This is a genomic window from Streptomyces sp. NPDC021212 (assembly GCF_044332925.1).
Lineage (GTDB): Bacteria > Actinomycetota > Actinomycetes > Streptomycetales > Streptomycetaceae > Streptomyces.
Genome location: NZ_JBIRPZ010000006.1, coordinates 1 through 115,343, shown reverse-complemented (window position 1 = coordinate 115,343; position 115,343 = coordinate 1). Strand labels below are relative to the sequence as shown.

81 protein-coding genes and 1 pseudogene (1 of these 82 running past the window's edge) are annotated in these 115,343 nt (G+C 72.9%); 50 read left to right on the top strand and 32 right to left on the bottom strand.

Features of this window, described 5'->3' with window-relative positions; genetic code table 11:
• The 3 genes in view from ACH4SI_RS17625 to ACH4SI_RS17615 are tightly spaced (at most 16 nt apart) and all read right to left on the bottom strand, a layout consistent with a single transcriptional unit that may run on beyond the window.
• A protein-coding gene (locus ACH4SI_RS17625; RefSeq protein WP_398296649.1) for an urease subunit alpha crosses the window boundary here: on the bottom strand, nt 1–1,239 show its 5' portion. Its footprint begins 483 nt before the window's first position; only the first 1,239 of its 1,722 coding nucleotides appear in the window; its start codon is at nt 1,237–1,239; its stop codon lies off the left edge, out of view.
• Nucleotides 1,236–1,541, bottom strand: coding sequence for an urease subunit beta (locus ACH4SI_RS17620; RefSeq protein ID WP_398296648.1), 306 nt, complete (start codon nt 1,539–1,541; stop codon nt 1,236–1,238). Before ACH4SI_RS17620 ends, ACH4SI_RS17625 begins: the two co-directional genes overlap by 4 nt.
• Nucleotides 1,542–1,557: 16 nt before the next feature.
• On the bottom strand, nt 1,558–1,860 hold the full coding sequence (locus ACH4SI_RS17615; protein ID WP_398296647.1) for an urease subunit gamma: 303 nt from the start codon (nt 1,858–1,860) through the stop codon (nt 1,558–1,560).
• A gap of 133 nt (nt 1,861–1,993) precedes the next feature.
• Between ACH4SI_RS17615 and ACH4SI_RS17610 the strand changes: the two genes are divergently transcribed.
• Nucleotides 1,994–2,998: a M28 family metallopeptidase gene (locus ACH4SI_RS17610; RefSeq protein ID WP_398296646.1), complete on the top strand. Its 1,005-nt coding sequence runs from the start codon at nt 1,994–1,996 to the stop codon at nt 2,996–2,998.
• Between the two features lie 12 nt (nt 2,999–3,010).
• Here the strand turns inward: ACH4SI_RS17610 and ACH4SI_RS17605 are convergent, their stop codons facing one another.
• On the bottom strand, nt 3,011–3,322 hold the full coding sequence (locus ACH4SI_RS17605; RefSeq protein WP_398296645.1) for a type II toxin-antitoxin system Phd/YefM family antitoxin: 312 nt from the start codon (nt 3,320–3,322) through the stop codon (nt 3,011–3,013).
• Between the two features lie 86 nt (nt 3,323–3,408).
• Between ACH4SI_RS17605 and ACH4SI_RS17600 the strand changes: the two genes are divergently transcribed.
• From ACH4SI_RS17600 to ACH4SI_RS17575, 6 genes are all read left to right on the top strand, one after another.
• Entirely contained in the window at nt 3,409–4,044 is a 636-nt protein-coding gene (locus ACH4SI_RS17600) for an ATP-dependent Clp protease proteolytic subunit (protein ID WP_398296644.1), read from the top strand.
• A gap of 8 nt (nt 4,045–4,052) precedes the next feature.
• Nucleotides 4,053–4,361, top strand: coding sequence for a hypothetical protein (locus ACH4SI_RS17595; RefSeq protein WP_398296643.1), 309 nt, complete (start codon nt 4,053–4,055; stop codon nt 4,359–4,361).
• A 261-nt stretch (nt 4,362–4,622) separates the two neighbouring features.
• Nucleotides 4,623–5,096, top strand: a complete 474-nt coding sequence (locus ACH4SI_RS17590; RefSeq protein ID WP_398296642.1) for a C40 family peptidase — start codon at nt 4,623–4,625, stop codon at nt 5,094–5,096.
• An 87-nt stretch (nt 5,097–5,183) separates the two neighbouring features.
• On the top strand, nt 5,184–5,576 hold the full coding sequence (locus ACH4SI_RS17585; protein ID WP_398296641.1) for a VOC family protein: 393 nt from the start codon (nt 5,184–5,186) through the stop codon (nt 5,574–5,576).
• A 71-nt stretch (nt 5,577–5,647) separates the two neighbouring features.
• Nucleotides 5,648–6,853, top strand: coding sequence for a hypothetical protein (locus ACH4SI_RS17580; RefSeq protein WP_398296640.1), 1,206 nt, complete (start codon nt 5,648–5,650; stop codon nt 6,851–6,853).
• Nucleotides 6,854–6,877: 24 nt separating this feature from the next.
• A complete protein-coding gene (locus tag ACH4SI_RS17575) occupies nt 6,878–7,423 on the top strand; it encodes a DUF6328 family protein (RefSeq protein ID WP_398296639.1) in 546 nt (181 codons plus the stop codon).
• On the opposite strand, the gene ACH4SI_RS17570 is transcribed toward ACH4SI_RS17575, so the two are convergent.
• Nucleotides 7,420–7,845, bottom strand: a complete 426-nt coding sequence (locus ACH4SI_RS17570; RefSeq protein ID WP_398296638.1) for an ATP-binding protein — start codon at nt 7,843–7,845, stop codon at nt 7,420–7,422. The two genes, ACH4SI_RS17575 and ACH4SI_RS17570, sit on opposite strands and share 4 nt — an antisense overlap.
• A 269-nt stretch (nt 7,846–8,114) precedes the next feature.
• Between ACH4SI_RS17570 and ACH4SI_RS17565 the strand changes: the two genes are divergently transcribed.
• Nucleotides 8,115–8,984, top strand: coding sequence for a helix-turn-helix domain-containing protein (locus ACH4SI_RS17565; RefSeq protein ID WP_398296637.1), 870 nt, complete (start codon nt 8,115–8,117; stop codon nt 8,982–8,984).
• Nucleotides 8,985–8,994: 10 nt separating this feature from the next.
• A complete protein-coding gene (locus ACH4SI_RS17560) occupies nt 8,995–9,228 on the top strand; it encodes a DUF397 domain-containing protein (RefSeq protein ID WP_398296636.1) in 234 nt (77 codons plus the stop codon).
• Nucleotides 9,229–9,260: 32 nt separating this feature from the next.
• On the opposite strand, the gene ACH4SI_RS17555 is transcribed toward ACH4SI_RS17560, so the two are convergent.
• Complete coding sequence (locus ACH4SI_RS17555) at nt 9,261–10,430, bottom strand: 8-amino-7-oxononanoate synthase (RefSeq protein WP_398296635.1); 1,170 nt, start codon at nt 10,428–10,430, stop codon at nt 9,261–9,263.
• A gap of 201 nt (nt 10,431–10,631) precedes the next feature.
• On the opposite strand from ACH4SI_RS17555, the gene bioB reads away from it, so the two are divergent.
• The 4 genes from bioB to ACH4SI_RS17535 all read left to right on the top strand — a co-directional run bounded on the left by bioB (nt 10,632) and on the right by ACH4SI_RS17535 (nt 14,688).
• A complete protein-coding gene (gene bioB / locus ACH4SI_RS17550) occupies nt 10,632–11,852 on the top strand; it encodes a biotin synthase BioB (protein WP_398296634.1) in 1,221 nt (406 codons plus the stop codon).
• Complete coding sequence (locus ACH4SI_RS17545; RefSeq protein WP_398296633.1) at nt 11,845–13,164, top strand: adenosylmethionine--8-amino-7-oxononanoate transaminase; 1,320 nt, start codon at nt 11,845–11,847, stop codon at nt 13,162–13,164. Before bioB ends, ACH4SI_RS17545 begins: the two co-directional genes overlap by 8 nt.
• Before the next feature lie 46 nt (nt 13,165–13,210).
• On the top strand, nt 13,211–13,945 hold the full coding sequence (gene bioD / locus ACH4SI_RS17540) for a dethiobiotin synthase (RefSeq protein WP_398296632.1): 735 nt from the start codon (nt 13,211–13,213) through the stop codon (nt 13,943–13,945).
• A gap of 71 nt (nt 13,946–14,016) precedes the next feature.
• Nucleotides 14,017–14,688 (top strand): class I SAM-dependent methyltransferase, encoded by a 672-nt coding sequence (locus ACH4SI_RS17535; RefSeq protein WP_398296631.1) that lies wholly within the window; start codon nt 14,017–14,019, stop codon nt 14,686–14,688.
• A gap of 18 nt (nt 14,689–14,706) precedes the next feature.
• On the opposite strand, the gene ACH4SI_RS17530 is transcribed toward ACH4SI_RS17535, so the two are convergent.
• Nucleotides 14,707–15,078, bottom strand: a complete 372-nt coding sequence (locus tag ACH4SI_RS17530; RefSeq protein WP_398296630.1) for a fic family toxin-antitoxin system, toxin component — start codon at nt 15,076–15,078, stop codon at nt 14,707–14,709.
• A complete protein-coding gene (locus tag ACH4SI_RS17525; RefSeq protein ID WP_055551448.1) occupies nt 15,075–15,308 on the bottom strand; it encodes an antitoxin in 234 nt (77 codons plus the stop codon). Before ACH4SI_RS17525 ends, ACH4SI_RS17530 begins: the two co-directional genes overlap by 4 nt.
• A 101-nt stretch (nt 15,309–15,409) precedes the next feature.
• Between ACH4SI_RS17525 and ACH4SI_RS17520 the strand changes: the two genes are divergently transcribed.
• The 5 genes from ACH4SI_RS17520 to ACH4SI_RS17500 all read left to right on the top strand — a co-directional run bounded on the left by ACH4SI_RS17520 (nt 15,410) and on the right by ACH4SI_RS17500 (nt 20,142).
• Nucleotides 15,410–16,228: an ABC transporter ATP-binding protein gene (locus ACH4SI_RS17520; protein ID WP_398296629.1), complete on the top strand. Its 819-nt coding sequence runs from the start codon at nt 15,410–15,412 to the stop codon at nt 16,226–16,228.
• Between the two features lie 81 nt (nt 16,229–16,309).
• Entirely contained in the window at nt 16,310–17,245 is a 936-nt protein-coding gene (locus tag ACH4SI_RS17515; RefSeq protein ID WP_398296628.1) for an LLM class F420-dependent oxidoreductase, read from the top strand.
• A 10-nt stretch (nt 17,246–17,255) separates the two neighbouring features.
• On the top strand, nt 17,256–17,681 hold the full coding sequence (locus ACH4SI_RS17510) for a GNAT family N-acetyltransferase (RefSeq protein ID WP_398296627.1): 426 nt from the start codon (nt 17,256–17,258) through the stop codon (nt 17,679–17,681).
• 104 nt (nt 17,682–17,785) lie between these two features.
• Nucleotides 17,786–19,141, top strand: a complete 1,356-nt coding sequence (locus ACH4SI_RS17505) for a hemolysin family protein (RefSeq protein ID WP_398296626.1) — start codon at nt 17,786–17,788, stop codon at nt 19,139–19,141.
• The gene (locus tag ACH4SI_RS17500; RefSeq protein WP_398296625.1) at nt 19,138–20,142 is read left to right on the top strand and encodes a hemolysin family protein; all 1,005 of its coding nucleotides are present in this window, start codon (nt 19,138–19,140) and stop codon (nt 20,140–20,142) included. The genes ACH4SI_RS17505 and ACH4SI_RS17500 overlap by 4 nt, the downstream gene beginning before the upstream one ends.
• A 23-nt stretch (nt 20,143–20,165) precedes the next feature.
• On the opposite strand, the gene ACH4SI_RS17495 is transcribed toward ACH4SI_RS17500, so the two are convergent.
• Both ACH4SI_RS17495 and ACH4SI_RS17490 read right to left on the bottom strand, forming a co-directional pair.
• The gene (locus tag ACH4SI_RS17495; RefSeq protein ID WP_398297104.1) at nt 20,166–20,387 is read right to left on the bottom strand and encodes a hypothetical protein; all 222 of its coding nucleotides are present in this window, start codon (nt 20,385–20,387) and stop codon (nt 20,166–20,168) included.
• 149 nt (nt 20,388–20,536) lie between these two features.
• Nucleotides 20,537–20,749, bottom strand: coding sequence for a hypothetical protein (locus ACH4SI_RS17490; RefSeq protein WP_398296624.1), 213 nt, complete (start codon nt 20,747–20,749; stop codon nt 20,537–20,539).
• A gap of 66 nt (nt 20,750–20,815) precedes the next feature.
• On the opposite strand from ACH4SI_RS17490, the gene ACH4SI_RS17485 reads away from it, so the two are divergent.
• The 3 genes from ACH4SI_RS17485 to mug all read left to right on the top strand — a co-directional run bounded on the left by ACH4SI_RS17485 (nt 20,816) and on the right by mug (nt 23,839).
• Nucleotides 20,816–21,586, top strand: a complete 771-nt coding sequence (locus tag ACH4SI_RS17485; protein WP_398296623.1) for an SGNH/GDSL hydrolase family protein — start codon at nt 20,816–20,818, stop codon at nt 21,584–21,586.
• Between the two features lie 60 nt (nt 21,587–21,646).
• The gene (gene purB / locus ACH4SI_RS17480) at nt 21,647–23,080 is read left to right on the top strand and encodes an adenylosuccinate lyase (RefSeq protein WP_398296622.1); all 1,434 of its coding nucleotides are present in this window, start codon (nt 21,647–21,649) and stop codon (nt 23,078–23,080) included.
• 198 nt (nt 23,081–23,278) lie between these two features.
• Nucleotides 23,279–23,839: a G/U mismatch-specific DNA glycosylase gene (gene mug, locus ACH4SI_RS17475; protein ID WP_398296621.1), complete on the top strand. Its 561-nt coding sequence runs from the start codon at nt 23,279–23,281 to the stop codon at nt 23,837–23,839.
• A 2-nt stretch (nt 23,840–23,841) separates the two neighbouring features.
• Here the strand turns inward: mug and ACH4SI_RS17470 are convergent, their stop codons facing one another.
• Nucleotides 23,842–24,261, bottom strand: coding sequence for a hypothetical protein (locus ACH4SI_RS17470; RefSeq protein ID WP_398296620.1), 420 nt, complete (start codon nt 24,259–24,261; stop codon nt 23,842–23,844).
• Nucleotides 24,262–24,301: 40 nt separating this feature from the next.
• The gene (locus tag ACH4SI_RS17465; RefSeq protein ID WP_398296619.1) at nt 24,302–25,480 is read right to left on the bottom strand and encodes an abortive phage infection protein; all 1,179 of its coding nucleotides are present in this window, start codon (nt 25,478–25,480) and stop codon (nt 24,302–24,304) included.
• Nucleotides 25,481–25,687: 207 nt separating this feature from the next.
• Between ACH4SI_RS17465 and ACH4SI_RS17460 the strand changes: the two genes are divergently transcribed.
• From ACH4SI_RS17460 to ACH4SI_RS17450, 3 genes are all read left to right on the top strand, one after another.
• Nucleotides 25,688–26,902, top strand: coding sequence for a sensor histidine kinase (locus ACH4SI_RS17460; protein WP_398296618.1), 1,215 nt, complete (start codon nt 25,688–25,690; stop codon nt 26,900–26,902).
• Nucleotides 26,903–26,906: 4 nt separating this feature from the next.
• On the top strand, nt 26,907–27,560 hold the full coding sequence (locus tag ACH4SI_RS17455) for a response regulator (protein WP_398296617.1): 654 nt from the start codon (nt 26,907–26,909) through the stop codon (nt 27,558–27,560).
• A gap of 68 nt (nt 27,561–27,628) precedes the next feature.
• Complete coding sequence (locus ACH4SI_RS17450; protein WP_398296616.1) at nt 27,629–28,816, top strand: ROK family protein; 1,188 nt, start codon at nt 27,629–27,631, stop codon at nt 28,814–28,816.
• A gap of 21 nt (nt 28,817–28,837) precedes the next feature.
• Here the strand turns inward: ACH4SI_RS17450 and ACH4SI_RS17445 are convergent, their stop codons facing one another.
• The gene (locus ACH4SI_RS17445) at nt 28,838–29,584 is read right to left on the bottom strand and encodes a GntR family transcriptional regulator (protein WP_398296615.1); all 747 of its coding nucleotides are present in this window, start codon (nt 29,582–29,584) and stop codon (nt 28,838–28,840) included.
• Between the two features lie 170 nt (nt 29,585–29,754).
• Between ACH4SI_RS17445 and ACH4SI_RS17440 the strand changes: the two genes are divergently transcribed.
• From ACH4SI_RS17440 to ACH4SI_RS17410, 7 genes are all read left to right on the top strand, one after another.
• A complete protein-coding gene (locus tag ACH4SI_RS17440) occupies nt 29,755–30,501 on the top strand; it encodes an SDR family oxidoreductase (RefSeq protein WP_398296614.1) in 747 nt (248 codons plus the stop codon).
• A 121-nt stretch (nt 30,502–30,622) separates the two neighbouring features.
• Nucleotides 30,623–32,206, top strand: coding sequence for an alkaline phosphatase D family protein (locus ACH4SI_RS17435; protein ID WP_398296613.1), 1,584 nt, complete (start codon nt 30,623–30,625; stop codon nt 32,204–32,206).
• A gap of 60 nt (nt 32,207–32,266) precedes the next feature.
• On the top strand, nt 32,267–32,803 hold the full coding sequence (locus ACH4SI_RS17430) for a DUF1990 family protein (RefSeq protein ID WP_398296612.1): 537 nt from the start codon (nt 32,267–32,269) through the stop codon (nt 32,801–32,803).
• 113 nt (nt 32,804–32,916) lie between these two features.
• The gene (locus tag ACH4SI_RS17425; RefSeq protein WP_398296611.1) at nt 32,917–34,194 is read left to right on the top strand and encodes a GNAT family N-acetyltransferase; all 1,278 of its coding nucleotides are present in this window, start codon (nt 32,917–32,919) and stop codon (nt 34,192–34,194) included.
• Between the two features lie 97 nt (nt 34,195–34,291).
• Nucleotides 34,292–35,974 (top strand): DUF885 domain-containing protein, encoded by a 1,683-nt coding sequence (locus tag ACH4SI_RS17420; RefSeq protein WP_398296610.1) that lies wholly within the window; start codon nt 34,292–34,294, stop codon nt 35,972–35,974.
• Nucleotides 35,975–36,047: 73 nt separating this feature from the next.
• Nucleotides 36,048–36,932 carry an ATP-grasp domain-containing protein gene (locus ACH4SI_RS17415; RefSeq protein ID WP_398296609.1) on the top strand — a complete coding sequence of 295 codons (885 nt, stop codon included), beginning with the start codon at nt 36,048–36,050 and terminating at the stop codon, nt 36,930–36,932.
• 73 nt (nt 36,933–37,005) lie between these two features.
• Complete coding sequence (locus tag ACH4SI_RS17410) at nt 37,006–37,536, top strand: GNAT family N-acetyltransferase (RefSeq protein WP_398296608.1); 531 nt, start codon at nt 37,006–37,008, stop codon at nt 37,534–37,536.
• Nucleotides 37,537–37,543: 7 nt separating this feature from the next.
• Here the strand turns inward: ACH4SI_RS17410 and ACH4SI_RS17405 are convergent, their stop codons facing one another.
• From ACH4SI_RS17405 to ACH4SI_RS17390, 4 genes are all read right to left on the bottom strand, one after another.
• Nucleotides 37,544–40,816 (bottom strand): AAA family ATPase, encoded by a 3,273-nt coding sequence (locus ACH4SI_RS17405; RefSeq protein WP_398296607.1) that lies wholly within the window; start codon nt 40,814–40,816, stop codon nt 37,544–37,546.
• Nucleotides 40,813–41,973, bottom strand: a complete 1,161-nt coding sequence (locus ACH4SI_RS17400) for an exonuclease SbcCD subunit D (protein WP_398296606.1) — start codon at nt 41,971–41,973, stop codon at nt 40,813–40,815. Before ACH4SI_RS17400 ends, ACH4SI_RS17405 begins: the two co-directional genes overlap by 4 nt.
• Nucleotides 41,974–42,116: 143 nt before the next feature.
• Nucleotides 42,117–43,949, bottom strand: coding sequence for a SulP family inorganic anion transporter (locus ACH4SI_RS17395; protein ID WP_398296605.1), 1,833 nt, complete (start codon nt 43,947–43,949; stop codon nt 42,117–42,119).
• 170 nt (nt 43,950–44,119) lie between these two features.
• A complete protein-coding gene (locus ACH4SI_RS17390) occupies nt 44,120–44,722 on the bottom strand; it encodes a carbonic anhydrase (RefSeq protein ID WP_398297102.1) in 603 nt (200 codons plus the stop codon).
• 174 nt (nt 44,723–44,896) lie between these two features.
• Between ACH4SI_RS17390 and ACH4SI_RS17385 the strand changes: the two genes are divergently transcribed.
• Both ACH4SI_RS17385 and ACH4SI_RS17380 read left to right on the top strand, forming a co-directional pair.
• On the top strand, nt 44,897–45,691 hold the full coding sequence (locus ACH4SI_RS17385; protein ID WP_398296604.1) for a response regulator transcription factor: 795 nt from the start codon (nt 44,897–44,899) through the stop codon (nt 45,689–45,691).
• Nucleotides 45,688–47,181 (top strand): ATP-binding protein, encoded by a 1,494-nt coding sequence (locus tag ACH4SI_RS17380; protein WP_398296603.1) that lies wholly within the window; start codon nt 45,688–45,690, stop codon nt 47,179–47,181. Before ACH4SI_RS17385 ends, ACH4SI_RS17380 begins: the two co-directional genes overlap by 4 nt.
• A gap of 49 nt (nt 47,182–47,230) precedes the next feature.
• Here the strand turns inward: ACH4SI_RS17380 and ACH4SI_RS17375 are convergent, their stop codons facing one another.
• Together ACH4SI_RS17375 and ACH4SI_RS17370 are read right to left on the bottom strand one after the other, a co-directional pair.
• A complete protein-coding gene (locus tag ACH4SI_RS17375) occupies nt 47,231–47,860 on the bottom strand; it encodes a YigZ family protein (RefSeq protein WP_398296602.1) in 630 nt (209 codons plus the stop codon).
• Between the two features lie 9 nt (nt 47,861–47,869).
• Nucleotides 47,870–48,187 carry a hypothetical protein gene (locus ACH4SI_RS17370; protein ID WP_398296601.1) on the bottom strand — a complete coding sequence of 106 codons (318 nt, stop codon included), beginning with the start codon at nt 48,185–48,187 and terminating at the stop codon, nt 47,870–47,872.
• Nucleotides 48,188–49,105: 918 nt separating this feature from the next.
• Here ACH4SI_RS17370 and ACH4SI_RS17365 point away from each other — a divergent pair.
• The 9 genes from ACH4SI_RS17365 (at nt 49,106) to ACH4SI_RS17325 (ending at nt 93,831) form a co-directional block, all read left to right on the top strand.
• The gene (locus tag ACH4SI_RS17365) at nt 49,106–49,924 is read left to right on the top strand and encodes a hypothetical protein (protein WP_398296600.1); all 819 of its coding nucleotides are present in this window, start codon (nt 49,106–49,108) and stop codon (nt 49,922–49,924) included.
• 14 nt (nt 49,925–49,938) lie between these two features.
• Complete coding sequence (locus ACH4SI_RS17360) at nt 49,939–51,138, top strand: copper amine oxidase (RefSeq protein WP_398296599.1); 1,200 nt, start codon at nt 49,939–49,941, stop codon at nt 51,136–51,138.
• 82 nt (nt 51,139–51,220) lie between these two features.
• Entirely contained in the window at nt 51,221–52,570 is a 1,350-nt protein-coding gene (locus ACH4SI_RS17355; RefSeq protein WP_398296598.1) for a serine hydrolase domain-containing protein, read from the top strand.
• A 122-nt stretch (nt 52,571–52,692) separates the two neighbouring features.
• Nucleotides 52,693–71,367 (top strand): non-ribosomal peptide synthase/polyketide synthase, encoded by an 18,675-nt coding sequence (locus ACH4SI_RS17350; protein ID WP_398296597.1) that lies wholly within the window; start codon nt 52,693–52,695, stop codon nt 71,365–71,367.
• A gap of 11 nt (nt 71,368–71,378) precedes the next feature.
• On the top strand, nt 71,379–91,328 hold the full coding sequence (locus ACH4SI_RS17345) for a non-ribosomal peptide synthase/polyketide synthase (protein WP_398296596.1): 19,950 nt from the start codon (nt 71,379–71,381) through the stop codon (nt 91,326–91,328).
• Nucleotides 91,325–92,623, top strand: a complete 1,299-nt coding sequence (locus tag ACH4SI_RS17340) for an MFS transporter (protein WP_398296595.1) — start codon at nt 91,325–91,327, stop codon at nt 92,621–92,623. Before ACH4SI_RS17345 ends, ACH4SI_RS17340 begins: the two co-directional genes overlap by 4 nt.
• Nucleotides 92,624–92,669: 46 nt before the next feature.
• Nucleotides 92,670–92,873 (top strand): MbtH family protein, encoded by a 204-nt coding sequence (locus tag ACH4SI_RS17335; RefSeq protein ID WP_398296594.1) that lies wholly within the window; start codon nt 92,670–92,672, stop codon nt 92,871–92,873.
• Nucleotides 92,874–92,971: 98 nt separating this feature from the next.
• The gene (locus ACH4SI_RS17330; protein ID WP_398296593.1) at nt 92,972–93,382 is read left to right on the top strand and encodes a CoA-binding protein; all 411 of its coding nucleotides are present in this window, start codon (nt 92,972–92,974) and stop codon (nt 93,380–93,382) included.
• Between the two features lie 41 nt (nt 93,383–93,423).
• Nucleotides 93,424–93,831, top strand: coding sequence for a GNAT family N-acetyltransferase (locus ACH4SI_RS17325; RefSeq protein ID WP_398296592.1), 408 nt, complete (start codon nt 93,424–93,426; stop codon nt 93,829–93,831).
• Between the two features lie 3 nt (nt 93,832–93,834).
• Here ACH4SI_RS17325 and ACH4SI_RS17320 read toward each other — a convergent pair whose 3' ends face one another.
• Nucleotides 93,835–94,389 (bottom strand): YbaK/EbsC family protein, encoded by a 555-nt coding sequence (locus ACH4SI_RS17320; RefSeq protein WP_398296591.1) that lies wholly within the window; start codon nt 94,387–94,389, stop codon nt 93,835–93,837.
• A gap of 43 nt (nt 94,390–94,432) precedes the next feature.
• On the bottom strand, nt 94,433–95,005 hold the full coding sequence (locus ACH4SI_RS17315; RefSeq protein ID WP_398296590.1) for a helix-turn-helix domain-containing protein: 573 nt from the start codon (nt 95,003–95,005) through the stop codon (nt 94,433–94,435).
• A gap of 111 nt (nt 95,006–95,116) precedes the next feature.
• Here ACH4SI_RS17315 and ACH4SI_RS17310 point away from each other — a divergent pair, with 111 nt between their 5' ends.
• A complete protein-coding gene (locus ACH4SI_RS17310) occupies nt 95,117–95,983 on the top strand; it encodes an EamA family transporter (protein ID WP_398296589.1) in 867 nt (288 codons plus the stop codon).
• Between the two features lie 42 nt (nt 95,984–96,025).
• Nucleotides 96,026–96,571, top strand: coding sequence for a gamma carbonic anhydrase family protein (locus tag ACH4SI_RS17305; RefSeq protein ID WP_398296588.1), 546 nt, complete (start codon nt 96,026–96,028; stop codon nt 96,569–96,571).
• A 10-nt stretch (nt 96,572–96,581) separates the two neighbouring features.
• Here the strand turns inward: ACH4SI_RS17305 and ACH4SI_RS17300 are convergent, their stop codons facing one another.
• Nucleotides 96,582–97,283, bottom strand: coding sequence for a DedA family protein (locus ACH4SI_RS17300; RefSeq protein WP_398296587.1), 702 nt, complete (start codon nt 97,281–97,283; stop codon nt 96,582–96,584).
• 192 nt (nt 97,284–97,475) lie between these two features.
• Nucleotides 97,476–97,928, bottom strand: a complete 453-nt coding sequence (locus ACH4SI_RS17295; RefSeq protein WP_398296586.1) for a DUF4442 domain-containing protein — start codon at nt 97,926–97,928, stop codon at nt 97,476–97,478.
• A gap of 84 nt (nt 97,929–98,012) precedes the next feature.
• On the opposite strand from ACH4SI_RS17295, the gene ACH4SI_RS17290 reads away from it, so the two are divergent.
• Together ACH4SI_RS17290 and ACH4SI_RS17285 are read left to right on the top strand one after the other, a co-directional pair.
• Nucleotides 98,013–99,095 (top strand): hypothetical protein, encoded by a 1,083-nt coding sequence (locus tag ACH4SI_RS17290; RefSeq protein WP_398296585.1) that lies wholly within the window; start codon nt 98,013–98,015, stop codon nt 99,093–99,095.
• Between the two features lie 58 nt (nt 99,096–99,153).
• On the top strand, nt 99,154–100,437 hold the full coding sequence (locus tag ACH4SI_RS17285) for an MFS transporter (protein WP_398296584.1): 1,284 nt from the start codon (nt 99,154–99,156) through the stop codon (nt 100,435–100,437).
• Nucleotides 100,438–100,475: 38 nt separating this feature from the next.
• Here ACH4SI_RS17285 and ACH4SI_RS17280 read toward each other — a convergent pair whose 3' ends face one another.
• From ACH4SI_RS17280 to ACH4SI_RS17270, 3 genes are all read right to left on the bottom strand, one after another.
• Complete coding sequence (locus ACH4SI_RS17280) at nt 100,476–101,324, bottom strand: spermidine synthase (protein ID WP_398296583.1); 849 nt, start codon at nt 101,322–101,324, stop codon at nt 100,476–100,478.
• A 97-nt stretch (nt 101,325–101,421) separates the two neighbouring features.
• Nucleotides 101,422–102,603 carry an elongation factor Tu gene (tuf, locus tag ACH4SI_RS17275; RefSeq protein WP_398297100.1) on the bottom strand — a complete coding sequence of 394 codons (1,182 nt, stop codon included), beginning with the start codon at nt 102,601–102,603 and terminating at the stop codon, nt 101,422–101,424.
• Between the two features lie 114 nt (nt 102,604–102,717).
• The gene (locus ACH4SI_RS17270; protein WP_398296582.1) at nt 102,718–102,933 is read right to left on the bottom strand and encodes a hypothetical protein; all 216 of its coding nucleotides are present in this window, start codon (nt 102,931–102,933) and stop codon (nt 102,718–102,720) included.
• A 175-nt stretch (nt 102,934–103,108) separates the two neighbouring features.
• On the opposite strand from ACH4SI_RS17270, the gene ACH4SI_RS17265 reads away from it, so the two are divergent.
• On the top strand, nt 103,109–103,813 hold the full coding sequence (locus ACH4SI_RS17265) for a TVP38/TMEM64 family protein (protein ID WP_398296581.1): 705 nt from the start codon (nt 103,109–103,111) through the stop codon (nt 103,811–103,813).
• Nucleotides 103,814–103,823: 10 nt separating this feature from the next.
• Here the strand turns inward: ACH4SI_RS17265 and ACH4SI_RS17260 are convergent, their stop codons facing one another.
• Nucleotides 103,824–105,305 carry an MFS transporter gene (locus tag ACH4SI_RS17260; protein ID WP_398296580.1) on the bottom strand — a complete coding sequence of 494 codons (1,482 nt, stop codon included), beginning with the start codon at nt 105,303–105,305 and terminating at the stop codon, nt 103,824–103,826.
• A 236-nt stretch (nt 105,306–105,541) separates the two neighbouring features.
• On the opposite strand from ACH4SI_RS17260, the gene ACH4SI_RS17255 reads away from it, so the two are divergent.
• Entirely contained in the window at nt 105,542–106,414 is an 873-nt protein-coding gene (locus ACH4SI_RS17255) for an undecaprenyl-diphosphate phosphatase (protein WP_398296579.1), read from the top strand.
• 223 nt (nt 106,415–106,637) lie between these two features.
• Here ACH4SI_RS17255 and ACH4SI_RS17250 read toward each other — a convergent pair whose 3' ends face one another.
• The 3 genes from ACH4SI_RS17250 to ACH4SI_RS17240 all read right to left on the bottom strand — a co-directional run bounded on the left by ACH4SI_RS17250 (nt 106,638) and on the right by ACH4SI_RS17240 (nt 109,855).
• Nucleotides 106,638–107,294, bottom strand: coding sequence for an HAD family hydrolase (locus tag ACH4SI_RS17250; RefSeq protein ID WP_398296578.1), 657 nt, complete (start codon nt 107,292–107,294; stop codon nt 106,638–106,640).
• Nucleotides 107,291–107,929 carry a flavin reductase family protein gene (locus ACH4SI_RS17245; protein ID WP_398296577.1) on the bottom strand — a complete coding sequence of 213 codons (639 nt, stop codon included), beginning with the start codon at nt 107,927–107,929 and terminating at the stop codon, nt 107,291–107,293. The genes ACH4SI_RS17250 and ACH4SI_RS17245 overlap by 4 nt, the downstream gene beginning before the upstream one ends.
• 423 nt (nt 107,930–108,352) lie before the next feature.
• On the bottom strand, nt 108,353–109,855 hold the full coding sequence (locus tag ACH4SI_RS17240; protein ID WP_398296576.1) for an MFS transporter: 1,503 nt from the start codon (nt 109,853–109,855) through the stop codon (nt 108,353–108,355).
• A gap of 109 nt (nt 109,856–109,964) precedes the next feature.
• Between ACH4SI_RS17240 and ACH4SI_RS17235 the strand changes: the two genes are divergently transcribed.
• Both ACH4SI_RS17235 and ACH4SI_RS17230 read left to right on the top strand, forming a co-directional pair.
• Nucleotides 109,965–110,507: a MarR family winged helix-turn-helix transcriptional regulator gene (locus tag ACH4SI_RS17235; RefSeq protein ID WP_398296575.1), complete on the top strand. Its 543-nt coding sequence runs from the start codon at nt 109,965–109,967 to the stop codon at nt 110,505–110,507.
• Between the two features lie 149 nt (nt 110,508–110,656).
• Nucleotides 110,657–111,043: a DUF952 domain-containing protein gene (locus tag ACH4SI_RS17230; protein WP_398296574.1), complete on the top strand. Its 387-nt coding sequence runs from the start codon at nt 110,657–110,659 to the stop codon at nt 111,041–111,043.
• Between the two features lie 701 nt (nt 111,044–111,744).
• On the opposite strand, the gene icmF is transcribed toward ACH4SI_RS17230, so the two are convergent.
• Nucleotides 111,745–114,996, bottom strand: a complete 3,252-nt coding sequence (icmF, locus tag ACH4SI_RS17225; protein WP_398296573.1) for a fused isobutyryl-CoA mutase/GTPase IcmF — start codon at nt 114,994–114,996, stop codon at nt 111,745–111,747.
• 179 nt (nt 114,997–115,175) lie between these two features.
• Nucleotides 115,176–115,343: pseudogene (locus ACH4SI_RS17220) on the bottom strand (electron transfer flavoprotein subunit alpha/FixB family protein); the annotation flags it as partial.

The following is a 115,343-nucleotide window of genomic DNA, read 5'->3' as shown; positions in this document are numbered from 1 at the left end:
GTATTTGGCGACATAGCGACGCGCCCGCCGGTTGTCCGCGCGTCCGTCCCCCGGCAGGGCGCCCCGGCGCCGCTTCATGACGTGCGCGGTCTGCCAGGTGCGCAGGACGACTTCGCCGATCCGGCCCATGGCCTGGGAGTCGGAGGAGATGATCGAGATGGCGCCGAGGTCGTGCAGGATGTCCTCGGCGGCGATGGTGCCGGGCCGGATGCGGGACTCGGCGAAGGCGAGGTCCTCGGGGACGGCCGGGTTGAGGTGGTGGCAGACCATCAGCATGTCGAGGTGTTCCTCGACCGTGTTGACGGTGTGCGGCCGGGTCGGATTGGTGGAGCTGGGCAGCACGTTCGGCTGGGAGACCACCGTGATGATGTCGGGCGCGTGGCCGCCGCCCGCGCCTTCGGTGTGGTATGCGTGGATCGAGCGTCCGGCGATCGCGGCGAGGGTGTCGGCGACGAACCCGGCCTCATTGAGGGTGTCGGTGTGGATGGCGAGCTGGGCGCCGCTCTCCTCGCAGACGCCGAGGCAGGCGTCAATCGCGGCGGGGGTCGCCCCCCAGTCCTCGTGGATCTTGAATCCGAGGGCCCCGCCCCGCAGTTGGGACCACATGCCCTCGTGCGAGACGGTGTTGCCCTTGCCGAGCAGCCCGATGTTGACGGGGTACGCCTCCAGCGCCTCGAACATCCGGGCCAGGTGCCAGGGGCCGGGGGTGATGGTGGTCGCCTTGGTGCCCTCGGCGGGCCCGGTGCCGCCGCCGACGAGGGTGGTGATGCCCGTGGACAGCGCCTGGTCGACGAGGGTCGGGGAGATGAAGTGGACATGGGCGTCGATGGCGCCCGCGGTGAGGATCCTGCCGTTGCCCGCGATGACCTCGGTCTCGGGGCCGATGACGAGATCGGGGTGGACACCGTCCATGGTGTCGGGGTTCCCGGCCTTGCCGATCCCGGTGATGCGGCCGTCACGCAGCCCGACGTCGGCCTTGACCACGCCCCAGTGGTCCAGCACCACGGCACCGGTGATCACGGTGTCGGGGGCGCCCTCGGCGCGGGTGGCGCGGGACTGGCCCATGGACTCGCGGATCACCTTGCCGCCGCCGAAGACCGCCTCGTCGCCGGAGCGACCGGGGCCGCCGCAGCGGTCCTCCTCGATCTCGATCACGAGGTCGGTGTCGGCGAGCCGTATACGGTCGCCGGCGGTCGGCCCGAACAGGTCGGCGTACGCGGCGCGGCTCAGCTCCGTCACAGCGCGCCTCCCGTCTCGCCGCGCAGCCCGGGGACGATCCGCGCGCCCGTCAGCGGCACCAGCTCCACCTCGACGGGGAGGCCCGGTTCGAAGCGCACTGCGGTGCCCGCGGCGATGTGGAGCCGGTGGCCGCGGGCCGCTGCGCGGTCGAACGTAAGGCCCGGGTTGGCCTCGGCGAAGTGGTAGTGGGAGCCGACCTGGACCGGCCGGTCGGCCGCGTTGAGCACGGTGAGCCGGATGACCGGCCGCCCCTCGTTGAGCCGCACCGGCTCGTCCGCGTGGAGGATCTCTCCGGGGATCATGGAACGCCTTCTCCCGTCAGACGATCGGCTGGTGGACGGTGACGAGCTTGGTGCCGTCCGGGAAGGTGGCCTCGACCTGCACGTCGTGGATCATCTCGGGGACGCCCTCCATGACCTCGTCGCGGGTGAGCACCGTACGGCCGGAGGCCATCAGCTCGGCGACGGTACGGCCGTCCCGGGCGCCCTCCAGGATGTGCACGGTGATCAGTGCGACGGCCTCGGGGTGGTTGAGTATCACACCCCGTGCCCGACGCTTTTCGGCCACTTCGGCGGCCACATGAATGAGCAGCCGTTCCTGCTCGTGCGGCGTCAGGCGCACGTTTTCCCCACCTCATCTTCGCTCACGGGTTATCGCAGATTAGTTCGGTGGTGTTGCGGCGCGGTTAACGCGACGGCAAAGAATCGCTCTTGACGCCCACATGGCAAACCGCTGATCCTCATGTCCGCACCACATGATCCATCAGCTTCGCTCCAACCCCCCACAATTTCTACGGAGCTCACCTGTGAATCGAATAGTGCTGATACGCCGCGGCGCGCTCGCGGCGGGAACCTGCGCCGCCGTCGCCGCCGCCCTGCTGGGCGGGGCACCGGGAGCCGGGGCGGCCGTCTCGCCCCGCGCCGCCGCCCCCGACATCGACGTCAAGGCCGTCAAGGGCGACCTCGACAAGCTGCAGTCGATCGCCGACGACAACGGCGGCAACCGCGCCCACGGCCGGCCCGGCTACCGGGCGTCCCTGGACTACATCAAGGGCAAGCTGGACGCGGCGGGGTTCAAGACGTCCGTCCAGGAGTTCACCTCGGGCGGCGCGAAGGGCTACAACCTCGTCGCCGACTGGCCGGGCGGCAGCGCCGACAAGGTGGTCATGGCCGGATCGCACCTCGACTCGGTCGAGGCCGGACCCGGCATCAACGACAACGGATCGGGCTCCGCCGCGATCCTGGAGGTCGCGCTCGCCGTGGCCAAGGCCGACCTCAAGCCCACCAAGCATCTGCGGTTCGCCTGGTGGGGCGACGAGGAGGACGGCATGATCGGCTCCACGACTTACGTGGACAGCCTGAAGTCCGACGAGAAGTCGAAGATCGACTCGTATCTGAACTTCGACATGCTCGGCTCCCCCAACGCCGGCTACTTCGTCTACGACGACGACCCGGAGCTGGAGAAGGTCTTCAAGGACTGGTACGCGGCGAAGGACATCACGACCGAGAAGGAGACCGAGGGCGACGGCCGCTCGGACCACGCCCCGTTCAAGGACGCGGGGGTGCGGGTCGGCGGGCTGTTCACCGGCGCCGAGGCCACCAAGAGCCAGGCGCAGGCGGACGCGTGGGGCGGCAAGGCGGGCGAGCCGTTCGACCCGTGCTACCACTCCGCGTGCGACAAGACGTCCAACGTGGACGACACCGCGCTGGACCGCAACAGCGACGCCATCGCCCACGCGATCTGGGAGCTCAGCTCCTGAGCTGAGTCGCCCTTACCCGCTTCCCCCGCGGCCCGGACGCCGATCCCCGGCGTCCGGGCCGCGGTGTTCCGCCGCGATACCGAAGCGCCGCCGTTCGCCGGGAGCGGACGAGGACGGGCGCATCGCCGACACCGTGCTGATCACCTGCTCCTCCGCCGCCTCCGCCTCGACCGCGTCGAGTCGTTGCAGGTCATCCGAGGACACGAGGGCGACCAGCGGCTTTCCATGCCGGGTGAGGACCACCCGCTCACCGCCGTAGACCACGCGGTTGATCAGCTCCGCCAGCTCCGCCCGGGCTTGCGTCACCGGAATCTCGTACGCCATGCTCCCCATCGTACGGGACGTACGTCCTGTACATTTTTTACGTAGCCAGGCCCGCCAGGGCCGAAGATCCGCGAGAGGTGACCGCGATGGAACGACCGGCCGCGCGCTATGTCCTGCCCGAGTTCACGGAGCGCACGAGCACCGGCGTGCGCACCATGGACCCCTATTCCAAGCTGCTCTCCGAGCGCATCGTCTTCCTCGGCACGCCCATCGACGACACCGCGGCGAACGATGTGATCGCGCAGCTCATCCACCTCGAACACGCCGCGCCGGACCAGGACGTCTCGCTCTACATCAACTCCCCGGGCGGCTCGTTCGGCGCGATGACGGCGATCTACGACACGATGCACTTCGTCACCTGCGACATCGAGACCATCTGCCTGGGCCAGGCCGCGTCCGCCGCCGCCGTGCTGCTCTCCGCCGGGGCGCCGGGCAAGCGGCTGGCGCTGCCGGGCGCGCGGGTGCTGATCCACCAGGCGGCGTTCAGCGAGCCCGTCGAGGGCACCACATCGGACCTGGAGATCCAGGCCGGTGAGCTGCTGCGGACCCAGGCGATGCTGGAGGAGATGCTGGTGCGGCACACCGGGCAGAGCGCCGAGCGGATCCGCGCCGACGTCGACCGCGACACGATCTTCGACGCCGAGGCCGCGGTGGCGTACGGGCTGGTGGACGGGGTCACCCAGAGCCGTAAGCGTCCGGGTGCGCTGCCCGGGGCGAGGTGAGTGGACCGATGCTTCCCCCCGAACTGCCCCCGCTGCCCGCGCTGACCCGCGCGGAGGGAGACCTCGTGGACGGCTATCTGGAGGCGGTCGATCTGCTCGGCCGGATCAACCCGGCCCGCGGCCATGACACCTACAGCGGGCTGCGCGCCGCCCAGGCGCTGGTCGGGAAGGCCGTCGCGCTGCGGGACGCGCTGGCGCTGATGCACGAGCGGGGCGAGAGCGAACTGCACGCCGAGACGCTGGCCCGGGCGCTGCGGGTGCTGGACGGGGAGCGGCGCTCGGAGCGGGTGACGCTCCCGGCCGTCTCGCCGCGCTGAGCCCCGCCGACCGGAGCCCGGGACCTCACCCGAACGGCGGCATTCCGCATCCCGGCGCGAGGCCGCCGCCGGCTTGCGGCAGGCGGCGCCGACAGCGCCGTCCCCGTGGGCCGGAGCCCGCGCCACGGCCCGTCCCGGTCACCCGAACGGAGGGCCCTCACCACCCTCACACCCCGCCCGCTCGCCTCGGTACCGGCGACCGCCCGGGGTGACCATCCTGGGACGACGACCGAACCCGGTCAGCGAAGGGTGGTGTGCGAGATGACCGCGCACATACGGATTCCCAGAATGGTCTCCCGGGCCGGCGCCGTCTCGGCCCTCACCGCCGTCACCGTCGGCGGCACCGTGACGGTGCCCGCTCTGCCACAGCAGGCCGACGCGGCGACCGTGGCGGCCAAGGCGCTGCGGATCGCGGCCTCGAAGAAGGGCGCGCCCTACGTGTACGGGGCGGCGGGGCCGAACCGCTTCGACTGCTCGGGGCTCACCCAGTACGCGTACAAGCGGGCCGGGAAGCGGCTGCCCCGCACCGCCGCCGCCCAGTACAACCACACCCGTCGCATCAAGGCGTCCAGCCGCGCCCACGGTGACCTGGTCTTCTTCCACTCGGGAGGCAGCGTCTACCACGTCGGCCTCTACGCGGGCAGCGGCCGGATCTGGCACGCGCCCAAGGCGGGCACGGTGGTGCGGCTGGAACGGATCTGGACCGGAAAGATCTCGTACGGGCATGTGCGCTGAAGAACATCGGCCGGGTGTCGGAGCCCGGCAGTAGGTTGACGGCGGATCAGGCGTTCCTGATCCGCCGCCACCCACGGAGGAAACAGCATGGCGTATCTCAATCCGGTCCGGCACATCTCCTTCGACGCCCACGACCCCTACGCCCTGGCGCAGTTCTGGTCGCGGCTGACCGGCTACGCCGTGTCGGACGGGGGCGCACCGGGCGACGACGAGGTGCTGATCGAGTCGGGCCAACCCGGCGTCCCCGGTCTGGTGTTCCTGCGGGTGCCGGAGTCCAAAACCATCAAGAACCGGGTTCACCTCGACATCCAGCCGCCCTCGGGCACCCGGGACGAGGAGGTGGAGCGGCTGCTCGGGCTCGGCGCCCGGATCGTCGACGACCGGCGCACGGACGACGGGATGGGGTGGGCGGTGATGGCCGACCCCGAGGGCAACGAGTTCTGTGTGGAGCGCAGCGCGGTCGAGCGGGGTCTGGTGTGACCGCCCCCGTGAGGCGTTAGCGTGGCCCGGTGCCGGTTCGGGGGAACCGGCACCGGGAGGGGGGAACTACGGTGAGCGATCAGTTCCAGGCGGACCGGACCTACGACCAGGTGTATCTCGTCTTCGTCGACGCCTCCGGCTATTCCACGATCGTCCGCTCGAATCCCAGGGACCGGGCCGCGCACGGCTTCGATCTGCTGCGGGAGCGGATGCGGGCGCGGATCGGCCAGGTCTCCGCGCAGCACCGCTGTGCCCGCAGCGATCTGTGGAACTGGCGCGGGGACGGCGGGTTCTTCGCGATCCACGACGACAGCGAGAGCGTGGCCCGCGATGTCGCGCTGGAGGCGGCCCGGACCTTTCTCACCCTCGATCTGCGGCATCTGCGGGACGAGTTCGCGCAGGCGGGGGTGGACGGCGAGCTGCATGTGCGGATGGCGGTGCACAAGGGGGCGATACGGCACACCGGCGAGGGCCGGACCGGCACCATCCACTCCCCCGACATCAATCTGGCCGCGCATCTGGAGAAGGCGACCCCACCGGACTGTCTGGCGGTCTCGGAGGACGTGTACCGCACCGCGGGCCGGTATGCGGAGCTGTTCGCGCACGTCGGCAGCCATGAGGGCAAGGACGTCTATCTGATGGCGGGCGACGGCGGCCCGGGCGAGGCGGCCAAGGCGTGGCTGGCGGGCCGGGGGCTCGCGGGCGGCACACCGGTGCACGCCTATCCCGAGCGGCCCAGCTCGGCGGAGAAGGCGCGGCTGCTGGACGCGGCGGCCGCGGAGGTGCTCGACATGGGCACAGCGCTGCGCACCTCCTCGTCCCGGCTGGTCACCACCGAGCGCCCGGCCCGGTATCGCGACGCGGTCCTGGGCCTGCTGCGCCGGGGCGGGGTCTACCGCTGCTATCTGCTGGATCCGGCCTCGGACGCGGCGGCCACCCTGTCGCGGCAGTACCAGGAGGACATGACCCGGAAGATCAAGGATTCGCTGGAGCGGTTCGGCCGGTTCAAGGAGCGGTACGGGGCGGCGGCGGACGACCTGCGGGTCTACCAGACGGACGAGTTTCCCGGCTTCTCGGCGCTGGCCATCGACTCCCGCCGGCCGAACGGGCTGATCCTGTACTCCTCGTATCTGATGGGCACGAGCCCGTACGGGGTGATCGAGCGCGGCGACATGCCCCACTATCTGATCGGCCCGGACGCCGGCCGTACGTATGCGCGCATCCTGGAGCTGACCGAGGCGCGGGCGGCTACGGGCCAGGTCGAGCGCGTATTGTGAGCGGTTCCGGTAACCCGCACGCACATGAAGAACGACGCCCCGAGAACCGTCCGTCGCGAGACCGCGCTGGAGCGTGACGACCGGAACTTCGCCGAACTGCTGCAGGAGCTGCGGGTCACCCAGACGGGGGTGCAGATCCTGTTCGCCTTCCTGCTGACCCTGGCCTTCACCAATCGCTTCGCCTCGCTGGACGAGGTGCAGCGCGGCACGTACATCGCCACGCTGCTGCTCGCGGTCGTGGCGGCGGCCCTGTTCACGGCCCCCGCGGCGCTGCACCGGGCGCTGTTCCGCAGGGGGGCCAAGCGGCAGGTCGTGGATGTCTCCGGGAAGCTGGCCTCGGCCGGTCTGTGCGTGCTGACGATGGCGTTCACCGGGTCGGTGCTGCTGGTGGTGGACGTGGTGCTGGGGCGCGGCCCGGGGATCGCGGCGGCGGCGGGCACGTTCGCGGTGTGCTGCGGGCTGTGGGGCGTCCTCCCCCGGTGGATCCGCCACCGGATGGGCGGCCGCGCACCGGCCGTGCCGCACAACGACAGGCACAACGACAAGACCCGGCGCGAACACGGGGCCTAGCGCACCGGCACGGTCCACGGCAGCGCGATCCATACGGTCTTGCCGCCGTCCGCGGTGGGGGTGACGAACACCTCGCCGCCCGCTTCGGCGGCCAGGCAGCCGATGATGACCAGGCCCCGTCCGTTGTCCTGGTGGGCCGCGGCGGACAGCCGCCGGGGCCGGCGGGGGTGACTGTCGGTGACACCGATCTCCAGCCGCCCCTCCTGGTCGAGCTTTATGTCCACGGTGAAGGTGGGCGACTCGCCCCGGGTGTGCTGTACGGCGTTGGTGGCGAGCTCGGAAACGATGAGCCGCACCGTGTCCGCGGCCTCGCCTTCCCCGAGTCCCCATTCGGCCAGCACGCATCCCACATGGGCGCGGGCCGCGGGAACCGAGGCGGGCGTGCTCGGCAGAGTGACGGATGCTTCCTGATGGTCTGCCATGACGGCCTGTCCCTTTCCCGCCGGGGCACGGCTGCGGACGCGCACGGGTGGCGCCGACGCAGCCTTGGGGTCCGGGTGGGCGGCCCCGGCGGCTTAGACCGTCAGACTGCCATCGATGCCCTCCGTGACGGGGCCGATCCACCGAGTTGTGCATATATCTGTCGCCCGAAGCGGTGAACTCTGCTACGGAAGACCGGATTTGCCGGGCAGACTGGGCCATGGTCACGACAGGGCGGGACAGCGGACGGGACAGGCGGGAGGGAGATCTGATGCGGTACGGCCCGGCGGTACGCCGCCGCAAGCTCGGCGCGGAGCTGCGCCGCCAGCGCGATCTGGCGGGGCTCACCAGCGGTGAGGCCGCGCGGCGGCTGAACTGGCACCAGTCGAAAGTGAGCCGGATCGAGACCGGGCGCAGCGGGGCGAAGCCCGGGGACGTGGCGCGGCTGCTGGAGGTGTACGGGGTCACCGACCCGCAGCTGCGGGCGCTGCTGGAGGCGCTGTGCGGCGGGGGCGCCTCGGATCCGGAGGGGTCGCGGCGCGGCTGGTGGTACGCGTACCGCGACCTGCTGCCGCCCGCCTACCGGGACTTCATCAGCCTGGAGGCGGAGGCGTCGGCCGCGTACACCCTGGAGACCACGGTGGTGCCGGGGCTGCTGCAGACCGCGGACTACGCGCGGACGGTGACCCGGGCGGCGTTGCCGGAGCTGCCGCAGGAGCAGCTGGACACGCTGGTCGAGGTGCGAATCGCGCGCCAGTCCGTGCTGCACGAGGCCCAGCCGCTGCGGCTGCACGCGGTGCTCGACGAGGCGGTGTTGCGGCGCGGGGTGGGCGACGCCGGGGTGATGCGGGCTCAGCTGCGGCAACTGGCGGAACTGGCCGCGTTACCCCATGTGCGGTTGCAGGTTCTACCATTCTCGGCCGGAATGCCCATCGGTATTACCGGTCCTTTCATTATCTTCTCTTTTCCACACATTACTGACCTCGACGTAGTGGTTCTCGACCATCTGACGAGTAGCCTCTATCTGGAGCGGAAAGAAGACCTCCGGGCGTACAGCAGCGCATTCGATGTGCTGCGGACCAACGCCCTGGCACCTGAGGAATCGTTGACGTTCATCAAGAAAATCGGGGGCGGCGCCTGAGAGGGGCACCATGTCCGATCTATCCGTCAAGTCCGCTGTCTGGCTGAAGAGCAGTTACAGCGTCGGAATGAACAATTGCGTGGAAACGGCCCGGCCGAATCCGGGCCTGCTCGCCGTGCGGGACTCGAAGAACACCTCGGGTCCCGCTCTGCTGTTCCCCCCGTCGGCCTGGGCCTCGTTCATCGGGGGACTGTGCCACGGCGATCTCGGTGACCCCGGTTCCGGGGGCGCCTCCCGGCCGTAACCGGGAGGACTCCACCGCCGGACACCGATCCGTCAGGCGGCCGGTGCGGTCCCCACGATCACGTCGGCCGCCTCCTCCACCTGCTGATCCGTCAGATCCGCACGGGCGGTGAGCCGTACCCGCGAGATGCCGTCGGGGACGGAGGGGGGACGGAAGCAGCCCACCACGAGACCGGCCGTGCGGCAGTCCGCGGCCCAGCGCACCGCCTGCTCGGGGGACGGCGCGCGCACCGACACCACGGAGGCGTCGGGCCGCGCCGCGGTGAGTCCGGCCGCGGTCAGCCGCGCGTGCAGCCGCGCCGCGACCGCACGGGCCCGCGCGGCGCGCTCCGGCTCCCGGCGCAGCAGCCGCAGACCCGCCAGGGCGGCGCCCGTGGCGGCCGGGTTGAGGCCGGTGTCGAAGATGAACGTACGCGCGGTGTTCACCAGATGCTCGATCACCCGCGCGGGGCCCAGCACCACCCCGCCCTGACTGCCCAGCGACTTCGACAGGGTCGCCGTGACCACCACGTCCGGAGCGCCCGCGAGCCCGGCGGCGTACGGAGCGCCGCGCCCGCCGTCGCCCACCACCCCCAGCCCGTGCGCGTCGTCCACGACCAGCGCCGCGCCGTGCGCCCGGCAGGCGGCGGCGAGCCCGGTCAGCGGCGCCACGTCGCCGTCCACCGAGAAGACGGAGTCGGAGACGACGAGCGCGCGCCGGTCCGGGTCCTCCTTCCGGGCGCCGTCGAGCACCTTGGCCGCGGCGTCGGGGTCGGCGTGCGGAGCGACGGCGACCTCGGCGCGGGAGAGCCGGCAGCCGTCGATGAGCGACGCGTGGTTGCCCGCGTCGGAGACGACCAGCGCGCCCCGGCCGCTCAGCGCCGAGACCGCGGCCAGGTTGGCGGCGTACCCGGAGGAGAACACCAGGGCCGCGTCGAAGCCGCAGAACGCGGCCAGCTCCGCCTCCAGCGCCGCGTGCAGCTCCGTGGACCCGGTGACCAGCCGGGAGCCGGTCGATCCTGCGCCCCAGCGGCGCGCCGCCTCCGCCGCGGCGGCCGTCACGTCGGGGTGCCGGGCCAGGCCCAGATAGTCGTTGCTCGCCAGGTCGAGCAGCGGCGAGTCGGCGGGCCGGGGGCGGAGCACGCGCTGGAGCCCGGCGCGGCCGCGCTGCTCCCGTCCCGCGTCGATCCACGCGAACGGGTCGTTCCGGCGGTCCTGGGGCATCGGCTTCCTCGCCTTCCTTCGGGCACAAGCGGGCACGGGCGGGCACGGGCCGGGCGGGTACCGGGCGCCGACTGTGGGGTCCGGATAGAAGGTAGTCGTGCCCATGCGTGGTCAGGGTGTGGCAATACACACACCCCGAACGCCACGTCTTGTACGGTCCCTCCTTGGCCCGGAGCGCTGCCGTAAGACAGGATCTCCGCCATGGACCTGCTGAACACGCTGGTGGAAAAGGGGCTGCGGGGCGAGTCGCCGACCCGCGCAGAGGCTCTCGCGGTATTGGCGACTTCCGACGACGACGTACTCGACGTGGTGGCCGCCGCGGGCAAGGTGCGCCGTCGCTGGTTCGGGCGGCGGGTGAAGCTCAACTACCTGGTGAACCTCAAGTCCGGACTGTGCCCCGAGGACTGCTCGTACTGCTCGCAGCGGCTCGGCTCGAAGTCCGAGATCCTCAAGTACACCTGGCTCAAGCCGGACCAGGCGGCGGAGGCGGCGGGCGCCGGGGTCGCGGGCGGCGCCAAGCGGGTCTGCCTGGTCGCCAGCGGACGCGGGCCGACGGACCGGGACGTGGACCGGGTCTCGAAGACCATCGCGGCGATCAAGGAACAGAACGAGGACGTCGAGGTCTGCGCCTGTCTCGGGCTGCTCTCCGACGGTCAGGCGGAGCGGCTGCGGGAGGCGGGCGCCGACGCGTACAACCACAACCTCAACACCTCCGAGGCCACGTACGGCGACATCACCACCACCCACACCTACGCCGACCGGGTCTCCACCGTGCAGCAGGCCCAGTCCGCGGGCATGTCGGCCTGCTCCGGGCTGATCGCGGGCATGGGCGAGCGCGACGAGGACCTGGTCGACGTGGTCTTCTCGCTGCGCGAGCTGAATCCGGACTCGGTGCCGGTCAACTTCCTCATCCCGATCGAGGGCACCCCGCTGGCCGGGGACTGGAACCTCACCCCGCAGCGCTGTCTGCGCATCCTCGCCATGGTGCGGTTCGTGTGTCCCGACGTGGAGGTGCGGCTCGCGGGCGGGCGCGAGATCCATCTGCGGACGCTCCAGCCGCTGGCCCTGCACCTGGCGAACTCGATCTTCCTCGGCGACTATCTGACCACCGAGGGCCAGGCGGGCAAGGACGATCTGGCGATGATCGCCGACGCGGGCTTCGAGGTGGAGGGCACCGACACCAGGACGCTGCCCGAACACCGTGCCGACGCCCTCGCGGCGGCCGGCGGCGGCTGCGGCTCGCACGGCGCCGAGGGCGGCGCCTGCGGCCCGTGCGGAGACGCGCCCGAGACCGCCGCCGACGCTGTCGACACCGCCGAACCTGTCGCCGAGCCCGCCGGGGTGGCGTCCGGGGAGTCGCACGCGGGACTGGTCGCGGTGCGCCGCCGGGGCGCGGGGACGGAACTGCCGCCCAATGCCTGAGCCGCTGACGCCCGACGCGCTGCTGGCGCTGGACCGGCAGCACGTCTGGCATCCGTACGGCCCGATGCCCGGCCGCACGGACCCGCTGGTCGTGGAGTCCGCGGCCGGGGTCCGGCTGCGGCTCGCCGAACCGGCCGCGGGCGTACGGGAGCTGGTCGACGGGATGTCGTCGTGGTGGTCCGCCATCCACGGCTACAACCACCCGGTGCTCAACGACGCGGCGCGCGGCCAGCTCGACCGGATGAGCCATGTGATGTTCGGCGGGCTCACCCATGAGCCCGCCGTGCGGCTGGCCACCCGGCTGGTGGAGATCACGCCCGAACCGCTCCAGCACGTCTTCCTCGCCGATTCGGGCTCGGTGTCGGTCGAGGTCGCGGTCAAGATGTGCCTCCAGTACTGGCGTTCCCTCGGCCGCCCCGCCAAGCAGCGGCTGCTGACCTGGCGCGGCGGCTACCACGGCGACACCTGGCAGCCGATGGCGGTGTGCGACCCGGACGGCGGCATGCACCGGCTGTGGTCGGGCGTCCTGCCCGAGCAGATCTTCGCGGACGCGCCGCCGCCCGGCTTCGACGCCGAGCCCGACCCGGCGTACGAGGCACATGTGCGCGAGCTGGTGGCCCGCCACGCGGACGAGCTGGCCGCGGTGATCGTGGAACCGGTCGTCCAGGGTGCGGGCGGCATGCGCTTCCACTCCCCCGCGCTGCTGCGGACGCTGCGCGAGGCGTGCGACGAGCACGACGTGCTGCTGGTGTTCGACGAGATCGCCACCGGTTTCGGGCGCACGGGCGCGCTGTTCGCGGCCGAACACGCCGGGGTCAGCCCCGATGTGATGTGTCTGGGCAAGGCGCTGACCGGCGGTTATCTGACGCTGGCCGCGACGCTGTGCACCTCGCGGGTGGCGGAGGGAATTTCGCGCGGCGAGCTTCCCGTGCTGGCCCACGGCCCGACGTTCATGGGCAATCCGCTGGCCGCCGCCGTCGCGAACGCCTCGATCGACCTGCTGCTGTCCTACGACTGGCGGCAGGAGATCAAGCGGATCGAGGCGGGGCTGCGGGAGGGGCTGGCGCCCGCCGCCGAGCTGCCGGGCGTACGGGAGGTACGGGTGCTCGGCGCGATCGGCGTCGTCCAGCTCGACCACCCGCTGGACGACGCGGGCATGGCGGCGGCGTCGCGGTCCGCGGTGCGCGAGGGCGTATGGCTGCGGCCGTTCCGCGACATGCTCTACACCATGCCGCCCTACATCACGGGCGACCACGATCTGGCCCGTATCTGCGCGGCGGTACGGGCGGCCGCCGCGGCCGCCGCCGGCTGACGGCGCGCGGAGTCGGGGCAGCGCAAGCGAAAGGCACCAGGAGCAGATGACAGTACTGGTCGTGACCGGCACCGGCACGGAGGTCGGCAAGACCGTCACCACGGCGGCCGTCGCGGCGGCGGCGCTGGCCCGCGGCCGGTCGGTCGCCGTACTCAAACCCGCGCAGACCGGCGTGGGCCCGAACGAGGCGGGCGACGCCGCCGAGGTGGCCCGGCTCGCCGGTGACGTGACCGTGCGGGAACTCGCCCGCTACCCCGAGCCGCTGGCGCCCGGCACCGCGGCGCGCCGCGCCGGGCGCCCCGCCGTGCGGCCGCAGGAGATCGCGGAGGCGGCGGGGAAGCTGGCCGCCGAGCACGATCTGGTGCTGGTCGAGGGCGCGGGCGGCCTGCTCGTACGGTTCGACGAGACCGGTGCGACGCTCGCCGACGCGGCCCGGCTGCTCGAGGCTCCCGTCCTGGTCGTCGCCCACGCGGGCCTGGGCACGCTCAACGCCACGGCCCTCACGGCGGAGGCGCTGCGCGCCCGGGACCTGCGCTTCCCCGGCGTCGTCATCGGCAGCTGGCCCGCCGACGCGGATCTCGCCTCCCGCTGCAACCGGACCGACCTGCCGGAGGCGGCGGGCGCCCCGCTGCTGGGTGCCGTCCCCGCGCGGGCCGGGGCCCTCCTGCCCGCCGACTTCCGTGCGGCGGCCCCGGGGTGGCTGGCTCCGTGGCTCGACGGCGTGTGGGACGCGGAGCAGTTCGTGAAGGAGCACTGCGTGACGGAGCACCGCACGGCGTAGCGATGGGGTCGGCGTGGGCAGACTCCCGGTACCCGGTATACAGCCGTCCCGCTGGAAAAGGGGTGTCACCCATGCCCGTACGCCGTCTCCGGCCCCCGCGCGAAACCGTCCACCACCCGCTCTTCGCCCGCTTCTACGCCAAGCTCAGCCCCTTGGCCGACGAACGGGCCGGGGTCGCCGACCTCCGCGGCGAGCTGCTGGCCGGCCTCTCCGGCCGGGTCATCGAGATCGGGGCCGGCAACGGCCTGAACTTCGCGCACTACCCGGGCACCGTCTCCGAGGTCGTCGCCATCGAACCCGAGCGCCATCTGCGGCGGCTGGCGGTGCGGGCGGGCCACCGGGCCGAGGTGCCGGTGGACGTGGTGCCCGGGGTCGCGGAGGCGCTGCCGGTCAAGAGCGAGGCGTTCGACGCTGCGGTGGCGTGTCTGGTGCTGTGTTCCGTACGGGACGTCCAGCGCACCCTGGCCGAACTTCTGCGGGTGCTGCGGCCGGGCGGTGAGCTGCGGTTCCTGGAGCACGGACGGGCCGAGGGGCGGGCGCTGGCGATGACGCAGGGGGTGCTGGACCGGACGGTGTGGCCGCTGCTGTTCGGCGGGTGCCACACGGGGCGCGAGGTGCGGGTGGAGCTGGCGCGGGCGGGCTTCGAGCCCGTCACCCACCGGACGCTGCGGCTCCCGGAGCGGGGACTGCCGCTGCCCACCTCGCCCTGCACGCTGGGCGTGGTGCGGCGCCGGGTGCCGTAGCAGGCGTCATCAATACGGCTAGACGCTCCAGCTGCGCAGCTCGTCCGCGATCGCGTGCACATCCACCGCGCCGTCGTGCACCAGGCGCGCCAGGTCCCGCACCCGCTCGGGTGAGATGGCCACCTTCAGCCCGCTCGCCACCAGGTACGCGTACGCGACGGCCGACGCGAACAGCGCGTTCGAGCGCTCCAGGGCCGGGACCAGGAGCAGCAGCTGCAACAGCGCGGCGGCGCGGGTCTGCGGGTCCTCGTAGATCGGGGTGCCGAATATCTCCGCCTCGTGCCGGCTCACAGCGGCCACCAGCGCACCGTAGTCGGTGACGCGCGGGTCCCCCGGGGTGTTGTGCTCGGCGATCATCAGAAGCCAGGCGAGGTCGATACGCACGGTCAACGGCGCGCTTCGCCTCCGAGCTCCCGGCCGAACTCCTCGTCGAAGACGGACTGGTACTGCTTCATGAAGTCGGCCGCGGCCTCCACGAACGTATGACCCACCTCGCCCGCGTCCTTGCGCACCAGCTCCTCGATGTAGCGGTTCACGCTCACTCCCCGCTGAAGGGCACGCTCCCGGGCCACCTCAGCGGTGGTCTCGTCGACCCGGACGTTCAGCTGTGTTTTGGCCACGCTGTCACGCTAGCGCATAAACGCTAGCAGCGCCAGCCGCGCGCGAAAGCGGGGACGGTCCCTACCATCGAGGGCAAAACGTTCCGACACGGGAGGCTTTTGTGTCCACACCGGCGGCAACGAAGACAGGCGGGTACGCGGAGGGCGGCGCCCGCGCGGCGGCCCGGGCCCGCGGCCTGACCAAGGCGTACGGCAGCGGCGAGACCGCCGTGGTCGCCCTGGACGCGGTGGACGTGGAGATCGAGCGGGGCAGGTTCACCGCGGTGATGGGGCCGTCCGGTTCCGGCAAGTCCACGCTGATGCACTGCCTGGCGGGGCTGGACACGGTCTCCGCGGGCCAGGTCTGGCTGGGCGACACCGAGATCACCGGGCTCAACGACCGCCAGCTCACCCAGCTGCGCCGCGACCGGATCGGCTTCATGTTCCAGTCGTTCAACCTGCTGCCCACGCTGAACGCGGCCGAGAACATCACCCTGCCGATGGACATCGCGGGGCAGAAGCCCGACCCGGAGTGGCTGGAGCGGGTCATCGACACCCTGGGGCTGCGGGACCGTCTGAAGCACCGGCCCGCCCAGCTGTCCGGCGGCCAGCAGCAGCGGGTGGCCTGCGCGCGGGCGCTGGCCTCCCGCCCCGAGCTGATCTTCGCGGACGAGCCGACCGGCAACCTGGACTCGCGGGCGGGCCTGGAGGTGCTGACCTTCCTGCGCGAGGCGGTGGACGACCTGGGCCAGACGGTGGTCATGGTGACCCATGACCCGAGCGCCGCCGCCCACTCCGACCTGGTGCTCTTCCTCGACGACGGCCGGATCGTGGACCGGATGGAGCGGCCCACGGCCGACTCGGTGCTGAGCCGCATGCAGATCTTCACCCGGGCGTACACCGCGGCATCCGACGGCCCGGTGGCCGACGCGGGTTACTGAGCGCTCTGCCGAGAGCACAAGGCCGCCCTGTGAGTGCCGTTCTCCGATAGGTTCGGGCCATTCCCGATCAAGGAGAGGCTCATGGCAAGGCCGTTCCGCTTCGGAGTCAATCTGTTCACGCTCGCATCGGCCCCGGCGTGGCGCGAGAAGTGCCGCCGCGCCGAGGGTCTGGGCTACGACGTGCTGCTGGTCCCCGACCATCTGGGCAACCCCGACCCGTTCGCGGCGCTGGTGGCCGCGGCCGAGACCACCGAGCGGCCACGGCTCGGCACCTTCGTCCTCAACCTGGGCTTCTGGAACCCGGCCCTGCTGGCCCGCTCGGTGGCCACCTGCGACACGCTCACCGGCGGACGGCTGGAGCTGGGCCTGGGGGCGGGGTACGTGAAGGCCGAGCACGACAGCGCCGGGCTGCCGTTCGGATCGCCGCGCGAGCGGGTGGACCATCTGGAGCACACCGTCCGTGAGCTGGAGCGGCTACTGGCCGATCCCGAGCAGCAGCCGCGGCCCGCGCAGTCGCCGCGCCCACCGCTGCTGCTGGGTGGCAATGGCAGCCGGCTGCTGCGCGTGGCCGCGCGCCACGCGGAGATCGCGGCCTTCACGGGCGCGGTCCAGGCTCCGGACGACGCGCCCGGCCCGGTGAAGCTGATCAGCCCGGCGGCGCTGGAGGAGCGGGTGGCGGCCTTCCGCCGCTTCGCCGGCGAAGCCGACGCCGAGGCCAAGGCCGACGCCGACGGTGCCGCCGGTGCCACCAGGGAGCCCGCCGAGCTGAACTATCTGATCCAGATGGTCGACGCCACCGACGACCGCCGCGCCAAGGCCCGCGAGCTGCAGCCCTACGCCCCCGACCTCACCGAGGACCAGCTGCTGGAACACCCCGCGCTGCTACTGGGCGCCCCCCAGGACATGGCGGACCAGCTGCGGGCCCAGCGCGAGCGCTTCGGCTTCTCGTACTTCACCGTGCTGGAGCACCATATGGAGGCCTTCGCTCCGGTGATCGAGGAGCTGCGGGACCGCTAGGTTTGCCGCCATGAGTGATCTTCACATCCGCCACGCCACCCCCTCGGACGCCGACACCGTGCTCGCCTTCTGGCGCGAGGCCGCGGAAGGGACGAGCATCAGCGACGACCGGGACGGGGTGGCCCGGCTGATCGCCCGGGACGCCGAGTCCCTGCTGCTGGCCGAGCGGGACGGGGCGCTCGCCGGGACCGTCATAGCGGGCTTCGACGGCTGGCGCTGCCATCTGTACCGGCTCGCCGTCCACCCCGCCCACCGGCGCCGGGGCGTGGCGACCGCGCTGCTCACGGCGGCCGAGGAGCGGTTCGCCGCGCTGGGCGGGCGGCGCGGGGACGCCATGGTGCTCGACGCGAACGCGCTCGCCCACCAGGCGTGGAGCGCGGCCGGTTACGCCCGGGAGCCGCAGTGGAGCCGCTGGGTGAAGCCGCTGACGCCCTGACGCCGCCACGCGGCGCTTTGCCGCGCCTTTACCATGAGAGTGCGCGGCTTCTCCCGTCGCGCGCTCCTCCGGTCCCTGCCGGATCATGGGACGGAGGTGAACCGATGACCGAAGTCCTCCTCCTGGTCGTGGCGCTCCTGCTGGCGCTCGCATGCGGTGGATTCGTGGCGGCGGAGTTCTCGCTGACCACGGTCGAGCGCAGCGAGCTGGAGCGGGCGGCGGAGCGCGGCGAGCGCGGGGCGGAGAGCGCGCTGAAGGCCGTGCGCGGTCTGACGTACCAGCTCTCGGGCGCGCAGCTCGGCATCACCGTCACCAACCTGGTCGTGGGCATGCTCGCCGAGCCGTCCATCGCCGCGCTGCTGGGAGGGCCGCTCGCCGCGATCGGGGTGCCCGCCTCCGCCGTCCGCTCGGTGGCCCTCGTCGTCGGCACCGCGCTGTCGACGGTGGTGATGATGGTGGTCGGCGAGCTGGTCCCCAAGAACTGGGCGATCTCCCGCCCGCTGCCGGTCGCACGGGCCGTCGCCACCCCGCAGCGCGTCTTCAGCGCGACCTTCCGCCCGCTGATCGCCCACCTCAACAACACCGCCAACCGCATGGTGCGCCGGATGGGGTTGGAGCCCACCGAGGAGCTGGCCTCGACCCGCGGCCCGCAGGAGCTCATCGCGCTCGCCCGGCACTCCGCGAAGGAGGGCGCGCTGGAGGAGGACACCGCGGAGCTGTTCGTCCGCACCCTCAATCTGGGCGGGCTGACCGCGCAGAACGTGATGACGCCCCGGGTGCAGGTGATCGCGCTGGACGTACGGGCCACCGCCGAGGACGTCGCCAACGCGACCCGCGCCACCGGGCTGTCCCGCTTCCCCGTCCACCGCGACAGCCTGGATGCGGTGGCCGGCGTCGTCCACATCAAGGACGTCCTCGCGATCCCCGCCGAGGCGCGGCCGCGCCATCCGGTGTCCGAGCTGATGCACGAGGCCCTGCTGGTCCCCGAGTCGCTCACCGTGGACCGGCTGCTGGACCGGCTCTCGGCCAGGCGCAGCATGGCCGTGGTCATCGACGAGTACGGCGGCACGGCCGGGGTCGTCACCCTGGAGGACATCGTCGAGGAAGTGGTCGGGGAGGTGCGCGACGAGCACGATCCGCACGAGACCCCCGGCCTGGCCCCGGCGGGCGAGGACGCCGAGGGCCGGGCGGTGTACGACGCGGACGGCGCCGCCCGGGTCGATCAGCTGGAGGGGATCGGGCTGCGGGTGCCCCCGGGGCCGTACGAGACGCTGGCCGGGCTGATCGCGGCCGAGCTGGGCCGTATCCCGGTCGTGGGCGACACCGTCGAGCCGGAGGGCTGGCGGATGGAGGTGGTGAACGCGGCGGGCCGCCGCGCCGCCCGGGTGCGGCTGCACGCCCCGCTCCCCCATGATCACGACCGGACTCACGGCCGGGACCGGGGCGGGCCGGGCCCATGATCGCCGTCCAGCTGCTGATCGGCCTGCTGTCGCTGGTCGCGAACGCCTTCTTCGTCGGCGCCGAGTTCGCCCTGATCTCGGTGCGGCGCGGCCAGATCGAGCCGTACGCCGAGCGGGGCGACCGCCGGGCGCGGGCCGTGCTGTGGGGGCTCGAACACGTCTCCGCGCTGCTGGCCGCGGCCCAGCTCGGCATCACGCTGTGCACGCTGGTGCTGGGTGCCGTCGCGGAACCGGCCATCGCGCATCTGCTGGAGCCGCTGTTCCACGCGACCGGGCTGTCGCTCGGTCTTGTCCCTCCCGTCTCGTTCGTGATCGCGCTGAGCCTGGCGACGTATCTGCACATGCTGGTCGGCGAGATGGTGCCGAAGAACGTGGCGCTGGCCGAGCCGGTGCGCTCCGCGCTGCTGCTCGGGCCGTCGCTGGTGGGGCTCGCGCGGGCGCTGCGCCCGGTCATCTTCGCGGTCAACGCCTTCGCCAACGGTCTGCTGAAGCTGATGCGGGTCGAGCCGCGCGGCGAGGTGGCGGCGACGTTCTCGGATGACGAACTGGCGCGTATGGTCGCGGACTCCAGTGAGGCCGGACTGCTGGACGACCGCGGTGCCGAGCGGCTGCGGGACGCGCTGGAGCTGGGCCGGCGGCCGGTGCGGGACGTGGTGCTGCCGATGGACCGGGTGGTCTCGGCGCGGATCGGGGTGACCCCGGAGGAGTTGGAGCGGATGTCGGCCGAAACCGGCTTCTCCCGCTTCCCCGTGCTCGACGACTCCGGGCGGATCGTGGGGTATCTGCATGTGAAGGACGCGCTGGACGCGCATCCGCGCGATGTCGCGTTCCGCCCCGATCAACTGCGGCCGGTCGTCCGGGTGCGGTCGCAGACGCCGCTGGACGACGTGCTCACCGCGATGCGCGACAGCGGGACCCATCTGGCGCCCGTCGTCGGCGCGGAGGAGCGGCTGGAGGGGCTGGTCACGATGGAGGACGTGCTGCGCCTCCTGGTGGCGTGACGAGGACCGGCGGTCCCGGTCCGTCACCGGTCCCGTCTGGACTCATGGGCGATGATGCACGCCTGCCAGTGCGCCAGCGCCTCCTCCCGTCCGCCGCCGCCCTCCTCGGCCACGGCCAGCAGCGCGTCGGCGGCCATCGCGGCGAGCCGGACGGCGACCCGGCACACATCGCGCGTCTCCATCGGCTCCAGCAGGGCCGCCGCGCCCTCACCGTCGTCGGCGAGCGCGGCGGCGACGATCGCCATGGTCGTACGGTCGCATTCAAAGGCATCCACGCGGACCAGACTGCCCCACTCCGCGCCCTCCGGAACCCTGCTCCGCCCAACCGAGCGACCCGTACCCACCCGCGCGCCGCCCCGGCCGCAGATTCCCGGCCATGTGCGCAGAAGGGTCCTCAGGGCCGGCGGCCGGGCCGCGCGCCCATCGGGTCGTAGCGGAAGACCACGTATTCGACGTGCCCGATCACCTTCGTACGGTCCGTGCGCCGGTACAGCTCGGGCGGCCGGAAGATGTTGTCGTCGTAGATGTCCGCGCCGGGTTCGAGGTTCCAGCTCGCCGTCGTCCCGTTCCGGGCACCGCCCTCGAAATAGATGTGGGTCATCGCCATTGGCTCATGATGCGCGTGCCACAGCCGCCGCGCAGCCCGCGTGCACCGGATAAGATCGTCCGAGCCATGCAGACGAACACCACCTATACAAGCTTTGTAGCGCTCGGCGATTCCTTCACCGAAGGCATGTCCGACGCCCACCCGGACGGCGGCTACCGCGGCTGGGCGGATCTGCTCGCCGCCCGGCTGGCGGCCCGCACCCCAGGGTTCCGGTACGCCAATCTCGCGGTGCGCGGGAAGCTGATCCGCCAGATCGTGGACGAGCAGACGGGCCCGGCGGCCGCGATGGGCGCGGACCTGGTGACGCTCGTCGGCGGGGGCAACGACGTCCTCCGGCCGAAATGCGACGTCGGACGGGTGTGCGCGCTGCTGGAGGAGGCGGCCGAGCGGCTCGCGCCCAGTTGCAAGCAGCTGGTGCTGATGCGCAGCCCCGGGCGGCGCGGCCCGGTGTTCGCGCGGTTCCGGCCGCGGATGGAGCGGCTGTTCTCCTTCGTGGACGAGCTGGCCGTCCGGCATGACGCGCTCGTCGTGGACCTGTACGCCTCCGAGGCGGTCGGCGATCCCCGGATGTGGGCGGAGGACCGGCTCCATCTGAACGCCGAGGGGCACCGGCGGGTCGCCGAGGCCGTCTGGCAGGCGCTGGGCCATGAGCCGGAGGGGGACTGGGACGCACCGCTGCCGCCCGCGGTCCGCCCGGGCTGGCTGGCCCGCCGCACCTCGGACGCGCGGTTCGCCCGCGAGCACCTCGGGCCGTGGGTCGCCCGGCGGCTGACGGGCCGTTCCTCGGGCGACGGCCGGGCCCCGAAGCGGGCCGAACTGCTGCCGTACGAGGGCTGACCGGGCCAGACCGGTGGGCACCGGTCTGGCCTGGGGATACGGCCAGTAGACTCTGTCCACGTGACTGGTAAGCCGCGCATTCCGAACGTCCTGGCCGGCCGCTACGCCTCGGCGGAGCTGGCCGTCCTGTGGTCCCCCGAGTACAAGGTGACGCTGGAGCGGCGGCTGTGGCTCGCCGTCCTGCGTGCCCAGAAGGACCTGGGCATCGAGGTGCCGGACGCCGCCCTCGCCGACTACGAGCGGGTCCTGGAGGACGTCGACCTCGCCTCGATCGCCGAGCGCGAGAAGGTCACCCGGCACGATGTGAAGGCCCGCATCGAGGAGTTCAACGCCCTCGCCGGTCATGAGCACGTCCACAAGGGCATGACCTCCCGCGATCTGACCGAGAACGTCGAGCAGCTGCAGATCCGGCTCTCCCTGGAGCTGGTGCGCGACCGTACGGTCGCCGTGCTGGCCCGCCTCGGCAAGCTGGCCGCCGACCACGCCGAGCTGGTGATGGCGGGCCGCTCGCACAACGTCGCCGCCCAGGCCACCACGCTCGGCAAGCGCTTCGCGACCGCGGCGGACGAGCTGCTGGTCGCCTACGGGCGTCTGGAGGAGCTGCTGGGCCGCTACCCGCTGCGCGGCATCAAGGGCCCGGTCGGCACCGCGCAGGACATGCTGGACCTGCTCGGCGGCGACGCTCGGAAGCTCGCCGAGCTGGAGCGGCGGATCGCCGGTCACCTGGGCTTCGCGCAGGCGTTCACCTCGGTCGGCCAGGTCTACCCGCGCTCGCTGGACTACGAGGTCGTCACCGCCCTGGTGCAGCTGGCCGGGGCCCCGTCCTCGCTGGCCAAGACGATCCGGCTGATGGCCGGGCACGAGCTGGTGACCGAGGGCTTCAAGCCGGGCCAGGTCGGCTCGTCCGCGATGCCGCACAAGATGAACACCCGCTCCTGCGAGCGCGTCAACGGCCTCGCCGTGATCCTGCGCGGCTACGCCTCGATGACCGGCGAGCTGGCGGGTGACCAGTGGAACGAGGGCGACGTGTCCTGCTCGGTGGTGCGCCGGGTCGCGCTGCCGGACGCGTTCTTCGCCTTCGACGGGCTGCTGGAGACCTTCCTGACCGTGCTCGACGAGTTCGGCGCCTTCCCCGCCGTCGTCGCCCGCGAGCTGGACCGCTACCTGCCCTTCCTCGCCACCACCAAGGTGCTGATGGGCGCCGTGCGGGCCGGGGTGGGCCGCGAGATCGCCCATGAGGCGATCAAGGAGCACGCGGTCGCCGCCGCCCTCGCGATGCGCGAGCAGGGCGCCGAGCGCAACGAGCTGCTCGACTCCCTCGCCGCCGACGAGCGGATTCCGCTGGGCCTGGCGGAGCTGGAGGCCCTGATGGCCGACAAGCTGTCGTTCACGGGCGCGGCCGCCGACCAGGTCGGCACGGTGGTGGGCCGGATCGAGGAGGTCGTCAAGCAGCACCCCGAGGCCGCGGCGTACGCCCCGGGCTCGATCCTCTAGGGGGTGTCTTGTCGATCAGGCCGGATCAGCGAGCGGGCGTCAGGGGGCACCTCCCAGCGGTAGCTGGGGGCGCGGTGCATCGCAACCCGCGTGAGGAGAGCGCAGCGGCGCTGCGTGCGACGAGCGCGGGGCCGCGAGGTGCCGTGCCGGGCGTCGGGAGCCCGGCATGATCGGCAAGACACCCCCTGGACGCCGCCCGTGACCCCCGAGGAGCTGGAGGCCGTCCGCGACCGCCTCGTCCCCGATGTGGTCGGGGACGGTCTGCGGGTCCTCTTCTGCGGCATCAATCCCGGGCTGATGACCGCCGCCACCGGCCACCACTTCGCCCGCCCCGGCAACCGGTTCTGGCCCGTCCTGCACGCCTCGGGGTTCACCCCGAGGCGGCTGCACCCCTCCGAACAGGGCGAGCCGCCGTCCTACGGTCTGGGCATCACCAATGTGGTCGCCCGGGCCAGCGCGCGTGCCGACGAGCTGACCGATGAGGAATACCGGGAGGGCGGCCGGATCCTGGAGGAGAAGGTCCGCCGCCTGCGGCCGCGCTGGCTCGCGGTGGCGGGGGTCACCGCCTACCGGGTCGCGTTCGGCGACAAGCGGGCCAAGATCGGCCCGCAGGAACGGACGATCGGGGACACCCGGATCTGGGCCCTGCCCAACCCCAGCGGGCTCAACGCGCACTGGACGGCGGCGGCGATGGCGGAGGAGTACGCCCGGCTGCGCGCCGCCGCCCACGCGGAGGGCGACGCGGAGGGCCGTTCCTGACGTCAGGCGGCGCTGTCCTCCCCTATCGCCACCACCAGCTGGAACGGCAGCTCACGGTCGCCCTGCCCCACCCCGAGCCCGACCCAGCGTCCCTCCAGGCGCCAGACGTACAGCTCGGGTACGTAACCGCACAGGTCGTCGAGCGGCGGCGGCACCGGCTCCCCCATCGCCGAGCGCTCCAGGACGTCGTCGAGGTCGAGGACGCCGGGGGCGCCCCACCGTAAGGTCAACACCTGGACGAGAACGGCCAGCTCGGCCTCGAACTCCTCCAGCACCTCCTCCACCCGGGTCAGGTCCGCGTCCCAGAAGTCCTCGCTCACCCGGAGGTCGGCGACGTGGAACCCCGGGCCGCGGCGCTGCGCGGGAAACTCCCGGGCGCGCAGGGCGTCGATCGTGGCCAGGTGGTCCGCCGTACTGGTCATGCCATCAGTAAACAACCCAGGACCGACATCTGGCCGCCCGTCATGGGCCCGGGCTTCGTCGTCGGCGGGCGTACTCTCCGGCCAGGGCATCGAACGACTCCTTGGGCTCCCAGTGCCAGGGAGAGTCCGGATCGGCCGGGCGGTCCCGGATCACCTTCACCAGGCTGTAACTGGCCATGTCCAGGTCGAGCCGCCGCTCGCGGCGGTGGGGGGCGTCGGGCGTGACGAAGGTGTAGGCCATGGCCGCGTACAGGTTCATCGACTCGAACACGTCGAGTACGTCGGTCAGATACGCGGCCTGGGTGCGCTCGCTGCGCACCAGGCCCTTCCTCACCCGCGGTGGCGTCGTGGTGTAGTCGACGACGTCCCAGGCCATGCCGCCCAGGCGCGGTGCGCCCTCGAAGGTGCAGGAGCCGAACTCGGTGATCGCGAGCGGCTTGCCGTGACGCTGGTGCTTGCGCAGTTCGCGGACGTGTCCGGTGCGGTGCGGAAACCAGCCGTAGTAGTCGACGCACACCAGGTCGAACAGGTCCCAGTCCACGTCCTCGTCCTGCGCGGCCCCGTACGACAGGGGCCCGCGGAAGACCGAGCGGCCGACGGCGGCGGCCCGCGCGGTGAAGCGGCGCAGCCGCCGGGCGGTCGTGACCGGGTCGTAGTTGCCCTTGAGCAGGTTGTCGATCCGTTCGGCCGCGGTGGCGCCGGGCACGATCCCGGGGACGAACAGCAGGAACTCACACCCCACGTTCAGATGTACCCGGGCACCCTGGCGGCGCAGCCGTTCGGCGAACCGTCCGGTCTCCGCGAGGTGGTCGAGGATGTCCCGGGCGGGCACGTCACCGAGGGTCGGCTCCAGCCATACGTGGAGACCGTTCTCGGCCGCCTCGGCCGCGGTGCGGGTGAGCCGTTCGACGCCGTCGCCGGTGACCTTCACCGTGTCGGCGTGCAGTGCGCTGCGGATCGCCCGCAGATCGGCCCGGGTGCGATCCGCGTTCCACGCCGTGGCCGGTGTTTCGCCCTCCCCCACCTCGTAGACGACCCCGCGGTATCGCACCCCGCCGCCAGGCCCCGCGTCCCATCCCCGCCGCCGAGGGGCCGGGGTGGTACGTGTGACGGGGTGTCGCCCCGCCGCGGCGGCGTGCCCGGCGGGCAGTGCCGCGCCGACGGCGACGGCCCCCGCGAGCCGCAGAAACCGCACCCTGCTGATCTGGGCTGCGCCCATGTCGTCTCTCCCGTCTTCCGGTTGGCAGCAGCCTGCCGGGGGCACCGGCGCGGGCACCATGCGCCGATGGTCCACCGCGAGAGGGGCGGAGGGCCTGCCGTCGTCGCCGGAAGTGCCGGCCGCCGCCATCTGTCTCTGCCAAGTGGCCAGGGCGGTCCGGCCGATGGGCCGATGTGCCGCCCTCGGTGGCCCGCGTACCTTCTCGTCATGACCAACGGCCTCGACCTCGCCCTCCCGGCCGGGCGCGCCTGGCGCGACTGGGCAGTGGACGCGGCGCTCTTCTGCGCGGCCGTGCTCCTCGGCATGGTCGTCCTCGGTGTGGCGAAGGAGCAGGGTGATCTGCCGGGGTGGGCGGCGGAGGCGGACCCGCTGCTGGGGCTCGTGGCCTGCGTCGCGCTGTGGTGGCGGCGTGGCCACCCGCTCGCCGTGGCCCTGATCGGGCTGCCCGCGGTGGCTCTGGGGACCAGCGCCCTGCCCGCGTGCGCGGTGATCGTCACCAACGTCGCGCTCCGTCTCCGCTGGCGGCGGGCGCTGCTGACGCTCGGCGCGTACGTGCTGTTCATGGTGCCCTCCGGCCTGCTGCTGTCGGGGACGGCCGGCGACCTGTGGTTCGACGCCGCCTTCTCGCTGGCCTATCTCCTGGCCGCCTTCTCCTGGGGCCATGCCCTGCGTTCCCGGCGGCTGCTCGTCGAACGGCTGCGCGTGGACGCCGCTCGGGCTCGGGCCGAACACGGGCGTCGGCTCGCCGAGGCCCGCCGCGACGAACGCCAGGCCATCGCCCGCGAGATGCACGACGTGCTCGCGCACCGCGTCTCCCTGCTCTCCGTGCACGCGGGCGCGCTCGCCTACCGCACCCGGCAGGCGGTGGCGGGCGCCGGACCCGCACTCGACGGCGCGGAGGTCGCCGAGAGCGCCGAGGTGATCCGGCGCAACGCGCACGAGGCCGTGGAGGAGCTGCAGGAGGTACTGCGCCTGCTGCACGCGGAGGGCGGCGGCGAGCCGGTGTCGCTGCTGCCACGGATCGAGGACATCGACGGTCTCGTCGCGGACGCCCGTGCCACGGGCCGGCCGGTGGACTTCCGCACCGAGTTGACCGCCGCCGACGTCCGCGACCTGCGGTCACAACTGCACCGGACCGTCTACCGGGTGGTCCAGGAGGGCCTGACCAACGCCCGCAAGCACGCACCCGATGCCCCCGTCGGCGTGCGCCTGTCCGGAGGACCGGGCGACGGCCTCACGGTGGAGGTCCGCAACGGGCTGCCCGCCGCTCCCGGCACCGGCACCGGCGAGGCGATCCCGGGCACCGGCACCGGTCTCACCGGACTCGCCGAACGCGTCCGGCTCGACGGCGGCACCCTCGACCACACCGCCGCCGACGGCACCTTCACGCTGCGCGCCCGGCTACCGTGGCCCGCGAGGTGACGCCATGATCCGAGTGCTGCTGGCCGACGACGACCCCCTGGTGCGGACCGGGCTGAAGATGATGCTGCGCGGTGCGGACGGCATGGAGGTCGTCGGGGAGGCGGCCGACGGGGCCCAGGTGGCCGCCGCCGTCCGCGCACACGAGCCCGACGTGGTCCTCATGGACATCCGGATGCCGGTCATGGACGGGCTCGCCGCCACCCGGGCCCTCACCCGCGGCGGCTCCCCGTCCCCGCGGGTGATCGTGCTGACCACCTTCGACGAACACCGGCTGGTGCTGGAGGCGATGCGCGCGGGCGCCGCCGGGTACCTCGTCAAACACGCGGCGCCCGAGGAAATCGTGGAGGCGGTACGGCGGGCCGCCCACGGCGAGCCCGCCCTGTCGCCGTCCGCCACGCGGGCCCTCATCGCGCACGCGGCGACGGGACCGGACGACCGGGCCGAACGCGCCCGGCAGCGGCTCGCGTTGCTCACCTCTCGGGAGCGCGAGGTGTCCGAGGCGGTTGCCGAGGGCTTGTCCAACACCGAAATCGGCCTCCGTCTGCACCTTTCCGTCGGCACGGTCAAGGCCCACCTCTCCAGCGCCCTGGCCAAGCTGGACCTGGACAACCGCGTCCAGCTCGCCCTCCTCACCCACGACGCCCGCCCGCGGACCTGACCGGACAGGTGCCGCCGACGAGCCCAGCAGATACGATCCGGCACACACGCACTGGGAGGGGGTCGGACGTGGGGCGGCTGACCGGTGGGGATCCGTCCCTGCTGCGGCGCATCAACTCCGCCGTGGTGCTCCAGGCGCTGCGCGCCGCGACCGCTTCCGCGCCACCGGACGCCGCGTCCGCGTCCCTCACCGACCTCACCCTGGCCACCGGGCTGTCCCGGCCCACGGTCGAGGGCGTGGTCGACGGGCTGATCGACAGCGGGCTCGCGGCGGAGGTGCCCGCCGAGGAGGGCGGAGTCCGCCGCCAGGGCCGCCCCGCGCGCCGTTTCCGCTTCCGCGCCGAGGCCGGACATCTGCTGGGCATCGAGATAGGGGCGCACCGGGTCGCCGCACTGTTGTCGGACCTCGACGGGCGAGCGCTCAGCTCGACGGTGCGCGAGGTGTCCGAGAAGGCACCGGCGGACGAGCGGCTGGAGCGGGTGCGGACCGCCGCCGCGGATCTGCTGCGGGAGGCCGGGGTCGAGCGCAGCTCGCTGCGGGCGGTCGGGGTGGGCAGCCCCGGCATCGTGGAGGCCGACGGCACCGTGCATCTGTCCACCGCCCTGCCGGGCTGGACGGGCCTGCCGCTCGGGGAGCGGCTGCGGCGCTCGTTCCAGTGCCCGGTGCTGGTGGAGAACGACGCGAACGCGGCGGCCGTGGCCGAGCACTGGAAGGGCGCCGCGGCCGGCTCGGACGATGTGGTCTTCGTACTGGCCGGGCTGAGCCCGGGAGCCGGATCGCTGATCGGCGGGCGTCTGCACCGCGGCCACGGCGGTGCGGCCGGGGAGATCGGCGCGTTGCATCTGCTGGGCCGCGAGGCCAGCCCGGAAGAGACGCTCTCCACCACCGGCGAACCGCTGAACCCCCTGGACGAGGCGCAGGTCGTACGGGTCTTCGCGCTCGCCCGGGACGGTGACGCCCGGGCGCGCGCGGCCGTGGACCGCTTCATCCGGCGGCTGGTGCACGACACGGCGGCCCTGGTGCTGGCGCTCGACCCCGAGGTGGTCGTGGTGGGCGGCTGGGCCGCGGAGCTGTCCGGGATGCTGGACCCGCTCCGCGACGAACTGGCCCGCCACTGTCTGCGCCCGCCGCAGGTCGCCCAGTCCCTGCTGGGCGAGGCCGCGGTGACGACGGGTGCGCTGCGGCTGGCGCTGGACCATGTGGAGGCGGAGCTGTTCGCGGTGGACGGCACGGTCACCGCGCGCCGCGGTCGCTGAGACCTCCGGGCGCGGGCCGGGTCAGCCCGCCAGCAGCTCGACGCCGCCCGGGTCGCCGAAGGTGAGGCGGCAGGTGTCGGCGCGGTACGTGGCCACGGCGACCGCCGCGGTGCGGTGCTCCCCGACGTAGCGGGTGGTCACCACGAGAACGGGGGCGCCGGGCAGCCGGTCCAGCTCCCTGGCGTCGTCCGCCCGGGCCGACCCCAGCTCCACCGACTGCTCCCGGCCCTCCAGCTTCAGCCGGCTCAGCTCGCGCAGTACGGCGCGGGCACGGGCCAGTCCGCCGGGGCCGTCGAGGGCGGCGAGGCCGGGCACGGACGCGGGCGGTACGTACAGCAGCTCGGCGGCGAGCGGCTGGCCCTGGCTCACCCGGGTGCGCCGGACCTGGTGCACGGGGGTGTCGGGGTCGGTGTCGAGGAGCCGCATCACCGCGGCGGGCGGCACCGCCTCGACGCTGTCGACGCAGGCCCAGGCGTCGTCGCCCGCAGCCTCCGTCCAGGTGTGGGTGTAGTCCCCGACGGCCACGCCGACGCGCGGCGGCGCGACGGTGGTGCCGACCCCTCGGCGGCGCTGCAGCCTGCCCTCCAGCTCCAGTTGTTCGAGGGCCTGCCGGAGGGTGGCGCGGGCGACGCCGAAGCGGGCGGCCAGCTCGCGCTCGTTGGGCAGGATCTCCCCGACCGCGAATTCCGAGTCGAGCGCGTCGCTGAGCACGGTCTTCAGATGCCAGTACTTCGGCTCCGGTACCGATTCGAGCTGTGAGGTCCCCACCCTGATCTCCCCCAGTCTTTATGCATGCGGACTTTATGCGTGCTTATTTATTAAACATTGTTGCAGTATCAATGCGACCATAGGGCGGGGCACACACTTGGTCAAGACCAATACACGATCAGCTATCGTCGATGATCATTCGGGAACGGTACGGGGCGGGAGCTGAGGCAATGGACCAGGTCACTGTGGTGACGGGCGGCAGTCGCGGCATCGGGGCGGCGGTGGCGGTGCGGCTGGCACGCGCCGGGCACAGCGTCGCCATCGGCTACGAGCAGGCGCGGGAGGCCGCCGAGCGGTGTGCGGAGCTGGTGCGCGCGGAGGGGGTGCGGGCCGCCGTCGTCCAGGCCGACACGAGCGTCGCGGAGCAGGTCGAGGCGATGTTCGACGCGGTGCGGGAGGAGCTGGGCCCGATCACCGGGCTGGTCAACAACGCCGGGGTCACCGGGCCGTTGGGCCGTTTCACCGAGACGTCGTCCGAGGTGATGCGGCGGGTCGTGGACGTCAACGTGACCGGCGCCCTGCTGTGCGCGCGGCGCGCGGCGCGCGAGATGTCCACCCGGCACGGCGGCCAGGGCGGCGCCATCGTCAACATCTCCTCCGGCGCGGCGACGACCGGCAGCCCCGGGGAGTACGTGCACTACGCGGCCAGCAAGGCGGCCGTGGACGCGATGACGGTGGGCCTGTCGAAGGAGCTGGCGGCGGAGGGGGTCCGGGTCAACTCGGTCCAGCCGGGCATGACGCTGACCGACATCCACGCGCGGATGGGCGACCCGGAGCGGCCGTGGCGGAATCGGGACCGGGTGCCGATGGGGCGGCCGGGCGAGCCGGAGGAGATCGCGGGCGCGGTGGCGTGGCTGCTCTCCCCGGAGGCGTCGTACACGACGGGAGCGGTGCTGCGGGTAGCGGGCGGCCTGTAGAGGTGTAGCCGGACCGGGCCCGGGAAAGGGCTGCTGTTCACTGTGCGTTCGGTAATGAGGCATCTCGCACCGATAGCAACGGACCTGCACAGCTGTTCTACGAGCAACGGGAGGCTCCACCATGGCCAGGGAATCCGGCAGAGGGATCGGGCGGCGGACGGTACTGCAGGGGTCGGCGGCCGCGTCCGCGGCGCTGGCGCTGCCCGCCGCCGCGTCGGGGGTGGCGTCGGCCGCGCCCGCGCAGGCGCTGTCGGGCCGTCCGAGCGCCCGGTGGGGCGTGCAGGCGGGCGATGTGACGTCGTCCTCGGGTCTGGTGTGGGTGCGCTCCGACCGCGCGGCACGGATGATCGTGGAGACCTCAGCGACGGAGTCCTTCACCCGCCCACGCCGCTGGGAGGGGCCGCTGCTCGGGCCCGGCACGGACTTCACCGGCCGCACCGCGCTGCACGGCCTGCCGGCCGGCGGCCAGGTGCACTACCGGGTGCTGCTCGCCGACCCGGACGACCCGCGCCGCACCGGCGAGCCGGTCTACGGGACGTTCCGCACGGTGCCGGAGCGCCGCGAGGACGTGCGCTTCGTCTGGTCCGGCGACCTGGCGGGGCAGGGCTGGGGCATCGACCCGGACCGCGGCGGCTACCGCGCCTTCGAGGAGATGCGCCGCCGCAACCCGGACTTCTTCCTGTGCAGCGGCGACAACATCTACGCCGACGGCCCGCTGACCGAGACCGTCAAGCTGCCCGACGGCTCGACCTGGCGGAACATCATGACGCCGGAGAAGTCCAAGGTCGCCGAGACCCTGGACGAGTACCGCGGCAACTTCCGCTACAACCTGCTGGACGAGAATCTGCGCCGGTTCCACGCCGAGGTGCCGACCATCACCCAGTGGGACGACCACGAGGTGCTGAACAACTGGTACCCGGGCGAGATCCTGACCGACGACCGCTACACCGAGAAGAACGTGAACGTGCTGGCGGCCCGCGCCCGGCAGGCGTTCGCCGAGTACTTCCCGATCAGCACGCTGCGGCCGGACGCGAGCGGCCGCGTGTACCGGGTGCAGCACCACGGCCCGCTGCTGGACGTCTTCGTGCTGGACTGCCGTACGTACCGGGACGCCAACTCGCCCGGCCGCCAGCCGGAGGACACCCAGGGCATCCTGGGCGCCGAGCAGCTGACCTGGCTGAAGCGGGAGCTGTCGCGGTCGCGCGCGGTGTGGAAGGTGATCGCCTGCGACATGCCGCTGGGTCTGGTGGTCCCGGACGGGACCAGCGACTTCGAGGCCGTGGCGCAGGGCGACCCGGGCGCCCCGCTCGGCCGTGAGCTGCAGCTGGCGGAGCTGCTGCGGCACATCAAGCACCAGAAGATCACCGGCACGGTGTGGCTGACGGCGGACGTCCACTACACCTCGGCGCAGCACTACGACCCGTCGCGGGCGGCGTTCAAGGACTTCGCGCCGTTCTGGGAGTTCGTGACCGGCCCGCTGAACGCGGGTTCCTTCCCGGCGGTGAAGCTGGACGGCACCTTCGGCCCGGAGCAGCCGTTTCTCAAGGCGCCGAACCGGGCGAACGTCTCGCCCGCCGAGGGCTACCAGTTCTACGGCGAGGTGGAGATCGACGGCGGCAGCGGCGAGCTGACGGTCCGGCTGCTGGAGGTGGGCGGCGCGGTGCTGTTCACCAAGGCGCTCAAGCCGGGGCTGGTCGGCCAGTAGCGGGAGCCCACGCGTGCGGTACGCGTCTCCTTTTTTGGGGAGGCGCGTACCGTACCGCCCATGACCTCCCGCGTTCCGCCGTCCCGCGTCACCTACCCGGAGGTGGGCGCCACCCGGCACCGGCCGCTGCCCGCCGGGTACGGGCATCTGCGGGTGCGGAGCCGGATCGGGGCGGGCCAGGAAGCGTTCGAGGCCGCGGGGCGTGCGGTGCTGGACTGGCGGATGCACCGGGCGGTCGGGGTCACGATCCGCGCCCGCGGGCCCGCCGCCGAGGGGCGGACGGTCGTGGTGGGGCTGGGAGCCGGGCCGCTGCGGCTGCGTGCGCCGTGCGAGGTGGTGTGGACGGTGGCGGACGGGGCGCGGACCGGCTTCGCGTACGGGACGCTGCCCGGCCATCCGGAGTGCGGCGAGGAGTCGTTCGTGGTGAGCCTGGAACGGGACGGCTCGGTGTGGCTGACGGTCACGGCGTTCAGCCGCCCGGCGGCGCGGCTGACCCGGGCGGTGGCGCCGCTGGTACCGCTCTTCCAGCGGGCGTACGCGCGCCGCTGCGGGCGGGTGCTGCGGCGGCTGGCGGCCGCCGGGGGCCGGGATTCTTGAAGCCCACACCATTTAATTTCAGACAAAACAAGCTTCTGCGATCAGATGCGCACTTAACCCATAGGTCACAGAGCGTTTGTGATCACGCAACACCCTTGCGCGAGGCTGTTCCCATGACACCTCGAGCGACCCACGACCACCGCCCCACCCGGCCCCGGGCCCGTCGGCTGCTGCCCGCCTGGTGGCGCCGACTACACGGCCACGCCCCGCCGGTACCGGAATCCTCACCGGAGCCCGCGGACCCGTCACGGACCGGCGCGGCCGAGGCCGCGGGCGCCCCGGAAAACTCCTCACAGGAAGACACCGCCACCACGCTGTGGCGGATCCGGACGACCGTACGGGACGAGCCGGGCACCCTGGCCTCGCTGTGCGGGGCGCTGGCCGGTCACCGGGTCGACATCCTGTCGCTGCAGACCCATCCGCTGGCCGAGGGGACCGTGGACGAGTTCCTGCTGCGCGCCCCCGCCGCCGTACCCGTGGACGAGCTGAAGCGCGCGATCGCCGCCGGGGGCGGCAGCGACACCTGGATCGAGCGCGCCGACACCCACGATCTGGTGGACGTGCCGACCCGGGTGCTGACGCTGGCGACCCGTACCGCACTGGACGGCGCCGAACTCCCGCTCGCCCTACGCCAGTTGCTCGGCCGCTGCACCATCCACTCGCTTCCGGCCACCTCGCTCGGCGGCCGCCCCCTGGCGGACGCGCCGCCGGTCGAAGGGGTGCTGGAGGAGACCGTGATGCGGCTGCGGGACCCGTCCGGCGGGGCGCTCACCATCGAGCGGCCCCATCTGCCGTTCACCCCGACCGAGTTCGCGCGCGCCCGCGCCCTGGTCGAACTGGACGCCCGGCTCGGCCCGCGGCTGCCGCACAGCCGCGATGTGCTGACGCTGCCCGAGGGCAACGAGGTCACCGTGCGCCGGGCCGACACCCGGGACCTGGCCGCGGCCCGCGCGATGCACCAGCGGTGCTCGGCCACCACGCTCGCGCGGCGCTACCACGGCCCGGTCGGCGACGCCGACCGCTACCTGGACCATCTGCTCAGCCCGCGCTTCGGCCGCACCCTGGCCGCGTACACCGCCTCCGGCCGGCTGGTGGCCCTCGGCCATCTGCTGTGGGACGGGGACGAGATCGAGGTCGCGCTGATCGTCGAGGACGCGTGGCAGCGCCGGGGCATCGGGGGTGAGCTGCTACGACGGCTGGTCGCGATGGCCGCCGAGACGGGCAGCGGATGCGTCTACGCGGTCACCCATGCGGCCAACACCGGGATGGTCGCGGCGATGCGCGCCCTCGGGCTGCCGCTGGACTACCAGATCGAGCAGGGCACGCTCGTGGTCACCGCCCAGCTCACCCCCGCGCAGGTGCCCGCCCCGGCCCCGCACGGCAGCCACTGAACCTCCGGGCCCCAGGGGTGCGGGCCCCGGGGCCCGGCCCCCCGGCGCGCGGCACCCCTTGATGACGCCGCACCCCCGGGCGTACGAGGATGGCCCCATGTCCGATTCCAAGAACGCTCCGCTGCCCCGACAGGTCGCCGACGCCTACGTCGACGCCCTCATCGAACTCGATCCGATCACCGGCACCTTCCTGGGCGTTCCCGAGAGCGCGCGCCGCCTGCCCGACTTCTCCCCCGCGGGCGCCGAGGCCGGTGCCGAGCTGGCGCGCACGACCCTGGACCGGCTGACCGAGGCCGAGGCACGGCCCGGTGCGGACAGCGACGCCGAGCGGCGCTGCGGACGGCTGCTGCGGGAGCGGCTGACCGCCGAACTCGCCGTGCACGAGGCCGGTGAGCCGCTGCGCGCGGTCAGCAACCTGCACTCCCCGCTGCACTCGGTGCGCAGCGTCTTCACCGTGATGCCGACCGCCACCGAGGAGGACTGGTCGGCGATCGCGGCCCGGCTGCGCGCCGTCCCCGACGCGCTGGAGGGCTACCGCGCCTCGCTCGCCGAGGGGCTTCGGCGCGCGCTGCCCGCCGGGCCGCGCCAGGTGGCCACGGTCCTCGGCCAGCTGGACGAGTGGATCGGCACCGAGCGCAGCTGGTTCGCCGACTTCACCGCCGAGGGACCGGACGCGCTGCGCACCGAGCTGGACGAGGCCGCGGCCGCGGCCACCGGGGCGCTGACCTCGCTCCGCGACTGGCTGCGCGACGTGTACGGGCCGGGCGTCGAGGGCGCCCCGGAGGTGGTGGGCCGCGAGCGCTACCAGCGCTGGTCCCGGATGTGGAACGGCACCGATCTGGACCTGGACGAGGCCTACGCGTACGGCTGGTCCGAATACCACCGCATCCACGCCGAGATGCGCACCGAGGCGGAGAAGATCCTGCCCGGCGCCACCCCGTGGGAGGCGCTGCGCCACCTCGACGAGCACGGCGCGCACATCGAGGGCGTCGAGGAGACCCGGGTCTGGCTGCAGGAGCTGATGGACGAGGCCATCGAGCAGCTGGACGGCACCCACTTCGACCTGGCCGAGCGGGTCAAGCGGGTCGAGTCGATGATCGCCCCGCCCGGGAGCGCGGCCGCCCCGTACTACACCCAGCCGTCGGTGGACTTCTCCCGCCCCGGCCGCACCTGGCTGCCCACCATGGGCGAGACCCGCTTCCCCGTCTACGACCTGGTCTCGACCTGGTACCACGAGGGTGTCCCCGGCCACCATCTGCAGCTCGCCCAGTGGGCCCACGTCGCCGACCGGCTCTCCCGCTACCAGGCCACGGTCGGCATGGTCAGCGCCAACGCCGAGGGCTGGGCGCTGTACGCGGAGCGGCTGATGGACGAGCTGGGCTATCTGACCGACCCGGAGCGGCGGCTCGGCTACCTCGACGCGCAGATGATGCGGGCGCTGCGGGTGATCGTCGACATCGGCATGCACCTGGAGCTGGAGATCCCCGGCCATTCGCCCTTCCACCCCGGTGAGCGCTGGACGCCGGAGCTGGCGCGGGAGTTCTTCGGGCTGCACTGCGGCCGCCCCGCGGAGTTCCTCGACAGCGAGCTGGTGCGCTACCTGGGCATGCCGGGCCAGGCCATCGGCTACAAACTGGGCGAGCGTGCCTGGCTGACCGGGCGGGAGGCGGCCCGCAAGGCGCACGGCGACGCGTTCGACGCCAAGAAGTGGCACATGGCGGCGCTGTCGCAGGGGTCGCTCGGGCTGGACGATCTGGTCGCGGAGCTGTCCGCGCTCTGAGGCGCCGGGGAACACGAGGGGTGGCCGGGTCCGGAGTTGTGCCCCGGCCGCCCCGGTTCCTATCGTCCGTCTCATGCGTCCCGTGTTCCTCTTCTCCCGCGATCCGCTGGCACCGCGCCGCGTCGACCCCGAGTTCGCCGAGGAGGCCCAGGCCGTGCGCGCGACCGGGGCCCTGGTCGCGCTCGTCGACCACGAGGCCCTGGTCGCCGGGGACGCGGCGGGCTCGGTGCGCGCGGTGGCCAGGGGCGAGCGCGGCGCCGGTCCCGTCTGGTACCGCGGCTGGATGCTGCCCTCCGGACGGTACGCCGCGTTGTCCGCCGCCCTCGCCGAGCGCGGCCACACCCTGCTCACCTCGCCCGAGCAGTACCGCACCGCGCATGAACTCCCCGGCTGGTACGACGTCTTCGCCCCGCTGACCCCGCGCAGCGCCTGGCTGCCGCTGCCGCCGGGGGAGGCGGCGGCACCGGGCGAGCTGGCGCGGCTGGCCGCGCGGCTCGGCGGGGCGGGCCCGGCGGTGGTGAAGGACTGGGTCAAGTCCCGCAAACACGAGTGGTCCCAGGCGTGTTACGTCCCCGACCTCGCCGACACCGCCCGCCTGGCCTCGGTGGTCGCCCGCTTCGTGGAACTACAGGGCTCCTACCTCACCGGGGGTGTGGTGTTGCGCCGTTACGAGCCGTACCGGCCGGTGGGCGAGGCCCGGGTGTGGTGGCTCGACGGGGAACCCGCCCTCATAGGCCCCCACCCCGACACGCCCGGGTCGGCCCCCGACCCCGACCTGTCCGAGGTGGCACCCGCCGTCCGCCAGCTGGCCTGCCGCTTCATCACCACGGACCTCGCCCTCCACGAGGACGGCCGCTGGCGCGTGGTGGAGGCCGGAGACGCGCAGGTCAGCGGGCTGCCGCGGACCGCCGAGACCAAGCCCCTGTTCACCGCCCTCACCACGGCCGCGGCGCGTTAGCCACGTCTCGACCGGGTACAGTCGCGCCGGGCCGCGCGCATCCGCGCCGCGTCCCGGCGAGGAGGGGGCCCACGTGGCGTACGAGCAGACGCGGGAGAACGGCCGGTTCGTGCTGCGGAACGGCCGGGTGACGCTGCGCGAGCACACCCCCGGGGACGCGGCCGTGGTCGCCGACGGCAAGCCCGGCGATCTGAACTGGATCGACGGCGTTCCCGGCGACGCGTCGATCGGTGCCGCCGGAATGACCGCCCGCGCCGCGGCGGCGGGTTACTACCAATCCCCCTGGGGCACCTACGCCATTCTGCGCGCCGAGGACGGCGTGGCACTCGGCAGCATCGGCTTCCACGGCCCGCCCGCCCCCGGCGAGGGCGAGGTGGAGGTCGGCTACGACCTGTCCCATTCGGCGCGCGGCGCGGGCTGGGCCACCGGTGCGCTGCGGCTGCTGATGGAGTGGGCCGCGGAGCGGCCGGAGATCCATACCGTCATCGCGACCACCGAGCCGTGGAACATCCCCTCCCAGCGGGTGCTGCTGCGCGCGGACTTCTCGCGCTCGGCGGACCGCGGCGACCTGTACGTCTACCAGCACTCCACGACGCGGGCCTGACCCGGTCTCACCCGAGGGCGGCGGCGGTCCGGTGGCGCACCACCGACCCCTCGCGCCCCTTGACCACCTCCAGCCGTGCCGGGATCCGCTGGCGCAGATCCGCGACATGGCTGACGATGCCGACCGTACGGTCCCGCTCCCGCAGCGAGTCCAGGACGTCCAGCACCTCGTCCAGGGTCTGTTCGTCCAGGCTGCCGAACCCCTCGTCGATGAAGAGCGTGTCGAGCCGGACCCCGCCCGCCTCGTCCGTGACGACATCGGCGAGCCCGAGCGCGAGGGAGAGCGAGGCGAAGAAGGTCTCGCCGCCGGAGAGGGTGGCGGTGTCGCGCTCGCGGCCGGTCCAGGCGTCGATGACGTGCAGCCCCAGCCCGGAGCGGCCCCGGCCGCCCGCCCGGGCGTCGGAGTGCACCAGGGTGTAGCGTCCGGAGGACATGTGCCGCAGCCGCGCGCCGGCCGCGGCCGCGACCTGCTCCAGCCGCGCGGCCAGCACATACGCCTCCAGCCGCATCCGCCGCTCGTTGTCGGCTGAGGTGCCGGCGGCGAGGGTGGCGAGGCGGGCGACGCGGTCGTACTCCTCGCGCAGCGGGGCCAGCTTGCGGGCGTCCTCGACGGCCTGCGCGGAGAGCCCGTCCAGGTCCTGGCAGCGGGTACGGGCCGCCGCGTCGGCCGCCGAGGCGTCGCGCAGGGCGCGGGTGGCCGCGTCCGCGGTGGCCCGGGCCGTGGCGAGGTCGGCGGGCGGCTCCTGCGCCGCGGCGGCGAGCCGCGGATCGGACAGCTCGGCCGTGACGGCCGCCGCCTCCCGCTGCCACTCGTCCAGGCGGTGCTGTGCCTCGCGCCGCCGGTCCGGTGACAGGACGGCGTCGGCCGCCGCCTCCGGCGTGTCGAAGCCCGCGCGGTACGCGGCGTCGGCGAGATGCGCGTCGGCCTCCTTCAGCCGCCGTGCGGCGGCCTCGGCGTCGCGCACCGCCTCTGCCGTCCGCGCCAGCAGCCCGGCCTGCCGCTCCAGCCGCGCCGCGCGCTCGGCCACCGTGGCATCCCCGCCGCGGGCCTCCTCCAGCTCGGCCAGCAGCGCCGCCCGCTCCCGGGCCAGCGCCTCGCGGTGCGACGTACGGGCCGCCGCGCGCCGCTCGGCCTCCTGCCGCTGGGCCAGCCGCCGGGCGTGCTCGCCCTCGGCCCGGTCGAGGGCCGCGCGGGCGTCGAGCCCGTCCGCGGCCGCGTCGCGGGCCTCGGCGTACGCGGTGCGCAGCTCGGCCAGCGCGCGGTCCAGCTCCTCCACCGCGCCGCCGTCCGCCCCGGTCTCCGCGCCCGCCAGGGCCTCCTTCAGCCGCTGCGACCGGCGCTCGGCCTCCTCGCGGCCCGCCTCGGCCCGCTGGTACTCGTCGAGCGCGGCCTCCTCCGCCGTACGGTCCACATGCCCCGCCCCCGGGCGCGCCGGGCTCGGGTGCTCGCAGCCCCCGCACACCGCGCACGGCTCCCCCGGGCGCAGCCCGGCCGCCAGCTCGGCGGCGATCCCGCGCAGCCGCCGGTCCTTGAGGTCCAGCCAGCTCTCCTTGGCGGAGCCCGCGCGCTCCCGGCACCGCAGCGACTCCTCCCGCGCCCGCTCCACCAGCGCGGCGAGGCGGTCGCGCTCGCGGGCCGCGTCGAGCCGCCGCTCGGCGGGCTCGATCCGCGCGCCGAGCTGCTCGGCGCGGGTGGCGGCCTCCTGCGCGGCCTCGACGCGCGCCTGATGCGCGAGCCGCACCGACTCCTCCCATCCGGCGAGCCATTCGGCGGCCTCCTCGACGGCCTCGTCGTCGGCTCGCGCCTCGCGGTCCAGCTCCGCGATCTCCGCCACCACTGCCCGCGCCCGGTCCTCCCCCCGCCGAGCCGCCGCCAACGCCCCCAGTTCCCCCCGCACCCACCGCTCCACCCGCGCGAGCGCCTCGACCCCGGCCTCGGCGAGCGGCGTGGTGTCGCCCGGGGTGCCCCCGTCGGCCCCGTCCCCCTCGGCGGCGTGCGCGGCGGTCCCGGCCGACGCCCCGTCCACGGCCACCTGCGCCGACCGCCCGGCGGCAAACGTCTCGGTCGGCGTGGCGTCACCCGCCGCCCCGGCGCCGCGCGCAGGCGGCACCGTGTCCGCGGGCGCGGCGGGGTCCGCCGCGTCCGGCTCGGACGGCCGGGGCGCCGGGACGTGGGGCAGGGTGGCCAGGGCCGGGTCGGTGGACAGGTGGGTGCGGGCCGTGCGTTCGGCGGTGGTCGCGCGGTGGTGTGCGTGGGCGGCGGTGGTGCGCAGGTCCAGGGCCGGGGTCACGGCGTCGGCGGCGCGGGCGCGGTCCAACAGGGCGCCCAGCCGGTCGCGTTCGGCGCGGCGCAGTTCCAGGTCGTCCGCGCGGCGCCGCGCGTCGGCGTGGCGGCGCTGGAGTTCGGCGCGCGCGCTCTCCGCGTCGGCCGCCCTGCGGGCGGCCTCGTGCTCGGCCTCGGCGCCGCGCAGCGCGGACGCCGCGATGTCCCGGCGTTCGCGCGCGCCCGCGCGGGCGAGGGCGGCCCACTCCAGGACGGCGCCGGCCAGGCCCGGTTCTCCGGCGGCGGCCTCCGGCAGCGGGTGCGCGTCCAGTTCGGCGGAGCGGCCCGCGGCCTGGGCCATGCGGTGGGCGAGCGCGAGGAGCCGTTCGTCGCCGCCGAGGACGCGTTTCTCGGCGGCCCGCCGCAGCTCGGCGAGCCGCTCCTCGACGGCGGCGAAGCGGCTGGTGTCGAAGAGCCTGCCCAGCAGCTTGGCCCGGGCCTGTTCGTCCGCGCGGAGGAAGCGGGCGAAGTCGCCCTGTGGCAACAGCACCACCTGGCAGAACTGATCCCTGCTCATGCCCAGCAGCTGTTCGATCTCCGCGCCGATCTCCTGGTGCGAGCGGCTGAGCGCCTTCCACGTACGGGAGTCGGCGTCGTAGACGCGCAGCAGGCTCTGCGCCTTCTCCCGGGTCACCCCGGTGCCCCGCTTCTTGGGCCGGGGCTGCTCGGGGCGCCGGGTGATCTCCAGGCGCCGTTCGCCCACGGTGAGTTCGAGGACGACCTCGGTCGGGGTCAGCGGGTCGGCGTGGTCGCTGCGCAGGGAGAGCCCGCTGCCCTGCCGGGCGCCGGGCACCTGCCCGTACAGGCCATAGCAGACGGCGTCGAGGACGGATGTCTTGCCCGCACCCGTCGGCCCGTGCAGCAGGAAGAGCCCGGCGGCCGACAGTTCGTCGAAGTCGACCTGCTGGGTGGTCCCGAAGGGGCCGAAGGCGGTGACGGTCAGCCGGTGGAGCCTCATCGCGGGTCCTCCCCTTCCGTCCGGACGGCTTCGAGGGCGTCGCCGAGCAGCACGGATTCCCGCGCGTCGGGTCCCCGCCCGCCCCGTACGTGGGCGACGAAGTCCTCCGCGATCTCCCGGTCGGTGCGGCCGCGCAGCCGCTGCGCGTAGGAGGCGAGCGGGTCCTCGGGGGGCCGCTCCGGGTCGAAGACCAGGCTGAGGACGTGCGGAAAGCGCGCCGCGAGCCGGGCCATCGGCTCGTACGGCCGCACCGGGTCGGTCAGCGTCGCCTCGACCCAGGCCGTCTCGTGCCGGGCGAGGCCCGGGTCGGCGAGCAGGTCATCCAGCCGCCCCCGGAGGCGGGCCAGCGGGCGCGGTACGGGGCAGTCGACGCGCTCGGCGGCGCCCACCGCGCCCTCACCGTCCAGTTCGACGAGCCACATGGACTTGCGGTGCGCGGCCTCGGAGAAGGAGTACGCGAGCGGCGAGCCCGAGTAGCGGATCCGCTCGGTGAGGGTCTGACAGCCGTGCAGATGCCCGAGCGCCACATAGTCGACGCCGTCGAAGACCTCGGCGGGGACGGAGGCGACTCCGCCGACGGTGATGTCCCGTTCGCTGTCGCTGACCGCGCCGCCGGTGACGAAGGCGTGGGCGAGGACCACGGACCGGGTGCCGGGCGGCCGGGCGGCGAGGTCGGCGCGCACCCGGTCCATGGCGGCGCCGAGGACGGCCGGGTGTCCGGCGGCGGGCGCGTCCAACGTCTCGCGCACCAGGCCGGGTTCGAGGTACGGCAGACCGTAGAAGGCCACGTCGCCGTGGCGGTCGGCGAGGACGACGGGGGTGCCGCACCCGGCGGGGTCGGTGCGCAGATGGATCCCGGCCCGCTCGATGAGCCCGGCGCCGACGCCCAGCCGCCGCGGCGAGTCATGGTTGCCGGAGATCATGACGGTCGGCACGCCGAGGTCGGCGAGCCGGTGCAGGGCGTCGTCGAACAGCTCGACGGCGGCGAGCGGCGGTACGGCCCGGTCGTAGACGTCCCCCGCGACGAGGACGGCGTCCACCTCCCGCCCCCGCACGGTCGCGACGAGGTGGTCGAGGAACTCCCGCTGCGCCGCGAGCAGGCTGACGCGGTGGAAGGACCGTCCGAGATGCCAGTCGGAGGTGTGCAGAATTCTCAACGATCGACTCCGACCCGCACGTTTCGTCCTTCCTCCACCCCATTGGTCAGCAACGCGCCCGTACCGGATCAGCGCTACGGGCACCGACCACGTTAACCGCGATCGGTGCCCGGGTCCGCACGGACCTCACTTTTGTACCCGTGTTACCTGCGCGTCCCGCCCCATCGGTGGTCGTCGAAGAGGTCGACGCCCTCGGGGTAGCCGGTGGCGTAGCCCGTGCCGTAGGCGTGGTGATGGTCGACGTGGTGGCTGTCGTCATGGCCGTCGTAGTGACCGTCCACCGGGCTCGGATCGAGGTAGTACCACTCGGCCGTGGGGCCGGGCCCTGCGGACGGGTCGGCCATCGCTTCCGGCTCGGGCTCCTTGGCGGTTTTCGGCGCGTTCAGCTCGTTCGGCATGAGCAGCTCCACCCGTACACCCGGAGTGGCCCGCTTCTGTGCGACGAACTCCTCGACCTGGTTGCGGCAGGCGTGGTCGAGATGGGTGACGCCCATCAGATCGAGCCGGATCCGCTCCTTGCCGGAGGCGCCGACGGCTTCGAGCGCGTCGATGAGCTTCGGCAGCCGCAGGAAGGTGGCGTTGCCCTTCATGACGACCTTGGCGCTGTCGCCCTCGACGGTGTGCTCGACGGAGGTCTGCGACATCCGCAGCGCGGCCAGCACGATCCCGGCCGCGAGCCCGATCAGCACCCCTTCGAGCAGTGCGGTGGCGACGATGGCCAGCGTGGTGGCGGTCATCACGAAGAACTCGCCGCGGTCCTGATGCCACATCTTCGGGAACTGCTCGGGGGCGAGCAGCTTCCAGCCGCTGTGGACGAGGACACCGGCCAGCACCGAGATCGGGATCAGGGCCAGGACGCTGGGGAGCAACAGGGCGAACGCGAGCAGCCACAGGCCGTGCAGCGTGCGGGAGAGCCGGGTCTTGGCGCCGGACTGGACGTTGGCCGAGCTGCGGGCGACGACGGCGGTCATGGGGAGTGAGCCGAGGATGCCGCAGAGGGTGTTGCCGGCGCCCTGGGCGATCAGCTCGCTGTTGTACTGGGTGCGCTTGCCGTCGTGCATCCGGTCGACGGCGGCGGCCGTGAACAGGCTCTCCGCCGAGGCGATGACGGTGAAGGTGACGATGGCGGTGAGGATCGCGGGGTCGGCGAGCCCGGCGAACTGCTCGGGGCCCGGGACCTGGATGGCGGCCAGCAGATTGCCGACCTGGAGCGTCTTCACCTCGATGCCGGGCAGCGCGGCGACACCGATGCCGATGGCAACGGCGACCAGCGCGGCGGGGATCTTGTTGAGGGGCCCCGGCACCTTCTTCCAGACGAAGCTGAGGACGACGGTGGCGATGCCGAGCCCGGCGGCGATGGCCGCCTGCGGGTTCGCCAGGGTGTCGGCGACCAGGCCGGGGAAGGCGAGCATGTTCTCGATGGGCGTGCCGGGGGCCTTGTTGTCGGCCAGCGGATACGACTGGCTGACCATCAGCGGCAGGCCGATACCGGCGAGCATGCCCTGGACGACGGCGACGGAGGTGGCCTGGAACATCCGGCCGAGGCGGATCAGGCCCAGCACGATCTGCAGGATTCCGGCGCCCAGCACGATCACGCCGAGCATGGCGATGCCCTGCGCCTCCACCGTCTCGGCGACGAGCGCGGCGAGCCCGGCGGCGGGCCCGCTCACCTGGAGGGTGCTGCCCGGGGTCATGCCGACGACGAGGCCGCCGATGACGCCGGTGATGATGCCGAGTTCGGCGGGTGCGCCCGAGGCGACGGCGACGCCGATGCACAGGGGCAGGGCCACCAGGAAGACGACGAGCGAGGCGCTGATCTCGGTGCCGAGGTTGGCCCCGGCGAACATGCCGCCCTTGGGGGCGCGCGCCTTGGCGTCGCGTCCGCTGTCGTCCCGTGTACCGGCGCCCGCGCGGGGGCCGGGTGCCGCCCCGGTGGCGGGGCCGGCACCGGCCCCGCCACCGGGAGTCTTAACCATCCCTTGGAAGGTCTCGAATTTTTCCGTACCCGGCCCGTCTCGGCCGGCCGACGCGTAATCCGGCGCGTAGGCGGGGGTTTGAACCTGGGTACTTGCGGCCCAATCATCGACGTATATCGGGGGCTCGGTTGCCCCCGTGGGGGCCCGGCCTCGCGCATGGCGTCCCGTCGTCATGAGTGCACCCGGAAGTCGCCGTCGGCTTCGAGTTCCCACAACTCGGCGCTGTCGACCTGATAGAACCAGCCGTGCAGCCGCAGTTGACCGTTCTCCAGCCGGCGCCTGGCGGCCGGGTATTCCTTGAGCGTGTCGAGCTGATTACTGACATTCAGCTGGGCCAATTCCCTCATGCACGGGTCCTCTTCGGTGGATCCGAGCTTCGGGGTCAGTCCGGGCCGGGCGACGTCGAGCCAGGCCCCCACTCCGGGTATCTGGGCCAGATCCGCCCCGGAAGCCAGGGCCCCCATGGCGCCGCAGTGCGAATGTCCACAGACGATGACGTCGCGGACGCCCAGCACCTCCAGCGCGTATTCGATGGTGGCGACCTCGCCGGAGACCAGGTGCTTACCGTGCGGCGGAACGATGTTTCCCGCGTTGCGCAGCTCGAATATCTCACCGGGCCGGGCCCCCGTGATGAGCGCCGGAATGACGCGGGAATCCGAGCAGGTGATGAACAGGGCCTGTGGGGATTGCCCGTCGGCCAATTTCCGGTATTCGCCGCTGTCGAAATCAGCACGGCTTCGGAAGGAGCGGGCGTGTTCGAGAAGAGTCTGCATCATGCCTCCCTGACGGGTGATTACCACCAGATGCCATTCACCGTAGAGAGGCATGTGTCAGGCGATGGCTAAACGAACACTAGAGCATTGCAAGTTCTTGCCCAACATTCGGGGGCCACTCGCAACATTACAAAAACCGGGACGCGCATGCGGCGCTGCGGTAGACAGGACCCCATGACCGTACGAGCACTGTTGATCGAGGACGACGAGACGATCGCCGAGCCCCTCGTGGAGGGTTTACGGCGATACGGGCTGACGGCGAGCCATGTGGGCACGGGCACCGCCGGGCTGGAAGGGCCGTACGGGGACATCGTTCTGCTCGACCTGGGACTGCCGGACATGGACGGCATCGACGTGTGCCGGGGCATCCGTCGGGTCTCCGACGTACCCATCATCATGCTCACCGCGCGCGGTGAGGAGGCCGACCGGGTGCTCGGGCTGGAGCTGGGGGCGGACGACTACTTGGCGAAACCATTCAGCATGCGGGAGCTGATCGCCCGCATCCGCGCCGTGACCCGCCGCACCCAGCGCACCGAGACCGCGCCCACCGTCCCTCCGGCGGCAGCGGCCACCCCCGCCCCTCCCCCGCCGGTCTTCGAACCCCAACCGGCCCAGCCCGCCGCTCCCGCCCCGGCTCCGGTCCAGCACCAGACGCTGGAGGGCCAGGAGCCGCTGATCGTGGATCGCAGGACCCGGCAGGTGTGGGTGGGCGGCACCCCGGTCGCGCTCACACCGAAGGAGTTCGAGCTGCTGGCCCTGCTCACCGAGGACCCCGGCGCGGTGTATTCGCGTCAGCAGATCCTCGACCGGGTGTGGGACCCGCACTTCCACGGGCCGACCAAGACCCTGGACGTGCACATCGCCACCCTGCGCCGCAAGCTGGGCGATCCGGCGTGGATCCAGACCCTGCGCGGCGTCGGATTCCGTCTCGCCGTGCACACCGGAGTTCCGGAGGCCGCCCGGCCGTGACCCGTCGTCTGCTGCTCGGCTATCTGAGCCTCGCCGTCCTGGTACTGCTGTGTTTCGAGATCCCGCTCGGCTACCTCTACAGCCGCTCCGAGAAGGAGCGGGTCATCTCCGCGGCCGAGGACGAGGCCGAGTCGGTGTCCGCGTTCGCCTCCCTGTCCATCATGGCGGGCCGGGAGCAGCGTGAACTTCCGACCCGGGTCGCGCACTGCGCCGAGCGCATCGGCGGTAAGGTGCTCATCGTTGCCGCCGACGGCAGGGTGCTCGCCGCGTCCCATCCGCTGCCCGCCGACGAGGCGCGGGACCTGACGTCCCGGCCCGAGATCGCGGCGGCGCTGGGCGGCCGTGACGCGGTCGACGTACGGACCTCCACCATCGGCGGGGTCAGCTATCTCTCCGTCGCGCTTCCCGTCACCCACGGGAACCAGCTCCAGGGCGCGGTCCGGCTCACCGTCCCGACCGACGCGGTGCACTCCAAGGTGCACCGGGCGTGGCTGCTGCTGGCCCTGGCCGGGCTGGCGATCCTGACCGGGGCCGCCGTGGTGGCGCTGGTCTTCGCCCACTGGACCAGCCGTCCCATCGTGGAGCTGGAGCGCTTCGCGCACCGGCTGGCCGACGGCAAGGCCCCCACGCCCGCCCCGGTGACCTCCGGACCGCCGGAGGTACGGAGCCTCGCGGCCACCTTCAACCAGACCGCGGCCCGGCTCGCCCATCTGCTGGAGGCCCAGCGCGCGTTCGCCGCCGAGGCGTCCCACCAGCTCAAGACGCCGCTCGCGGCGCTGCGGCTGCGCCTGGACAATCTGGAACCCGATCTCGCCGAGCACGCCCACCCCCATCTCACCGCCGCGACGACCGAGACGGAGCGGCTGGCCCGGATGGTCGAGGGGCTGCTGGCGATGGCCCGGATGGAGGAGGGTGCCGTGACGCCGGAGCCGGTCGACCTCGACGAGCTGTGCACGGAGCGGCTGCGCGCCTGGACCCCGCTGTTCGAGAAGCACCATGCCCACCTCGTCCTGCGCGGCGTCCCGGTCGGTCATGCCCTCGCGGTGCCGGGGGCGATCGAGCAGATCCTGGACAACCTGCTCTCCAACGCGCTGCGTTCGTCGCCGCTGGGAAGCACCGTCACCCTCGACCTCCGCCACCCCGCGACGGACCGCCGCCATCTGCACCGGGACGGCCGACCCACCTGGGTCGAGGTGCACGTCATCGACCAGGGTCCGGGCATGACCGCCGAACAGCGCCGCCGTGCCTTCGACCGCTTCTGGCGGGCCCCCGACTCCCCCAAGGGCGGCACCGGCCTCGGCCTCTCGCTGGTCCAGCGGCTGGCCCACGCCAGCGGCGGCGAGGCCACGCTGCACGCGGCCCCCGGTGGCGGTCTCGACGCCGCGGTCCGGCTGCGGTCCCCGGTCCGGTCCGGTGGCCCGGGACGCCCGGCCAGAATGCAGCTGCGCCGCAAATCCGTCCCGGAGCCCACCGTCCGGACCCCGGCCTAGCCTCCGGACCCCGGTTCCAGCCTCCTGGCAGGGGCTCCTTCGTGTGCCTCTAAGGGGCCTCTTCGTATGCCTCGCCGCCCAGTTCCAGCCCGGCCGTCCCCGCGGTGGCGTCCGCGAGCCACCCGCGGAACGCCGCCACGTCCGCCTCGGGCAGCCCCACCTCGATGGTCACCGCCTCCGCGTACCGGACGTCCCGTACCACCCGGCCCGTCGCGCGCAGATCGTTCTCCAGCTTCCCGGCCCGCTGGTGGTCGACGGTGACCGTCGCCAGCCGGAACCGCCGGCGGGTGACGGTGCCGAGCGCGTCCAGGGCCTCCCCGACCGCGCCGCCGTACGCGCGGATCAGCCCGCCCGCGCCGAGCTTCACGCCCCCGAAGTAGCGGGTGACCACGGCCACCACGTACCGCACCTCCCGGCGCACCAGCATCTGCAGCATCGGGACGCCCGCGGTGCCACCCGGTTCGCCGTCGTCGCTCGCCTTCTGCACGTCGCCGCCCGAGCCGATGACGTAGGCGAAGCAGTTGTGGTTGGCGGTGGGGTGTTCCTTGCGGACCCGCTGGATGACCTCCTGGGCCTCCTGCTCGGTCGCGGCGGGCGCGAGCGTGCAGAGGAAGCGGGACTTGTTGATCTCGACCTCGTGCACGTCTTCGCGCGCGACCGTCCGGTACTGCTCCTGCATCCGGCCACCCTACGCTGCGGCTCCTTCCCGGGAGGTGGCCAGGAGCGCGGCGTGGGCGGCCGCGGTGAGCACCACCGCCGCGAGCACCCAGGAGATCCAGTTGCCCGGGTTGGGCAGCCACTGCCTGCCCAGGGCCACGGGATAGATGACCGCCGCGTACACGGCGGGGACGGCGTGCCGCACGATCCCCTTTCTGGCGGCGCCGAGGAACAGCAGCGGCGCCAGCAGCCCGGCGGAGAACACCACGCCCACGACCCAGAGCGCACGGTGCCGCCGGCTGTTGTACATGGGGGTGGTGGAGGACGCGGTGGCGGGGAATTGGTTCACGTTCACCTCTCGTCGGTCGTTGTACGGGTCATGGGTAGGGGCATGGATCGATCATTTGGCCGATTACTCACTCCCCGAACTCCAGTTCCGATGAAATGTTCGAGGAGGCCGCTAACCGCCCGGCTCGGAGCGGAGGCAGCTGAGTGCGCGCCGCGCACTCGCGGCCCCGATTCCCTCCAGATCACGCAATTGCCGGGCGGAGAGACTGGACAACCGTTCGACACTGTCGACACCGGCCCGCAGCAAGGTGTTGGCCAGCCGATGCCCGAATCTGTCGTGTCCCAGAACATCGAAGAGTTCGCCGCCCTCGCAAGAGCAACCGGCCTCCCGCCCCAGCGCCCCCGACTCCTTGCCCCCCACTCCGCACGCGGAGCACACATCGATCACCCGGCCATCCCGGAGCGTCCTGGCCCAGCTCAGCGGGACCATCGCCGCTCGCGCCGCGCTCACGCTGTCGGCCGCGTCGGATGTACAAGTGGCGCCACATATGTCACATCGAATCGTGATCGAATGGCTCATGTGAGCATGATGACAGACAGATCGCCAACCAGCTTTGCGCACAGTCACTTTCGGCACCCGGGCCCTCCACAACATTTCGCGCATGTGGCGCTTCCCCTCCCCGGACCCGTGGTACCCGGCGAAATGCTGCCCACCGACACATGCGTTTCTCACGGTGCCTTCATTACAAATGCGACTGTTACAGCGCCCGGAGGGGTGAAAACGTGAGCCGACAGTGGACAGCGCAGAGTCCGGGGGGATGCGCGCGCTGGGCGCAGGAAGCGTGAAGAAGCGTCTCGATTCATGCGAATGAGACAGAGGAGACGCACGGCCCCAGCGATCACACCCCTTGATGCCTGCCGCGTACTGTCACGGAGCCCTGCCCGGGCTCTCTTGACCGACAACGGGAACGGCTGGGTGATGACAATCAAGGCCACTGGGGACGGTACGGCCGATACGAAGGGCCACCGGAAACGTGGATGGCGCATATCCGCGGCCGTGGGCCTGGCGGCGGTGCTGACCGGCGGGGGGATCGTGGCGCTGAAGACGACCGGATCACCCGCGCCCGACGGCTCGGCGCCCGCGGCGAACGTCGCCGCGCACACCGGGCCGCTGACGTCGAAGGAGAACCGGGAGGCGTCCCGGATCGCCGTCGGGACCGCCGGTGGGCAGCGGCCCACACCCCAGGGCGAGCAGAAGAACACCAAGGGCACCGAGGGCGGGGAGAAGAACGCCGCGGGCGGTTCCGGCGCCGAGGTGCTGGACACTCGCCGTCCGCCGCGCGCCAAGACGGCCGCCGCCTCCGCACCCGACAGCGAGGCCGAGGTCCAGCTCTACGACTACGCCTCCGACAGCCTGATCACCCGGCTCGTCGACCTGCGCTCCGGCAAGGTCCTGCGCTCGACCCGCCAACACGAGGTCCAGCCGGCGCCCACCCTGGCCGAGGCCCGGCAGGCAGTGAAGATCATCCTTGCCGACCGCCGTCTCGGCGAGGGGATGCGCGCCTCCTACCAGGCGGAGACGAAGAAGCGGCTGACCTCGCCCTCCCAGCTGCGGATCCAGGGCTTGTCGTTCCTCGGGGCCCGCGCCAAGGGCATGAAGGGCGCCGAGCAGGTGTCGCAGTGCGGCGCCCACCGCTGCGTACAGCTCTTCGTGCGCATCCCGGGCGGCAAGTGGATCGACACCAGCAGGATCGTCATCGATCTCTCGGCCGGGCGTACCGCCGTCATCGGCCTGTGAGGGGAGCTCAGTTCGTGTTCAGTTCGTTTCGGCGTGCCCGTGTGCTCCTGGCCGTGGTGGGTCTGCTGACGCTGTGGGTGCCGGGCCCGGCGTCCGCCGCTCCCCGGAAGGCCCCGGCGACCCCCTCCTGCCCCGAGGCCGATCGCATCGACAAGACCCTGAAGAACGGTGCCCGCTGGCAGATGTGCTGGAACATCGACCGCAACACCGGCGTGGTGCTCAGCGATGTGACCTACACCCCCAACCGCGGCACCCCGACCCGCGTCCTGAAGAGCGCGTCGCTCGCCGAGGTCCATGTGCCCTACGACAGCGGCCAGCCGCGCTTCTACGACGTCTCGTCCATCGGCTTCGGCGACCTCGGCCAGGGCACGCTCACCAAACTGTCGAAGGACGACTGCCCCACGGGCAAGCTCTGGAACTACCAGGACACCCCCGTGATGTGCAGTCAGGAGCAGCCGCGGCCGTTCGCGTACAAGAGCGCGGTGGAGAAGAGCGTGCGGCACGGCAGCGATCTGGTCGTGTTCTCGGTGTCCGAAATCGGCTGGTACGACTACATCATGGAGTGGCACTTCGCGGACGACGGTGCCATCACCCCGCGCGCGGGCGCCACCGGATCCCTCTCGCCGTTCGCGTTCTCCGACGCGACCAGCGGCTGGCCGACCGGCGTGGGCTCCCAGCGGTTCAGCGAGAACCACTCGCACAACATCTTCTGGCGGCTGGACTTCGATGTGAACGGCCAGTCGCAGAACGTCGTCGAGCAGTACGACTTCGAGGGCCAGGGCACGGCCAAGCGCACCATGAAGCGCACCGAGCTGTCCAAGGAGACGGGGGCCGACCTGGCGCCCGCCCGCTTCTGGCGGGTCGTGAACCCGGCAACCGAGAACGACGACGGCCACCCCATGTCATGGGAGATCGACAACCGCGACAGCGATCAGTACCGGGGACCGGGCGATATCGAGAAGTTCACGCACCACGACATGTATGTCACCCAATACCGGGAGTGTGAACAGCTCGCATACGGCAACACGGCGAAGGGCTGCGCCGCCTCGGTGGACAAATACACCAACGGCGAGAAGGTCACCGACCCGGTCGCCTGGGTCAGTGTCGACTACCACCACGTGCCCCGAGACGAGGACCAGGACCCGATGCCCACGCACTGGCAGAGCTTCAGGATCGTCCCCCGGGACGTCACGGCCACGAACCGGCTGCCGTGACCGGCCCGATCCGTCCCCACCGTCCCCTGCCCCCTCCGTCCCTTCGAACCGCGGCAAGGAGAGCACCGTGTTACACCGGCCCATGAGAGTGTCCGGAGACGAGCGGCGGCCCGCCACGCCCCACCGCCTCCAGGACCGCCTCCACGCCCTGGCGCGTGCCCACCAGGTGCCCGGAGCCCAGCTCGCCGTGCACAGCGGCGGAACCACCCGCGCCGTGCACACCGGAGTGCTGGATTCCATAACCGGGGAGCCGTTCACCGCCGACACGGCGGTGCCCATCGGCTCCCTCACCAAGTGCTACACCGCCACGGTCATCATGCTCCTGGTCGCGGACGGCGATGTGGAGCTGGACGACCAGCTCGGCGACCACGTACCGGAGCTGCGGCGGGCAGGACCGCCGTGCACCGTGCGACAGGTGCTCAGCCACACCGCGGGGCTCGCGTCCGGGCCCGACTCCGACCATGTCGCCGCGCTGACCACCGCGCGCTATCTGCAGGCCCACTGCACCGACCGCGAGCTGGTGATGGCCCCCGGGACCGACTTCTCCTACTCCAACACGGGCTATGTCGCGGCGGGCCGGCTGATCGAGACGGTCACCGGGATGAGCTGGCAGGACGCCGTACGGTCCATCCTCCTGGAGCCGCTGGGCACCGTGCCGACCTTCATCGGCGAGCCCGGTACGCCGGAGCGGCAGGCCGCCCGTGGCCACTCGGCCAACAAGGCGTCGGGCCGGACCCGGCCGGTCGAACAGAACCTCGCTCCTGCGGAGGCCGCGGCCGGTGCCCTGATGGCGAGCGCGCGGGACCTCGTGGCGCTGGCCCTGGCCCACACCCACGACGGGCCGGGCGGGCTGCTGCCGCCGGAGCTGGCGGAGGAGATGCGACGGCCGGTGCCCGGTGCCGACCCCGGCGTCCTCGCCGACGGCTGGGGCCTGGGGTTCGCCCTCTTCCAGCGGGACGACACCACCTGGTTCGGGCACGACGGCAACGCCCAGGGCACGTCGTGTTATCTGCGGGCCGATCCCCACACCGGCACCGTGGTGGCCTTCACCAGCAACTCCAACAGCGGCGCCGACATGTGGCACGAACTGTCCGGCGAGCTGGAGGAGATCACCGGCATCCCGGTCCCCGGCACACCGTCTCCCCCGCGTCCGGCCTCCCCCATGGCCGCGACCGCGCAGTGCACCGGGATCTATCTCAACGGCGATGTCGAGTACCAGGTGACGATGAGCGACAGCGGCACCCTCGCCCTGTCCGTGGACGGTGACGTCCCCGCGCCACTCGTCTGCCACGAGGACCTGACCTGCGACCTGGTGGACCCGTCCTCCGGGCGCCGGATTCCCGGTGGCCGCTTCGTGCGCGACCCGCGCACCGGCGCGGTCGACCGCATTCAGCTCTCGGGCCGGATGGCCCGCAAGAACGCCCTCGTCTGAGGTTCGAGGTTCCCCACCGCACACTCCCCACCACGGCCGTCTCCCCACCTTGCCACGGCCGCGCGCGGCACCTCATCACCCGAGTTACACCCCTTTCAACCGCTCTGAAGGGCCGCACCGACATGATGGACCGCTACGACAATGCATCGGGTTCGGCGTCCTCGTCCCAGGACGCCCCGGGTCTGCCTCCCACGGCGTGGAACGCCACGTCCCGTACCGCCTCGCGCGCACCGCTGGGTGAGCTGTTCGCGTCCTGGGCGGCCCGTACCCCTGGGGCCGCGGCGCTGGTGGCCGGGGACCGGACGTGGTCGTTCCGCGAGGTGGACGACTGGGCGAACCGGCTGGCCCACCATCTGATCGGGCGCGGTGTGGGGCCCGAGCGCGTGGTGGCACTGGTCCTGCCGCGCTCGGCCGAGCTGGTCGTGGCCGAGCTGGCGGTCGCCAAGGCCGGGGCCGCGTTCCTGCCGGTGGATCCCGCGCACCCCGAGGAGCGCCGGGCCATGATGCTGGCCGACGCCCGGCCGGTGGTGGTCCTCGACGATCCGGCGCACATCCGGGCCGTGTCCGGCCCCGCGCACACGCCCGGCGACGCGGACCGGCCGGCCCCGCTGCTGCCGGAGCATCCGGCGTACGTCATCTACACCTCCGGCTCCACGGGTGTGCCCAAGGGCGTGATGGTGCCGCACGCCGGGCTGGGGAACTTCTCCGCCGCCACCGCCGCCCACTACCAGGTCCGGCCGGGCGACCGGGTGCTCCAGTTCTCCTCGCCGAGTTTCGACGCCTCCGTACTGGAGCTGTGCTCCTCCCTGCTCGCCGGGGCGGCGCTGGTGGTGCCCCCCGAGGGTCCCCTGCTGGGTGCCGAACTCGCCGCCGTGCTGCGGGAACACCGGGTGACCCACGCCCTGATCCCCCCGGCGGCCCTGGCGACGGTGCCCGCGGAGGAGGTCCACGACGGCCTGCCCGACTTCCGCACCCTGATCGTGGGAGCGGAGGCGTGCCCCGCCGATCTGGTGGACCTGTGGGCACCGGGCCGGCGGATGGTCAACTCCTACGGCCCGACCGAGGCCACCGTCGTGGCCACCTGGACGGACGCCCTTCAGGCGGGCTCCGGCAACCCGCCGATCGGCCGCCCGCTGCCCAACACCCGGGTGTTCGTGCTGGACGAGGCGATGCGTCCGGTGCCGGTGGGCGCCACCGGAGAGCTGTACATCAGCGGCGCGGGCGTGGCCCGGGGCTATCTCGACCGCCCGGGGCTGACCGCCGAGCGCTTCGTCGCGGTCCCCTTCGGGCCGCCAGGCGCCCGCATGTACCGCACCGGTGACCTGGCCCGTTGGAACGCCGACGGCGAGGTGGAGTTCCTCGGCCGGACCGACCACCAGGTCAAGGTGCGCGGCTTCCGCATCGAACTGGGCGAGGTGGAGGCCGCGCTCGCCCGCCACCCGGACGTACAGGCCGCCGTCGTCACCGTCCGGGAGGACGAGCCCGGGCTGAAGCGGCTGGTCGGCTATGTGGTGCCCGCCGGCGGCGCGACGCCGCCCCGGGCCGCGGAGCTGCGGGCCGCGGCGGCCCGGCTGCTGCCCGCCCACATGGTGCCGTCCGCCTTCGTCGTCCTGGACGCCTTCCCCCTCACCCCGCACCGCAAGATCGATCGGCAGGCGCTGCCCGCGCCGTCCGCCACCGCGGAGGGGCACTCCCGCCACATCGCCCCGCGCACCCCCGCCGAGGCCGCCCTGGTCCGCGTCTGGACCGAGGTGCTGCCGGTGGACGCCGTGGGCGTCGAGGACGACTTCCTGGGGCTCGGCGGCGACTCCATCCTCGGCGTCCGGCTGCTGTCCCGGCTCCGGGCGGAGCTGGGTGTGGAACTGTCGCTCCGGGAGCTGCTCGACACCCGGACCGTGGCGCGGCTGGCCGCGCGGCTGCCGGAGGAGGCCGCCGACGCGCCGGAGGCGCCGATTCCGCCCGCCCCCCGTGACCGGCCGCTGCCGCTGTCCGCGGCCCAGCGGCGGCTGTGGTTCCTGGACGATCTGACCTCCGGTGGTACCGAGTACAACACCGGCGCCGGCCTGCGGCTGAGCGGCCCGCTCGACACCGGCGCCCTGCGCCGCGCGCTCGCCACCCTGGCCGCCCGGCACGACGCGCTGCGCACCACCTTCGTCACCGTGGACGGGCACGGGGTGCAGCGGATCGCCGAGCACGGCACCGTACCGCTCGACCACGCCGATCTCGGCGGACGGCCCGCGGCGGAGCGCGACGCCGCCGTCGACCGGCTGCTGACCGACGAGCTGAACCGCCCGTACGACCTCGCCGAGGGTCCGCTGACCCGGGCGCTGCTCATCCGGCTCGCCGACGACGACCATGTGCTGCTGCTGGCCCAGCACCACATCGTCACCGACGGCTGGTCCGTCGGCCTCCTGATCCGCGAACTGACCGCGCTGTACGAGGCGGAGGTCACCGGCACCGAAGCCGGCCTCCCCGACCCCGCCCTCCAGTACCCGGACTTCGCCGTATGGGAGACCAACTGCCCGGCCCCGCCCGGGCAGGACACCGATCTGAAGTACTGGCGGGACCGGCTGGCCGGAATGCAGACCCTGGAGCTGCCCACCGACCGCCCCCGCCCCCCGGTGCGCACCACCACCGGGGCGGTGCACCGGCGCGAGCTGCCCGCCGACCTGGTGGCCGCGCTCGGCCGCCTCGGGCGGGAGCGGAACACCACGCTGTTCACCCTGCTCGCGTCGTCCGTCGCGGTCCTGTTCTCCCGCTACTCGGGCCAGCGTGACGTCGCCTTCGGCACCGTCACCAGCGGACGGCACCGCAAGGAGCTGGAGTCGGTCGCCGGGTTCTTCGTGAACACGCTGGTGCTGCGCGCCGACGTCGACGGGGACAGCACCGTCGAGCAGTTCGTGGACACGATGCGCGAGACGGTGCTGGACGCCTTCAGCCATGACCAACTGCCGTTCGAGCGGGTCGTCGAGGAGCTGGCGCCGAAGCGCGACGCCAGCCGCAACCCGCTGGTGCAGGCGCTGGTCGTGCAGCAGGGCGCCATGGTGCCCGCCCGGGAGGCCGGGGGCGTGACGATCGCCGAGCACTCCCTGCCCCGGCCCGCCGCGCGGTTCGACCTGGTGCTGGAGTTCCTGCCCCGGGACGACGGCTCGCTGGGCCTCACCGTCGAGTACAACTCCGATCTGTTCGACGCCCGGACGATGGAACAGATGGCCGGGCATCTGCACCGGCTGCTGACCCGGATGGTGGCCGACCCCGTCACCCCCCTGGCCGAACTCCAGATGCTGAGCGATGCCGAGTGGCACAAGCTGCTCGACTCGTGGAACGGCACGGGCCGGGCCGCCACCGACGCGACCCTGCCCGAACTCTTCGCGGCGCAGGCCGCGTCGCGGCCGCGCGCGGCCGCCGTGACCTGCGGGGACACCCGGCTCACCTACGACGAGGTGAACCGGCGCGCCAACCGGCTCGCCCGGCTGCTGATCGACCGGGGCGTCGGCCCCGAGGGGCTGGTGGCGCTGGCGCTGCCGCGCTCGGCCGACCTCGTCGTCGTCCTGCTGGCGGTGCTCAAGACGGGCGCCGGATATCTGCCCGTGGACCCCGGCTACCCGGCCGAGCGCATCGCGTTCATGCTGGACGACGCCGCGCCCTCGACCGTCCTCACCACCGGGGACACGGCGGACTCCCTGCCCGCCGGGGCCGAACCGCTGGTGCTGGACGACGACTCCGTCCTCGCGGAGCTGGACCGGCGGGCGGACGGCGACATCACCGACGCCGAGCGGACCGGCCCGCTGGACCCGGCCCACCCCGCCTACGTCATCTACACCTCCGGGTCCACCGGCACCCCCAAGGGCGTGGTGGTCACCCACCGCAGCGTGGCGGGCCTGGCCGCCTGGGCCGGGGCCGAGCTGGGACGGGAGCGGCTGACCGGGGTGGTGGCCTCGACCTCGCTCAACTTCGACGTGTCCGTGTTCGAGATCCTGTGCCCGCTGCTGGCCGGCGGCAGCATCGAGGTCGTCCAGGATCTGCTGGCCCTCGCCGACCCCGCGAACCGGCCGCGCGCGACCGGGCTGATCAGCGGCGTCCCGTCGGTGTTCGCCCGGCTCTTGAGCGGGGACGCCGGGCAGACGGACGCCGGATACCTCGACGCCGGGCGCATCGACGCCGGGACCGTCGTCCTCGCGGGCGAGGCCCTGCCCGCCCAGACCGTGCGGGACATCCGGGCGACGCTGCCCTCGTGCCGCATCGCCAACATGTACGGGCCGACCGAGGCGACCGTGTACGCCACCGCCTGGTTCCTCTCGGGCGAGCCCCCGCGGCAGGCTCCGCCGATCGGCCGGCCCGTCGCCGACACCCGCACCTACGTCCTGGACCCGACGCTGCGGCTGGTGCCGCCCGGGGTGACCGGCGAGCTGTTTCTCGGTGGCCAGGGCCTCGCCCGGGGCTACCTCAACCGGCCAGGGCTGACCGCCGACCGCTTCCTCGCGGACCCCTTCGGGACACCGGGCAGCCGGATGTACCGCACCGGCGACCTGGTGCGCTGGAGCAGCGACGGCCAGCTGGAGTACATGGGCCGGGCCGACGACCAGGTGAAGATCCGCGGCTTCCGCATCGAACTCGGCGAGGTCGAGACGGCGCTGCTGCGCCACCCCGGCGTCGCCGAGGCCGCCGCCGTCGCGAAGGAGACCGACGGTCACAAGCGGCTCATCGGCTACGTCGTGCCCACGCCGGGCTCCACACCGGACCAGGCCGCGCTGCGCACGTTCCTCCAGGGCAGCCTGCCCGACTACATGGTGCCCGCCTCGGTCCTGGTCCTGGAGCGGATGCCGCTCAACCCCAACGGCAAGCTGGACCGGAACCGTCTCCCCGACCCCGACTGGTCCCAGTCGGCGGCGCCGGGCTACGTGGCGCCGCGCACCGCGACCGAACGGACCCTCGCCCAGGTCTGGGCCCGGATCCTCCATGTGGAACGCATCGGCGTCGAGGACAACTTCTTCTCGCTCGGTGGCGATTCCATCCTCAGCATCCAGGTGGTCTCGCAGGCGCGGCAGGCCGGGCTCTCCGTCACCTCGCGCGACGTCTACCGCCACCAGACCATCGCCGCCCTCGCCCTGCACCTGGACGCCGCGGCGCCGACCGCCGGGGCGGAGCCACCGCCCGGCGCCGCCGACGCGGACGCGGCCACCGGGGACCTGCCGCTGACACCGATCCAGCACTGGCTGTTCGAGACCGACCCCGAGCGGGCCGGGCACTTCAACCAGACGATCTCCCTCGTCCTGCCCGAGGACGTGGACGAGGACGCGCTGCGCGGCGCCCTGGCGGCGGTCGTGGCCCACCACGACGCCCTGCGCTCCCGGTTCCCCCGCGAGGGCGACGGCCGGTACCAGCGGATCGACGGCGACGGGACAGCTGACCTGCTGCGCCGCCACACCGGCGGCGGGGAGCCCCATCTCGGCGCCTTCGACCTGACGGACGGGCCGCCGCTGCGCGCGGTGCTGGAGGAGGGCGCCGGCGCCGAGGGGCGGCCGGTGCTCCACCTCACCGTGCACCACTCCGTGGTGGACGGCGTCTCCTGGCGCATCCTGCTGGAGGACCTGGACAGCGCCTACCGCGGGCTGACGCTGCCCGCCGCGTCCTCCCCGCTGCGCCGGTGGGCCCGGCGGCTGAACGACCACGCGCGGGCCGGCGGGTTCGACGCCGAGGCCGCGTACTGGACCGAGTTGGCGGAGACCTGCGATACGTCGCTGCCGGTGGACCACGACGGGGCGAACACCTACGCCTCGGCCCGGTCGGTCACCGTCACGCTCGACCAGGACGAGACCGCCGCCCTGCTCCAGACGCTGCCCGAGGTCTACCGGACACAGGTCAACGACGTGCTGCTGAGCGCGCTGGCCCGGGTGCTGGGCCAATGGACAGGGCGCACCCGCGTGCCGGTGGACCTGGAGGGCCACGGCCGCGAGGAGATCTTCGATGAGGTGGATCTGTCCCGTACGGTCGGCTGGTTCACCACCCGCTTCCCGGTGGCGCTCGACCTGGGTGACCTTCCGGAAGACGCCTGGGGCGACGTACTCAAGTCCGTCAAGGAGCAGCTGCGGACCGTGCCGCAGCGCGGCCTGGGGTACGGGGCGCTGCGCCATCTGGCCGGCGCCGAGGGCCTGCCGACCGGTCCCACGGCCGGGATCAGCTTCAACTACCTGGGCCAGTTCGAGCTGCCGGGCGACGGCGACGGGCTCTTCCGCGGCCTCCACCGCGAACTCGCCCTGGACGCCGACCCGGAGTCGCCGCGGCCGCATCCGCTGGAGGTGGTCGGCCGGGTCGAGGACCAGCGGCTCGCGTTCACCTGGTTCTACTCGGCGAACCTGCACCGGGAGGAGACCGTCGGCGAGCTGGCCGGGCAGTTCCTGCGGGCGCTGCGCGCCATCGCCCGGCACGCCGCCGCGCCCGGCGCGGGCGGCCGCACCCCGTCCGACTTCCCGCTCGTCTCCCTCGACCAGTCCACGGTGGACCGGCTGGTGGGCGACGGCAGCGGGGTGGAGGACATCTACCCGCTGACCCCCACCCAGGCGGGCATGCTGTTCCACGGGCTGTCCGAGGACGACCGGCGTGCCTACTTCCAGCAGCTCACCTTCGTCCTCGACGGGGTGTCCGACCCGCGCGCGCTGGCCGCGGCCTGGCAGCGGGTCACCGACCGTACGCCGGTACTGCGCAGCCGCGCCGAGTGGAACGGGGTGCCCGAGCCGCTGCAGGTGGTGGAGCGCGGGGTCCGGGTGCCGGTCACCCATCTCGACTGGCGCGGGCTGTCCGAGGCGGAACGCCGCGAGGAGTCCCGGCGGTTCCTCGCCGAGGACCGGGAGCGGGGGCTGGACCTCGCCACCGCGCCGCTGATGCGGCTGGCCATCGCCCGGCTGTCCGACACCGAGGTCCAGGTGGTGTGGACGTTCCACCATCTGATCCTGGACGGCTGGAGCCTGTTCCAGGTGCTGTCCGACGTCTTCGCCTGCCATGCGTCCGGCGCGGGGGCCGCGCTGCCCGGCCGCCGCCCGTTCCGCGACTACGTGGCCTGGCTGCGGGACCGCGACTGGGCGGAGGCCGAGGAGTACTGGCGCTCCCAGCTCGGCGACCTGTCCGAGCCCACCCCGCTGCCCTTCGACCGGGAACCCGCCGAGACCCATCACGCGGAGTCCACCGGTGAGGTGCGGGTCACGCTGCCCGCGGACGCCTCCCGCAGGCTGGCGGAGCTGGCCAGGGGCGCGGGGCTCACCATGAACACCCTGCTCCAGGGCGCCTGGACGCTGCTGCTGTCCCGGTACACCGGCCGCTCGGACGTCGTCTTCGGGACCACGGTCTCCGGCCGTCCGCCGGAGCTGCCGGGCGTCGAGGCGATGACCGGTCTCTTCATCACCACCGTGCCGACCCGGCTGCCGGTGCCCACGGGCGGCACCCTGCGCTCGTGGCTGCGGGAGGTGCAGGAGCGGCAGACCGAGGACCGGCGGTTCGACTTCGTACCGCTCACCCGGCTGCGGTCCATGAGCCGGCTCGAGGAGCGGGTGAACCTGTTCGACAGCATCGTGGTGTTCGAGAACTACCCCGTCGGCGGGGACCTCGCGGCCGCGCACGGGCTGGCCCTGCGGGACCTCGAGGGCGTCGAGACGACGAACTACCCGCTGAGCCTGGTGGTCTACCCCGGCGAGGAGATGGCGCTGCGGCTCGGCTACGACCCGGCCCTGTTCGACGCCGCGACGATCCGGCGCATGGCCGAGTACCTGTCGGTGCTGCTGGAGAACATGGCAGACGGCCCGGACCGGGCACCCGCGCGCCTTCCGGTGCTGAGCGACGCCCGGCGCACCCAGGTGCTTGACGAGTGGAACGACACCACGGCCCCGCTGCCCGAGGGGTCGGTGGCCGATGTGTTCGCCGCCCAGGTGCGGCGTACGCCGGACGCGCCCGCCCTGGACGGCGACGGCGGCCCGGTGAGCTACCGCGAACTGGACGCGCGCGCCAACCGGCTGGCCCACCGGCTCATCGGGCTCGGGATCCGGCCGGAGCTCCCGGTTGCCGTGCTGATGGACCGGTCCGTGGAGCTGGTGGTCGCCCAGCTGGCGATCGTCAAGGCGGGCGGGGTGTACGTACCGCTGGACACCCGCGCCCCCGAGGACCGGCTGCGGCTGGTGCTGGCCGAGGCGACGGCGGACGTCCTGCTGACCGACCGCGCCTGGGAGCGGACCGCCGCGGAGATCGCGGGGGCCGCGCGGACGCTGCTGGTGGCGCCGGGCGCCGAGGGCGGCGACGGGCCGGCCACGCCGCCCGCGGTGGAGATCTTCCCCGACAACACGGCCTACCTGATGTTCACGTCGGGCTCCACCGGGCGGCCCAAGGGCGTCGCGGTCCGGCACCGCGATGTGACCGCCCTCGCCCATGACCGCGTCTTCGCGGGGCATGACCGGGTGCTGGTGCACTCGCCGCAGGCGTTCGACGCCTCCACCTACGAGGTGTGGGTGCCGCTGCTGCGCGGCGGTACGGCCGTCGTGGCCCCCGTGGGCGACGTGGACGCCGACGCCGTACGCCACGCGATCACCGCGCACGGGGTGAGCTGCCTGTGGCTGACCGCCGGTCTGTTCCGGCTTCTGGCACAGGAGGCGCCGGGCTGCCTGCGCGGCGCCCGGGAGGTGTGGACCGGCGGCGAGGCGGTGCCGCCCGCCGCGGTGCGCCGGGTGCTCGGCGCCTGCCCGGACCTGACGGTGGTCGACGGCTACGGGCCCACCGAGACCACGACGTTCGCCACCCGGCGCCCCTTCCGCGCCGGTGAGGAGCTGCCGGGGACCCTGCCCATCGGACGGCCGATGGACAACACCCGCGTGTACGTCCTGGACGGCGCCCTCCAGCCGCAACCGCCGGGCATCCCGGGCGAGTTGTACGTCGCGGGCGCCGGGCTCGCCCGTGGCTACCGGAACCGGCCGGGGCCGACGGCCGAGGCCTACCTCGCCGACCCCTTCGGGCCTCCCGGCTCCCGCATGTACCGCACCGGGGACCTGGTGTCCTGGACCGCCGACGGCGAACTCGCCTTCGTGGGCCGGTCGGACGACCAGATGAAGATCCGCGGCTTCCGCATCGAACCGGGCGAGATCGAGGCCGCGCTGAGCCGCCACCCGGCCGTCGCCGAGGCGGTCGTCGCCCTGGCGCGGGAGGGGGAACGGAAACTCCTGGCCGCCTATCTGGTCCCGGTGCGCGGCGCCGAGGTGCCCGAACCCACGGACCTGCGGTCCCTGGTGGGGCAGACGCTGCCCGACTACATGGTGCCCTCGGTCTTCATCACCCTGGACGAACTGCCGCTCACCGCCAACGGCAAGGTGAACCGGCGCCGGCTTCCCGCGCCCGACTGGGCGGCGGCCACGGCGGGCGTGGAGTACGTGGCGCCCCGCACCGACACCGAACGGATCCTGGCGGAAATCATGAGTCCGCTGCTGGGCCGGGAGCGGATCGGCGTCGAGGACAACTTCTTCATGCTCGGCGGGGACTCGATCCTCAGCATCCAGGTCGCCTCGCGCGCCCGGCAGGCGGGCCTGTCGGTGACGCCCAGGGAGCTGTTCCGGCACCCCACCATCGCCTCGCTCGCCACCGTCGCCACGGCCACCGCCCGGCCCGTCTCCGACGCGGGCCCGGTGAGCGGCGAGGTGCCGCTGACCCCGATCCAGCACTGGTTCCTCGGCACGAACAGCCCCCGGCCCGAGCACTTCAACCAGTCCGTCCTGGTCGAACTCGACCGGGACCCCGACCCCCGGGCGCTCCGTCAGGCCCTGCGGGCGCTGCTGGTCCACCATGACGCGCTGCGGATGGCTTACGAGCGCCGGGCGGACGGGACCGTGCGGCAGTACTGCCCGCCGCCGGACGAGACCGGCCCGGACCCGCTGCGGGAGGTGGACCTGTCGGGGCTCGGCGAGCGGGAGCGGCAGGCCGCCGAGGAGGCGGCCATGGCCGAGGCGAACGCCGGGTTCGTCCTGGACACCGGCCCGCTGCTGGCCGCCCGGCTGCTGCGCCCGGGCCAGGGCTTGCGGCCGTCGCTCTTCCTGACCGTGCACCACCTGGTGGTCGACGGCGTCTCCTGGCGCGTGCTGCTGGAGGACCTGGAAACCGCCTACCGCCAGGTGCTCGGCGGCGCCCCGGCCGACCTCGGCGCGCGCACCACCTCCGTACGGGACTGGTCCCTGCGGCTGGCCGACCACACCGCGGCCGGCGGCTTCGACGCCGAACTCCCGCACTGGACGGCGGTGGCCGCCGACTGCGCGGCCGGGATTCCGACCGACGGCGAGGGCGACAACACCGTCGCGGCCATGGAGTCGGTGACCGTGACGCTGGACCGGGAGCGGACCACCGCCCTGCTCCAGCAGGTGCCCGAGGTCTACCGCACCCGCGTGGACGACGTGCTGCTCTCGGCGCTCGGCCGGGTGCTGGCCGAGTGGACCGGGCGGCCGCGGGTCGCCGTCGACCTCGAGGGGCACGGCCGGGAGGAACACCTGCTGGACGGCGTGGACCTGTCCCGTACCGTCGGCTGGTTCACCACCATGTTCCCGGTCGCTCTGGACATCCCGGCCATCCCGGCCATCCCGAACACCCCGGGTGGCGGCTGGGGCGAGACGCTGAAGTCCGTCAAGGAGCAGCTGCGGGCGGTGCCCGCGCAGGGCATCGGCTACGGGGCGCTGCGCCATCTGGCCCCGGACTCGCCGCTCGCGGACGCGGCGGAGCCTCGCATCAGCTTCAACTACCTCGGCCAGTTCGACTGGTCGGACACGGCGGGGACCGCCGACGACGCCCTGGTCCGCGGCGTGCGGGGCGGCCTCGGCGGTGACGCCGCGCCGGAGACGCCGCGGGCCCATCTGCTCGACATCGTGGGCCGGGTCGAGCGGCGCCGCCTGGAGATCACCTGGTACTACGGCTCCGGGACGCACTCCGAGGAGACGGTGTCCCGGCTGGCCGAGGAGATGCTCCGCGCCCTGGAGGAGATCGTCGCCCACTGCGCCGCACCCGGTGCGGGCGGCCGCACCCCGTCGGACTTCCCGCTGGCCCGGCTGGACCAGGCCGCGGTGGACCGGGTGGCCGCCGACGGGCGGTCGGTGGAGGACATGTATCCGCTGACCCCGATGCAGGCCGGGATGCTGTTCCACAGCCTCGTGGACCCGGCGTCCGACGCCTACTTCAACCAGGTGCAGCTGCGGCTCACCGGGGTGACGGACCCGCGAGCGCTGGCCACGGCGTGGCAGCGGACCACGGACGCCAACCCGATCCTGCGCACCCACCTGGCCTGGGCGGACACCCCGGAGCCCCTCCAGGTCGTGCGGCGGCGGGCCACCCTGCGGATCGACCACCACGACTGGACCGGACGGTCCGAGGAGTGGCGCGAGGCCGAGCTGAGCAGGCTGCTCGCCGACGACCGGGCCGAGGGGATCGACCTCGGCAGCGCACCGCTGACCCGGCTGGCCCTGATCAGGCTGTCGGCCGACGAGGTGCGGCTGATCTGGACGTTCCACCATGTGCTGCTCGACGGGTGGAGCGCGGCGCAGGTCTTCGACGAGGTCTGCGAGCGGTACGCGGCGCTCACCACCGGGCGCGACGCCGCCGTGCCCGCCCGGCAGCCCTTCCGGGAGTACCTGGGCTGGCTCGGCGAGCAGGACACGGCGGAGGCCGAGCGGTTCTGGCGCGGGGCGCTCGCGGGCTTCACCGCGCCGACCGAACTGCCCCGCGACCGGCCCGCGGCCGAGGCGCACCGTACGGCGTCCTCCGGCTCGCACCGGGTCACCCTCGGTGCGGAGGAGTCAGCCCGGCTCCGTGACGCCGCCCAGCGCAACGGGCTCACGATGAACACGGTGGTGCAGGGCGCCTGGGGGCTGCTGCTGTCCCGCTACAGCGGGACGGACGACGTGGCGTTCGGGACGACCGTCTCGGGACGGCCCGCCGCCCTGCCGGGTGTCGAATCGATGGTCGGGGTGTTCATCAACACCATCCCCACCCGGGTCCGGGTGGACGGCCGGAGCCCGCTGACGAGCTGGCTGCGGGAACTCCAGACGGCGCAGTCGGATGCCCGGCGCTTCGAGTTCGTGTCCCTGGCGCAGCTGCAGAACTGGAGCGAGGTGCCCGGCGGCGTCGGCCTCTTCGACAGCATCGTGGTCTTCGAGAACTACCCCTTCGACAGCGAGGCCATCGCGGCCCACGGCCTCCGCATCCATCAGGAGCGGGACCTCGAACCGACGAACTACGCGCTCAGCGTCGTGGTGGCGCCCGAGGAGCGGCTGTCGATCATGCTGGACTACGACCCCGCCGCGTTCGACGCCGCGACGGTCGAGCGGCTGGGCGGGTGCCTGCACGGGCTGCTGGCCCAGATGGCGGCCGACCCGGACCGGCGGCTGGAGGAGCTGCCGCTGATCGGCGTGGCGGAAACCCGCCGGATCCTGGACGAGTTCAGCGGCCCGGTCGCCCCGGCGCCGCGCGCGGTGCTGCCGGAGCTGTTCGAGGCGCAGGCGGCCCGGACCCCGGACGCGGTGGCCGTGCGGGGCGCGGAGACGCAGCTGACCTACCGGGAGCTGAACGAGCGGGCCAACCGGCTCGCCCGGCTGCTGATCGGCGCGGGAGCCGGTCCCGAGCGCTTCGTGGCACTCTCGCTGCCGCGTACGCCGGAGCTGGTGGTGGCCCTGCTGGCGGTGCTCAAGAGCGGCGCCGGGTATCTCCCGGTCGACCCCGCGTACCCGGCGGAGCGCATCGCGTATCTGATCGGCGACATCGCCCCGGACATCGTCCTGACCACCCGGGAGACGGCCGCCCGGATCCCGGACGGACCGGGCCGCCGGATCCTGCTGGACGACGCGGAGACCGGCCGGACGCTGTCCGGGCTGGGCACCCAGGACGTCGGCGACGCCGAGCGCGCCGCCCCGCTGACCCCCGGTCATCCGGCCTACGTCATCCACACCTCCGGTTCGACCGGTACGCCCAAGGGCGTCGTCGCCACCCATCAGGGTGTCGCCGCGCTGGCCGCCTGGGCGGCGGAGGAGTTCGGCGCGGAAGGGCTCGCCCACGTCGTGGCGTCCACCTCGCTCAACTTCGACGTGTCGGTCTTCGAGATCGTCTGCCCGCTGCTGGCCGGCGGCTCTCTGGAGATCGTCCACGATCTGCTCGCCCTGGCCGAGCGGCCGGAAGCCTGGACCGCGTCCCTGATCAGCGCCGTGCCCTCGGCCCTCGGGCAGGTGCTCGGCAAGGGCGGCGTCTCCGTCACGGCGGACACGGTCGTGCTGGCGGGCGAGGGGCTGGCGGCCCGTACGGTCCAGGAGGTCCGCAACGCCATTCCGGGCTGCCGGGTGGCCAACATCTACGGCCCCACCGAGGCCACCGTCTACGCCACCGCCTGGACATGCGACCCCGCCGACCCCGGCCGGACCCCGCCAATTGGCTCCCCGGTCGCCGCCACCCGGGCCTACGCGCTGGACGCGCGGCTGCGGCCGGTGCCCGTCGGGGTGCCCGGCGAGCTGTACCTGGCCGGTCCTGGCCTGGCCCGCGGGTACTTCGGCCGCCCCGGGCTGACCGCGGACCGCTTCACGGCCGACCCCTTCGGCCCGGCGGGCAGCCGGATGTACCGCACCGGCGACCTCGTGCGCTGGGACGCGGACGGGCAGCTGGAATACCTCGGCAGGACCGACGACCAGGTCAAGGTGCGGGGCTTCCGGATCGAGCTGGGCGAGGTCGAGGCCGCGCTGGCGCGCCACCCCGAGGTCGCCGAGGCGGCCGCGGCCGTCATCGAGACCGACGGCCACAAGCGGCTGGTCGGCTACGTCGTCCAGGCCCCCGGGGCCGGGACGATCGACCCCTCCGCGATGCGCGCGTTCCTCGCGACGAGCCTGCCGGACCACATGGTGCCCGCGGCCGTCGTCACCCTGGAGCGGCTGCCGCTGGGCACCAGCGGCAAGCTCGACCGGCGGGCGCTGCCCGCCCCGGACTGGGCCGCCCCCGCCACCGGCCACGTGCCGCCCCGGACGGAGGCCGAGAAGGCCCTCGCCGGGATCTGGGCCGAGGTCCTGGGAGTGGAGCGGGTCGGCGTCGACGACAACTACTTCACCCTCGGCGGCGACTCCATCCTCAGCATCCAGATCGTCTCCTCGGCCCGCCGGGCGGGGATCGAGCTGACCCCGCGCCACCTTTTCGTGCACCAGACCGTCGCGGACCTGGCCGCCGCCGCGCAGGACGTGTCGGTCACGGCGGTCGCGGCCGAACAGGGGCCGGTTGTCGGCGAGGTGCCGCTCACCCCCGTACAGCACTGGCTCTTCGACACCCTCCCGGACAGCCCCGGCCACTTCACCCAGTCGGTGTCCGCCGAGCTGGCCGGGCCGGTGGACGAGGCCGCGCTGCGCGCCGCCCTGGACACGCTGCTCGACCATCACGACGCGCTGCGGCTGCGCTTCGAGCGCGCCGGGAACGGCCACTGGCACCAGCACAGCGTCCCGCCGGGCAGCGACGATCAGATACTCGACGTCCACGATCTGTCCGCCACCGACCCCGAACTGCGGGAAGCGGCGATGCGGGAGACGGAAGCGGAGGTACGGGCCGGATTCCGGCTGGACCAGGGACCGTTGTTCAAGGCCGTGCTGTTCCGCCCGGGCGACGGGGAGCGCCAGGTCCTCAGCCTGATCGCCCACCATCTGGTGGTGGACGCCGTCTCCTGGCGGATCCTGCTGGAGGACCTGGACACCGCCTACCGGCAGTTGAGCGCCGGGCGGTCCGGGAGCCTCGGCCGGAAGACCACCTCGTTCCGCGCGTGGTCGCGGCGCTTGAGCGAGCACACCGTCGCCGGGGGCTTCGACACCGAACGCGGCCACTGGACCGCCGCGCACGGCTGCCCGGACCTCCCCACGGACAGCGAGGGGCCCAACACCGCCGCCAGCGAGGAGACGGTGACGGTCCGGCTGGACACCGAGGAGACCCGGGTCCTGCTCCAGGACGTGCCGGGCGCCTATCTGACCCGGATCAACGATGTCCTGCTGTGCGCGCTCGGCCGGGTGCTGAGCCGCTGGACCGGTGAGGACCGGGTGCTGGTCGCCCTGGAGGGGCACGGCCGCGAGGAGATCTTCGAGGGCACCGATCTCTCCCGTACGGTCGGCTGGTTCACCAGCATGTTCCCCGTCGCCCTGGACGGCGGCGCCGACACGGGGCTTGCGGAGTCGCTGAAGGGCGTCAAGGAGCGGCTGCGGGCGATCCCCGGGAACGGGCTGGGCTACGGCGCGCTGCGCCATCTGTCCGGCGCGGCCGCACCGGACCTCACCGAGGACCCGCAGATCAGCTTCAACTACCTCGGCCAGCTCGACTGGGACCTGCCGGCCGGCGGTCTGCTGCACGCCCTGCGCAGCGGCCTGGAGGGCGACATGAGCCCGGAGGCGCCCCGGCCGCATCTCCTCGACGTGGTCGGCCGGGTGGAGCGCAAGAAGCTGGAACTCACCTGGTCCTACTCCCGGAACCGGCACCGTCGCGACACGGTGCTCCGGCTCGCCGAGGAGACCCTGGACGAGCTGCGCGAGATCATGCGGCTGTGCACGGACGCGGAGGCGGGCGGACGCACGCCCTCGGACTTCCCGCTGGTCGCCCTGGACCAGGAGACCGTCGACCGGCTGGCGGGCGACGGCCGGGACGTGGCCGACATCTATCCGCTGACGCCCACCCAGAACGGGCTGGTCTTCCACGGGCTGGCCCAGCGCGGCCAGGGGCTCTATGTGGAGCAGGCGACCTTCGTCCTGGACGGGATCAGGGACTCCCGGGTACTCGCCGCCGCCTGGCAGCACGTCGTCGACCGCACCCCGGTGCTGCGCAGCGAGGTCGTGATGCAGGGGGTGCCCGAGCCCCTGCAGATCGTGCGGCGCGACGCGACCGTACCGGTCGAGGAGCTGGACTGGAGTGGTCTGACGGAAGACGAGCGCGGGGCCGCGCTGAAGCGGCTGCTCGACCAGGACCGCGCCCGGGGGCTCGATCTCACCTCGGCGCCGCTGCTCCGCGTCACCCTGGCCCGGCTGTCGCCGACCGAAGTGCAGGTGCTGTGGACCTTCCACCATGTGCTGCTCGACGGCTGGAGCGTCTTCCAGGTCCTGACGGACGTCTTCGCGGCCCATGCCGCCCTGGCTGCGGGGGAACAGCCGCGGCTCCAGGCCCGCAGGCCGTTCGCGGACTATGTCGCCTGGCTCGGCCGGCAGGACCGCGCACAGGCCGAGGCGCACTGGCGTAAGACACTTACGGGGTTCACCGCACCCACTCCCCTCCCCTACGACCGCAAGCCGACGGCGGAGGCCCCCACCCGGTCCTCGCAGTGGCTGTCGCACCGGCTCGGTGAGCAGGAGACCGCGGCCCTGGAGGACTTCGCCCGGCGGCACCGGCTCACTCTCAATACGATCGTCCAGGGCGCTTGGGGATTGCTCGTATCTCGCTTGAGCGGAGAGTCGGACGTCTGCTTCGGGGCGACCGTCTCGGGACGGCCGACCGAGCTGCCCGGCGCCGACAGCATCACCGGCATCTTCATCAACACCCTGCCGGTGCGGGTGGGGGTACACGAGGGCGCCGAAGGTGCCGGCATCGTCCCCTGGCTGCGCGATCTCCAGGCCGACCAGGCGGACGCGCGCGGCTTCGGCCATGTCCCGCTCTCCCAGCTCCAGGGCTGGAGCGAGATGCCGGGCGGGACGGACCTCTTCGAGAGCCTGGTGGTGTTCGAGAACTACCCGATCAACAGCTCCGCCGCCGCCGAACACGGGCTGCGGGTGCGGGAACTCCAGGCTCTGGAGAGCACCAACTACGCGCTGACCGTGGTCGTCTCGCCCGGCTCCGAGCTGTCCGTCGAACTCGGCTACGACCCGCGGCTCTTCGAGGAGACCACCGCACAGGGGCTGGCCGCCCAGCTGACGCACGTCCTCGGGGCCCTCGCCGCGGCACCCGACGATCAGCCGCTGGACCGGATCGGCACCCTGCCGGCCGCGATGCGGAGGCGGCTCCTGGTGGACTGGAACGACACCGCCCGGCCGGCCGCGCAGACGACCCTGGCGGAACTCTTCGAGGCCGCCGCGGACAGTCACCCCGACGCGCACGCGGTCCTCTCGCCCGATGTGCTGCTGTCGTACGCGGAGCTGGACACCCGGGCCAACCGCCTCGCCCACCGCCTCATCGGGCAGGGCGTGGGCCCCGGGCGGATCGTCGCCCTGGTGCTGCCCCGGTCGGTGGAGATCGTCGTCGCCCAGCTCGCGGTGGCCAAGGCCGGCGGCGCCTATCTGCCCGTCGACCCCGGCTATCCCGCCGAGCGCATCGCCCTGATGCTGGAGGACGCCGCGCCGCACCTCACCCTCGACAGCCTCGACGGGCTCGACGGGGCCGAAGGGGCGGCGCACCGGCCCACCGACCGGGACCGGCCGCGGCCGGTCGACCCCGACGACCCGGCCTATGTGATCTACACGTCCGGGTCCACCGGCACCCCCAAGGGAGTGGTCGTCACCCACCGCGGCATCGGCAACTTCGCCGCCGCCGAGGCCGAGCACTACGAGGTACGGGAGGGCGACCGCGTCCTGCAGTTCGCCTCGCCCAGCTTCGACGCCTCCGTCCTGGAACTGTGCATGGCGCTGCCCACCGGGGCCGCGCTGGTGGTGCCCGAACCCGGGCCGCTGCTGGGCGAGCACCTGGCGCGCGTCCTGCGCGAACAGCGCGTCACCCACACCCTCATCCCGCCCGCCGCGCTGGCCACACTGCCCGACGGAACCGAGAAGGAGCTGCCCGAACTGCACACGCTGATCGTGGGCGGGGACGCCTGCGGTACGGAGCTGACGAACCGGTGGGCCCCGTACCACCGCATGATCAACTCGTATGGGCCCACCGAGGCCACCGTGGTCGCCACCTGGTCGGATCCGCTCGTCGCGGACGGCACCCCGCCGCCCATCGGGCGGCCCGTCCCCAACACCCGGGTGTATCTGCTCGACGCGCGGCTGCGCCCGGTGCCCCCCGGGGTGCCCGGCGAGCTGTGGATCAGCGGCCCGTCGCTGGCCCGCGGCTATCTGAACCGCCCCGGGCTGACCGCGTCCCGGTTCCTCGCGGACCCGTTCGGGCCCGCCGGATCCCGGATGTACCGCACCGGCGACCTCGCCCGCTACGACGCCGAGGGCCGGATCCACCACCTGGGCCGCACCGACCACCAGATCAAGCTGCACGGCTATCGCATCGAGGCCGGGGAGGTGGAGACCGCCCTGGTCGGCCACCCCGCGGTCGCGGAGGCCGTGGTGACGGTCCGGGAGGACGAGCCGGGCGTGCGCAGGCTGGTGGCGCATCTCGTGCCCGCCCCCGGGGCCACCGCCCCGCCCGACGCCGAGCTGCGCGCCGAGCTGGGCCGTACCCTGCCCGGCTACATGGTGCCGTCGGCGTTCGCCGTCCTGGACCGCCTCCCGCTCACCGAGAACGGCAAGACGGACCGTGCGGCGCTGCCCGCGCCCGGCCCCGCCACCGCGGCACCGGCCGCCGGCCACGTCGAGCCGCGCACCCCCACCGAGGAGGTCGTCGCGGAGATCTGGTCCGAGGTGCTGGGGGTGACGCCGGTCGGCGCCGAGGACAACTTCTTCGCCCTGGGCGGGGACTCCGTCCGCAGCCTGCTGATCGCCTCCCGGGCGGGTGAGGCGTTCGGGCTCGACCTGACGCCGCGGGACGTCATGACCGCGCACACGGTCGCCACCCTCGCCGAACTGGTCGAGGAGTACATCCTGCGCGAACTCGAAGACGCCGCCTCGGGCGGCAGCGACAACGACGAACGGTGAGGACTGACAACATGACGTCTTCGAGGAACAGCCGCGCCTCCGCCCTGCCCGAGGAGATGCGGGAGGCCCTGCGCCGCCGGCTCGCGGGCAAGGCCGGACGCACCGGGATCCCCCGCGCGGACCGCACCCAGCCACTGCCGCTGTCGTTCGCGCAAGCGCGGCTGTGGTTCCTGCACACCCTCCAGCCCGACGAGGCGGGCTACAACAGCGCGGTCGCCCTGCGGCTGACCGGCGCCCTGGACACCGCCGCGCTCTCGCGGGCGCTCGACGCCCTGGTGGAGCGCCACGAGGCGCTGCGGACCGTCTTCGAGGAGGGGGACGGGCAGCCGTCGCAGGTGGTGCGCGAGGCCACCGCGGTTCCGCTGCCGGTGGCCGACCTCACCGGCGCCCCCGAGGAGCTTCAGGCACGGCTCCTCGCCGAGTACTCCCGCCCGTTCGACCTGCGGACCGGGCCCCTGCTGCGGGCCCTGCTGATCCGGCTCGCGGACGAGGAGCACGTGCTGCTGCTCACCGCCCATCACATCGTCACCGACGGTTGGTCCATGGGCATCCTGCAGGACGAGCTGTGCGCGCTGTACGGCGCCGGGCCGGACACCGGCGGACAGGGCCCGCTGCCGCCGGTTCCGGTGCAGTACCCGGACTACGCGGTGTGGCAGCGTGAGCGGCTCTCCGGGGCCACCCTGGACAAGCAGCTCGACTACTGGAAGGGGCGGCTCGCGGACACCGTCCCGCTGGAGCTGCCCACCGACCGGCCCCGGCCCGCGGTGCGCAGCTCGGCGGGCGCGGTGCACGAGTTCACCGTGGGCCGGGAGGTCGCGGCGCGGCTGAAGGAGCTGGCGGCGGAGCGGCGCACCACGCTGTTCTCCGTGCTGGTCGCCGCGTGCCAGGGGCTGTTCGCGCGCTGGTCGGGGCAGGACGACATCGCGCTGGGCACCGTTACGTCCGGCCGTGGCCGCACCGAGCTGGAGCGCGCGGTCGGGTTCTTCGTGAACACGGTGGTGCTGCGCGCCGGGGTCGACGTGGCGCGTTCGTTCCGCGAGCTGATCGACACCGCCGGTACGACGGTCCTCGACGCCTTCGCGCACGACGAGACGCCGTTCGAGCGGCTGGTGGAGGCCGTGGGGGCGCGCCGGGACGCGGGGCGCAACCCGCTGTTCGACGTCATGGTGCTGCTCCACAGCGCCCCGCAGGGCGCACCCCGCCCGGCCGGGCTGACGGCGACGAGTGTCGATGTGCCCCGGCAGTCCTCGACCTTCGACCTCAGCGTGGAATTCGTCGAGGACGGCGCGGAGCTGCGGGGGCTGCTGGAGTACAGCACCGAGCTGTTCGACGCGGAGACCGCCGAGCGGATGGCGGGCCATCTGCTGGTGCTGCTCGACGCGGCGAGCACCGATCCGGACCGGCCGGTGCGGGAACTCCCGCTGCTGACGGCGGAGGAGCGGCGGCAGGTGGCGGCGTGGGGCCACGGCCCCGCGCTGGACGTGGAGCCGACGACGTTCCCGGCCGTGTTCGAGGCGCAGGCGGCCCGCACCCCGGGGGCGACGGCCCTGGTAGCCGGGGAGGAGACGTACGACTTCGCGTCGCTCAACGCGGACGCCAACCGGCTGGCGCACCAGCTGATCGGGCGGGGCGTCGGCCCCGAGCGGACCGTCGGGGTGAGGCTGCCGCGCACCGCCGACATGGTCGTGGCGATCCTCGCCGTCCTCAAGGCGGGCGGCGTCTATCTGCCCATCGACCCCGAACTCCCGGACGAGCGGGTCGCGTTCCTCTTGGACGACGCCCGGCCGATGCTGGTGCTGGACGAGGCGGCGATGCGCGCGGTCCCCGCCACGCTGCCCGCGACCGACCCCACCGACGCCGACCGGGCCGGCGCGCTGCACCCGGACGGCGCCGCGTACGTCATCTACACCTCCGGTTCGACCGGCCGCCCCAAGGGGGTGGCCGTGTCGCACCGGGCCATGGTGAACCTGCTGGTGGGCCACCGCCACGGCTTCGTGGCCGAGACGGGCGGCAGTCCGCTGCGCGCCGCGCTGACCGCGTCGTTCTCCTTCGACACCTCGCTGGAGGGGCTGCTGCTCCTGGCGGACGGCCATGAGCTGCACCTCATCGACGAGACCACCCGGCTCGATCCGGCCGCGCTGGTGGACCACATCGCCGGGCACCGGATCGACTTCCTCGATCTCACCCCGTCGTATCTGCGGCAGCTCCTCCCGGCCGGGCTGCTCACCGACTCCCGGCACCGGCCCCGGGTGCTGATGCTGGGCGGCGAGGCCATCGGCCAGACGCTGTGGCGGGAGCTGGCGGAGGCGCCCGGCACCACGGCGTACAACTTCTACGGTCCGACCGAGTGCACCATCGACGCGCTCGCCGCCCGGATCGGCGGCACCGGGCGTCCGGTGGTGGGGCGGCCGCTGGGCAATCTGCGCGCCCACGTGCTCGACGCCCGGCTCCAGCCGGTGCCGGCCGGGGTCGCGGGCGAGCTGTATCTCGCCGGTGACCAGCTGGCGCGCGGCTATCCGCACCGGCCGGGCCTCACCGCCGCGCGGTTCGTGGCCGATCCGTTCGGGCCCGCGGGCAGCCGGATGTACCGCACCGGCGATGTGGCCCGCTGGACCGCCACCGGGGAGCTGGACTACCTCGGCCGGGCGGACGACCAGGTGAAGATCCGGGGGCATCGGGTCGAACCGGGCGAGATCGAGGCCGCGTTGCTCGATCTGCCGTCGGTCGCCGAGGCGGCCGTGGTCGCCGTGACCGACGACCGCGACCACGCGCGGCTGGCCGCGTACTACGTACCGGCCGCCTCCGTCACACCGCCCACCACGCAGGAGTTGCGGGCGGCCCTCGGGCGCACCCTGCCGGGCCACATGGTGCCCGGCGCGTTCCTCGCCCTCGACGCCATGCCGCTCACCACGAGCGGCAAGCTCGACCGGCGGGCGCTGCCCGCCCCGCGGTCCGACGCGGACCGGCGGGAGCACGCCTACACCGCTCCCCGTACCCCCGTGGAGGAGGAGCTGGCGCGGATCTGGGCCGAGGTGCTGGGCGTCGAGCAGGTCGGGGTGTCGGACAACTTCTTCGAACTCGGCGGCGACTCGATCCTCAGCATCCAGGCCGTCTCCCGGGCGCGCCAGGCCGGGTTGCGGCTCAGCTCCCGGGACGTGTTCCTGCACCAGACCATCGCCGACCTGGCCGCCGCCATCGCCCCGCGCACCGCGCCCGGTACGGACGACGACGCTGTCGAGCCCACGGGCCCGGCGCCGCTGACCCCGATCCAGCACTGGTTCTTCGCCACCCACGGCGCGCTGCGCCACTTCACCATGTCGATGGTCGTGGACCTGCCGTACGACGTGGACGAGACCGCGCTGAACGCCGCACTGGAGGCCGTGGCCACCCACCATCCGGCGCTGCGGACCCGGTTCGTCCAAGAGGACGGCGAGTGGCGCCAGCACGCCGACGGTCCGGTGGCGGGGCTGGTCCGCCGCCACGACCTGTCGGATCTGGACGGCGACGCGCTGCGCGCCGCGGCGGAGGCGGCCGCCGAGGCCGCCCGCGCCGAACTCGACTTCGTCACGGGCGCGTTGCTGCGCGCCGCGCTGATCCTGCGCGGCGCGGGAACCCGGCCGCGGCTGTTCCTGACCGCGCACCACCTGGCCGTGGACAGCGTGTCCTGGCGCATCCTGCTCGGCGATCTGGAGACCGCGTACCGGCAGGCCGCCGCCGGGGACGCCATCAAGCTCGACCCGGTCGGCACCCCCTTCACCCGGTGGGCGCACCGGCTGAACGACCATGTACTGGGCGGGGAGTTGGACGGCGACCTGCCGTACTGGGAGGACGTGGCGCGCGCGGGCGGCGCGGAGCTGCCGGTGGACCGCCCGGGCCGCGCCACCGCCGGAACCACCCGCACGGTCCGCGTCCGGCTCGACCACGACACGACCGACGCCCTGCTGCGCCGGGTGCCCGGGGTGTACCGGACGCAGATCAACGACGTCCTGATGAGCGCGCTCGGCCGGGTGCTCGCCGACTGGACACGGACCGACCGGGTGCTGGTGGCGATGGAGGGCCACGGGCGGGAGGAGATCGACGACACCGTCGAACTGTCCCGGACCGTCGGCTGGTTCACCACCCAGTACCCGGTGGCGCTCACCCTGCCCGACGGCGGCTGGGGTGCCGTCCTGAAGTCGGTGAAGGAGCAGCTGCGGGCGCTGCCCCGCCGGGGCCTGAGCTACGAGGCGCTGGCCCATCTGAGCGCGCCGGACTCCCCCGCCCGTGCGCTGCGCGACGCTCCGCTGCCCGGCATCTGCTTCAACTACCACGGCCAGTGGGACTCCGTACCGGGCGACGACGCCTTCACCCTCACCGGCGAGACCCTGGGACAGGACCTCGCCGCCGATGAGCACTCGACCTATCTGCTCGATGTGTCGGGCGTGGTGTCCGCCGGGGAGCTGGAGCTGACCTGGCTCTACTCCGACCAGGTCCATGACGAGTCCACCGTGCGGCGGCTCGCGGACGCGATGCTGACGGCGCTGCGGGAGATCGTCGACCACTGCGCCGAGCCGGGCGCCGGTGGCCGTACCCCGTCGGATTTCCCGCTCGCCGGGCTGGATCAGGCGGGCGTGGACCGCCTGGTCGGTGACGGGCGCGGGACCGAGGACGTCTATCCGCTGACCCCGCTTCAGGAGGGCATGCTCTTCCACCGCCTGGTGGGCGACGGGAAGGACGTCTACCTCGACCAGGCCACGCTGACCCTGGCCGGGGTGGGCGACCCGCAGGCGTTCGCCCTCGCGTGGCAGCAGACGGTCGACCGCACCCCGGTGCTGCGCAGCGGCGTGGTGTGGGAGGACGTCGAGCGGCCCGTGCAGTTCGTACGCCACCGGGCCGCCGTGCCCGTCACCCATGTCGACTGGCGGGAGTTGCCGGAGGAGCGGCGCGCGGCCGAGCTGGACCGGCTCCGGGAACGGGATCTGGCGCTCGGCCTGGATCTGGCGGCGCCGCCGCTGATGCGGCTGACCCTCGTGCAACTGCCCGGTGACCAGGTGGAGCTGATCTGGACCTCGCACCATCTGATCCTGGACGGCTGGAGCCTGGCCCAGGTCTTCACCGAGGTGTGCGAGCGGTACGCCGCGGCGGCCAGCGGAGACCGCCCGGCGCTGACCGCTCGGCGGCCCTTCCGCGACTATCTGCACTGGCTGGACCGGCAGGACGGCCGGGAGGCCGAGGAGCACTGGCGGGCGCTGCTCGCCGGCGTCACCGCGCCCACGCCGCTGCCGTACGACCGCAAGCCCCTGGAGTCCCACCGGGCCGGGTCCTCGGCGACCGTGGCGATGGCGCTGGGGGCCGGGGTCTCGGCGGAGCTGCGCGAGGCGACCCGGCGCCTCGGGCTGACCGTCAACACGATCGTGCAGGGCGCCTGGGCGCTGCTGCTGTCCCGGTACAGCGGCGAGAGCGACGTGGTCTTCGGCACCACCGTCTCGGGCCGCCCGGCGGAGCTGGCCGGGGTCGAGTCCATGGTGGGCATGTTCATCAACACCCTGCCCACCCGGGTGCGGGTCGACGGCGCCCGGAACACCGCCGAGTGGCTGCGGGAACTCCAGGTGGCGCAGGCAGGGTCGCGGGGCTTCGAATTCGTGTCGCTGGCCCAGCTGTCGGCCTGGAGCGAGGTGCCGGCCGGTACGCCGCTCTTCGACAGCATGGTGGCGTTCGAGAACTACCCCTTCGACGACTCCTCGGCGCGCGAGGCGGGGCTGCGGATCCTCGACGTCCACTCGACCGACGCCACGAACTTCGGCTTGAGCCTGCGCGCCCATCTCTCCGACCGGCTCGGCTTCGACCTCGGCTATGACCCGGAGCTGTTCGACGCGGGGACCGCGGAAGCCCTCGCCGACCGGCTGTGCCATCTGCTGACCGGGATCGCGGCGGACCCCGACCGCCCGCTGCGGGCCCTGCCGTGGCTGACGGCCGAGGAGCGGCGGCGGATCCTGGTGGAGTGGAACGGCTCGGCGCAGGCCGCGCCGGAGCGGACCGTGGTGGACCTCTTCGAGGAGCAGGCCGCCCGTACCCCGGACGCCACCGCCGTCACCTGCGGCGCGGAGTCGCTGTCGTACGCGGAACTCGACGCGAGGGCGGGCCGGCTGGCCCACCGTCTCGCCGCCGGGGGCGCGGCGCGGGAGCGGTACGTGGCGCTGGCCCTGCCGCGCTCGCTCGACATGATCGTGGCGATCGTGGCCGTGCTGAAGACCGGGGCGGCGTATCTGCCGATCGACCCGGACCAGCCCGCCGGGCGGATCGCCCATATGCTCGCCGACACCGAACCCGTCATGCTGCTGACGACGGGCGCCCTGGACGGGCGGATCGCGACGGACACGGCCGTGCCCCGGCTGTGCCTGGACGACCCGGACGTGGCCGCCGATCTGCGGCGCCGCCCGGCCACCGTCCCGGCCGCCGCCCGGCCGCTGCCGGACAGCCCGGCGTACGCCATCTACACCTCGGGGTCGACCGGGCTGCCCAAGGGCGTGGTCATCCCGCACGCCAATGTGGTCCGGCTGTTCTCGCACACCCGTCAGTGGTTCTCGTTCGACGAGACCGATGTGTGGACGCTGTTCCACTCCTACGCCTTCGACTTCTCCGTCTGGGAGATCTGGGGGCCGCTGCTGCACGGCGGCCGGCTCGTGGTCGTCCCGTACGCCGTCTCGCGCTCCCCGGAGGAGTTCCTGCGGCTGCTGGCGGACGAGCGGGTGACGGTGCTCAACCAGACGCCGTCGGCGTTCTACGCGCTGATGCGCGCAGACCAAGAAAATCCCGTAAACCCTGGGACCGAGCTTGCCCTGCGTCGGGTGATCTTCGGCGGTGAGGCACTCGACCCGCGCCGCCTGGAGGGCTGGTACGCGCGGCACGCGGACACCGACACCGCGCCCGTCCTGGTCAACATGTACGGGATCACCGAGACCACCGTGCACGTCACCCACACCGCGCTCGACCGCGCCACCGCGGCGCGCGCCACCGGCAGCGGCATCGGCACCGGCATCCCCGACCTGCGGATCTACGTCCTGGACGCGGCGCTCGAACCGGTGCCGCCGGGCGCGGTCGGCGAGCTGTACGTGGCGGGCGCGGGACTGGCCCGTGGCTATCTGCGCCGGCCGGGGCTGACCGCGTCCCGTTTCGTGGCCGACCCGTTCGGCCCGCCGGGCAGCCGGATGTACCGCACCGGCGACCGGGCCCGGTGGAGCGCGGAAGGCGAGCTGGAGTACCTGGGGCGCGCCGACGACCAGGTGAAGATCCGCGGTTTCCGGATCGAACCCGGTGAGATCGAGGCCGCCCTGACCGCGCATCCGGGAGTGGCGCACTCCGTGGTGATCGCGCGCGAGGACCAGCCCGGGGTGCGACGGCTGGTCGCGTACACCGTGGCCATCCGCGAAACCGATCCGCCGTCCGCCGCATGCTTGCGGGAATTCCTCGGGCGGAGCCTGCCCGAGCACATGGTTCCGGCCGCCTACGTCCCGCTGGACACCCTGCCGCTGACCGCCAACGGCAAGCTGGACCGGGCGGCGCTGCCCGCCCCGGGCGCGGACGGCTTCGCGACGGGCGCCGAGCGGATCGCCCCGCGTACCGAGGCGGAACACACGGTGGCCCGGGTGTGGGCCGAGGTCCTGGGTGTCGAGGAGGCGGGGGCCGAGGACAACTTCTTCGCCTTGGGCGGCGATTCGATCCTCGCCATCCGGGTGGCCTCCCGGCTGCGCACCGCCTTCGGCACGGACGTCTCGCCACGGTCCCTGTTCACCCATGCCACCGTCGCCGACCTCGCCGCCGCGTTGAGCGCGCCGGACGGCGCCGCGCCGCGCGAGGTGATCCCGGCCGTGGCGCGGGGCGGGGACCTGCCGCTGTCGTACGGACAGCAGCGGCTGTGGTTCCTGGACGGCTTCGACGACCGCGACACCGAGTATGTGACCCCGTTCGCGCTGCGGCTGCGCGGCCCGCTCGACATCGGCGCCCTGGGCACCGCGCTCGACGGCCTGGTGGCCCGGCACGAGCCGCTGCGGACCACGTTCGCCGAGGTGAACGGCCGTGGTGTGCAGCGGATCCACGGCCCGTACCGGGTCGAGCTGCCGCGTCACGACCTCACCGCCTTCCCCGCCGCGGAACGCGAGCGGGAGCTGGAGCGGCTGCTGGAGCACGAGGGCGCCACCGCCTTCGACTTGAGCACCGGACCGCTGCTGCGGGCGTCCCTGATCCGGCTGGACGACGAGGAACACGTCCTCACACTGACGATGCATCACATCGTCACCGACGGCTGGTCCACCGCCGTCATCAGCGACGATCTGAGCGAGCTGTACGCCGCGGCGCGCGAAGGCCGCAGCCCCGAACTGCCCCCGCTGCCGCTGGGGTACGCCGACTACGCCGCCTGGCAGCGCGACCCGGACGGCGGGGCCGCCACCGTGGAACCACAGCTGGACCACTGGCGCAAGACACTCGCCGACCTGCCCCCGCTGGAGCTGCCGACCGACCGGCCGCGCCCTGCCGTGCAGACCAAGAACGGGGCGCTGCTGGACTTCACCCTGGACGCGGGTCTGGTGGACCGGCTCCGGGAGACCGGGCGTCGATGCGACGGCACCCTCTTCATGACCCTGCTCGCCACCTGCCAGGTGCTGCTGGCCCGCTGGTCGGGGCAGGAGGACTTCGCGGTGGGCACCGTGACCTCCGGCCGGGAACGCCCCGAGCTGGAGCGCCTGGTCGGGATGTTCGTGAACACGCTCGTGCTGCGCGGCCGGGTGCGCGCCGACCGCCCGTTCGGCGAACTCCTCCAGGAGGTGCGCGACACCGTCCTGGACGCCTTCGCCCACCAGGACGTGCCGTTCGAGCGGATCGTGGACACGCTCCAGCCGGAGCGGGACACCAGCCGCACCCCGCTGTTCCAGGTGATGGTGGCGCTGCACAACCTGGGCGGCGAGGTGCCGAGCCTGCCCGGGCTCGCCGTGGAGCCCGTCCGCATTCCGAGCCGCACCGCCGCCTTCGACCTCGGCTTCGACTTCGTGGAACACCAGGGCGCCCTGACCGGCTTCGTGGAGTACAACACCGATCTGTTCGACGCGGCGACCGTGCGGCGGATGGCCGACCAGCTGCGGCTGCTGCTGGAGGCGGTGGCGGAGGACCCCGGCCGTCCGGTGGGCGAACTCCCGCTGCTGACCGCGCGGGAGCGCCACACCGTGCTGGAGGACTGGAACGACACCGCGCTGCCGGTGGCGGACACCACCTTCCCGCGCCACTTCGAGGAGCAGGCCGCCCGCACCCCGCACGCCACGGCGCTGGTGGCCCCCGACGCCACCTACGACTTCGCGGAGCTGAACGCCCGCGCCAACCGGCTGGCCCACCATCTCATCGCGCTCGGCGCCGGTCCCGAGAAGGTGGTCGCGGTCCGGCTGCCGCGCACCGCCGACCTGCTGGTGGCCCAGCTCGCGGTCCTCAAGGCGGGCGGCACGTATCTGTACGTCGATCCGGAACTGCCCGCCGAGCGCGTCCGGTTCCTGCTGGAGGACTCGGGCCCCGAGGTCGTCCTCACCCCCGAGGCGCTGCGCGACGCGCCCCTCGGCGACCTGCCCGCCACCGACCCCACCGACCGGGACCGGCTCTCCCCGCTGCGCCCAGCGAACACCGCGTACATCAACTACACGTCGGGGTCCACCGGCCGCCCCAAGGGTGTCGCCGTCGAACACCGCCAGCTGGTCAACCTCTGCCACGATCACGTGGCCGGGCTCATCGGGCCGCACGCCGTCGAGGCGGGCCGTCCGCTGCGCTCGGCGCTGACCGCCGCCTTCTCCTTCGACACCTCCTGGGAGGGCGCCGTGTTCCTGGCCGCGGGCCAGGAGGTGCATCTGATCGACGACGCGGCACGGCTCGACCCGGCCGCCCTGGTGGAGCTGATCCGCGCCCGCGAGCTGGACTTCCTCGACCTCACCCCCTCGTATCTGCACGAGCTGATGGCCGCCGGGCTGTTCGACGGCCACCACCGGCCCCGGATCGTCATGGTGGGCGGCGAGGCGCTCGGGGCGGCGCTGTGGCGGGAGCTGCGCGCGGTGCCCGGAGTGGCCGCGTACAACTTCTACGGGCCCACCGAGTGCACCGTCGACGCGGTGTACGGGCGCCTCGCCGACCTCGGGGACCGGCCGCTCATCGGGCGCCCCGGTCACAACCTGCGGGCGTACGTCCTGGACGGGGCGCTGCGCCCTGTACCGCCCGGAGTGCCGGGCGAACTGCATCTGGCCGGTGCCCAGGTCGTGCGCGGCTACCGGGGCCGGCCGGGGCTGACCGCGCGCCACTTCGTCCCCGACCCGTACGGCCCGCCCGGCTCCCGGATGTACCGCACCGGCGACCGTGCCCGCTGGACGGCGGACGGGGTGCTCGAATTCCTCGGCCGCACCGACGAGCAGGTCAAGATCCGTGGCTTCCGCATCGAGCCGGGCGAGATCGAGGCCGCCGTGCTGGACCATCCGGCGGTCGAGGACGCCGTGGTGGTGGCCCGGGAGGACACCGGCCATCGGCGGCTGGTCTGCTACCTCGTGGCCACCGCCTTGGACGCCGCGCCCGGCGCGGTGGAACTGCGCGCCCTGCTCAAGCGGGCCCTGCCCGACTACATGGTCCCGGCGGCCTTCGTGACGCTGGACCGGATACCCCGCAACGACGCCGGAAAGGTCGACCGGCGGGCGCTGCCCGCACCGCCCGCGCAGCCGGAGGCGGAGACCGCGTATGTGGCGCCGCGCACCGAGACGGAAACCGTGCTCGCGCGCGTGTGGTCCGAGGTGCTCGGCACCCCGCGGATCGGGGTGGAGGACAACTTCTTCGCCCTGGGCGGTGATTCGATCCTCAGCATCCAGATCGTCTCCCGCGCCCGCCAGGCCGGACTGCGGATCACCTCCAAGGACATCTTCCGCCACCAGACCATCGCGGAACTCGCGGTGACCATCGGGGCCGCCCCGGCGCAGGAGCCCGCTCCGGCCGGTCCGCCGGCGGGCCCGGCGCCGCTGACCCCGATCCAGCACTGGTACCTCGACGGGCGGCGGCCCGGCGATCCGCACCACTTCACCATGACGCACCGGCTGCAACTCACCGACGACCTCGACGAGGCCGCGCTGCGGCGGGCGGTGGACGCGGCTGTGGCGCACCACGCGGCGCTGCGCACCCGGTTCCTCGTCGTCGACGGTGAGTGGCGGCAGGAGGTCCTGCCCGCCGCGCCCGGGCCGCTGCTCGAACGGCACGATCTGTCCGGCCTCGGCGAAGCAGCACAGGCGGATGCGGTACGCGAGGCCACGGTCGCGGCCCAGACCGGTCTGGACATCGCCGAGGGCGCCGGCTTGCGGGCCCTGCTGTTCGACTACGGTCCCCAGCGGCCGCCCGAGTTGCTGATCACCGTCCACCATCTGGTGGTCGACGGCGTCTCCTGGCGCGTCCTCCTCGGCGACCTGGAGACGGCGTACGACCAGGCCGTGGCCGGAGCCACGCCCGCCCTGCCCCCGGCGAGCAGCGCCTACACGCACTGGGCGGCCCGGCTGGCGGAGCACGTGCGCTCCGGCGGGCTCGACGGCGACCTGGAGTACTGGACGCGCACCGCGGGCATCGCGCCCGCGCCGCTGCCCGTCGACCGGCAGGGCGCCAACACCCAGGAGACGGCGGCCACGGTGACGTATCGCCTGGGCCGCGCCGAGACCGAGGCGCTGCTGCGCGACGTCCCGGACGTCTACCGCACCCAGATCAACGATGTGCTGCTCAGCGCGCTCGGCCGGAGCCTGGCCCGCTGGACCGGCGGTGACACCGTGCTGATCGGGGTGGAGGGCCACGGCCGCGAGGACCTGTTCGAGGAGCTGGATCTCTCCCGCACGGTCGGCTGGTTCACCGCCGAGTTCCCGCTCGCGCTCACCGTCGCGTCGAGCGCGGACTGGCGGCAGACGCTCAGGTCCGTCAAGGAGCAGCTGCACGCCGTCCCGCACCGCGGGCTGAGCTACGGTGCGCTGCGCCACCTCTCCCCCACCGCGGGCGAGCGGCTGCGGGCCGGTCCGGCGCCGCAGATCGGGTTCAACTACCACGGCCAGTGGGATGTCGCCGCAGCCGACGAGGCCACCGGCCTGTACCGGGCCGCCCTGCCCTCGACGGGGAGGGACGCGCCGGACGGCGAGGCCCGTACGTATCTGCTGGAGGTCACCGGGGCCGTCCAGGGCGGCCGTCTGGAGCTGGGCTGGACGTACCCGACCCTGATGTACGACGAGGCGACCGTGCGCCGCCTCGCCGAGGACGTCATCGCCGCGCTGCGGGAGATCGTCGCGCACTGCGCGGAGCCCGGCGCGGGCGGCCGTACCCCCTCCGACTTCCCGCTCGCCCGGCTCGACCAGCACCAGGTGGACCTGATCGCGGGCGACGGCCGGGACGTGGAGGACATCTACCCGCTGACCCCGTTGCAGGCGGGCATGCTCTTCCACGGCCTGGTCGACACCCGGGGCGCCTACTTCGACCAGATCGCGCTGCGCATCGGCGGCATCGCCGACCCGGACGCCTTCGCCGCCGCCTGGCAGCGGGTCGTGGACCGGACGCCGGTGTTGCGCAGCGAGGTCCGCTGGGAGGGCCTTGAGGAGCCCGTCCAGGTGGTGCGCCGGCATGCCGTACTGCCCACCGCCCGGCTCGACTGGCGTGGCCTCTCGCCGGACGGGCGGCAGGCCGCGCTGGAGCGGCTGCTCGCCGAGGACCGGGCGGCCGGGATGGAACTGACGGCGGCCCCGCTGACCCGGATCGCGGTGGCGCGGCTGACGGACGACGAGGTCATGCTGGTGTGGACCTCGCACCATCTGATGCTGGACGGCTGGTCCACCGGGCAGATCTTCGCCGAGGTGTGCGAGTACTACGCGGCGCTCACCGAGGGCCGCACCGTGAGCCCGCCCGCGCGCCGCCCGTTCCGCGACTTCCTGCGGTGGCTGCGGGAGCAGGACCAGGAGCGGGCCGAGCGGCACTGGCGTGACGTCCTGGCCGGGTTCACCGCCCGTACGTCGCTGCCGTACGACCGGCCGCCCCGGGAGGCGCACCGCGCCACCTCCGGCGCGCTGACCCGGCTGGAGCTGACCCCGGAGGTGTCCGCGCGGCTGCGCGAGACGGCCCGCGGCCGTGGGCTGACCGTGAACACGGTGGTGCAGGGCGCCTGGGCGCTGCTGCTGTCCCGGTACAGCGGCGAGAGCGACGTGGTGTTCGGCACCACCGCCTCGGGCCGCCCGGACGGGCTGCCGGGGGTGGAGACGATGGTGGGGATGTTCATCAACACGGTCCCCACCCGGGCCGTGGCCGACGGCGACACCGACGTGGTGCGGTGGCTGCGGGAGCTCCAGGACCAGCAGAGCGAGTCCCGCCGCTTCGACTTCGTCTCCCTCGCCCGCATCCAGTCCTTGAGCGAACTGCCCGCCGCCGAGGGGCTGTTCGACTCCATGGTGGTCTTCGAGAACTACCCGTTCGACGAGGAGTCGGCGTCCGGCGCCGGGATCGCCATCCGGGAGGTGCGGGCCGAGGACGCCACGAACTTCCCCCTGGTCTGCCGCGCCTATCTCGGCGACCGGCTCGGGTTCGACATCGCCTACGACCCCGCGCTGTTCGACGCGGCGACGGCCGAGCGGGCGGCGCGCCATCTGGGGACGCTGCTGGAAGGCATCGCCGACGGCGCCGGGCGCACCCTGGACGATCTGCGGCTGCTGACCGCGGCCGAGGAGCGCCGGGCGGTGCGGGAGGGGAACGACACCTCCCGGCCGCTGCCCCGGGTATCGCTTCCGGAGCTGTTCGCCGAGCAGGCCGCGCGGACCCCGGACGCCATCGCCGTCACCGACGGCGCCACCGCCCTGAGCTATCGCGACCTGGAGGCGTGGTCCGGCCAACTGGCCGCGGTTCTGGCCGAGTCGGGGGTGCGGGCCGAGGAGCGGGTGGCGCTGCTCATGGACCGGTCGGCCGAACTCGTCGTGGCACAGCTCGCGGTGGTCAAGGCGGGCGGGGTGTACGTACCGGTGGACTCCCGCGCGCCGGGCGCACGGCAGGGGGAGCTGCTGAAGCAGACGGGCGCGAAGGTCGTGCTGACCGCCGAGAACGTGGCCGCCGCGCGCGACGGCCGGCGGACACCACCGGTGGTACCGGTGGACCGGGACAACCTGGCGTACGTGATGTTCACCTCCGGGTCGACCGGGGTGCCGAAGGGCGTGGGGGTGCGCCACCGCGACGTGGCGGCGCTCGCGTTCCACCGGGCCTTCGCGAGCGGCGGGCACGAACGGGTGCCGCTGCACTCGCCGGTGGCCTTCGACGCCGCCACCTACGAGGTGTGGGTGCCGCTGCTGCGCGGCGGCCACGTGGTGGTCGCCCCGCCGGGCGAGCTGGACGCGGCGACGCTGCGGAGGCTGGTGGCCGAGCAGGACGTGACGGGCCTGTGGCTGACCGCCGGGCTGTTCCGGCTGCTGGCGCAGGACGCCCCGGACTGCTTCGCGGGACTGCGCGAGGTGTGGACCGGCGGTGATGTGGTGCCCGCCGCGGCCGTGCGCCGGGTGCTGGCGGCCTGCCCCGGGCTGACCGTCGTGGACGGGTACGGGCCGACCGAGACGACGACGTTCGCGACCACCTTCCCCATGTCCGATGCCGGCGAGGTGCCCGAGGTGGTGCCGATCGGCGGGCCGCTGGACAACATGCGGGTGTACGTTCTCGACGCGCGGCTGCGGATCGTCCCGCCGAGTGTCGTCGGGGAACTCTTCGTCGCCGGTGAGGGCGTGGCCCGCGGCTATCTGGGGCGGCCCGGCGCGACGGCGGCGGCCTTCCTCGCCGATCCGTACGGGCCCGCCGGGGAGCGGATGTACCGCACCGGCGACCTGGCGCGGCGGCGGCCGGACGGCACGGTGGAGTTCGTCGGCCGCGCCGACCACCAGGTGAAGGTCCGGGGCTTCCGGATCGAGCCGGGCGAGGTGGAGAGCGCGCTGACCGCGCACTCCGGGGTGGCGGACGCGGCGGTGGTGGCCCGGGAGGACCGGCCCGGGGTGAAGCGGCTGGTGGCCTATGTGGTGCCGGGGGGCGAAGCGGGCGTGGACGGCGCGGAGTTGCGTGCCCATGTGGCGGCCGGGCTCCCGGACTACATGGTGCCGTCCGCCATCGTCGTGCTGGACGCGCTGCCGCTGAGCCGCAACGGCAAGCTGGACCGCGCGGCGCTGCCCGCCCCGGGGCCCGCCCCGGACCGGGCGGCCTATGTGGCCCCGCGGGACGAGGCCGAGCGGCGCACGGCGCGCATTCTGGCCGAGGTGCTGGGGGCCGAACGGGTCGGCGCCGAGGACGACTTCTTCGTACTCGGCGGCGACTCCATCCTCAGCATCCGGCTCACCTCGCGGCTGCGGGAGGCGTTCGGGGCGGAGGTGTCGCCCCGGCTGGTGTTCACCCACTCGACGGTGGCCGCCCTCGCGGCCGCCCTCACCGAGGCGAGCGGCCGTACGGAAGGGGGCCCTGCGCCGATCACACCCGTGCCCCGGGACGCGGAGCTGCCGCTGTCCTACCCCCAGCAACGGCTGTGGTTCCTGGACTCCTTCACACCGGACAGCACCGAGTACATCACCCCGCTGGCGCTGCGGATGCGCGGCACCCTCGACGTCCCGGCGCTGGAGGACGCCCTGACCGCGTTGGTGGCCCGGCACGAGTCGCTGCGCACCACCTTCGACGCGGTGGACGGGCGCGGGGTGCAGATCGTCCACGAGCCCGCCCCGGTCCGGCTCGCCCGGCACGATCTGTCGGACCTTCCCGCCGACCGGCGGGAGGCGGAGCTGACGGAGCTGCTGGCGCGGGAGCGGGAGCGCCCGTTCGACCTGCGGCGCGGCCCGCTGCTGCGGGCCGGGCTGATCCGGCTGGACGCCGAGGACCACGCGCTCACGCTGACGTTGCACCACATCATCACCGACGGCTGGTCCACCGGTGTGCTCATCGGCGATCTGCGCGAGCTGTACCGGGCGGCGACGAGTGGCGACGCGGCGGTGCTGCCACCGCTTCCGGTGCAGTACGCCGATGTCGCGGCCTGGCAGCGGGCCGAGCTGTCCGGCCCGTACGCCGATGAGCAACTGGCCTACTGGAAGCGGCAGTTGCGCGATGTGGAGCCGCTGGAGCTGCCCACCGACCGGCCGCGTCCGGCGGTGCGGAGCGGACACGGCGCGACGGCGGAGTTCGAGGTGCCGGCGGCCGTGAACCGGCGCCTCAAGGAGTACGGACAGGCCCGTGGCACCACCCTCTTCATGACGCTGGTGGCGGCGGCCCAGGTGCTCCTGGCCCGGCTGTCGGGCCAGGAGGACATCACGGTCGGGACGGTCACCTCGGGGCGGGAGCGCGCCGAGGTCGAGCATCTGATCGGCTTCTTCGTGAACACCCTGGTGCTGCGCTCCTCGGTCGACCCCGAGCGCGGCTTCACCGACCTCCTGACCGATGTGCGCGGCACCGTCCTGGACGCGTTCGCCCACCAGAGCGTGCCGTTCGAGCGGGTGGTGGACGAGGTGCAGCCCACCCGGGACACCAGCCGGACACCGCTGTTCCAGGCCATGGTGGTGCTCCAGAACATCCCCGGCGGGCCGCTGGACCTGCCCGGTCTCGCGCTGGAGGACATCGCCCCCGAGACCAGCACCGCGAGCTTCGACCTCACGCTGGAGTTCGCCGAGGCCGACGGGGGCGTACTGCGCGGGCTGATCAGCTACAGCACCGACCTGTTCGACGCGTCCACCGCCGAGCGGATGGGCGCGGCCCTCGTCACGCTCCTCACCGGCATCGCCGACGACCCGGACCGGGCGGTGGGCGCGCTGCCGCTCGCCACCCCGGCCGAGCTGCGACGCACCCTCGTCGAGTGGAACGCCACCGGACACCCCGCGACCCCGGCCACACTGGCCGAGCTGTTCGAGCGGCAGGCGGCGGTGTCCCCGGACGCCACGGCCGTGGCGTCCGGGGCGGGCGCGCTCACCTTCGCCGATCTGGACACGGCGGCGAACCGGCTGGCGCACCGGCTGACCGGGCGCGGCGTGGGGCCGGAGAAGCTGGTGGCGCTGGTGCTGCCGCGGTCGGTGGAGATGGTGGTGGCCCAGCTGGCGGTGGTGAAGGCGGGCGGCGCGTTCCTGCCGGTCGACCCCAACTATCCGGCGGAGCGGGTGGCGTTCATGCTGCGGGACGCCGAGCCCCTGGTGGTCCTGGACGATCCGGCGTCGGTGTGGGCCGGGGACGGCCCCGCCGACCCGCCGGCCGTCCAGGGGCTGACACCGGACCATCCGGCGTACGTCATCTACACCTCCGGGTCCACCGGGAAACCCAAGGCGGTCGTGGTCACCCACGCGGGGCTGGCGAGCTTCTCGGCCGCCGCCGCCGAACACTACGGCGTCCGGGCCGGGGACCGTTTCCTGCAGTTCGCCTCGCCGAGCTTCGACGCCTCCGTACTGGAGCTGTGCGCGTCCCTGCCGAGGGGTGCGGCGCTCGTCGTCGCGGAGGAGGGACCGCTGCTGGGCGAGCGGCTGGCCCAGGTGCTGACCGAGCAACGGATCACCCATGCGCTCATCCCCCCGGCGGCGCTGGCCACCGTGCCGGAGGCGGCACGGGAGGCGGGCATGCCCGACCTGCGCACGCTCATCGTCGGCGGTGACGCGTGCACGGCCGAACTGGTGGACCGCTGGGCCCCGGGACGCCGGATGATCAACTCGTACGGTCCGACCGAGGCGACCATCGTGAGCACCTGGTCCGGGCCGCTGACCGCCGGTTCGGGGGCGCCGCCGATCGGCGGGCCGATCCGGAACACCCGGGCCTATGTGCTGGACTCCGCGCTGCGCCCGGTTCCGGTGGGCGTGGCCGGGGAGCTGTACGTGGCCGGGGCCGGGCTGGCGCGCGGCTATCTGGGCCGCCCGGGGCTGACCGCCTCCCGCTTCCTGGCCGATCCGTTCGGCCCCGCTGGCGGGAGGATGTACCGCACGGGCGACGTGGTGCGCTGGACCGCCGACGGCGAGCTGCGGTTCGTCGGCCGGGCCGACGACCAGGTCAAGGTGCGCGGGTTCCGCATCGAGCCGGGCGAGGTGGAGAGCGCGCTGCGGCGCAGCCCCGAGGTGCGCGAGGCGGTGGTGGCCGTACGGGACACCGGGCCCACGCCCGAGAACCCGTCGGGGCTCAAGCGCCTGGTCGGCTATGTGGTTCCGGCGCGGGACACCGCGCCGACCGCCGCCTCGCTGCGCGACTTCCTGGGCCGGACGCTGCCGCCCCACATGGTGCCGTCGGCGTTCGCCACCCTGGAGGAGCTGCCGCTCACCCCCAACGGAAAGGTCGACCGCCGTGCCCTGCCCGATCCGGATCCCGCACCGGCCCCCGGCGCGGACCATGTTGCGCCGCGCACCCCGATGGAGAGCCGGATCGCGGCGATCTGGGCGGATGTCCTGGGCCTCGACCGGGTCGGCGTGGACGACAACTTCTTCGACCTCGGAGGGGATTCCATCCTGAGCATCCAGGTCGTCTCCCGCGCCCGCCAGTCGGGGCTGCGGCTGTCCACCAAGGATCTCTTCACCCATCAGTCGGTGGCCGCCCTGGCCGCGGTGGCGACGACGGAACGGGACGAGGGCGGCGCGGAGCCGGTGACCGGAGACCTTCCGCTCACCCCGATCCAGCGCTGGTTCTTCGCCACCCACACCGTCAACCCGCACCACTTCAACCAGTCCACCCTGCTGGAGCTGGACCAGGAGCTGGACGAAGCGGCGCTGGAACGGGCGCTGGCCGCCCTGCTCGCCCACCACGACGCGCTGCGGATGCGGTTCGCACAAGACGGTGGCGAGTGGCATCAGTACAACCCGGAGCCGGAGGAGGGAGCCGTCCTCGACCGGCACGACCTGTCCGGGCTGCCGCGGCACGAGGCGGACGCGGCGATGGAGAAGACGGCCGACGCCCTGCACGCGGGCTTCGATCTCGGCAGCGGTCCGCTGCTGAAGGCCGCGCTCTTCCGGTTCGGCGACGACCGGCGGCCCTTCCTCTTCCTGACCGCCCACCATCTGGTCATCGACGGGGTGTCCTGGCGGATCGTGCTGGACGACCTGGACGCCGCGTACCAGCAGAGCGTGCGCGGCGAGACGGTCGACCTCGGCCCCAAGACGACCTCGTTCAGGGACTGGGCCCGGCAGCTCGCCGAGCAGGTCGCCGACGGCGCCCTGGACCACGAGGCCGACCACTGGGCCGCCGCGCTGGACGCGCGGCCGCTGCCGGTCGACCACGAGGCGGACGCCCCGGGAGCCGAGACCCGGGCGGTTCCGGTGGAGATCGACGAGGCGGACACCGAGGCGCTGCTGCGTGCGGCCCCCACCGCCTACCGCACCCGCATCAACGACGTGCTGCTGGCCGCCCTCGCGCTGGCGCTGTCGCGCTGGACCGGCCGGGAGCGGATCTCCGTCGAGCTGGAGGGCCACGGGCGCGAGGACGTCATCGAGGGCGCCGATCTCTCCCGTACGGTGGGCTGGTTCACCACGATGTACCCGGTCTCCTTCGACCTGCCCGCCGCTCAGGACGCCACGCCGACCGACTGGCGCGGCCTGGTCAAGTCGGTCAGGCGGCGGCTGCGGGCCGTCCCCGGCAACGGCTTCGGCTTCGGGGCGCTGCGGACCTTCGGCACGGACGCGATACGGGAGCGGCTGACCGGCACCGGCGCCGGGCCGCAGGTGGTGTTCAACTACCTCGGCCAGTGGGACGCCCGGTCCGCCGAGGCCAAGGACGGCCTCGTCCACGCCGAGCACGGCTCCTTCGGCCAGGACCACGACCCCCGCGAGGGCGGATCGCATCTGCTGGAGGTCGTGGGCGCGGTGCAGAACGGCCGGCTCGGCTTCACCTGGTACTACCGTCCCGGCGTCCATGAGGAGTCGACCGTGGCGGCGGTGGCCGCGGACTTCGCCGACGCGCTGCGCCGCATCGCCGAGGACTGCCGGGGTGGTGCCGTATGACCGGGGAGCCCGGGGACGTGGCGCGCGACGTGGCGGGCACCGCGACCGAGGACCGCGCCGCCCCGCCGGTGCCCCTGTCGCGCAATCGCGGCTACCGGCTGCTGTGGGGCAGCCAGGCGCTGTCGGAGTTCGGGTTCCACGCGTCGATGATCGCGTTTCCGCTCCTGGTCCTGGCGCTCACCGGCTCGGGCGCCGCCTCCGGTCTGGTGATGGGCACGATCGCCGCCGCGCAGATGGTGGCCGGGCTGCCGGCCGGTGTTCTGGTGGACCGGTACGACCGCAAGGCGCTCATGCTCGGCTGTGAGGCGGCCCAGGCGGTGTCCGCCATCAGCCTGGTGATCGCGGTGTGGAGCGACACGGCCACCGTGCCGCACATGGTGGCCGTCGCCGCGGTGTTCGGGGCCGCCGCCGCCCTCTTCGAACCGGCGGAGAACGCCGCGCTGCCAGTGCTGGTGGACACCGTGCAGGTGCCGGCGGCGGTCTCGATGAACACGGCGCGGGCGTCGATGGGGCAGCTCTCGGGTACCGCGACCGGCGGATTCCTGTTCGCCGCCGGCCGCTTCGTCCCCTTCCTGGCCGACGCCGTCATGCACACCCTCTCCTTCATCGCGCTGCTCTTCCTGCGGCTGCCGAAGCGGGAGCGGCCCGCCGCGCCACCCGGCAGGCTCGTCCACGACATGCTGACCGGCCTGCGGTGGGTGTGGCAGGAGCGCCGGATCCGGGTCACCATCCTGTGCGCGGTCGTGCTGAACCTGTTCTTCAGCGCCTTCTACCTCGTCGTCATCGTGCTCGCCGGAACCAGGGGGGTGCCCTCCGGGGAGGTCGGGGTGATGGCGGCCATGCTCGGGGTGGGCGGGGTCCTCGGCGCGCTGGCCGCTCCCGTGCTCCACAGCCGCCTCGGCGCCTATCGGGCCATCGTGGCGGTGTTCTGGGCGCTGACCTTGTTCACCCCGGTCGCCGCATTCGTGCACAGCGGCTATGCGACCGGGGCGCTGTTCGCCCTGATGGCGCTGTTCCCGCCCACCGCGAACACCGCGATCATGACCGACCAGCTGCTGCGCACCCCCGATGAGCTGCGCGGCAGGCTCACCAGCGTCCTCGCCCTGGCCTGCGGGGCCGCGGGCGCGGCGGGCCCCGCGCTGGGCGGCCTGCTCGCCCAGGCCCTGCCGGGCGACCGGGCGATCCTGGTGTGCTCGGCCGGGATGGCCGCCGCGGCCGTCCTCGCCACCGTCAGCCCGACCCTGCGCGGGCTGTCCCCGAACCCCCCGGCCGGCAACCGGCCGGCGGCGGCCTGAGAGCCACATCCACCGACAACCACATCCACGAAGAGGAGAACAACTCATGGACGACAACGCCCGCTACCAGGTGCTCCGCAACGACGAGGACCAGTACTCCCTGTGGCCCGCCGACCTCGATGTCCCCGACGGCTGGCAGCCCGTCGGCAAGGAGGGCACCAAGGACGAGTGCTCGGCTTACGTCGACGAGGTGTGGACCGACATGCGGCCCCGCAGCCTGCGCGAGCGCATGGCCGACTCGGGTTCCTGAACGGCGTCCCGGCGCACGCCGGGGAATCTCCGGGGCGCGGTGTCCGTTTCCGCCCGAGAGGGCCGAGGGCCGGACACCGCACCCGCAGGAGGCAACCCATGTACGGCGACACCGCGACGATCCGCACGATCCTGGGCGAGCTGGGAGACACCTGGGCGGTCGTCGGCCTGTCCTCCAACCAGGCCCGCGCGGCCTACGGCGTGGCCGGGGTGCTCCAGCGCCACGGCAAGCGCGTCGTGCCCGTGCACCCGAAGGCCGAGACGGTGCTCGGCGAGCCCGGATACGCCACGCTCGCCGAGATCCCGTTCCCGGTCGACGTGGTCGATGTGTTCGTCAACTCCGAGCTGGCCGGGCCGATCGCCGACCAGGCGGTGGAGATCGGCGCCAAGGCGGTGTGGTTCCAGCTCGGCGTCGTCGATCCGGCGGCGTACGAGCGGACCCGTGCGGCGGGTCTCGAGATGGTGATGGACCGCTGCCCCGCCATCGAAATTCCGCGGCTGGGCCGGTAAAGGGTTTGGGCGCGGTGCGGCCCGGCGGTTAGCGTCCCTCCATGATCCCCATACGTGCCGCCCGTCCCTCCGACGCCCCTGAGCTGGTCCGGATGCGCAGGCTGATGTTCCTCGCGATGCGCGGTGAGGACGAGCCGGGCCCCTGGGAGGCGAGAGCCGAGGAGATCGCGCGGCGGCAGCTGAGCGATCCGGAACCCGCGCTCGGCGCGTTCGTCGTGGACGGGGATGAGCCAGGTGCCCCGCACCTCGCGGCGTGCGCGGTGGGACGGATGGAGGAGCGGCTGCCCGCGCCCGTCCACCCCACGGGGCGCTTCGGGTTCATCTTCAACGTGTACACCGACCTCCGCTACCGGCACGCCACGGACGACGCCGAGGAGCTGTACCGGAGCCTGGGCTTCGCCGAGCACTCCACCGCCCTGTCGCTGGATCTGTCCGGGCGCCGGGGCTGACGGCTACGCGCCCAGCCCCTCCAGCACGACCGCGCCCGGCAGCCCGGCGAGCACCTTGCCCGGCACGATGAGCTTGCCCCGGCGGCTGCCGCTGCCGATGAGCGCGTACGGGATGTCGGCGACGGCGGCGTCCAGCAGGAGCGGCCAGTCGGCGGGCAGCCCGATCGGGGTGATGCCGCCGAACTCCATGCCGCTCTCACCGGTCGCCGTACTCGTAGGCGCGAACGACGCCTTGCGGGCGCCCAGATGGCGGCGTACGACACCGTTGACGTCCGCGCGGGTGTGCGCGAGGACCAGGCACGCGGCGAGCGTGACCTCGCCACCCCGCTTCCCGGCGACCACCACGCAGTTGGCGGACTGTTCCATCAGCCAGGAGCCGTAGTTCTCCACCAGCACGGCGGTGTCGGCCTTGTCGGGGTCGGTGTCCACGTACAGCACCTGCTCCACCGGGCCGGTGCCGCGCCAGTCGCGCAGCGCGCCGGCGACCGGAGCGGTCAGCAGATCCAGGCATTCCACGGCGGGCCGGACCTCGTCGAAGGCGTCCATGGGGGTAGGCATGGCGACAACGTAACAGCCGTACGGGGGCTGGGACGGGCCCCGCTCAGCGCGGGGGCGGGATGGACACCGCCAGGGTCATGGTGACGGTCTCCTCGCCGTCGTTGCGATAGGCGTGTGGCACGTTCGACTCGAAGATCGCCGAGGTGCCGGCGGGCACGGCGTGCTCCTGGTCGTCGACCACGAGCGTGAGCTCCCCGTCGCGGACGTGCAGCATCTCGACGGTGCCGGGCGGGTGCGGATCCGAGTCGCTGCCATCGCCCGGCATCAGCCGCCAGTCCCACAGCTCCAGCGGCCCCCGTGCCTCCGTCCCGACGAGCAGCACGGTGTGGCTGCCCGCCTCCGTGGACCACATCCGCACCGCCTGCTCGGGCGGTACGAGCCGCACCCGCGCTTCCTGCTCGTAGTCGAGCAGGGTGGTGATGCTCACGCCGAGCGCGTCGGCGAGCTTCACGGTGGTGCCGACGCTCGGGTTCGTACGGGCCTGCTCGATCTGGATGATCATCCCCCGGCTGACCCCGGCGCGGGTGGCGAGGGCGTCCAGGGTGTAGGCGCGTTCGTTGCGCCAGCGCTTGAGGTTGCGGGCGAGCGACTGCGTGAGCTGATCGAGGTCGGTCACGGCATCCCGTCCATTCCGGGTCGTCCACTATTATGAATGGCGTAGTCGAACAAAGTGAACTATGCTGCGGTGTACTCCAGCGTCCATCACACTGTACGGCGAGGTTTCCCCATGTCCGCACTCTTCGCTCTGGCCACCAGCCTCATGTGGGGGCTGGCCGACTTCGGCGGAGGGCTGCTCACCCGGCGCACCCCCGCGCTGACGGTGGTTGTCGTCTCGCAGGTCATCGCGGTGACCGTGCTCGGCGCGATCGTGGTGGCCACCGGCGGCTGGTCCGAGGCCGGGCCGCAGCTGTGGTTTGCCGCGGCGGCGGGCGTGGTGGGCCCGGCCGCCATGCTCTGCTTCTACCGGGCGCTCGCGCTCGGCCCGATGGGCGTCGTCTCCCCGCTCGGGGCCCTCGGCGGGGTCATGGTGCCGCTCGCCGTCGCGATCGTGCTCGGCGAGCGGCCCGGGCTGCTCCAGCTGGCCGGGGTCGTGGTGGCGGTGGCCGGGGTGGTGCTGGCCGGCGGGCCGCAGACCGGCGGAGCCCCCGTCCACCGGCAGACCCTGCTGCTCACCCTGGTCGCCGCGCTGGGCTTCGGCTCGGTGATGGCGCTGATCGCCGAGGCGTCCTCCACCCTGACCGGGCTCTTCCTCGCCCTGTTCGTGCAGCGGGTGTGCAACGTGGTGGTCGGCGGCGGCGCGCTGCTGATCTCCGTACGGCGCGGCACCCGCGCGCTGCCCGAGGGCGGCCTGCGCGTCGTCGCGGGGTCCCTGCCCGCGCTCGCCTTCGTGGGGCTGGCCGACGTCGCCGCGAACGGCACCTACAACCTGGCCGCCCACCACGGGCCGGTCACCATCGCCGCCGTACTCGCCTCGCTGTACCCGGTGGTGACCGCGCTCGCCGCCCGCGGGCTGCTGGGCGAGCGGCTGCGCGCGGTGCAGGCGACCGGCGCCGGGCTCGCCCTGGTGGGCACCGTGCTGCTGACGACGGGCTAACGTGCCGGGGACGGCAAGCATGACGGACCGAAGGAGACGGCAGTGGCGGAGCGGGCGCTGATCGCGGGAGTGGGCGGCAAGGAGCCGAAGGTCGACCCGGAGGCGTTCGCCGCCCCGACCTCCGTGGTGATCGGCGATGTGTCGGTGGCCGCGGGGGCGAGCGTCTGGTACCACGCCGTACTGCGCGGGGACGCCGAGTCGATCAGCGTGGGCGCGTACAGCAACATCCAGGACAACTGCACCGTGCACGCCGACCCCGGCTTCCCGGCCACCGTCGGCGAGCGGGTGACCGTGGGCCACAACGCGGTGCTGCACGGCTGCACCGTCGAGGACGACGTCCTGGTGGGCATGGGTGCCACGGTGCTGAACGGCGCGCACATCGGCGCGGGCTCGCTGATCGCCGCCCAGGCGCTGGTGCCGCAGGGCATGCGGGTGCCGCCGGGCTCGCTGGTCGCGGGGGTCCCGGCCAAGGTCAGGCGCGAGCTGACCGAGGAGGAGCGGGAGCACGTCCGGCTCAACGCGGAGGGCTATGTGGACCTGGCCCGCCACCACCGCGCGGCGACGGAGGAGCGGGCCGGCAAGGAGTGACGGCAGGCGGCTACTCGGCGGCCGGGACGGGCTCCGGCTCGGCCGCCTCGGACCCGGTCGCCCCGGTGGTGGGCACCGACTGCCGGACGGCCTCCTCCTGCGCCTTCTGCTGGGCCTTCTTCGTGCGCCACTTCATCACCAGCATCGAGCCGAGGCCGAAGGCCAGGGCGGCCACGAGCCCGAGGTAGGAGAAGCGCTTCAGCCAGTCCTCGGCGACCTTGCCGACCGAGTAGATGACCGCCGTGGTGCCGCCCGCCCACACGATGCCGCCGAGCACGTTGGCGATGGCGAACTTCCAGTACGGCATGCGCAGCACACCCGCGAGCGGGCCCGCGAAGATCCGCAGCAGGGCGATGAAGCGGCCCACGAAGACCGCCCACATGCCCCACTTCTGGAAGGATCGCTCGGCGTTCGCCACATGCTCGGCGCTGAAGTGCTTGGGGAACTTACGGCCCAGCCAATCGAGCAGGGGCTTGCCGCCCTTGCGGCCGATCAGATAGCCGATGGAGTCGCCGATCACGGCACCCGCGATGGCACAGGCACCGAGGATGTAGGGGTTGATGTGGTCCTGCGACGCCGCCAGCAGGGTCGCGCTGATGAGGACGATCTCCCCAGGGAGCGGGATGCCCAGGCTTTCGAGGCCGATGACCACGCCGACCAGCAGATACACACTGATCGCGGGTACGGTGTTCAGCCATTCCTCGATGTGCAACGCCGGTTCCCTCCCGTATGCCGATCCATGGTCGGCGCACGCCCGATCGAGCGCACTTAGGAAGCGTACTCAATCGGCGCGTCCGCCACATTCCACGATGCGTGGTCCCGGCCACATCGGCTCGCCGGGCGGCGCCGTACGAGGGGGAGGCGCCCCCATACGAGGGGCTTCACACGAGAGGAGGGGCGCTCCTCAGCCCTGCGGCCGCAGCGTCCAGGTGACGGACATCTCCCCGGTGATCGCTCCGTCCTCGCGCGTGATCTCGATCGTCACGGGGAATTCGGGGCGCTCGCCCGCGTCGAGTCCGGCCACCACCTCGGCCACGGGCCGACCGAGCCGGGCGGTCGCGGTGACCGGCCCCTTGGCGAGCTTCTTGTAGTCGATCTCCGCGCGCACGGCCAGCGGCACGGCGCGCTGGAGCTGGTCACCGAAGGCGGCGAGCACGATCGCGCCGGACGCGGATTCGGCCAGGGTGAACATCGCCCCCGCGTGTGGTCCGCCGACGTGGTTGTGGAAGTCGGGCTGGTCGGGCAGGCGCACCACGGCACGTTCGGCCGACGCCTCGACGAATTCCAGGTTCAGGGTGCGGACCATGGGCACGGTGGCCGCGAGCATGTCGCCGATCGACTGCATTGTCTCTGACATACCTTGGAAGTTACCACCGAGTAGCAAAGTCGGGGAAGGGGCGGCCGTCGCCGCTGTCGGTGGCCCCCTCTATCGTTATCGGCCATGTGGCCAGGACAGCAGCCGCCCGGGGGCGAGCAGAACCCGCAGGATCAGAACCCCTATCGGCAACCGGGGTATCAACAGCCCAACCCGTACCAGCAACCGGGCTATCAGCAGCCGAATCCGTATCAGCAGCCACAGCAGCCGGGCTACCCCGGCCAGCAGGGCCAGCCCGCCCAGCAGGGGCACCAGCCGGGTTACGGACCACCGCAAGGCCAGCCCGCACCTGGCTGGAACACGCCCTCCGGACCGGCCGGGGCTCCGCCGCCGCCGGACAAGAAGAAGCGCACCGCGACCATCGCCATCGTCGCCGCGGTGGCGGTCGTCGCGGCGGCCGTGATCACCGGCGTCGTCATCCTGAACCAGGACGACGGCAAGGACGACCAGGCGAAGGACGACAAGAAGCCCGCCGCCCCCGCGTCCTCCTCCGCACCGGCCGAGGACCCCTCCGCCGGGGATGAGGACAACCCGCGCGCCGGTGGCGGCGCGGCCGAGGTGAAGCCGGTGATACCCGGCTGGCAGACGGTCGTCAGCCCCAAGCGGCACGACGCGTTCGACGTGCCCGCGAACTGGACGGTGAAGAAGCCGGACCTGAGCATCGGCTTCGAGGACGAGAAGGGCAACCCGCTCGTCATCATGTCCGCTCCGGCCAAGTACAAGGAAAACGCCTGCTCGGTCAAGAACGACAGGGGCGAGGAGGAGACCAGCGGAATCGCCGGGACCGGCACCAAGGGCGCGCAGGGCGCCAAGACCGAGGCCTCCGCCGCCAAGACCGAGGCCGAGAACTGGGTCTTCGCCGCCTTCGACCAGAAGCAGACCGGCACCCGCAAGGTCACCGACGCCAAGCCGTTCAAGAGCAAGCACGGGCTCAAGGGCTACACCTCCACGGCGACGGTCACCGGCGTCAAGAAGACCGACAAGTGCGTCACGGACGGCAAGGCGGTCACGGTCACCTACACGGACATCAACGGCGACTTCGCGACGTGGGTGCTCTACTCCGCCAAGGGCGTCAAGGACGAGGTTCCGGATGCCACCATCAAGAAGATCATGAGTTCGCTGCGCCCGGTGAAGGGCGAGGGCTACTGATCGAAGCGGCCGGAATTGGGTTGGACGCCGGGGCCCACCGCCGGGGATAGTCCGCTGCGTGACCACTCCCCCGGCTCCGCGTCCTCGACCGCACCACCCCGCCTGGGCGGGTCGCAACTACACGCTGCTGACCGCCGCGGCGATGGTGACGGGCCTCGGAAACTCCGGGGCCCTCATCGCGGCGGCGTTCGCGGTTCTGGACGCGGGCGGGGACGGCGGCGATGTCGGGCTCGTCGCCGCCGCCCGCACCCTGCCGCTCGTCGCCTTCCTGCTGATCGGCGGCGCGGTGGCGGACCGGCTGCCGCGGCACCGGGTGATGGTCGCCGCCAACGCCCTCAACTGCGCCTCGCAGGCCCTCTTCGCGGTGCTCGTGCTCACCGGCGAGGCGCGGCTGTGGCACATGGCCGTGCTCGCCGCACTCAGCGGCATCGGGCAGGCGTTCTTCGGACCCGCCGCCGAGGGCATGCTGCTCTCCAGCGTCACCGCCGAACAGCCCGGCCGCGCCTTCGCGTTGTTCCGCATGGGCACCAACGGCGCGCAGATCGGCGGCGCCGCGCTGGGAGGCGCGCTGGTGGCGATCGTCGGCCCTGGCTGGGTGCTGGCCATCGACGCCGCCGCGTTCGCCGCCGCCGGAGCGCTGCGCGCCCTGCTCGACGTCAGCGACATCGCGCCACGCGAAACCGGCGGCGGCATGCTGCGCGATCTGCGCGAGGGCTGGCAGGAGTTCATCGGACGGCCCTGGCTGTGGTCCATCGTGGTGCAGTTCTCGGTCGTCAACGCCGTGGTGAGCGCGGCCGAGGCGGTGTACGGGCCGCTGGTGTCCGAGGAGCGGCTGGGCGGGGCGCGGCCCTGGGGGTTCGCGCTCGCGGCGTTCGGCGCGGGCACCCTTGTCGGCGGGCTGACGATGACGCGCTGGAGACCGCGCCGGCTGCTGTTCGCGGGCACCCTGTGTGTGCTTCCCCTCGCCCTGCCGTCGGCCGCGCTCGCCGTCCCGCTGTCCGCGCCCGCGCTGTGGGCGGTGATGTTCGTCACCGGGGCGTCGGCCGAGGTGTTCGGGGTGTCCTGGATGACCGCGCTGCACCACGAGATCCCCGAGGACAAGCTGTCCCGGGTGGCGGCGTACGACTGGATCGGCTCCATGGCCCTGGTCCCCGTCGCCACCGCCCTCGCGGGCCCGGTCGAGAGCGCCTTCGGGCGGTCGGCCGCGCTGTGGGGCTGCTCGTCGCTGATCCTGCTGCTGACCCTGGCGGTGCTGTGCGTACCGGACGTACGGCGGCTGCGGCGCCGCGAACCGAAGCCGGTCGCCGAGGGGATGCCCGCCACGTCGCCGATGGTGCACTGAGCCCGTCAATCACTGAGCCCTGGTTACGTGCCGTACCGTCAGCCGACGCTGAACGCGCCGCTCGGCGGCTCCGGCGACGGCACCGCGTCCTCGTCCCGCACCGGCGCCGCGTCACCCGTGAACCGCTCCAGCGCCGCCCCGTGCTCCACCCGCGCCGGGAACGCGTCGGCCGCGGTTCGCCGCGCCAGCGCGGCGATCGGCAGCTCGCCCTGCGAGGCCACCAGCACCGCGTTCCCGAACCGGCGGCCGCGCAGCACCGCGGGCTCCGCGATCAGGCACAGCTGCGTGAACGCGGTGCGGAACGTGGCCAGTTGGGATCGGAGGAAGGTGAACGGCGCGCTGTCGGCGAGGTTGGCCAGGTAGGCGCCGCCGGGGCGCAGCACCCGGGCCGCGGTGCGCGCGTACGCGACCGACGTGAGATGCGCGGGCACCCGCGAGCCGCCGAACACATCGGCCACGATGACGTCGGCGGACCCGTCGGGCGCGGCCTCCAGCGCCGCGCGGGCGTCCGCCCGGCGCACTGTGATGCCCGCGCCGCCCGGCGGCAGCGGCAGCCACTCGGCGACCAGCTCCAGCAGCCCGCCGTCGGCCTCGATCACCTGCTGCCGGGAGCCGGGCCGGGTGGCGGCCAGATAGCGGGGCAGGGTCAGCGCCCCGCCGCCCAGGTGCAGGGCGTCGAGGGGCGCGCCGGGCTCGCCGGTCTCGTCGAGGACGTGAGCGAGCCGGCGCGCGTACTCGAACTCCAGATGGCCGGGGTCGTCCAGGTCGACGTACGACTGGGGTGCACCGTCCACCGTGAGCAGCCAGGCGCGCGGGCGGTCCACGTCCGGCATCAGCTTGGCGGTGCCGTGGTCCACGGTCCGGGTCACGGGTATCGGCTCGTTCACCGTCCCATTGTGCCGTCCCGGGCAGGCCACGGCTCCCGCTCGCCCTCCCCGGCGGGGGTGGGCGAGCGGGGGCCTCCCTGCGGCCTGCGGGCCTGCCCTACGGCTGGTCGAGCACGGTGAGCACCGTGCCCGCGCCCACCGTGCGGCCGCCCTCGCGGATCGCGAAGCCGAGCCCCGGCTCCAGCGGCACCGCGCGGCCCAGTTCCACCGTCAGGGTGACGGTGTCACCGGGGCGGGCCACCCCGGCGGCCCCGAGGTCCACCTCGCCGACCACATCGGCCGTGCGGAGGTAGAACTGCGGCCGGTAGCCGGTGACCACCGGGGTGCGCCGGCCGCCCTCCGCCGCCGACAGCACGTACACGCTCGCCGTGAAGCGTCGCCGGGGGACGACGCTGCCGGGCGCCGCGGCCACGTGCCCGCGGCGCACCGCGTCCCGTGCCACCCCGCGCAGCAGCAGCGCGACGTTGTCGCCCGCCTCGGCGGACTCCATGGGTTTGCCGAAGGTCTCGACGCCCGTGACGACCGTCGTCACGTCCGCGCCGAGCACCTCGACGCGGTCGCCGACCCGCACCGTGCCGCGCTCGACGGCGCCGGTGACCACCGTGCCGCGGCCGGTGATGGTCAGCACGTTCTCCACCGGCAGCAGGAACGGGGCGTCGGTGTAGCGCACCGGCGTCGGCACGTAGATGTCGACGGCGTCGAGCAGCGCCTCGATCGCCCCGGTCCAGCGCGGGTCGCCGTCCAGCGCGCGCAGCCCGGAGACCCGTACGACGGGCGTGGTCTCGCCGGGATAGCCGTGCGCGGACAGCAGCTCGCGCACCTCCAGCTCGACCAGGTCGGTGAGTTCGGGGTCGCCCGCGTCGGCCTTGTTGAGGGCGACGACGATGTGGTCGACGCCCACCTGCCGGGCGAGCAGCACGTGTTCGGCGGTCTGCGGCATGACGCCGTCGAGCGCGGAGACGACGAGGATGGCGCCGTCGAGCTGGGCCGCGCCGGTCACCATGTTCTTGATGAAGTCGGCGTGCCCCGGCATGTCGACGTGCGCGTAGTGCCGGGTGTCGGTCTCGTACTCGACGTGCGCGATGTTGATGGTGATGCCGCGCGCGGCCTCCTCCGGCGCCCGGTCGATGCGGTCGAACGGCACGAAGGTGCCGCCGGAGCCACGCTCGCTGAGCACCTTGGTGATGGCGGCGGTGAGCGTGGTCTTGCCGTGATCGACGTGGCCCATGGTGCCGATGTTCAGGTGCGGCTTGGTGCGCACGTAGGACTGCTTGGGCATCTTGGACGTGGTGGACATGCGGGCTGTTCCTCCTCGGAACGACAAGGGAAGAGCGGACCCCAGTGCCTGGCCGACCCTCCCCTGGTGGGGTCCGTCGGAGTGGTCCGAGGAGGGTCAGCTTCGGGCGCCGTCGAAGGGTCCGACTGTCACGGCCACGGCGGCAGCGGCAAGTGCCATGGCGATGGCGGCGGCTGCGGCAGCGGTGGCGTCGGAGAAGGCGACGTCGAAGACGGTGACATCGAAGAGAATGGCGGCAGCCTTCGGCGCGTCCGCGACCGCGGACGTCGTCATGAGGAAGGCATACCGGAACATGCCGTGATCATTGCGCACCGTTCGGTCTCCGTCGAATGGTTTTCGCGGCGCACGGGGCCGGTGCGGCGGGTGCGAACCCCTGCGGTCAGGGAGGCGGTTGTCCGAGCCCTTCCATGTATCGGCGAGGCGACAACCAGCCGACGAGCGGACGACATCACAGCGCGCCGCCCGCCCGGTCGGTTACGCTCCCCCGATGCTCGATGTCGCCGTCCCCGCCCCCGAACCGGCCGTGCGCCGCGCCCGCGCCGTGCTGCTCTCGCCGTGGTCACGGCTGGGGCTGCTCGCCGCGCTGCTGGCCGGTTCCGCGGCCGCGGTGTGGGTGTGGCAGCCGCACCGGCTGCTGGCCGACGGCTGGCCGCCGCAGCTGTCGGGCGCGGCGGCCGTGGTGGTGTTCGCGGCCGCGTACGGGCTGTGCACCGCCGCGCTGGTGCCCAGGCCCCTGCTGAACCTGGCGGCGGGCGTGCTGCTCGGCGCGCAGGCCGGTCTCGCCGCGGCCGTCGCCGGTACGGTGCTCGGCGCCGGGGTCTCCTTCGGTCTGGGCAGGCTGCTGGGCCAGGACGCGCTGCGCCCGCTGCTGCGGGGCCGCTGGCTGGGCGCGGCCGACCGGCAGCTGAGCCGGCACGGCTTCCGCTCGATGCTGGCGATCCGGCTCTTCCCGGGCATTCCGTTCGCCGCCGCGAACTACTGCGCGGCGGTCTCGCGGATGGGCTGGTCCGCCTTCCTGTTGGCGACCGGGCTCGGCTGTGTGCCGAACACGGCGGCGTACGTGGTGGCGGGCGGCCATGCGGCCACACCCACCTCGCCCGTCTTCCTCATCGCGCTGGCCTGCATCGCCGTACCCGCCCTCGCCGGGCTCGTCGTGGCCTGGCGCAAGCGCGGCCGGCTGCGGGGCGCGTGAGGGAAGCCTGTCAGGACGCCTTCGCCGCGGCACGCGCGGACAACGGCTCGGCGATGTCCTCCAGCGGCCGCCGTTCCGCCGGTACCGCCAGGAAGGCGGCCACCAGCCCGGCCACGACCATGAGCGACGCCCCGATGCTGAAGGCCAGCACCGTGTCACCGACGACCCCGCTCTTCGTCAGCTCGGCGAAGATCAGCGGGCCGCTGATCCCCCCGGCCGCCGTGCCGATGGCGTAGAAGAAGGCGATGGCCAGGGCGCGCGTCTCCATCGGGAAGACCTCGCTGGCCGTCAGGTACGCGGCGCTCGCGCCCGCCGACGCGAAGAAGAGGACCACACACCAGCAGGCCGTCATGGTGGCCGCGTTGAGCCAGCCCCGGCCGAACATCCAGGCCGTGACGAACAGCAGCGCGCCGGAGAGGACATACGTACCCGCGATCATCGGCCGCCGTCCCAGGGTGTCGAAGAGCCGGCAGAGCAGCAGCGGCCCGAGGAAGTTGCCGCCCGCGATGACGGCGAAGTAGTAGCCGGTGTCACCGCTGGGCACCCCGAAGAATTTCACCAGGATCGAGCCGAAGCCGAAGGTGATGGCGTTGTACAGAAACGCCTGCCCGATGAAGAGGGCGAGCCCCAGCACGGCGCGCCGCGGGTACGAGAGGAAGAGCGTACGGGCGATGTCCACGAACCCGGTGCTCTTCCGGGGCCTGATGGTGATGGTCTCGGACGGCTCCGGAAGCGTCACGCCCCGCTCCCCCTCGATCCGCCGCTCGACCGCCTCGACCAGTTCCTCGGCGCCCTCCGACCGGCCGTGGATGAACATCCAGCGCGGGCTCTCGGGGACATGGCGGCGCACCAGGAGGATCACGAGCCCGAGGACGACGCCGAGCGCGAAGGTGAGCCGCCAGCCGATGTCAGCCGGGAAGAAGCGGGTGTTGAGCATCACGACGGACAACAGCGAGCCGCCCACGGCGCCGAGCCAGAAGCTTCCGTTGATGACGATGTCGACGCGACCCCGGTAGCGGCTGGGAATCAGCTCGTCGATCGCGGAGTTGATGGCCGCGTACTCCCCGCCGATGCCGAGGCCGGTGAGGAAGCGGAAGAGGTAGAACCACCAGAAGGAGAAGGACACTGCGGTCAGCGCGGTGGCGGCGAGGTAGACGCCGAGCGTGATGAGGAAGAGTTTCTTGCGGCCGTGGCGGTCGGTGAGCCAGCCGAAGAACAGCGCCCCGGTGCAGGCCCCGGCGACGTAGAGCGCGGCGGCCATGCCGGTGACCTGGGCGTCGGTGATGGCCAGCCCGCTGCCGGGCTCGGAGAGGCGGCTGGCGATGTTGCCGACGACGGTCACTTCGAGGCCGTCCAGGATCCATACGGTGCCCAGGCCCACGACGACCATCCAGTGCCAGCCGGACCAGGGGAGCCGGTCCAGCCGGGCAGGGACCTTGGTGGTGACGATCGAGGCGTCCCCGTCCCGGGGCGCCGTCCCACTGGTGGCCATGAGGCTCCTCGGGGCTGCTGGGCTCCTACGCCTGTGAGCGACCGCCGAGTACCCCTGTTCATATGGGTAAACCGGCCATCGGACCAGGCCCTTGGCAGGCCGTCCGCCCGGGGACGCTACGCTGCCACCACAACCGGTTGCCGGTCGCCCGGCCATCGGTCTTCCCCTCGGCCACCCCGCCTGTTCCGGCACGCCCCGGAGCAGCGCATGATCAGCCTTTGGATAGCGTAGACGCAATGTCGTGGTTTGAATCTTTCATCCTCGGGCTGGTCCAGGGGCTGACCGAGTTTCTTCCGATCTCCTCCAGCGCCCATCTGCGCCTCACCGCCGCCTTCGCGGGCTGGAACGACCCTGGCCCCGCCTTCACGGCCATTACCCAGATAGGCACCGAGCTGGCGGTGCTCATCTACTTCCGCAAGGACATAGCCCGGATCGTGAGCGCCTGGTTCCGCTCCCTGTTCAACAAGGAGTGGCGCGGCGACCACGATGCCCAGATGGGCTGGCTGGTGATCGTCGGCTCGATCCCGATCGGTGTGCTCGGCCTCACCCTTCAGGACGCGATCGAGGGCCCGTTCCGCGATCTGCGGCTCATCGCCACCACCCTCGTCGTCATGGGCGTCGTGCTCGGCTACGCGGACCGGCGGGCCGCACGCGACGAGACGGGCGGCAAGCACCGCGTCGCGAAACAGCGCAAGTCGCTTCAGGAGCTGAGCGTCCGGGACGGGCTGATCTTCGGCATATGCCAGGCGATGGCGCTCGTCCCCGGTGTCTCCCGGTCCGGCGCGACCATCAGCGGTGGTCTGCTCATGGGCTACACCCGCGAGGCCGCGGCCCGCTACTCCTTCCTCCTCGCCGTCCCGGCCGTACTGGCCTCCGGGATCTTCGAACTGAAGGACGCGTCCGAGGGGCACACCGAGTGGGGTCCGACGATCTTCGCGACCGTCATCGCCTTCGTCGTCGGCTACGCCGTCATCGCCTGGTTCATGAAATTCATCTCCAGCAAGAGCTTCATGCCCTTCGTCATCTACCGGATCCTGCTGGGCCTGGCACTGTTCGCCCTGGTCGGCCTCGGCGTGCTGAGCGCACACGCGGCCGAGTCGGCGGGCTGACCTTCACCATCCGACGTTCAGGATGAGGGATGGGCCGCCGGCCGAGGAGGGAGGAGGTCCGGCGGCCCCTTCGCTCAGGTCTGGCGCCCCCTGAGCGGTATGCGATCAGTCAACCGCCACGGGACGCCCGGCGGGAGGGTGTGCGATAGATATATGCAAGCACTCTGGTCACACGGGGTGTGAAAGCATCACACACCGTATGACCTCTCCCCCGAGCTGCGGCTCATCCCTCCCCACTCCTCCCCTCACGCACCAGCCCCACCAGCTCCCCCAGCTCCGAGACCCGCCAGTCCGCCCGCGCCACGTCATCCCCGGCGGCCCACAGATGCCCCCAGGGCCCCCGGCGGACGTGCGCGGCCCGCAGCCCGGCGGCCCGCGCCGCCCGGATGTCGAACGCCGGATGGTCGCCCACGTACAGCGTCCGCTCCGGCACGGCCCCGCCCAGCTCGACGACTCGCGCGAAGAACCCCGGATCGGGCTTGGCCACTCCCCACTCGGCGGACGTCGCGACGGCATCCACCGGCAGCTCCAGCCCGCGCAGCAGCTCCCCCATGCGCGCCGGCTGGTTCCCGGCCACCACGATCCGCACCCCCAGCGCACGCAGCGCCCCGAGCGCGGGCCGCGCGTCCGGATACAGATCGCGCTCCTCCAGCCAGTCCCCGCGCCCTGCCGCGTCCCACGCCCGCCGCTCCGCGGCGACATCCACCCCCGGCTTGACCAGCCGGATGGCCTCCCCGTCGTCCCGCCCCTGCGCGACGACGGCCCCCACCAGGGCGGACAGCGTATGCGGGGGCACGCCGAGCCAGTCGGCCCACGCGGCCCAGTAGCGGTCCTCCCGCACCAGCGTGGAGCCGACGTCGAAGGCAACGACGTCAATCACCGCACCGCCCCCTTCCCCCGCTCCCCCTGCTCCCCCGCCCAGTCCGCGTACCGGACGCGCTCGATCTCCAGCACCTCGCCGACCGTCCCCCACTCGTTCTTCCCCAGCCGCGCCAGCGGCCGCAGCCTGCCCACCTCCGGATGCCCGTCGACCATCACCCCGTCATCGACCGCGGCATGCACCACCCGCCCGAACACCACGGTGGAGTCCCCCAACAGCACGGTGCTGTGCAGCTCGCACTCCAACGCCACCGGCGACTCCGCCACCCGCGGCGGCCGCACCCGCACACTCTCCTCCCGCGCCACCCCCACCGCTTCGAACTCACTCACCCCGCGCGGAAAGTCCGTAGCCGTCCCGTTGATCATCTCGAACATCCGCTCCGGGGCGAGGTTCACCACGAACTCCCCGGTCTCCTCCACATTGCGCAGCGAGTCCTTCCGCCCGACGGACGTGAACTGCACGACCGGCGGGGACACGCAGGCGACGGTGAAGAAGGAGTGCGGGGCGAGGTTCGCCGACAGCGTGTCCGGGTTGACGGTGGACACCCAGGCGATCGGCCGGGGCACGACGACCGAGGTCAGCAGCTTGTAGAAGGGGTTCCGGCCGACGGTCTCAGGATCAAAGTCGATACGCATGCGCCCCAGTATCCGCTGGCGGCGGCAGCGCATCCCAACGGCGTTCCGCGGTCTCGCCCAGCCCCTGTGTGCGGCGGAAGTGCCCGGTGCCGGAAGGCAGGAGCATCCGGAGCCGAACGCCCCCGCCGCAGGCCCGCCGCGGCCGCGGCGCCCTCAACCAGGTCACCGGCTGTCGGCGCCAGTTCGGCGATCCCGTCGGCCACCATCTGCCGTGCTCCGGCCAGGTCCCACTGCCGGGTGGCAGACCCCCGCACACCAGGCAAAGTGTCCGGGCGCCGAGTTGTGCGGCCTCGTCGAACGCGCGGCGGTTGTCCTCGATGTGCCGGGTGCTCCTGGCATCGGTGCGAGTGCTGGACGCCTGAGGGGAGAGCCATGATGGGCCGGTGTCGGCGCCGGTTCGGTGCCGATCCGTGGATCTCGCGATCACCCCCGGCCGGTGCTGGTACGGATGCGGCCGAGCCGGGCAGCGAACAGGGCGGTGCCGATGGCCAGCCCCGCCAGGACGTAGGCGGTGAGGTCGAAGGCCCGTGCGAAGTCGTCGACGTCGGCGTCCGGGCCCGGAGACTGCGGATTGGCGCGCAGGAAGCCGCGGTACAGAGCCCCGATGAGGGCCACCCCGAAGGCCATCCCCGCCTGGGTGACGGTGTTCAGCACACCGGAACCGGCGCCCGCGTCGTCCGGGTGGACCCGGGAGAGGACGGTGTCCACCAGCGGTGCGACGACCAGACCCTGCCCGAGTCCGGAGACACCCATCACCATCGCGAGCCAGATGGCCTGGTCTCCACGGTCCAGACCGGTGACGGCGGGCACGGCGGCGAGACCGGCCGCCATGACGAGGCCGCCGGCCACCGAGACCCCGATACCGAACCGGGCGGCGAGTTTGCGGCAGGCGGCCGAGGCGGCGATGAACCCGAGGCCGAGCGGCACGAACACCAGGCTCGCCGCCATCGGCGTCAGCTTGAGGCCCGACTGCAGGTGGTAGGTGAGCACCAGGAAGAGCCCGGCGTTGCCGGAGAAGAACAACAGCACGGTGACCATGCTGAGGGGGAACCCGTCGGCCCGCAGCAGGCGGGCAGGCAGCAACGGGTCACTGCCCTCGGCCTCCATTCGGCGTTCCCAGCGCAGGAAGGCCACCGCACCGGCCGCGCTCAGCGCGAAGCAGAGATACGTCCACCACGGCCAGGCGTGCTCGGCACCGACCACGAGCGGGATGAGTACCAGGGGCAGTAGCAGGGCAGTGAAGACCGCGCCGACGATGTCGAGGCGCGGCAGGTCGGCACTGCGGCTCTCGCTGACGGCGGGCACGGCCGCGGCCAGGATCGCCGCACCGATCGGCAGGTTGATCAGGAAGATCATGCGCCAGCCCAGTCCGGCCACGTCGAGGTCGAGCAGGAAACCCCCGCCGACGAGGCCGGCGATGACTCCCGCGCCGATGGAGGCACCGTAGGCGCCGATGGCACGGGCACGGTCGCGTTCGTGCACGAAGACGGACCGGATGAGCGAGAGCACCTGCGGCGTCATCACCGCGGCCGACAGGCCCTGGAGCACACGGGCGGCGATGAGGGTGGCCGGGGACGGCGCGAGCGCGCACAGCAGGGACGTCAGCATGAAGGCGGCCACGCCGTACTGGAAGGTCCGTTTGCGGCCGGCCCGGTCACCGAGACGGCCGCCGGTTACGATGCCCGCCGCGTACGCGATCACATAACCGTCGATCACGAACTGGAGTTGGCCGAACCCGGCGTGCAGGTCTGCCTGGATGTCCGGGGCGGCGACGTTCACGATGAACATGTCGATCTGGCTCATGAACATCGCCAGCAGGACCACGGCGAGTCCGGCCCAGTCCCGCCGGGTGGCTCGGGACGAGCCGGGTGGGGCGGGGCTCCCGGACCCGGCCTTCGGAGGCGCTTTCCTTGTCTCTGTGCACATATGACCACTCGTTGTCGAAGGTGTGATGGCGGAAGCGGCGCCGCAACGTCTGACGTTTAGCAGCTAAATTCAGCACCCGGTCGGCGCTGATGGCTCACCGGGTGATGACTTGGCCGACGCCATCGCGGGCGCCTGGAGCCGCGAGCGGCCCCAGGCGCCGGTGGACTCCATCGGTGTGGTCACGAGGATCTGGCAGCTCGCCAAGCGCTTCGGCGAGGGCCGCGGGCGGGTCCTCGCCGAAGCGGGGATCGACCCGCCGACGCTGGACCTGCTCAGCGTGCTGCGCCGCAGCGGACCGCCCTACACCATGAGCACGCGGGACCTCGCCACGCACTCCCTGGTCACCGCGGGTGCCATCTCGCAGCGCGTCGCACGCGCCGAGCGCGAGAACCTGGTCGTGCGTCGCCCCGCACCAGGACGAAGCCGTGCGGTCCTGGTCGAGCTGACCCCGACCGGGCACCAACTGGTGGAGCGCACGGTCGACCAGGTCCTCGCCCGCGAGGCACAGCTCCTGGAACCCCTGAGTCCGGACCGGCGCGAAAAGCTCGCCGAACTGCTGCGCGAGCTGCTCGCCGACGTACAGAAGCAACTGAACGTGCAGGGGGTGTCCCACGTGGGACACAGGGACACCGAACAACCGGGAAAGGGCTGAGCCCCGGTCGGCGCCATGGCCATCGTCACCACGCCGGTCGGCACGGTTGCAACACGCAGAGGGAAAATGAGGAGCGGTGCCCGAGCCACCTGACCGGGTGGCACGGGAACATGGTCCGAGGCCGGCGCGCCCCCAGATTCAAGGAGGTCATGGTCGACATGTCCAGCCGTCCCACGATCCAGCATGTGGTCCCGCTCGACGAGTGGAACGCCCATCCCGACGGAGCCTACGCGCCCGCGTCCCTCACGGAGGAGGGGTTCGTCCACTGCTCACCCGACGAGGAGACAACCCTCGCCATCGTCAACGCCTTCTACCAGGACGCGCCGAAACCGTTGCTGACCCTGGTTCTCGACGTGGACCGGCTCGTCTCGAGGTGCATATGGGAGGCGGCGGCGCCCGTCCCGCCGCCGGGAGTCGCGAAGAGCACCCTGTTCCCCCATGTCTACGGGCCTCTCGATCGGGACGCCGTCGCGCGGGTTCTGGAGGTTGAGTGGGACGACCAGGGCCGGGCGACAGGGCTCAAAGAGAGGGACTGAACGGCGACCGTCGTGACGCCCGTTCAGCCACGGCCGGATCCGTGCCGCCAACCGCGGGGATCGCCTGTGGCCCGCGGGTGGGGGATATCTGCCCGGGTCCGGGCGGCTGGGCCCCGGTTCGGCGCACCGCTCGCGCCCCTTACCGCGGGGCCGGGCCACCGCCCCTCCACCAAGTGTGGGTCTCCGGTGCTCGGGCCGGTGCGGGGGCGCTGAGCACCGCGCCCGAGGCTGCCGTCGGATTGGTCAGCCCATGCCGGGCGGTGGTGGCCACCCCACACCGCGAGGGGCAATCAAGGGCTGACACCGTGACGGGCACACAGGGCCCGCCTCCCCCGAGCCGGCAACGGCAGCGCATCCCCACGACGATCCGCGGTCGAGATCCCGCCCCAGGTCCTGCCTGTTCTCGGCCATCGTTGCCTCAGCGGGCTCCTAGAGCATCAGCCGCCGGCCTGCATGGAAAGGTCGAGCCACCTACCAATGTGACCTTGGATTACAAGGCAACCCCCCAGGGGGCTGCTCGGCGCGAGGCTTCAGCACGTCAGCGACCTCTGCGCCGCCGACCCGGGCCTTCTGTGGCTCAACCAGTACGCCAACGAGAACAACTGGCTGGCCCATGACAAGAGCACCGGGCCATCGATCGCGCAGAGCTGCCCCGATGCCGAGATGGGCACGTCGGCGGCGGGTGGCGGGCGTGCCCGCGGTCAGACGTTGCGCCGGTATTCCCCGCCGACCTCGAAGAAGGCCTCGGTGATCTGCTGCAAGGAGCAGACCCGGGCGGCGTCCATCAGCACCGCGAAGACGTTGCGGCCGCTGGTTGCGGCTTCCTTGAGGGCGGCCAGGGCGGCGGGCGCCTGCTCGCCGTGGCGTGCCTGGAAGTCGCCGACGCGCTTCAACTGGGAATGCTTCTCGTCCTCGGTGGCACGGGCCAGCTCGACGGCCACCTGCCCCTGTTCGGTGTCGGCACCGGGGTGGCGGAAGGTGTTGACGCCGATGATGGGCAGGGTGCCGTCGTGCTTGCGCTGCTCGTACAGCATGGACTCGTCCTGGATACGGCCGCGCTGGTAGCCGGTCTCCATGGCCCCGAGCACACCGCCGCGCTCGCTGATCCGCTCGAACTCGCCGAGCACCGCCTCCTCCACCAGGTCGGTGAGCTGGTCGATGACGAAGGAACCCTGCAACGGGTTCTCGTTCATCGCCAGGCCCCACTCCCGGTTGATGATCAGCTGGATGGCCAGGGCGCGGCGTACCGAGTCCTCGGTGGGGGTGGTGACGGCCTCGTCGTAGGCGTTGGTGTGCAGGCTGTTGCAGTTGTCGTAGATGGCGATCAGCGCTTGCAGGGTGGTGCGGATGTCGTTGAAGTCCATCTCCTGGGCGTGCAGGGAGCGTCCAGAAGTCTGCACGTGGTACTTGAGCTTCTGGCTGCGCTCGTTCGCCCCGTAACGTTCCCGCATGGTCACCGCCCAGATGCGGCGGGCCACCCGGCCGAGCACGGAGTACTCGGGGTCCATGCCGTTGGAGAAGAAGAAGGACAGGTTGGGGGCGAAGTCGTCGATGCGCATGCCACGGGCGAGGTATGCCTCGACGTAGGTGAAGCCGTTGGCGAGGGTGAAGGCGAGCTGGCTGATCGGGTTGGCCCCGGCCTCGGCGATGTGGTAGCCGGAGATGGACACCGAGTAGAAGTTGCGCACCTCCTTCTCGATGAACCACTCCTGGATGTCGGCCATCATCCGCAGGCTGAACTCGGTGGAGAACAGGCAGGTGTTCTGGCCCTGGTCCTCCTTGAGGATGTCGGCCTGCACCGTGCCGCGGACGCTGCGCAGCACATGCGCCCGGATCCGCTCCGCCTCCTCGGCGGTCGGCTCGTGTCCGTGTTCGGCGGCGTAGGCGTCGAGCTGCTGGTCGATCGCGGTGTTGAGGAAGAAGGCGAGGATGGTCGGCGCCGGCCCGTTGATCGTCATGGACACCGACGTCGTGGGCGATGTCAGGTCGAAGCCGTCGTACAGCGCCTTCATGTCCTCCAGGGTCGCCACCGACACCCCCGAGGTGCCGACCTTGCCGTAGATGTCGGGACGCAGGCCCGGGTCACGGCCGTAGAGGGTGACCGAGTCGAAGGCGGTGGAGAGCCGGGTGGCCTCACTGCCCTCGGAGAGGTAGTGGAAGCGGCGGTTGGTACGGAACGGATCGCCCTCACCGGCGAACATCCGCGCCGGGTCCTCGCCCTCCCGTTTGAACGGAAACACCCCGGCGGTGAACGGGAAGAACCCCGGAAGGTTCTCGGAGCGGAGGAACCGCAACAGCTCCCCGTGGTCGGTGTGGCGCGGCAGCGCCACCCGGGGGATCCGGTTGCCGGACAGTGACTCGCGGACCAGGGCGGTGCGCAGCTCGCGGTCGCGTATCGTCACGACGAGTTCGTCGCCGGAGTAGTCGCGTACGGTCTGCGCCCAGTCGGTCAGTGGCCTGCGCGCTTCCGGTGCGAAGGTCTCCTCGGCGTCCGTCAGCAGCTTTTCGACGTCGCCGGTGTTCGCGCCGACGGCCGCGAGCTCGTCCCGGACGGCGGTGAGCTGCTGGATCCGGCGCGCCTGCCCGGCCAGCACGTCGGTCCGCTCGTGATATCCGCGCACCGTGTCGGCGATCTCCGCCAGGTAGCGCACCCGGGACGGGGGCACGATCTGGGTGGCGCCACTGGAGTGGCGCACCGTCACCTCGGGAAGCGCTCCGGGCGCCAGCGGCAGGCCGCGCTCGGCGAACAGATCCCGCAGATGTTGGTACAGCGCGGTGACACCGTCGTCGTTGAAGGTCGACGCGCTGGTTCCGAAGACCGGCATGTCCTCCGGCCGCTGCCCGAACGCTTCCCGATTGCGCACCAGTTGACGGCCCACATCGCGCAGCGCGTCCTTGGCTCCGCGCCGCTCGAACTTGTTGATGGCCACGACGTCGGCGAAGTCGAGCATGTCGATCTTCTCCAGCTGGGAGGCCGCGCCGAATTCCGGCGTCATCACGTACAGCGACACATCCACGTACGGCACGATGGCTGCGTCACCCTGGCCGATGCCGGGCGTCTCCACGATCACCAGGTCGAAGCCAGCCGCCTGGCAGGCCGCGATGGCGTCGGCCAGGCCCTCGGGAATTTCGCGTCCGCCGCGAGTGGCGAGCGATCGGAAGAACACCGTGTCGCCATCCAGGCAGTTCATGCGGATCCGGTCGCCCAGCAGGGCTCCGCCGCCGCGCCGCCGGGTCGGGTCGACCGCCAGCACCGCCACCTTGAGCCTGCCCTCCTGGTCGATACGCAGTCGGCGCACCAGTTCGTCGGTCAGCGAGGACTTACCCGAGCCGCCGGTGCCGGTGATACCGAGGACCGGTGTCCGACGGGACGCCGCGGCTTCACGCAAGAGACGCTGATCCTGGTCGGTCACCGCACCGGCCTCCAGGCCGGTGAGCAACCGGGCCAGCGCCGGCCGCTCCCCCGCGAGCACCTTGTCCGGCGCGGCCGCGGCCAGATCCCACAGGGCGGTGTCGCACTCTTCGACCATCGAGTTGATCATCTTGGCCAGACCGAGGCGCTGACCGTCCTCCGGGGAGAAGATCCGCACCCCGGCGCGGGCCAGCCGGGCGATCTCCTCCGCGACGATGACCCCGCCGCCACCACCGAAGACCTTCACATGCCCGGCGCCACGCTCGCGGAGCAGCTCCACCAGGTACTCGAAGTACTCGACGTGGCCGCCCTGGTAGGAGCTCACAGCGATGCCCTGGACATCCTCTTCCAGCGCCGCAGTCACCACCTCGTCGACCGAGCGGTTGTGCCCGAGGTGCACCACCTCGGCCCCCTGGGACTGCAGGATGCGGCGCATGATGTTGATCGCCGCATCGTGCCCGTCGAACAGACTGGAGGCCGTGACGAACCGGACCGGGTGCTTCGCTCGGTAGAGGGGCTCGGTAGGGACGGCAGCAGACACGGTGTCCTCCAAGTGACCGCCGACAGGCGGTACGAACCAGCGAGATCAAGATGATTACTCAACGTGATGTACTAGGAAGCCCTAGTAAATCTGCCGACGGTGATCCGCACAAGCCGAATCCGGTGTGTGTCTGCTCTCGCTGTCAGTGCGACACGCTCGGGCAGTGGCGTGGTCCGACGTCAGCCCTTGCGGGTCTTGACCTCCTCGGTGAGCTGCGGGACGACCTCGAAGAGATCGCCGACCACGCCGTAATCGACCAGGTCGAAGATCGGGGCCTCGGCGTCCTTGTTGACCGCCACGATCGTCTTCGAGGTCTGCATACCGGCCCGATGCTGGATCGCACCCGA

Coding starts and splice junctions, on each gene's coding strand:
- ACH4SI_RS17470 (WP_398296620.1), bottom strand. CDS start 24,261: ATGACCAGTACGGCGGACCACCTGGCCACGATCGACGCCCTGCGCGCC.
- ACH4SI_RS17590 (WP_398296642.1), top strand. CDS start 4,623: ATGACCGCGCACATACGGATTCCCAGAATGGTCTCCCGGGCCGGCGCC.
- ACH4SI_RS17355 (WP_398296598.1), top strand. CDS start 51,221: ATGAGAGTGTCCGGAGACGAGCGGCGGCCCGCCACGCCCCACCGCCTC.
- ACH4SI_RS17515 (WP_398296628.1), top strand. CDS start 16,310: ATGGCAAGGCCGTTCCGCTTCGGAGTCAATCTGTTCACGCTCGCATCG.
- ACH4SI_RS17565 (WP_398296637.1), top strand. CDS start 8,115: ATGCGGTACGGCCCGGCGGTACGCCGCCGCAAGCTCGGCGCGGAGCTG.
- ACH4SI_RS17335 (WP_398296594.1), top strand. CDS start 92,670: ATGGACGACAACGCCCGCTACCAGGTGCTCCGCAACGACGAGGACCAG.
- ACH4SI_RS17395 (WP_398296605.1), bottom strand. CDS start 43,949: ATGGTTAAGACTCCCGGTGGCGGGGCCGGTGCCGGCCCCGCCACCGGG.
- ACH4SI_RS17460 (WP_398296618.1), top strand. CDS start 25,688: ATGACCAACGGCCTCGACCTCGCCCTCCCGGCCGGGCGCGCCTGGCGC.
- ACH4SI_RS17605 (WP_398296645.1), bottom strand. CDS start 3,322: ATGGCGTACGAGATTCCGGTGACGCAAGCCCGGGCGGAGCTGGCGGAG.
- ACH4SI_RS17375 (WP_398296602.1), bottom strand. CDS start 47,860: ATGCAGGAGCAGTACCGGACGGTCGCGCGCGAAGACGTGCACGAGGTC.
- ACH4SI_RS17245 (WP_398296577.1), bottom strand. CDS start 107,929: ATGCGTATCGACTTTGATCCTGAGACCGTCGGCCGGAACCCCTTCTAC.
- ACH4SI_RS17575 (WP_398296639.1), top strand. CDS start 6,878: ATGAAGAACGACGCCCCGAGAACCGTCCGTCGCGAGACCGCGCTGGAG.
- ACH4SI_RS17570 (WP_398296638.1), bottom strand. CDS start 7,845: ATGGCAGACCATCAGGAAGCATCCGTCACTCTGCCGAGCACGCCCGCC.
- ACH4SI_RS17600 (WP_398296644.1), top strand. CDS start 3,409: ATGGAACGACCGGCCGCGCGCTATGTCCTGCCCGAGTTCACGGAGCGC.
- ACH4SI_RS17425 (WP_398296611.1), top strand. CDS start 32,917: ATGACACCTCGAGCGACCCACGACCACCGCCCCACCCGGCCCCGGGCC.
- ACH4SI_RS17555 (WP_398296635.1), bottom strand. CDS start 10,430: ATGCCCCAGGACCGCCGGAACGACCCGTTCGCGTGGATCGACGCGGGA.
- ACH4SI_RS17255 (WP_398296579.1), top strand. CDS start 105,542: ATGTCGTGGTTTGAATCTTTCATCCTCGGGCTGGTCCAGGGGCTGACC.
- ACH4SI_RS17545 (WP_398296633.1), top strand. CDS start 11,845: ATGCCTGAGCCGCTGACGCCCGACGCGCTGCTGGCGCTGGACCGGCAG.
- ACH4SI_RS17405 (WP_398296607.1), bottom strand. CDS start 40,816: ATGAGGCTCCACCGGCTGACCGTCACCGCCTTCGGCCCCTTCGGGACC.
- ACH4SI_RS17560 (WP_398296636.1), top strand. CDS start 8,995: ATGTCCGATCTATCCGTCAAGTCCGCTGTCTGGCTGAAGAGCAGTTAC.
- ACH4SI_RS17345 (WP_398296596.1), top strand. CDS start 71,379: ATGACGTCTTCGAGGAACAGCCGCGCCTCCGCCCTGCCCGAGGAGATG.
- ACH4SI_RS17350 (WP_398296597.1), top strand. CDS start 52,693: ATGATGGACCGCTACGACAATGCATCGGGTTCGGCGTCCTCGTCCCAG.
- ACH4SI_RS17465 (WP_398296619.1), bottom strand. CDS start 25,480: ATGGGCGCAGCCCAGATCAGCAGGGTGCGGTTTCTGCGGCTCGCGGGG.
- ACH4SI_RS17435 (WP_398296613.1), top strand. CDS start 30,623: ATGGCCAGGGAATCCGGCAGAGGGATCGGGCGGCGGACGGTACTGCAG.
- ACH4SI_RS17535 (WP_398296631.1), top strand. CDS start 14,017: ATGCCCGTACGCCGTCTCCGGCCCCCGCGCGAAACCGTCCACCACCCG.
- bioB (WP_398296634.1), top strand. CDS start 10,632: ATGGACCTGCTGAACACGCTGGTGGAAAAGGGGCTGCGGGGCGAGTCG.
- ACH4SI_RS17610 (WP_398296646.1), top strand. CDS start 1,994: ATGATCCATCAGCTTCGCTCCAACCCCCCACAATTTCTACGGAGCTCA.
- ACH4SI_RS17330 (WP_398296593.1), top strand. CDS start 92,972: ATGTACGGCGACACCGCGACGATCCGCACGATCCTGGGCGAGCTGGGA.
- ACH4SI_RS17440 (WP_398296614.1), top strand. CDS start 29,755: ATGGACCAGGTCACTGTGGTGACGGGCGGCAGTCGCGGCATCGGGGCG.
- ACH4SI_RS17265 (WP_398296581.1), top strand. CDS start 103,109: ATGCTCGATGTCGCCGTCCCCGCCCCCGAACCGGCCGTGCGCCGCGCC.
- ACH4SI_RS17585 (WP_398296641.1), top strand. CDS start 5,184: ATGGCGTATCTCAATCCGGTCCGGCACATCTCCTTCGACGCCCACGAC.
- ACH4SI_RS17495 (WP_398297104.1), bottom strand. CDS start 20,387: ATGGCGATCGTCGCCGCCGCGCTCGCCGACGACGGTGAGGGCGCGGCG.
- ACH4SI_RS17340 (WP_398296595.1), top strand. CDS start 91,325: ATGACCGGGGAGCCCGGGGACGTGGCGCGCGACGTGGCGGGCACCGCG.
- ACH4SI_RS17415 (WP_398296609.1), top strand. CDS start 36,048: ATGCGTCCCGTGTTCCTCTTCTCCCGCGATCCGCTGGCACCGCGCCGC.
- ACH4SI_RS17490 (WP_398296624.1), bottom strand. CDS start 20,749: ATGGCGATGACCCACATCTATTTCGAGGGCGGTGCCCGGAACGGGACG.
- ACH4SI_RS17290 (WP_398296585.1), top strand. CDS start 98,013: ATGTGGCCAGGACAGCAGCCGCCCGGGGGCGAGCAGAACCCGCAGGAT.
- ACH4SI_RS17295 (WP_398296586.1), bottom strand. CDS start 97,928: ATGTCAGAGACAATGCAGTCGATCGGCGACATGCTCGCGGCCACCGTG.
- ACH4SI_RS17240 (WP_398296576.1), bottom strand. CDS start 109,855: ATGTGCACAGAGACAAGGAAAGCGCCTCCGAAGGCCGGGTCCGGGAGC.
- ACH4SI_RS17485 (WP_398296623.1), top strand. CDS start 20,816: ATGCAGACGAACACCACCTATACAAGCTTTGTAGCGCTCGGCGATTCC.
- ACH4SI_RS17500 (WP_398296625.1), top strand. CDS start 19,138: ATGATCGCCGTCCAGCTGCTGATCGGCCTGCTGTCGCTGGTCGCGAAC.
- ACH4SI_RS17325 (WP_398296592.1), top strand. CDS start 93,424: ATGATCCCCATACGTGCCGCCCGTCCCTCCGACGCCCCTGAGCTGGTC.
- ACH4SI_RS17385 (WP_398296604.1), top strand. CDS start 44,897: ATGACCGTACGAGCACTGTTGATCGAGGACGACGAGACGATCGCCGAG.
- ACH4SI_RS17620 (WP_398296648.1), bottom strand. CDS start 1,541: ATGATCCCCGGAGAGATCCTCCACGCGGACGAGCCGGTGCGGCTCAAC.
- ACH4SI_RS17455 (WP_398296617.1), top strand. CDS start 26,907: ATGATCCGAGTGCTGCTGGCCGACGACGACCCCCTGGTGCGGACCGGG.
- ACH4SI_RS17390 (WP_398297102.1), bottom strand. CDS start 44,722: ATGCAGACTCTTCTCGAACACGCCCGCTCCTTCCGAAGCCGTGCTGAT.
- ACH4SI_RS17260 (WP_398296580.1), bottom strand. CDS start 105,305: ATGGCCACCAGTGGGACGGCGCCCCGGGACGGGGACGCCTCGATCGTC.
- bioD (WP_398296632.1), top strand. CDS start 13,211: ATGACAGTACTGGTCGTGACCGGCACCGGCACGGAGGTCGGCAAGACC.
- ACH4SI_RS17365 (WP_398296600.1), top strand. CDS start 49,106: ATGACAATCAAGGCCACTGGGGACGGTACGGCCGATACGAAGGGCCAC.
- ACH4SI_RS17320 (WP_398296591.1), bottom strand. CDS start 94,389: ATGCCTACCCCCATGGACGCCTTCGACGAGGTCCGGCCCGCCGTGGAA.
- ACH4SI_RS17510 (WP_398296627.1), top strand. CDS start 17,256: ATGAGTGATCTTCACATCCGCCACGCCACCCCCTCGGACGCCGACACC.
- ACH4SI_RS17230 (WP_398296574.1), top strand. CDS start 110,657: ATGGTCGACATGTCCAGCCGTCCCACGATCCAGCATGTGGTCCCGCTC.
- ACH4SI_RS17310 (WP_398296589.1), top strand. CDS start 95,117: ATGTCCGCACTCTTCGCTCTGGCCACCAGCCTCATGTGGGGGCTGGCC.
- ACH4SI_RS17420 (WP_398296610.1), top strand. CDS start 34,292: ATGTCCGATTCCAAGAACGCTCCGCTGCCCCGACAGGTCGCCGACGCC.
- tuf (WP_398297100.1), bottom strand. CDS start 102,603: ATGCCCAAGCAGTCCTACGTGCGCACCAAGCCGCACCTGAACATCGGC.
- ACH4SI_RS17430 (WP_398296612.1), top strand. CDS start 32,267: ATGACCTCCCGCGTTCCGCCGTCCCGCGTCACCTACCCGGAGGTGGGC.
- ACH4SI_RS17595 (WP_398296643.1), top strand. CDS start 4,053: ATGCTTCCCCCCGAACTGCCCCCGCTGCCCGCGCTGACCCGCGCGGAG.
- ACH4SI_RS17505 (WP_398296626.1), top strand. CDS start 17,786: ATGACCGAAGTCCTCCTCCTGGTCGTGGCGCTCCTGCTGGCGCTCGCA.